The following is a 115,343-nucleotide window of genomic DNA, read 5'->3' on the forward strand; positions in this document are numbered from 1 at the left end:
AAAAGTATTATTATGGAATGGTTTGAAAAGGTCAAAGAATTCATAACCGGTTTCCCGCAGTTGCTTCAGACAAGCCCGAGGTACGGTTATCTGATAGTGGCGGCAATACTGCTGCTGTGGCTTTTGGGTATAATTTGCGGATGGAAGTGGACCTATACACGTCCGGGCAGCTGGGGCGGGAGTTTCTGGCTGGAAACACTCGGACCAAAGGCTTTCCGTTTTTGGCTGGGGGTGATCCTTGCCGTCGGGATAGGACTGGCTTTGTTTCTGTTCTCTATTTCCGGCAAGTAGCTGAACATTCTTTCCTCAGATGAAACCTGTAAACATAAAAAAGAGATTGAGTATGAAAACAATTCCAATTATGACCTTCTTCCTGTGTACGGCGATGTATGCCCAGGCACAGCTTAACATCGTTCCCAAGAGCGATGAACTGAAAGAGTACACGGTGACAAATGCCCTTCCCTATGACAGCCTGACGAACGTGGAGAAGCGGAGTTTCGCTTCCCTTCCGGGACAGACCCTGTACATGCACGGGGCGAGAAATGACGGGGACGGCTACTGGGATGCCTTCTACACGTCCAACTTCCTTGCCGGGGATGACCGGACGGTGTACAAGGCGGTCAATATCAGTTCGACCCCCGCTAAAGAGGTGGTCGGAAAATATTACGAGGTGGTGAAGGTCTGGACCAAGACAGACTACCTGTCGGCAGGATGCTGCCTGCTGCTTCGTGAGAAAGAAAGCGGAGAAGAAATGTATTATAACCCGTTCAGGTATCCGCTGAGCATGACCTGTTTAGGGTATTATGAGAAACTGAAACGCTTTGTCGGGCAGACATTCCTGTCGCTTGCCAAGGCCGTGGAGACCGAGGACGGCCAGGTCATCACCCCGGCTGAAGGTGCGGAGTATCGTTGTGTGGACGTCGGCCTGAAGATGAACAGTGACGGGGCGTTTCTGCTGATGGAGGGTGCTGACGGTGTACGAGTGGAAGCATTTCCTATAGGCGGTGATGAAGTGTACGAGTTTGTAAGCACGGCACGTATTGCTCAACTGGAAAAACGGTACGGCAAGAAATACGGGAAGCTGATTGCCTTCCGCAAGGTCGATACCGGCATGACGAGGGAAATGGTCATCTCCGCATGGGGTGAGCCATACCACAAATCGGAAGTCAAAAAGGAAGGCAGGACTCTGGAGACTTTGCGCTTTTCCGACGACCGCTGTGTGGAACTGCTTGACGGGAAAGTACAGTATGTGCACGTCTATTGAACGGAGGCGCATCTTTGCCTGTAAAGTCCCAGGCGAGAGTTGCGTTTATCGTTTATTAACAGACAAAAGTACCAAAAAATCAGGGAAAAATACCTATCTTGCGTAACTCTATTTAATAGAGGAAACATTGTCCAAAACAGTAATTAAAAAAGAATTGATATGGACATATACCAGAACAAGCCCAGAATCAAACTTACGCCGACCGTCAGGTATGGCCGGAAGTTCATAGAGGCAGCCTTTGATGATGACAGCCTGCGGATACCTTTGTCTAAAGAGGAAGGCATTCAACTTGTGGGCGGCAAAGCCTATTTGCCGGAAGAGCACTTTGTGCTTGCGGAGTTCTTTGACCGTTATGTAAAGATGGCTTTTATCGACTATTCCTCCATCAGGGAGCTGGGGCCCAGGAAACAGGAAGACAGCCGTCCGCCTCTTCCGGAAGGTTATCAGGAGAAACTGGAGCAGGTACGGTACAGCGGACATACTGTCAGGGTTTATACATCCTATTTCCGGGATTTCCAGCAACATTTCAAAGGTCGTGACATCGGGACGATTACTTCCGGTGAGATAAATGACTATCTGCTTTACCTTATTCACGAGAAAAACATATCCTCTTGCCAGCAGAACCAGAGAATCAATGCCATCAAGTTTTATTATGAGAAGGTACTCGGACAGGAACGCCGATGCTACAAGGTGAACCGTGCAAAACGGGAAAAGACACTGCCCGACGTGTTAAGCAAGGAAGAGATAAAAAAGATACTTGATGTGACAGCGAAAGACCTGCGCTTCTTTTGTGTGTTTTCCATACTTTATTCCGCCGGGTTGAGAATCAGTGAACTTTTGAATTTGAAACCCGGAGACATCAGTGAGTCACGTTTTATGATCCGGGTGCGACAGGGAAAAGGCAGGAAAGACCGCTATACCCTGCTGTCCAAACCATTGATGAAGAAGTTGGCAGAATATAATCGTCTGTACAGGCCGAAAGTGTGGTTCTTTGAACGCAGGCCGGGAGAGCCTTTCACGGAAAGCATCATATCGAAACGTTTGAAGGCTGCCGCACTTGAAGCCGGTATAATGAAACGTATTTATCCTCACCTGTTACGTCATTCCTTTGCCACGCATCTACTGGAGCAAGGCACTGACATTAAGATTGTAAAAGAGCTTATGGGACATAACAACATTAAGACAACGGAAAGATATGTACATATAGCTGATACATTCAAAAGCAATATCAAAAGCCCGTTGGATGACCTGTTGACAGAAGAGGAATAGATATGATACTTAGAAAAAATAACAGCCAAATCGGCTGATAGCATAACATTAATCGCTTAAAAGAAAAAGAACGAAATATGAAAAAGGACATTACTTACTTTGGAGAAGTGGAAATTAACTCTCCTCAAGAAACAACCGAAGGTTCGGTTACAATCGACAATCACCAAATAGAATTAGACCTGAATTTCTATGATGGTGTGCCGGAATATGACTGGGTTGCAGAATATGAAAACTATATCAAGGACTTGGAACAACATAAAGCCGATGTGGAAGCAGCCATTCGTGCCGATTACGAAGATGGAGGCGATGTAAAGGAATATGTTGATTTTCATCTTGAAGAATTGGACACTTCTATAATTGATAAGGTTTTAGTAGGTACGGATGCCTCTAAATCCAAAGAAGAAAGATTATTGACTGCCTTAAAATTGAAGCGTATTGGTTTCTATCCCGGCAACGAAAACTATGCCGTATGGGATTATACCATAGGACGTGAGATTGCCGATATGGTGGTGGTTATCAACACTGACAAAACGGGCAAAATCAATTATGTTACATGGGAGAGTTGAAATGCGATTAACAAGCGGATGAATCTCCCGAAAGGTCGATTATTCGCCGGACATTATCCGCAATAAATAAAGAAAATAGATATGGAAAAAGAAAAGAAAATCGAAAAAGCTAAACAAGTATTTAGGAAAATGCTTGTTGACGAGTACGGTATAAAATCAGCCGACCAGTTTTTCTCTACCGAAGGCGAGACAATGGCTGAAATATATGAGAGTATGAAAATTGAACAAGAAAATTTCAATCTTACAGACGATGAATTGAATAGTCTTTTAGATTCAATTTTTGATTAAATGTAAATGCGGATAACACGCAGATAAGCAACTTGTTAAAGTTGCTATCTGCATCCCATTACCAACTTAAGAAAATCAATAAATATGGTCAAGTACAAACTAACAGTAGATGAACCGTGGGATTTCAATCATAATGGTAGTAATATTCTTTATGGTATAGTGGTAAAGCAACTTTCTCCTACGTTTCTTCTTTTCAAATCTGACAGCTTTTTAGATTTTAATGGACAAAAAAGCTGTGTTCTAATTTTGAAGCCCAGATATGAAAAAGAGTATTTTAATTTAGAAACTAATGGTGATGTTATTGTAGGTGGTGCTTTATGTTTAGAAAATGAATACGAAGAAAAAAATGAAGAATATTTAATATCACATAGCCAATATATGCTTATTGGGAGAATTGAAAAAATAAATGTTGGTAACAATCAACTTAACTGCTAAATGCAGTTAGCTGAATCCCATTATCAACAATTAAACAAGAAACGCAATGACAAAAGAAGAAGCATATATTTTATTAAGTTTTCATTCTTGTAGAAACAATGATATAGAAAATGAGAAATGGGAAAATGGCTTTCTTGGCTTACTTCGTCCATTTCGAGGAAAACTATATGAGTGTAATTTTATGGAGATAATGGAATGTCTTAAAGTTCTTGCGGATGATTTTATGAAGCCGACAATCAATCAAACCCTAATAAGTGATGTGTATAGCATTATACATTTAGGCAGGAGATGGATTGTCGGGGCTAATTTTGTCTCACAAGAACAGCAAAAGCAAATTATTGAATGGATTGATATAATACAAGATTGTTTCTACTACCTGTTAGAAGGAGATGTTGATACTGCGTTTCTTGAATATGAAGAATATAAAATTGATAACAAGGAAAGCTAACTCCTAAACGGCGTTCCTTTCCAACCCATTAATCGCTTAAAAGAAAAAGAACGAAATATGAAAAAGGACATTACTTACTTTGGAGAAGTGGAAATTAACTCTCCTCAAGAAACAACCGAAGGTTCGGTTACAATCGACAATCACCAAATAGAATTAGACCTGAATTTCTATGATGGTGTGCCGGAATATGACTGGGTTGCAGAATATGAAAACTATATCAAGGACTTGGAACAACATAAAGCCGATGTGGAAGCAGCCATTCGTGCCGATTACGAAGATGGAGGCGATGTAAAGGAATATGTTGATTTTCATCTTGAAGAATTGGACACTTCTATAATTGATAAGGTTTTAGTAGGTACGGATGCCTCTAAATCCAAAGAAGAAAGATTATTGACTGCCTTAAAATTGAAGCGTATTGGTTTCTATCCCGGCAACGAAAACTATGCCGTATGGGATTATACCATAGGACGTGAGATTGCCGATATGGTGGTGGTTATCAACACTGACAAAACGGGCAAAATCAATTATGTTACATGGGAGAGTTGAAATGCGATTAACAAGCGGATGAATCTCCCGAAAGGTCGATTATTCGCCGGACATTAGCTGCTGAAGAAAGAACAAATGAAGAAATGGAGTAAATTGCAAAAGGAACTATATCTGATAATTGATCCAACGATTGATTTTCAGATTCACTGTGTCGCTTATCCAATGAGAAGCCGATATGGTAATACAGATTTGCCCCGTTATTGGATTACGCTGGGTAAAGAGATAATTTTTGATTACCCCAAACAGTTTGTCACGCCTGATGGTAGAATACGCAACTTCAAGCCACATGGGATAACAAAAAATTACCCATATAAAAATGACGTGTCAGATATATCCGATTTAATACGGGAATATATAGATACACCCGTTTCGGAAATTGTGACAAAGCATTTTGAAAATGACTATTGGGGTTTGGCAAATATCCTTCGTGCGGCTGACAGACGTATCGGACAGCGTAGATTGGATAATTTGCGTCGCAGAATCAAAAATCAGGCGGCTCAAAAAATTTTGGAATTAAGAATTAAAACCACAGCAGCTAACAAACAGCAAACCGACTGAATAAGCGGAACGCTGTCAAACATTATCGTCATTAAAATAAAAACGAACATGGAGAAAGGAATAAAAAGAATTGAGCAGAATGGTGTTCACGTTGCATATCTTACTTGTCCTCAAATCAAATTGAACAAGTATAAAGATGCAACCATGTTATCGTTGTGGCATATTAAAGGCAACTCAATGGATTTTATTTTGGATATGCCCGAATTGCAAGATATCAGGATGTATGCGTGTAAATTCAATGACTATACAGCATTAAACAAATTGGCACATCTAAAGAGATTATGTATTAATGGTATTGCCACAAAAGAAGAGCAAACATTTGATTATATAGCTAATCTTTCTCCTTTAGAAGAACTAATCATTTGTAACATAAAACCGTTTAGCAAATTCCCCAATTTATCGAACTTACATAGTTTATATTGGTTATTTATTTGGGAATGTAAAAATTTAGTTGATATAAAAAACATTGCCGATATTCCTAATTTGCGTGTATTTGATTGGTGTTGTTCTCAATTAAAGCCTACAGAATTGGAATTTGTAATGCAAAAAGACAGTATTCAAAAAGTTGCTGCTCAATTTGGAGGCAAGAGGTTAAATGAAGAATTTAAATCATTATTAATGAAGTACAATTTATGACGATAACAAGCGGATGAATCTCCCTAACGGTCGATTATCCGCCGGACATTAGCTGCAAAACAAAAAGTAAAAATAGTATGGAAGAAGTAAAAAACATGACAGGATGGAATGCAATAACAGACACATTCCTAAAACTATATCCAAAGCAAACGGAACCACTACATTTCGCTCCATTGTTTTCATACAGACTTGGAGGAGATCCGTTAGATAATATAAATGTGTATGAAAGTGACGATTTCTTTCATTTTGTATCTTACGGATTGTCTGAACTTTATGAAAAAGAATCCGAAGATAAGGAATATAGCGGTTACGGTTTTGAATTTACTTTGAAATTAAAAAAATCGTCTTTGAACAATGTCCAAAATGAGTTAGAATGTGTTTGTGGCATCTTACAATCCTTGGCAGGAGAAACGTTCTCAAATGGTTCTATATTCCAACCTTTTGAATATATCTATACTGGTCAAACGAATGGAATTGACTCAGAAGGATTGTCTGAATTAACAGGTTTCGTTACCATTCTTGATGAAGCTGGAGAAATTACAACCCCAAATGGAAAACTCCAATTTGTCCAGTTGGTTGGTGTAACTAATAATGAACTTCAACAAATAATGGACAAACGATTAACTGTTCAAGAATTAATAACTCAATTAGGGCATTCCATAACTGATTATAAAAGAGGAAGTATAGTGTAACAAGCAGCTAACAAGCACCTGTGCCACCTAACGGCGGCAAGCTGCATACCATTATCAATCAAAATTAAATTATAATACTATGTACGAAAATTTAAGTGAGAAACGGAAACAAGAGTTGGACACATTGAGAGAATGGGCAGTTTGCGCTGGAGATGATTACTATTTTTCAATGGATCAATCCGACTTTGAAAAGAGTATGAAAGATTGCGAAAATGAAGAATTTTTTAAGGCATACTCACGCCAGCGAAAAATTGGAATGGAAGAATTTGCCAATGAAATATCAAGGCAAATAACATCAATTCACAATTCAGAAGAATTACATTATTTACTGGAGAGCTATAACTACGATGATGGCAATTGGACTATTATGCAGTGTATAAGCCATCCATGCTGTGATATACATACTGCACGAATGGTATATTGGCTATTAAGTCCAGATTACTACTATGATAGTTATACAGACCTTGAACACGTTCCCGATTCTGACATAAATGAAGGAACCCCCAAAGTGCTGAAATTCATTGAAGAAAAGGTCCTATCAAAAGGGTTCGTACATAGTTTAACATCTGAATATGAAGATGAAGAAGTGCCAAGCTCGAATGAATATACTGGTAGGATACCAGATTCCTTATTCGCAGGCAAAGATTGATAACACGCACCTCAATCGCCACAAATGGCGATTAGCTGCCGAACATTACCCACAAAATAATGAAGAAAATGGAAACAGGAAAAGAATTATTTGAATCAATAATGAACTCATGCCCCAAAAAGAAGGTAATGAGTTTGTGCAAAAAGTTAATAAAGAAATGTTCATTTAATAGTGGAACAGACGCTGAAAATCTATGCCACTTAGCTTATCGTCTTTTTGTGTATGGGTATATTGAAGAAGCTCTTGCGGTTTGTCGCTATACTCATGATGTTCCTTTTCCTGGGAAAGGGGGATTTAATGTCTGGGATTTCATTTTGTTTATTTGGGGATTGGAAGTTTTTCTCTTGCAAAAGGAAGAAAGATACGAAGAAGCCAATAGAAGAGTAAAAGAAATAGACTATATTCATATACAACCAGTAAATTTAATTTGTGAGACTCCAGAAGAATGCAGAAAATTTGCAAATGAACTGTATCAACATTTTTGCTATCCAGATGTGTTAGAACGTAAGAAAATTGAAGAAAGTAAACAAGATGCGAATGATTATAGATTTATCGCACTCTTCCATATGATAGGATATGGTGCAACTGGGCTTTATCCAAATCTATCAGCACATTGGGAAGAATTACAGAAGAACATAAATAACTATGTTTCCATTCTCTCAAAAGAAAAATGAATTATGTGGGTAACAAGCGGCTCAACCTCCCCTATAAGGTCGGTTAGCCACCAAACATTATAGTTTCGTAATAAAAATAGGTGATATGATATTTATACTTGAACCATATATATCAGTAGGCGACATCAAATTTGGTATGAGTCGCGAAGAAGTCGAAGGTCTCTTTGCAGAGAAACCGAAATTTGAACATGTTGATTTTCTTAAAAGGCAACATTTAGGCTGGAATAGTTTTTCTGTAATATTTAAGAAAAATCAAGTAGAGGAAGTTACATTCACTCCTGATGGCAGTCACCAAGTCATTTGGAGTGATATTGATATTCTCAATGATGCTCAAATTGTTAGGAAGCTAAATAAATTTGAAAAAGCATCCAAAACATTGGATAGTAAATTATACTTTTCGTTAGGAATAGCCCTAATAGGAAATGGTAAAGATAGAACACTTTCAGTCTTTTCAAAAAAGACAGAAAAGGAATGGAAGAAATCGGTTATCTCTTCAAATAAATAATGAAACTATAACATACACCTCAATCGCCCAAAATGGCGATTAGCTGCCGAACATTAGCATCAAATAAAAAAGAATGAAAACAATAAAAGAATTGCTTGATGAAGTCATTGATTTAGAAGGTAAGGTTCAAATAAGCCAAGCTATCGACTTTCATAAGGGAGTGCCTACCCTTGAAAAAGGAGTTTATAGAAATGTCTCTCCTATGTTGAAAATCAGGTATGGGGCATTTGGTAAATGGATTAATGCGACACATGGAGATTGGCTTGATACAAAAGAAATGGAAAGTCTATGGAATGAAGATGAAAAGGATGAACGGTTGATAGGAATTGTACGCGACATAAAAGCTTCAAAGGATTATTGGGAAGACCATGCTACTGGACTATTTGCGCCAAACAGAATTTCCATTTTTGCAGCAAGCGATAATGGCTATGAAATGATTTGCCTAATATGGTTTGACGGTACAGAAGAACCGGAATTATGGGTATATGATTGCAACGGTGAAAGTCGATATAAAGATTTAGCTGCTTATTTGCAAGCATATATTGATGATGATGTATCAGCTTCTGAAGTAAAGTGGAAATTAGCTGATATGTGATTCTTTTATTAGAAGTGATGCTAACATACACCTTAATCGCCCAAAATGGCGATTAGCTGCCGAACATTATTCACTCTTAAAGTAAATATTATGAATAAGCAAGAACTTTTTATCTGGTTTTATACAGCGCGGGCTCAAGAGTCCAAGTTGTTTCCTTTATATGAAGATTATTGGCTTTCGGATAAGTACTGTCCTAAAAAACAAGTACCTATTTTAGGAGATTGGGTAATGTATTATCCACCTAAAGATGGATTTCCAACATATGATACACGATTTAAAATGCCTGAAATTTTGTATTTGCATATCAAATCAAAAGTGCAGCCATCATTTGATTGGTTTCCTCAAAATTATAAATTAAAAATCGTATCTGAAAGTTTTTTAAACTTTATGATTAGCAATCAACTTTATGGCCGATTTGAGGCAACTGAATTGAAAGTATTTGGAAAAGATGGGAAAGAATTTATTGATAAAAAATTTTTCGTAATAAGGATTTGTGAGTTTGATGATAATAAGTTTGACTTCCATATAGAAAATAAAAAAAGAGCAATTGGATGTAATAAATATAACTATTTCCTTTATCCTGATATGCAATTAAAGAATTACAATGACAAGCAAAATATTTTTTTTCTTAACGAATTTTGTTATCAAAATAGTATAATATTAACTACAGATGGGAAAGATTATGTGATGCAAAATTTTAATCGTCCTGAATTATATAAATTAGAAGATTACAGATTTGTTTGGAACAATCGACACAATGTTGGTCAACTTCCAGAAATGATAAAATGAGTGAATAACAAGCGGCTTAACCTCCCCGAAAAGGTAGGTTAGCCGCCAAACATTAGTTTGATTTTTAATATGAAAGCAGAAGAATTACGAATAGCAATAAGAAATGTATTAGAACAAGGGGTTATTTCAACTTTGTCTAAATATGGATACAGCTGGAACAAATCTAAGATGTGTTTTCATCGTAAAGTAGGAGATTTCAAGCAAACGATTCTTATCAATTCCTCTGTTAATCCTCGATTCACTAATGGCATAGGCTATATAAGTTTTCATTTATTCTATAATTCGCCAAAAATTGAAAAGATGGCTTCTGTTCTGATAGATGCCAAAACAGATTTTGAGAAAGTTGGAAATGTTCTTAATATTAATTCAGGTTTTATTTCTGGAAAAGGGGCTGTATCGTTTGACTTGTTATCATTAGATGATCTTCTAAATGTATTTAATCTTGATAATATGCCATTCAAGGAAATATTAAGTTTCCTTAATGAAAGAACAACAATCCAGGATATACTTATGGATTTTGAGAATAATAAAGACTATATTTGGTGGAATTATAAATATCATTCTATCCTTATAATAATTACGATGTATTATATCACTGGTAATGAGAAAAAAGCTAAAGAGCTCGCTATATCTTATTATCAAAATGATAAATGTGGAAGATGGTATAAGAATGTATTACGATATTTCGAAGAATCAAATAATTTTCAAACTAACAAACAGCAAACCGACTGAACAAGCGGAACGCTGCCAAACATTAGCTCTTAGAACTGCATAATTATAAGTAAAATATGAATGCGAAGAAGATTAAATTATACTGTATAAAAGAAGATTATTTTATCTTAGACAAATATTTTAAGGAAAAGCAGATATCTATATCAGCAATGCCATTGGCAGGATTTAATTTGAGACCCATACAAATTAGTGACTTCAGTGAGAATGATTGGAATAGAGTAATTGTGTACAAAGAAAAGCATACAGTAGAAATTGAAGAAATAGAATCTGCTGTGTCTGTTGAAAAGATATTTACGCCTAATTTTATGATTAGTGATATATTGACTTTTGATAGAGCATATATTGATGTGGCAAATAAAAAGATCATAGGAGGAAGTATATCTGGAATTACAAAATATTTGGTAAATGGAGCATTAGTTCCTAAAAGCAATGAATTCTTAAAATGGCAAAATGCCTTTTATCTTTGGATAAAGAGAAATTTTGTAGCTGTAAAAATTGACAATAGTCATAATGTTTATGTGTCTGAAAGAGTACGACAGATGATAGATGATGGGTATATTTTGGAGTAATTGGGATTATAGAGAATATCAGTGTGAAAATATACAACTTAACCTCCCCAGAAAAGGTCGATTATCCACCAAACATCATACAAACTAGTAAAATGAACGTATGGAAGTATATTTATATTAAGTTTTATAAATTTCGTCGATGGGGGTTGGGTAAAACACTCGGAGAAGATTATGCTGCAATGTTGTTTGTGGCCTCCTTTGATGTGCTTTTGTATTTTGGGATATTAATACTTATCGATAAATCTGTGGATAAAGTATTATCAAAAGAATACGAACCATTGTATTTCGCATTTTATATGTTAGGGATGTTAACCATTGAACGGCTTCGCAACCGTACCATGTGTAAAAACGGGGCCTTTGAGCGTATAAAGGAGGAAGTTGAAAATGAACCTCAAAAGCTGAAATGGAGTATTTTGTCCATTCTATATATGATTTTTGTGGTCTTTTTTTTCTTATTTTGCTGTTATATCGGGAAATACGGGTTATGACCTGCTATTTTGCGAAAGGAAATAAGATAAACGGAAAACCTTATGAGGAAACAGGGATATACAGAGCAAGAACGAAAGCGACGTTATTATTTCTTCGACTATCTGTTCTGGTTGGGAGAAATAACATGGGAGAATTATCACAAGGTCAATTTCAAACAGCCCAGAGGAAGTGATATGCTGTGGGCCTGTATCGTGCTTTTTATATTCATACCGCTTCTGGCCATAGCCGGTCTTTTCCTTCATGACTTGGCATACGAGGTGTTTGGAGTCATTCTTGTAATCGTGTTTTCCGTTTCTGTCATCATGACAGACCGCTTGTTCGGCAAAATATACCCGCCTTCCCGGCGGAAAGCGGTCATGCAGCATTATGCGGGCTGTAAGTTCAGTCCTTTCCGACGTAACCTGTTCTTTTTCTCTCTCTATTTACTGGGTATTCCCGCAATGGTTTTATTAGTAACCGCACTGAAATGGATAAATGAAATACTCAAATGACAGAAGGAAAGAACATATTCAGCCGATTTTTCCGCATGTTGGTGATGCTGCATAAAATTCCTTATGCGCATTTCACGGAATGGAACAATAAGAGGAAGCACAAGGCGTTAGCTGCCGGAGTATATTGCCTGAGCATCATCCCGGAATATGTTCTGTTGGCCGGCACATTCCTGGCAGCAAGGGGGCAAGACGGGTATGTGCATCTGGTAAACGTGCCGCAAAAGATTATCGTCTATGGTCTGGTGGGCCTGGCGGTGCTGCTGTCCGCCATCCCTCTGGGATTTTTTGACGATAAGAAGATATGCAAGGAAGTCCGTCAGGAACTTCGTAAGCGTCCCCGTTACTGGAAACGGGCGTTAGCGGTCTATTGGGCGGTTATCGTAGCAATAGTGGTAGTTGTGAACATGGCGTTTCCCATGGCCTCGGAGAATACAGTTCCTGCGGAAAAAGAGCAGGTCGAAGTACCACAAAGTTACAGGGATTATCTTTCACTGCATTTCAAGATAGGAGCCCGTCAGGAAGCACCCAATGAAGCCTTGCAGCGTCAGATCGACCAAGACGAACGCACGACCCGATACGGGCAACCGGTCTATGCGATGCAGGTACGGGCAACAAAGGGGGATATGGACGGAGGGTTCCGTGCAAGGTTGTTGAACCATGCCACCATTGATGAAATCAGGGACGGCACACGGAAGTTTGCCGAATGCACATGGGGCAAGGGATATACGTCTGACAGCATAAGGATACTACTGACGGTATGGTATGAAATGAAGAAAGTTGAACTTTGTCCAGTGGACAGTCTGGAATGGACTGAAGATACGGGGTTCTAAGTACAGATTTATCTTGATTTCTTCCACATTATTGCATGACAATCAACCGATTTCGTTACTTTTGTCCTATATGAATGGAATGTTTCTGAAATACATCTGTTTGGTATTACTAAATGGAATATGGAGAAAAGAAGGCATAAATATAATCAGGAAAGGAAGGAAGCATACAAGCAAAAGCCCTTCATCAAACCTCCCCGAATCTCATTCTGGGACAATATCTTCTATTGGTCATGGTGTTTGGCCAAACATGGCCTGCCGCACCGTACTTTTGCGACTGTTACAGTTATGCAGTATGTCTATGTCGTGTTGTTCACTGCTGTCATACTCAACTGTCTTGACAGTCAGACTACATGGCATCTGTATATTCTCCACAAGTCAAAGGGGATATTGGGCTATATCCTTGTTCCGTTTGTCATATTGATTCTGGTAAATGGACGAATCTACAAGGAAAGCCGCTATGAAAGGTTGAAGGCGGAGTTTGACCGGATGGAAAATTCAGAGAAGAAGAGGCGCAGAACCATATTTTGGATTTTTACAGGTATCACCCTGCTTGCCGGATATGTGGCATACAGGCTGTTCTGCCGTTTTAACATGCAGTTCCTGCTGCCTTGACATTATCAAAAACAGATTATCAAATAAAAACAACCCGCATCATGAACAAGATTATCATTTATCTGAGTGCCGTATTGCTGCTGTGTAGTTGCGGCAGTGTAAGACATTATGCAGCGTTTCAATATGACAACGGAGACGACTATGTAAGTGAAGGACTGTACCGCATAGTGGACCGGAAAGGACGTATCGGTTACGCTGACGAGACAGGCAAGACCGTCATCCGTCCTCGTTTTGCCTTCGGCTATCCATTCGAGGGTGGCAAGGCGAAAGTCACCGATTCGGGGGAACGGAAAGAGGTGGCGGGCTCCGGCGGCGAGCACTGGTATTGGGAAAGTGATGACTGGTACTACATTGACCATAGCGGAAACAGGATTGAATAGATGTAATCGGGGCATGATATTGTCACACCCCGATAGGATTCACTTTCATGGTGGAGAGGTTCAGGTACAGCCCGTGATACTCGATTATACCGTTGCGGAACATTTTCCACAGGATGTTGCAGCCGAGCTGTGCCAATGTGGAGTTGATGAACAGGTCCTGCTTTTCCAGGGCCTCCGCCAGTGAGCAGCTCGGTCCCGAGTCTTTCTCCTTTACTTTCGCGTATTTGACATATCGTGTGATCACCTTCAGCGATTCTACCGTTTCGTACAGCTTGGATGCCGGTTGTTTGATTTTCTTCGGTACGGTTCCGAGGATGACCTGTCCCGTATCCTGCGTGTTGCCGAAGTCCATCCAGTACAGGGGGGTCTCGTGGCTTCTGTATTCTGAAACCGGCACGGCTTTCAGTATGTTCCACAGATCGAGACGGGACTTTATGTTGTCCGTGCAGGTAATCGTTATGTTGGCCAGATTGTCCCGTCTGGCGTCCTTCAGAGCTGCCGGATAGATGTCCGGTACCGCCTTCCAGTCGTTGCCGAAGAAGTTGTTCATGCGTGTGACAAGACACTGTGCCTTGTTCAGGCCGATGTCCGAGGGGCTGAAGAGCTGCCGCCCGATATTGGCCTCCGTTACGATGTCGGAATCATACACAGTTATGAACAGTCCGGGATGTCCCAGTCCCCTCAGTGCCGTGTCAAGCCTGGCCAGGCAGGTAAGCACCTGCGAGCCTGTTCCTCCCGCTCCGATAAGGTTTACCGTTACCGGATGCTGTGGGTTTATGAGATAGTTGTCGATGTAGTGTACTCTTTTCATTTCAGTATGTCTTTAAGTTTCATGTTGTTCAGTTGCTTCAGTTCGTCGAGGTTGAAGTCCCTGTCCCGTGCCGCCTTTGTCACCAGCACGAGGTTTGATTTTGTCGGGTTCCCGTTCCCTCCCAGGTGGGAGAATTCCGTCAGCCAGAATTTCCTTTCCCAGTACTGCAGCAGCTTCTCATAGGTCAGGTCCTTCGGCAGATCTATCCTGGCGTTTCCCAGACATACGCTGGAACCTGTCACGTTGAAGAATGGCGCGGCATACAGTACGGTATCCGGTCCGGGAACATTTTCCTTGTAGGCATAGATTCTCATTCCGTGTTCTCCGGCCTCATAGATCACTCCCGGCAGGTAATATTCCGCGTTTTCTATTTTGAGCGCGGGGCTGAAGAACATCATCCTCTTGTGCGGAGGGTTGTACCACACGTATCTCTCGCTGCCCTTGCGCGGGTCGCAATACAACAAGTTGTCGGGTATCTTCCCGTATGGAGTGGTGCTGTGTCTTTCCGAGTATCCCTTCACGAGCGTGTTCATGAATTCCAGGGTTACCGGTCTTCCTTCCGTCATGTTTCCCCGGTCGTCAATTTCACGGATTTCAAGGAAAAAGTTCCTGTCATTCTCCGAGGCATAAGCAATCAGTGCCGCCTTGGGGTTGAGCGGCGTCTTGATTTTTCTGGTCAGTTCGTTGCTGTCTATCATATGCTTTCAGATTGGTTTATACTGTGATGTTGATGAATTTTTCCGCCCATTTGAAGAAACGTTCCGGATAGTCGTCCATGCGGAACAGTTCCTCCGTTTCCGGAGACAGGTCACAGGTGGTGACCGGAATGATGTCATATGTCTCCTGGCTGTAGGAGTTGTAATAGTCGGTGAGATATTCCGTTATCATGTCGGTGCAGTCATAGATGACCCGGATCTGCTTGCTGAGATACATGGGCAGAAAGTCCGGTTCTTCCTCGTAGAAGGGATCGTAGCCGTATTCCATGATGCCGTGTTCAGGTGTAAGGAACTCCAGACCCTCCTTCATGACAGAGAGCAGTGACTGTTCGTACCCGTCCTTCGGCTTATATCGGTCGATTGCCTTCGGCAGATTCTTGTAATAGGATTTGCGTTCCACCCGGCGTAACAGGGCATGTATCCTGCCTTCCTCATAGGAGTGCAGGAGCCGCCGCCTCTTTTTCCGGTCAGATGCCGTTTCACCCGAATCATCCTCAGACATCAGTGTCAGGGCATAGTCCATGTCGTCCTCGTCCAGTATGGTGTTTATCCCGTTCGCCTGCATCAGGTTGTGGATGAAGGTGACGGATATGCGTCTCAGTTCCGGTCCGAGCCTTTCCATGAACTTCGTCGGGAAGTAATACAACGTGAGTTCTCCCCATTCATGACATTTCCAGAGACGGAACAGGAGTCTTTCTTCGTCCTGCTCAATGTTGACATTCATGTCATTGCCTACAAGGTTACACATCTCTTCGTGCAGTCTGGCAATGCTTTCGCCGGGCGTTCGTCCCGGTGTATGTACCGCCTCCTTCTTCATGAGGAGTGCATATCTGAAAAAGGAATCACGCAGGTACTCATAGTTTTCCTGCGTGATAAGATTGTGCGGCTTCCCGTCAGTACCGTCCGTGAACAGTTCCGATGGGGATATCGGCAAGAACGTAGCGTTCAGAAAAGAATTACGGCACCGCTGGGTGCCGCAATCCGTTTCTTTCTTTCCGTGCCGTAATGCACCTTCCTTTCTGTTTCCGCAATGATAAGTCTCGCGAGCTGTTCCGCCTGATATCCGTCCAATGGTACACATGATTTCTTCTTTTTTCTGTTGTCCTTTGCCATATCCTTTATCCTTTTGTTCCGATAGTTGTCTTGAACTCATATTCTGTCATGTCCTCCCTGATGACCGGTCCGTGAACGGTAGCCGTCGTCAGTTCCGGGTACATGTTCGAATAGTAGCTCATGACCATGTCCGGCGAGATGTTCGGATCCGGGTCATGAAGGGTTATATACTCCGTTCCTTTCTTGAATTTGAATGAGCGTGTCATTCCTTTGATTTCGAGTGCCATGTCTTAAACTGTCTGATAAGGTGAATACTTGGGTTCCAGCATGGACTGCGGGAAATCAATGTATTCCTCGTAGTCCTTCTCACTGTATGCGGGGTGTTCCTGATCGGAGAGGTACGGTTGCTGTTCGTCCTCCTGCATGAACCGTTCTTCCTGCCAGTCCTGTATTTCAGGCTGCGGCGGATATTGAGTTTGGGAAGGCTGCTGTCCGCCTGTCCGCTGTACGTATTGCGCGTGCGGCTGTATCTGCGGTCTTGCCTGCGGTTGTGGCGGCTGTTGTTGCGACGGCCATATTCCTGGCTGTTGCGGATGCTGCGTGTATGCCTGTTGTGGTCTCTGCGATGCCGGCTGTGCCTGTCCAGGCATCGGTTGTGACGGTCTCCGCGTGTATGCCTGCTGCGGTGCCGGCTGTTGCGGACGTTGCGGTTGCGGATTTCTCTGTTCCGGTGCCTGCGTGTATGCCGGCTGTTGGGAGTGTGGCTGTTGCTGCTGTACAGAAGATTCCGGCTGTGCTTCCTGTTCCATCAGGTCGAAGAGGCTTCCCCGGTTCATTTCCGTGTCGGCCGCCTTTATCTTCTCCTCGATTTCCTTCAACTGGGCGGCATTTGCATGTGCTTTCGCCTGTGTAAGCACGCTGACGGCTTCCCGGTGGTTTCTGGCCGCTGTCAGTTCTTCCGCCTTCTTCATCAGTTTCTCGTACTTTTCCCGTTTCTCGCGTTCTTCCTTCGTCTCCTTGGATTTCGCTTCCTTGGCAGCCTTGCTGCTGGCGGCTGCCTTGTCCGCCTGAGCCTCGAACTGTGCCATGTTGGAGATCAGCCCGCACGTTTTCTGTATAGGTCTTGTGACTGCCTGCAGGAATCCCGTATCAAGTTCCTGCGGTGTGCCCGTGACAGTCAGCGGCACGATGTGGTTCTGGGCCTCGTCCTTGAGTCCGTTCGATTTGGGCAATGTGGAAACGGTCAGTTGTCCGTTTGTCTTGCGGATGACGATCGTGAGGTCCACGCTTTCCGTCATCATCTGGTGGATTGCTGTAAAAAACATAATTTCAGATATTAAATGATTAGACGATGTGTTTCAATATTCGCTGAAGAATTCTGCCAGCAGCCTGTTCCTGTCCGGATGTCTGCAAATTTCCAGAACGGGGTTCAGCAGCTTTGAGATGTGAACGGGACCTGTGGTTCCCCTTGGTGGCAGCTTGATTGCCGGTTGCGGGACGTGTACTTTCGGTCTTCTTGTCACGGGCATCCCTATCGGAGCTGGTGACTGTCTTGTGATGATCGCTTGTTGCATACTCTTTAATTTTTAACTGTGAATACCCGGGCTTTGGCAGCCCGTTGAACTACAAGGGCCCAACGGCAAATGCTTCCGGAAAGGCAGGGTTTTCGGGAAAAATACCGGAGCCTCCGGCGAGGATGATTTTTTCCGAAACCGCTTGCGGCCTGACCTTGCCGTCCGACAAGAAGCGTTTGCCAACTTTGCCCTGTAGTTCTCGGTTTGCCAATGTCTGTGTTTTTAGTCCTTTCCCTTTTCTTCCCGTGTCATTTCCGGTTGTGACGGATACAAAAAGAGCCGCCCGCTCCCGGACAGCTCCCTTATGCTGCAATGATAAATTCCGTGCATGTTCCATATCGTCAGATTTCAGAAGACCAGAAAACTCAGTATGCACAGAATGATGGCCAGTGCCACGATAAAACAGGCTATACGGTAGAGGAACCTGAAGAGTCCCCTGAAACAGATGATGGCCACGGCGGTCCATACAGGCGATATGCCGTGGGAATAGAGCCAGCTGAATATGATGGCTGCTGCTACGGCCAGCGCGAGTGTCCTTGCCCATCTGCTGTCCGCTATCTTTCTGATACGTTCTTTTGCTTTCATAATCTTCATGTGTTTGGCGGGAATGCCATTCCCGGTTTCAGGGGCTTTCTTGCAGTCCGCCTCCACAGGCAAGGTTTTCGGGAAAAATACCGGAGCCTCGGGCGAGGATGATTTTTCCCAGAAACCGTAAGGCCAGACCTTGCCGGTGGAAACGGGCGGGCTGCGACCTTTGCCCCTCGAATCGGGATGGCTTCATCATTTCCTTTTCCTGCCGTTCCCGTTTTTGGGGAACGAGAGTGTCAGGGTGAACCCGGCGTCAAAGGTGACCGAAGCGTCGAAGGCCACACCCTTCTTTCCCTTGAATCCCTTGATAAGGCGTGTGGAACCGGAGGAGAAAAGTTGTTCCAGATGCTGGTCCGTCAGTTCCTTGTTCAGGAACCTGCGGTACACGGTCAGTTCGCACCCTTTATTGTCGCAGCGGGCACTCTTCTCCCTGACGATGATGTGTCCGGTCTTGCATTTGGGACAGGTGAACGTGCGGGCGGCTGACGCCGGAAGGCTGAGGTTCAGGATTTCACAGGTAGCCTTGCGGGTGTAGTCCGTGATGGATGCCATGAACGTGTCCGGTCCGAGTGTGTGCCGCTCTATCTGGAGCAGGGTCTTCTCCCAGCTTCCTGTCAGGGAAACATCCGCCACGAGCATGTCCTTCACCGCATCGTAGATATGGAGTCCCTTTTCCGTGGGGACGATGCTCTTGCCGGAGCGGGCGATATAGTCACGTTTGAACAGAGTGGTGATGATGGCGGCTCTTGTGGCGGGCGTGCCGATGCCCAGCTCCTTTACGGCCTCGCGTGCCTGTTCGTCGGCTATCTCCCTGCCGCAGGTCTCCATTGCTGCCAGCAGCGTGGCTTCGGTATAGAGCGGTCTGGGCACGGTCTTCTTCTGGGCCAGTCCGAATCCTGAAACAGGGACCGTGTCCCCTTCGGCAAATATGGCCGTATCCTCGTCGGTTTCCGGTTCGTCGTCCTGCCTGTCCTCTTTCCTGCGGAAGATGCCGCGCCATCCCGGACTGACGATAAGGGAGCTGTTCGAGCGGAAATCCATGTTGTCCAGACGGCATTCCATAAGAATCAGCTCCTTCTCGCAGCAGGGCGAGAACGCCTCCAGCATACGTCCGGCTATCAGCGTATAGATGGCCTCTTCCGCCTCGGAAAGCCCTTCGGGAGCGATGCCGGTCGTGATGAGGGCATGGTGGTCCGTCACTTTGCTGTCGTCCACGCTACGGGTGTTTAGACGCGCAAAGTCAAGGATTCCGGCACTTGTGGCGAATCCGGGCATGGCCAAGATTCTTTCCAGCAGACCGGGCACGCAGGCCATCACGTCGTGCGGGATATACCGGCTTCCCGTTCTCGGGTAGGAAATGAGCTTCTTCTCGTAGAGCGACTGGGCGATGTCCAGCGTCTTTGCCGCGGGCAGGTCGAGGTGCACGTTGCAGTCCTTCTGAAGTGCCGTCAGGTCGTAGAGCAGCGGCGGCTGTTGCAGGTTTTTCCTGCGCTCCACCTTCGTGACCGTCGCCGAAGAATCGGGAGAGAGACTGCGGTAGGCGGCTTCCGCCTTCTGCCTGTCGTCAAAGGTCGCGGGATGGAAGAAGCGGCGGTGTGACGTGCCGCCATTGAGGGTGACATGCAGCTGCCAGTATGGTGTGGATACGAAACTGCGGTTCTCCCTGTAGCGGCTGCATATCATGGCGAGCGTCGGAGTCTGCACCCGTCCGATCGAGTTGTTGGACGAGCCGGAGACGATGGCCAGGGCACGGCTGGCGTTCATGCCCACCAGCCAGTCCGCCTTCGCGCGGCTGTCGGCGGCGGCATACAGGCTGTTGTATTCCGAGCCGTCCTTCAGTTCCTCCAGCCCTTTCCGTATGGCCTCGTCAGTAAGCGAGGAAATCCACAGGCGTCTGAACGGTTTCGTGCAGCCCAGAAAGTCGTATATCCAGCGGAAGATAAGTTCCCCTTCACGACCGGCATCGGTAGCCACGATGATGCTGTCACAGCGGTTGAATACGCTTTCTATGACTTTCAGCTGTTTCGAGGCGGCGATGTCCGTAACCATTCCCCTGTCCGTGCGCATCTGTCGGGAGATCAGGCGGAACGGGTTCGGCAGCATCGGCAGGTCCTCCGCTGCCGTTTTCGTATAACCGTAAGTGTCCGGCATGGCCAGTGACACGAGGTGTCCCAGTGCCCAGGTTACCATATATCCGTTACCGGAACAGTAGCCGTCATTTCTTGTATCAGCCCCGACTACACGGGCTATGTCCAAGCCTACACTCGGCTTTTCTGCGATGATTGCTATCATATTGGATAAAAATTAAGCCGTTTCCCGTTTTCCATGCGGAAGACAGGAAACGGCGGTAAGACATCGGTTTACTTGATAATTGCTTCCAGATTATTTGCCCAGCGGTGTCACTCCCTGGATTTCCAGCAGCGGTGCCTCGCCCTTGCGGACCAGCTGGAGCGTGGCGTCCATCACCACGTCCACGCCGAGGAGCACGAGGCTCAGGGACATCACTTTCGTTTTCTCTCCCCTGAGGAGGGTGTCCATTTCGCCGGAGAGTTCCAGCTCGTCCTTCATGATACCGATACCGGAGAGTTCGTCCCAGTTCACTTCATCAGCCTTGAAAGGCATGTCATTTCCGTTTTCCTTTTTCATATTTCTTTCTTTTTTTATTTAACATTCATTTTCCGTTACCTATAGTCAGGCAATGCTCGCACCTTTTGACTTGCGGTTGCCCTGTTCCTGTCGCTGGCTGTTGGCCACCACGTTTCGCTGTGACGCGTCACGCTTGCGGTCAGGATTCTCGTTGTAGAAGTCCAGACGCCCCTGGTTGAAGTTCGCCTTGACGTACTGCGAGATGGTCTTCCCGTCATATCCCTTTATGCCTTCCACCAGCACGGCCTTTCCGCTCTGCAGGTCCGCACGCTGCTGTCTGGTCAGTTCCACGTCCCATACCTTGGTTGGAATCTTGAAATCCTCGCGCTGCTCGAAACCGTCCGGCGTACGGGAGTAGCTCAGGCGTCCCGTTTCCAAATCGGCCTTGATGAAGGAGGAGAATTCCTCTCCCTTGCGGTTCACCATGTCATTGAGGAAAATCACCTTGCCGTCACGGAGCTGCTGCTGTTCCTCCAGCGATATTTTCACTCCGTTGATCTCGTTGGGGATATAGATTTCGCGTGCGCCTTCCGGAGAGTCCGGATTATAGCGGGTGTAGGACGGGCGGCCTGTCGCCTCGTCCAGCTTCACGTAGGAGGAGAACACCTCGCCGTCCTTGCGCTGCATTCCCTCCACGAAGATGGCTTTTCCGGCGTTCAGGTCCTCAATCTGTTTCTGTGTCAGTTCCACGCCCCCGAGTGTCTGGCGGTTGAAGAGCTTGTCGTTCTCGAAAATGAACTCGACACCCCTGCGTTCGGCATTCACCTGGATGAAGGCGTTGAACTCGTTGCCGGACTTGGCAATCATGCCCTCGACATAGACCTTCTTGCCTTCACGCAGGTCATTCTGCTCCTGCTCTGTCAGTTCCACGCCCTTGATTTCCCTTGGGATGAAGGCATTCTCCGCTTTCATGGCGACCACCTCGTTGGTCAGCTTGTCAATACTGATGAAGGAAGGGATATATTCCCCGTTGCGTCCTTTCAGCTCCACGACACGTCCCATGTTGCCCGTTTCGAGCAGGTTCTTCTTGTCCTCGTCGGAGAAGATATGTCCAAAGTACGGTCGGTCAAGGTCGGGTTTCTGCCTGATACCGTGGATGCCGAGCACCACTTCGCCCGCCATGGACTGCTGGAATGACAGACGTGCGTCAGTCCTCAGTACGGCCGAACCGAAGTTCATGCTGATGGGTACTACCTGGTTGGTCTTGTATCCCTTGAGCATCTGTTCGAGCAGTCCGCGTTCCTGGAGGTATTCACGGGAGATTCCGAAATTCTTTAGCTGTTCCCAGTTGATCATGGACTCGTTGTAACGGTACTGGGAGGACTGGGTCTGCGGCTGGCTGTCAGCTGCGGCAGCCTGCTGCTGGGTTTCATTTTTCTTTGCCATTTCTTCTTGATTTTTTGGGTTGATACTTTGGTTTTCCTTGTTGCGCGGAACAATCTCGTACTGCTTGAGAAATTCCTCCACGGCTTTTGTCTTTTTTCCTGCGGCGATGTCCTCGATGGCCTGCTGTACGGCAGGGTCGTCCAGCCTGTCTTCCTTGACGGAGAGGATTCCGAAGCGTGTCGGGTCTTTCAGTTGGCTCCAGAAGTTCTTGATGAAGTTCTCGAAGGCATCTGCATAGCGGTCAATCTTCAGGAAGGAGTTCCGGTTCTGCCTGTCGGCGGCTACCGTGTTGAATTTTCCGTCCTGTCCGATTTGCGACACCGCTTCCAGAATCAGTTCCATCTTGTCGAGGATGAACACGATGTCACTCATCTGCTCGTTTTCGGTGACCTGCGGTTTCGGGGGTTCTTCCCTTGCATTTTTCTTTGCCATAATTTTTGATTTTTAGTGTTGATAACTCATGTTGTCACCGCAAATATATAGGAGAAAAATTGATAAATAATTGATTTGCAATGTGTTAGGATATACATTACATCTTGTGTCATCACATTACACCGCAGGCCGGAGAAAATGGAGTGAAAATACGGGGTAAAACGGCAGGAAAAGGAGAAAAAACGAAAGGCGGCAAAGGAAAGGGAAAAGGCTGGAACAGGCCGGACAGACAAGGGCATGGCGGTACGCACAGCCGCACAGAAGAAAAGGAAAAACTGTAATTATGCAGAGTTGGGAGCGAGCTGCTTTTGTCCCCCTTGATGTGTCCTTTTGTGACAGGAAGCGGAATTCTGTTTACGGGAATAACCGGATGGCGTAATCCATTGGGATGGCATACGGGAGCATGGTTCTCCCGTCGGATTCTTTTTTATTTTGACCTGTATCTATGCGTCGTAGGTCGCTTCGCTTGCTAAGTCCCGGTACTTTCCTCAACTCGGACGGCAATACCGGAGCGTTTTTTCGGGCGGAAAATTACCGCAGGGAATTTTGTGTCCCGAAAACCGGAGGCTTGAACGTGGAGGTATTCGCCCTCCGAGTTAACTTCTCGGAAGGGACTTGTCAAGTGAAGCGTGGCTTATGACCGTATTATTGGAATGATTATGGACATTGATGTTTACGATTGAATTCGACATCTAATATGTCCAAACGGTCGGTTTGTATTGATGTACATGTATTGTGAATATTAGAATTAGATTAAGGTATAATTGGTTTCTGATACAAAGATTTAATCCTTGACCTCATTCATACTCATAAAAATCAAAGATTAAATCTTGAATTGTGTCATAAAAGTTCTTCATACACTCCGAATCCGAAACATCCGGCTATGACAAAATCTTCCCCGCTTTTGTCAACGAGTGACAGCAGGCTGTCCAGAGTATCGCAGTAGAAAAAGATTTCATCGTCCATTTCCGTATCGGAATCCATGTCCAGGGCTATTCTTGTCTCCAGTGTCTCCAAGGTGTCGTTCCAGCGTATGATGCATTCGAGGAAATGTGGTTCATGTCCCTTTTCATTACGGTACTCCTGATATTTTTCACGGATTTCCTTCTTGATTTCTTCCGGCTTTTTCCAGGAACTGTCGTCCACGATTTCAAGACTCAGACCCTCGACAAGCAGGCACGTGCCTCTATCATATACCATCAGGGTACATTTTCCCATGTGTTTTTTTCTCAAGTTTTCCCAATCGGGAATGTCCCATCGTTCGGTAGTCCATACTCCCCGATAATTTTCGGGGACAGCGAGATATTCGCTCAGTGTCATTCTTTTCATTTTTCTGTGTATTTATGGTGAAACAAAAAGAACCTTGCAGGTCTTGCAAGGCTCTCCAAATGCGGGATAGCGGTCAAACTCGTTGCAGGCGTCCCAATTAACGCTCATCGTGTATCCTTTCGGGAAATGTGTGCCGACAAATTTTTCAATCATGGCCCGTTCCTTTTCGTTCAGACTGCCGTCCTCTTCCGTTCCGTATTCCAGGGCATATATGGCCCATTCGGGGATGTTGTCCCATTCCGTCTTTTTCATGTGCGCTGCCATAGCATACCGTTTATGCGGCGGAAAGTCTGCCGATTATCTCCTGAAGTTCCTGTTCCCATTTCCCGTCGCCATTGCCGAAGGATGGATAGGTAAGCTGGTACCAGTTGTGGTAATCGAAGAGTTTCATCCTCAGCGGATAGTAGTCGAATATTTTCCGGCCGTCCCTAAAGATGCGGATATGATTTATACCTACGTTCATGGCCTGTAATCCGTGTCCGTTTAGAATCTCATGGAATCTTTCCATCGGGGTGAAGTTGCTTCTGCTCATATCTTTCATTTTTTTGAGTTAGACATCTGCGGCTTGTCAAGCCGGTATTTTATTTCTTGCCTGCCTTTCTGTCCCGTGCCGGATAGTGCAAGGCTTTGCGAAAAAATACCGGAGCACTCGTGCGAGGATGATTTTTTCAGCAAACCACGGAGGGCCCCGGCCTTGCACAATCCAGCGGGCACGGGACGACCTTTGCAGGCGGAAATAAAACAGCGGTCTCTGTTGTTCCTTTATTCCCCGTCATTGTTTTCTTCTCCGTCCTGCTGTGGAATAAGGTGTTTCAGCTCCGGATCATTTTTTATTCTTTCCATCTCTTCTTCTATTATCTGCAACACGTCCGCCTTTATCTGCGAGTAGTTTCGGTCAATCTGCTGTTGCATGATATCGTTTCCGTCTGCGTCCCTGAACTCGTTGATGACAGGAATTTTCTTGTAGGCTTTCATCTCTTCCGATACCTTTGCGCTGTCCACGATGATGCGGGCATGGAAAATCTTCTGGTCTATCTCTTCCCCGAAATTGTCTGCCACGCTGCCAACGAATGTACCCTGCGAAAGATTGGCTATCTTGGAAGCGGGTATCAGGGAATCAAGCTGCGTGTTGATGGAAGTCGAAGTGTCCTGACGGTTGATGGATATGGACTGCCGCTGCTGGAGAATCTTGCCGAACCGTTCCGACAGTGATTTTGCCGTTTCTCCGACCACCTGTCCGCTGAAGATATTGCCCACCGTGTTCTGGATAACCTTCGCCTCCTTGTCGCCGTAGTCACGTGCAAGCTGCGAGAAGTCCTGGAAGCCGAGACAGACGGCCACCTTGTTGCTTCGGGCGGTCGCAATCAGGTTGTCGATACCACGGAAATAGATGGTCGGAAGCTCGTCGATGATGATGGAACTTTTCAGTTGTCCTTTCTTGTTCACCAATTTGACGATGCGCGAATTGTACAGGCCGAGAGCCGCCGAATAGATATTCTGCCTGTCCGGATTATTGCCCACGCAGAGGATTTTTGGGTGTTCGGGATTGTTCAGGTCAAGGGTGAAATCGTCTCCCGTCATCACCCAGTAAAGCTGTGGCGAGATCATTCGCGAAAGAGGGATTTTCGCACTTGCTATCTGGCCCTGGAGCTGGTCTTGAGCTCCACCTTGCCATGCGTCCATAAAGGGGGAAAGATAGTTTTCAAGGGACGGATAAGAGGTAAGAATCGTGAAGATATCGGCATACGGCTTGTTAAGAAATTCGATTGCATGAGGGAACGTGCAATACTTTCCGTCCTTGTAAATCCGCAAATACCAGATGATTGCGGCAAGCAGGATAATCGGTGACTCCACGAAAAAATCACCCTGTTTCTGTATCCAGGTCTTGTTCAAATTGAGCATTATGGTATAGGCACTTTCGTAGGCATCGCTGATATCTGCCATGAATCTTGGATTGATTGGATTACATCGGTGGCTGCGTCTGGGGTCGTCGAAATTGATGACATAGAATTCCGGCTTGACTTTGTAATGTTGTCTGTGCTTGAGCAGATGGTTGTAGGCTATCTCCGAAAGGTCCGGAAACTTGTAGTCATAGATATACATGGCAAAGGATTTCTCAATCTGCTGTTTGATGTAGTTGTTCACCACGGCATAGCTCTTTCCGGAGCCGGGTGTTCCAAGTACGATAGAGGCTCTGAACGGGTTCACGATGTTGATCCAGCCGTCCCATTCCTTGCCCTGATAGACAAATTTCGTGGGCAGGTTGACGGAATACTCGTTTTCCATAAGCCTTGTTTCCTGCATGAAACTTTCGTTGGCGGTGTTGAACACGTCTTCCATGAGGTTGTGTTTCAGCATACGGCTGATCCATATTCCCGACATAAGCAGGAGAATGTAGCCCGTGGTAAGCGTCAGCGTATATACGGTAGCATTCAATGTCGTACTGAACGGCAGGTCAAGCATCCACCAGTTCATGAAGAACAGGACGATGCCGCCGAGGAAGGCGGCGTATATTTTCCGCCACGTCATCTTCTGGTTCTTGACACCTTTCGTACCCAGACACGAAAGTCCCAGGAATATGAAGGCGAACACTTTCGTCACGAGTAGGTTGCTGAACAGTCCTGCCGTCCTCTGGAAGTTCAGCAGAATTCTGTCCACGACTCCGATGTTGATGCCCATATCCACGAATGCGCTGTAGCAGAACCAGTAGACATGGATCACAATAAACACGATGGAAATGGCACGCATGAACTCCATGACCTTGGCCAGTCCTCTTAAATCATCTTCTTGTTGCATAACTGTAAAAATTTTGATGGTTGGTAATTGACAATCAGGATATGCCGCGTGAACGGCGTTTCTTCTTTTTCTTGCGTTGCAGTCTGCGGGCGAGTGCCTCCTCCTGCGGGTCCGGTCCGTTGATGTCGGGACTGAATATTCCGAAAGCCTGCTCGATGGCGCTTTCCATGTTGTCGGAAAGGCTCTCCCGTGTGGAGGCATATTGTCCGGTGGATTCCGGCTCCGGAAATTCCTGCGGCCTGTTGAAAAGCTGTTCGAAGGCGTTGGCGGAAAACTCCTTGCCCAGACGGGAACCGTTATATACCTCACGGTTCCTGTGGTCTATGAAGGTCACGCCGTAGATACGGCCTTCCTCGTTTTCCCTGAACACCACGTCAATGCCCTTTTCCCCGAGCAGCCGGATGAAATCTTCCCGGTTTCCTCGGCAGCCGTGCATGGCCAGCGTGACGGCATCATGGATTTTCGGCTGCCACTTCCGGTTTCTGAAATCTCGGACATTGACGGCAATCCTTTTTTCTATCCCTTCGTAGCCGAAGCGCTTGCCGATGAGCGAAGACTTGATGGGCGTGCATACCGGCCTGCCCGCATCGTCCGTCAGGGTATATACGATACCGTTGTAGGGTGAGCCTTCAAATTCTCCCCGAACCTGTTTGGCCTCGATGTTGAAGCATGAGAGCATGGCACTGAACTCCCCGAATGTCTGGAAGCGGTAGGCGGTGAACACACTTTTGAGGATATTGCCGACCTGACGTTTCACGTCCCCGTCCCGGTAGTCCGCCTTCTTGAGATACGGTTCCAGCAGTTCGTTCCGCTTGTCAGCCACAGGCTTGAGTCCGAATCTGTTTTCCAGTTCCCGGCAGGCTTTCATCGAACGGTTCCATTCGTATGCGTCACTGATTTTCTCGCCGTTCTCCTTCACGCAGGTGGAGACAATATGGACATGCCTGCGGTCGATGTCCTCGTGCAGATAGACGATGTAGGGCTGGTCGCCGTAGCCCATCTTCTGCATGTACTCGCGTGCCAGTTCCGCGAACTGCCCGTCCGTGAGGCGGTCGTCCACCGATGGGTTCAGAGAGATATGCAGTACCGGCTTCTCCGTGTTCCTGTTGGCGGCGAGGTAGCTCTCGAAAGCCCATAGCGTCTGCTGCATGACATTGTGGGGATTTCCGGTGAGGTCGGTAATCATGCGGTTGCCCGCGATGATACGGGCGGTTGCCTCATCCACTTTACGCTGGTTGTAGATGACCGCCCCGTAGAGCGATACACCCCTGTTGATCTTAGCCACCATTCTGCTGTTCCTCCTTCTTTCTTTTTATAAGGTATTCCTCCTCGAACTCCCGGGTAAGCATGATGATCCGCTTGCTCAGCACCACCAGGTCGATGGTGGCCTTTTCCAGATTGCGGAGCAGGGCGAACGCCCGTTTCTCGCCGAAATTGGACTTGACTGCCTTCACAGTCTGGTTGTAGTTGTTGCCGATGGCCTGGAACTGGTGATAGAAATTTGTAAGTCTGATGTAGTAGTCCATCGCAGCCTTGTCGATTCTGACGACCTTCATTTCACGTCCGAAAATCATCGCCTTGATGAATCTTGCCCGTTGTTTCATCCCGGATTTTTCAAACAGCAGCTCGAAATTTCCGTTCTCTTCCGAAGTCAGTTTGATACCGTAGCGGAATACTGCCGGGTCGGTCTTCGGTTTTCTGCCCGTGCTTCTTCTTGTTCTTCTTTTACTGTTTTCTTCCATACGCATTGAGATTTTCTGTTTCTGATTTTACGTCATGGATTTCCGACTTTGGAGGAAATCCCTCCCGAGCCTTCAGGCGAGTGGCAAGTTTGTTTTGGGATGCCCGAATCATTTCGGGCTGCCCAAAACACAACTTGCTATGTTCGCTTGAACATGAATTTGCCTGAAGTCAAATTGAGTTTTGACCTTCAGCCTCATTCTTCAGCTTCGGGATAGCTCCATCCGGCATCCATTCCGTTGTCGGTGGCAAAGTTACGTCGGTATATCTATCTGTAAAACAACATATTGTATGTAACAAGATGTCATTTGATGACACGGGTCGTCACCTCACCCGAAACATAGTGCCGGTATGAAAATTTTCCTTTTTATTTGCGGCATGAACGACAGAATATGTGCGGTAAAGAGTGTCTGAAGGACCTGCTGACTGACTGTTTGAATGAGAGAATATATGACTGGAATGATGCACGAATGGAGTACTGCACACAGGCAGTAAGGAATGCCTGACAAACTGACTTGTGATGTGCAGTAGTGACCGTCGGACTGAATGGATTAGATACCGTATTACGGCATATATCCAGTCATTCTTTACTTACTGGAATACCGAATCCAATTAATGTTTAACTATAAAAAAAGAAAGAAAAATGAAAAAAGACACAGTTTTAGTTGCCGTTTGCAACCAGAAAGGCGGAGTGGGAAAATCGACCATGACGATTATGCTTGCCGGGTATTATCATTACCTGAAAGGACTGAATGTAGCTGTCATCGACTGTGATTATCCGCAGTACAGCCTGGTACGTATGAAGGAAAGGGACATGCGCACAGTTGAAAACAGTGATTATTTCAAACAACTGCTGAAATCCCAGTACGAACGTATCCGGAAGAAAGCCTATACGATTGTCGGCTCAAAAGCGGAAAATGCCCGTGATGCCGCTGATAAACTTATGAATAATGGGAATTACGATTTGATTATCGTGGACTTGCCCGGCACAGTGAATTCTTCCGGCGTAATCAACACCATCGTGAACATGGACTATGTGATAACCCCGATTATTCCTGACCGTATTGTAATGCAAAGCAGTCTTTCGTTCTCAACTATCGTATGGGACTATGCCAAGACAAGCAAGGAAACTCCTTTGCGAGAATTCCTCTTTTTCTGGACCCGTAAAGATGCCCGCGCTTCCACGGAAGTTTTCGACGCTTACAATATCATCATGCAAAAATTGGAATTTACGGTATTGGATACCATCATCCCGGAAACCAACCGCTACAACAAGGAACTATCCTTGACAACCCGAAACTTCTTTCGTAGTACCTTGTTTCCTCCTCCAGCCAAATCGTTGAAGGGTAGCGGGCTGACAGAATTGGCGGAAGAACTATTGGTCAAATTCAAAAAATAAATACTATGGCAAAAAAACAAGTAACCGTGAACGAAGAGATGATCAGAGGCATTATGGCCGGGGATATACCCAATTATGGGAAAGACATATCCGTGGATGATATAATAACCACTGATGAATCCGATGGGAATGAGTGCGAAGCGGACAATCCGGGACCTGTAACTGTTGAGAAAAGTACAGGCAAACCCAAAAAACGAAAGGACGTCACGGATTCGTACCGCAAAGAGTTCCTTTCTGGAGGAAATGTTCTGCAAAGGCAGCAGGCTTATATCGGTATCGACAATTATCGGCTTATACAGAAGTTTTTATCGGTTGTAGCCCCCAAAATCAGTATGTCGAAATTCATTGACAATGTACTGACCGCTCATTTCGAGCAATATAAGGAGGAAATAGACGGTCTCTATTACAATCAAATCAATAATGAACCTTTATATAAAAAATAATTATGGGAGACTTTTTTGACACTATGACTATTGTAGTCGTTATTATCATGGTATTTCTTGTATTAGTGATAGCCATTCATGCTTCTGCAAGGCTTGTACAAATGACTTTCGGCAGAAAGTCCGGTTTGAAACAAAAGGATACAGCCAAATCAAATGAGGCTGTGAAAAATGCAGAACCGGTAAACCTTCCTGAACAAAAAAAAGAATCGCCCGGCATTGATGAGCGATGTGCCATTTACAAAGAAAAATACCTTACTTGTAAACCGTTGGCAAAGCGGGCACAGGTCTGTATCGAGCAGGAGAATGCCTGTATAATCAAATACATGCTTATGGTCATAGACCCCAAAGCTACCATGTCCGGCTACATCAATAATATTGTGGACGAGCATCTGAAAAAATATTCACCTGAGATTATGAAATTGTACAAAGACAAAGAAAGCTGATTATGGAAATTAAAATTTATTTCGCAGTCAAAGTCCTATGCGCGGTCTTCATACTTTACAGATTGTGGATATTCATCTTCAGTCAGCAAGTGTATGACGCTTGGGAGAAAGTGTACCGTATGATGCGCATAGCCCGTATCAAGTTATGGAAATACCGTAAAGAATATCGGATATACAAGGAAAAGAAAGCTGAAAAAGCCAGGGAAAAGGCAAGACGCAAGAAAAATGTGTCGGAAACAAAAGTGGTACGGGAGAAGCCCGTAACTGTAGAACGGACTTCACAGGTTGACGATAACGACGTGATCGGCAAGACCAGGATCGTCTATCTGGAAGATCCCGATGTGGCAAGAAAAAAGCCTACACATTCCGAACCATTGGTCAAGGAACCTATAGAGGAAGATGAAGAAATCAATCCTGAGGATGTGGTACAGGAAAACAAAGGGCTGACCAAGGAGGAAAAGGAAGAACTTATGGCTCCGGTGGGTGCGGAGCCTGATCCTGATTTCAACACGGCAATGACATTCGAGGAAATGAATAATGTTGTGGAAGTGCTGACTTCCGCTACCCGGGATGAACAGAAGGCTTTTCGTGCGAGCATGACAATTTATCACAAGTTATCCGGTACAGAAGTATTGAATCTTCTTGAAAACGAAATCGGATGTCAGCATAAAATCGGGCATCTGCTCAACGAATATCTGGATGAAGCCGGAAACCCGCTTTTAAGACGAAGGGGGACTCCGAAGAAAAAAGAAGTTTTCGATATAGGTAAATTCGTTTAATTTTTTCTTTTGTTGCCATATTTTTGGGGGGCATGTCGATGTGATATCGGCGTGCCTTCTTCATTTTCATCATTTTCAGAAAACAACATCGAATAAAATACAAATAGTCATATCGTTATCATAATGGCAAGATTCGTACCTTTGTAAAAAATGAATGATTATGGCAGTAACAAAAGCAATATTGGAAAAATGGATGGCTGCTCAGAAGCGTCACCGTCTGTCGGACAAGCATGTGCAAATGGCACGTGAACTTGGTCTGAATCCTGACAAACTCGGAAAGATTGATAACCACAGACATGAGCCATGGAAAGTTCCGCTTCCGCAGTTCATAGAGGATATCTACTTCAAGAGGTTCAAGCGTGAGCAGCCTGAAACTGTCAGGCCGCTGAAACAGATTCTGAAGGAAATGGAATTCAAAAAGAAGCTGCAAAAAGAGAAAAAGGAGGAACAGAGGAAACAGCGTGTCTTCTCTTCCGATTCAGCAGCAGAGTAAACAGCGTTCCCATGATATGAAGCGAAGTCTGAAAGCCGCCCGGTTTTCAGACTTCGCTTTTTTGATTCTGACACGTCGCAGCATTCTCATTTTTTCATGGAGAGTGCCCGTTTTTATATTCTCACTTTTTTCAACCGGCTTCCAAAAATTCTTTTTCATATCGTTTGGAAATCCCTTTCCGATGTAACGTAATGACACCCGATGTCACGCATCGTCAGTGTTGTAAATCAATGAATTACGTGTTATATATTCGTGGTCGAAATCATTTTTTGTCTCACCAATTAAAAGTTTCGACACATGAAAAAAAGATTCTTTTTTGCAGCCATGGCGCTGCTTGCAACGACAGGGGCTTTCGCCCAGGGTAATGGTATCGGCGGTATCACCGAAGCCACCAACATGGTCACTTCCTATTTCGATCCGGGAACCAAACTGATTTATGCCATCGGAGCCGTGGTCGGCCTTATCGGAGGCGTGAAGGTCTATTCCAAGTTCTCTTCGGGAGATCCCGACACCTCCAAGACGGCAGCCAGCTGGTTCGGCGCCTGTATCTTTTTAATCGTGGCCGCCACCATCTTACGCTCATTCTTCCTCTGATTATGGCGGAGTATCCTATCAACAAGGGAATCGGCCGCAGCCCTGAGTTCAAGGGGCTGAAAAGCCAGTACCTGTTCATCTTCGCCGGCGGACTGCTCGCCCTGTTCGTTCTGTTTGTCATCATGTACATGGCAGGCATCGACCAGTGGGTATGTATCGGCTTCGGTGTCACCTGCGCCTCGGTGCTTGTCTGGGTGACTTTCCGCCTGAACGCGAAATACGGTGAATGGGGACTGATGAAGTTGCAGGCGCTGCGCCGACATCCCCGCTACATCATCAGCCGGAAGGGTTTCCTCCGGTTGATTTGTCCAACCCCGAAAAAACGAAGCGTATGAGAAATGTAATGAAAGCCGCCACGCTGGAAAGCCGGTTCCCTCTGATGGCCGTCGAGCACGGATGCATCATCAGCAAGGATGCCGACATCACCGTGGCCTACAGGGTGGAGCTGCCGGAAGTGTTCACGCTGACACGCGCCGAGTACGAGGCCCTCCATTCCACATGGGCGAAGGCTGTCCGGGTTTTGCCGAATTACAGCATCGTCCACAAGCAGGACATCTTCATCGAGGAGAGCTACAGGCCCGACATCTGCCGGGATGACCTGAGTTTCCTCAGCCGCAGTTTTGAAAGACATTTCAATGAGCGGCCGTACCTGAACCATACCTGCTATCTGTTCCTGACCAAGACCACGAAGGAACACAGCCGCACGACCAGCAGCTTCAATGCCCTCACGCGCGGGTTCATCATCCCCAAGGAGATGCAGGACAAGGATACCGTCGCACGCTTCCTGGAATGCTGCGGGCAGTTCGAGCGTATCGTGAACGACAGCGGCCTGGTTCGCATGGTCAGGCTGACGGACGAAGAGATTATCGGTACTGAAACCTCCGCGGGCATTATCGAAAAGTATTTCTCGCTCTCGCAGGAGGACACGACCAGTCTGCAGGACATCACCCTCGGAGCCGGGGAAATGAAGGTCGGAGACAATGTGCTCTGTCTGCATACCCTCTCCGAGACGGAGGATTTGCCGTCATCCGTGGGTACGGACAGCCGTTATGAACGGCTGTCCACGGACCGCAGCGACTGCCGCCTGTCCTTTGCCGCACCGATAGGGATACTGCTCACGTGCAACCATATCGTGAACCAGTATCTCTTCATAGACGATTCGGCGGAGAACCTGAGGAAGTTCGAGCAGACTGCCCGTAACATGCACTCGCTGTCCCGTTACAGCCGTTCCAACCAAATCAACCGTGAATGGATTGAGGAGTACCTGAACGAGGCACACAGCAAGGGGCTCACTTCCATCCGTGCGCATTGCAATGTCTTTGCATGGAGCGACGACCGCGAGAAGCTGAAGCGTATCAAGAATGATGTGGGCAGCCAGATTGCCCTGATGGAGGCCAAGCCCCGTCACAATACCGTCGATGTACCTACACTCTTCTGGGCGGCCATTCCCGGTAATGCCGGTGATTTTCCGTCTGAGGAAAGTTTCTACACCTTCATCGAGCAGGCCCTGTGCCTGTTCATCGGGGAAACGTCCTACAAGGATTCGCTTTCTCCGTTTGGCATCCGCATGGTGGACCGTCTGACCGGAAAGCCTGTCCATCTGGACATCTCCGACCTGCCGATGAAGAACGGTACGATTACCAACCGCAACAAGTTCATCCTCGGACCGTCGGGCAGCGGAAAGTCATTCTTCACCAACCACATGGTGCGCCAGTATTACGAACAGGGAGCGCATGTGCTGCTGGTGGACACGGGAAATTCCTATCAGGGACTGTGCAGCCTTATCCATGCCCGCACGCATGGCGAGGACGGCATCTATTTCACCTATGAGGAGAGCGATCCGATTGCCTTCAATCCTTTCTACGTGGAGGACGGTGTGTTTGACATCGAAAAGAAAGAGTCCATCAAGACGCTTATCCTTACCCTGTGGAAACGTGATGACGAGCCGCCGACACGTGCCGAGGAGGTGGCGCTCTCCAATGCGGTCAATCTCTTTCTGGAGAAGATACGCACGGACAGTACCGTGGTTCCGTCCTTCAATACCTTCTATGAGTTCATCCGCGACGAGTATCAGGAAATTCTGAAGACCAAGCGTACACGGGAGAAGGATTTTGACGTGTGGGGTTTCCTGAATGTACTGGAACCTTATTACAAGGGTGGCGAGTATGACTTCCTGTTGAATTCCGACAGACAGCTTGATTTGCTTGGCAAACGGTTTATTGTTTTCGAGCTGGACAATATCCGTGACAACAAGGTGCTGCTTCCGATTGTCACCATCATCATCATGGAAACTTTCATCAGCAAGATGCGAAAGCTGAAAGGTATCCGAAAGATGATACTCATTGAGGAATGTTGGAAGGCATTGGCATCCGCCAATATGAGCAACTATATCCGCTACCTTTTCAAGACCGTCCGAAAGTTTTTCGGAGAGGCTGTTGTCGTTACCCAAGAAGTGGAAGACATCATATCGTCACCCATTGTCAAGGGAACCATCATCAACAACAGTGACTGCAAGATCTTGTTGGACCAGCGGAAGTATGTCAACAAGTTCGATGAAATCCAGTCCCTGCTGGGCCTGACCGACAAGGAACGTGCCCAGATTCTCTCCATCAACATGGCCAACAGCCCGTCCCGCAAGTACAAGGAAGTGTGGATAGGTCTCGGCGGAACGCAGTCGGCGGTCTATGCCACCGAAGTCTCGCCCGAAGAATACTACACCTATACGACCGAGGAGACGGAAAAGCTGGAACTGATGCGGCTTACCCGGAAGTTGGGTGGCAATATCGAGCTGGCAATCAAGCAGCTGGCCGAGAGTAAACGTAACAGTAAGTAACATTCAAAAATCAAGAAAGACATGAAATTTACCGAATGGATAAGACATCGGATTGTCGGTCGCCTCCGGGAACCGGACTACCGGGAATTGCAGGAGATTGCTCAAAAAGCCAAACTTCTTGCCGGTGTGTACAATCACGGGGAACTTGCAAAGCTTATCCGGGAGTACAGTCATTCGGAAAAAGCTATTGAACAGATTGCCCTGCTGATAGCGAAATCCGAACCCTTCGATTCTCCCATATCAACGATGAAAAAGGAATCCGTAAATATGATGGATGTATTGACGGATACTCCATTTATGGCGAAACACGGCTTTCAACTGACGGATATCCCACCATCGGAAGCCACATCAGTGCATGGCTTGTTCGCAATGTACACCGTTATGCGTGATTGGGGATGTACGAAATATCCGATGAATAGAATTGAACGCCCGCCACATAGTGAAGTAATATCCGCAATAGGAATATTGGACTTCCAGAGAAAGAGCCGGGATGTATCTGAACTGTGCGAACTCGCCTCATACAGCATGCTTCCATCGACCTACGTCAAGCTGCGCTATGGCATTGAGGACAAATGCAGTACCTATGAATGGCTCGAAAGCTATCTGATGGACAGGGATGACTGCTGCATTGAGCCTGATGTCAGGATGAACATTCCCCGTATAGAAGCCGAGATGTGTGCGGCGGCTGAAAAGGCGGTCGAGAATATCCCCGGAGTCCGTCTGCCGGACTTCTATCTTGAGAGACTTGACCGGGAGCTTGACAAATTGGGGCGTATCGCCGTGTCACCGGATGCTTCAAACGACCTTATCAATGTGCAACCGGATTTTCTGATCAAATACGGTATTGACAAGACCGCAGCCCCGGAAGAACAATCCCGTCAGGCACAGAAAGCCTACAAAGAACTGGATGACAGATTAGTCCGGGTTACCAGCCGCAGACCGTATGCTGACGAATTCTTCGCCTCCCTCAGACACGGGAAAGAAAAAGTGGCAGAGGCAGACCGTCCGAGACCGGTACACAAGCCTATCCTCCGTAACCCGCCGTCCAAAGGGCGAAAGATGGGGCTTTGAACTTACGGAAAAAAAGATTTATCAACCATTAAAGATTAACGACATGAAAAAAAGAATTATGACAGCCTTATGCTGTATCTGCCTTCTTTCGGCAGGCAAGGCACACGCCCAATGGGTAGTGACCGACCCCGGGAATCTGGCCCAGGGCATCATCAACGCCGCCAAGAATATTGTCCACACGTCCTCGACGGCCAGCAATATGGTCAAAAATTTTCAGGAGACGGTAAAGATTTACCAGCAGGGCAAGGAGTATTATGACGGCCTTAGGAAGGTCAAGAATCTGGTACGCGATGCCCGCAAGGTGCAGCAGACCATCCTGATGGTCGGTGACATCACGGAAATCTATGTGACCAGTTATGAGCGTATGCTCAGTGACCCTTATTTCACCCCTGAGGAACTGAGTGCCATCGCCCTCGGCTACACGAAGCTGCTGGAGGAGAGTGCCAATCTGCTGACAGACCTGAAGACGGTGGTCAATGAGAACGGCCTTTCGATGAACGACAAGGAGCGTATGGACATCATCGACCGCTGCTATACCGACATGCTGCAATACCGCAGTCTGGTGCAGTACTATACCAACAAGAACATCGGCGTGTCGTACCTGCGAGCCAAGAAACAGAATGACCTTGACCGCGTGATGGCCCTGTACGGTTCACCCAACGAACGCTACTGGTAATTTCAAGGAGGATTGCTTATGGTATTGTTGGCTGTGAATTTTGACAATCTGCACCAGATTCTGCAAAGTCTGTACACGGACATGATGCCGCTCTGTTCGCAGATGACCGGCGTGGCCAAGGGCCTTGCCGGATTGGGAGCCCTCTTTTATGTGGCGTACCGTGTCTGGCAGTCGCTGGCCAGGGCCGAACCCATTGACGTGTTCCCCCTGCTGCGCCCGTTTGCTCTGGGTATCTGCATCATGTTTTTCCCGACCATCGTGCTGGGTACGCTCAACAGCATCCTGTCACCCGTCGTGACCGGAACGCACAAGATTCTGGAGACGCAGACCTTCGACATGAACGAGTACCGGGAGCAGAAGGACAAGCTGGAGATTGAGGCGATGCGGAGGAATCCCGAGACGGCCTACCTGGTGGACAAGGAGGCTTTTGACAACAAGCTGGACGAGTTGGGAGCCCTGGACGCCATCGAGGCGTGCGGCATGTACGTGGACCGTGCCATGTACAACATGAAGAAGGCGGTGCAGAACTTTTTCCGCGAGCTGCTGGAACTGATGTTCAATGCCGCTGCACTGGTGGTGGATACGCTCAGGACCTTCTTCCTGATTGTCCTTTCCATACTCGGGCCCATCTCCTTTGCCATTTCGTGCTGGGACGGTTTCCAGGCTTCGCTCAGCCAGTGGTTTGTCCGCTATATCAGCATCTATCTGTGGCTGCCCGTCTCTGACCTTTTCAGCAGTGTGCTGGCCCGCATACAGACTCTGATGCTTCAGAAGGACATCGAGCAGCTGTCTGACCCCAACTTCATTCCGGACAGTTCCAATGCCGTGTATATCACGTTCCTTATCATCGGCATCATCGGGTATTTCACCATCCCGACCGTGGCGAACTGGATCGTGCAGGCCGGAGGAGGTGCCGGGAACTACGGAAAGAACGTGAACCAGACGGCTTCCAAGGCCGGGTCCATCGTGGGAGGCGCCACCGGTGCCGCCGTGGGCAACGTGACCGGAAGACTGTTCAAGTAATCAAGTAATGACAATCAAAAAAACTGAAAGACAATGGAATTCAAATCACTGAAAAATATCGAGACCAGCTTCCGGCACCTGCGCCTGTTCGGAATCGTCTATCTGGGTGTCTGCACCCTGCTTGTGGGCTATTCCGTGTGGAAGGCGTACAGCTTTGCCGAAGCCCAGCGCCAGAAAATCTATGTGCTGGACGAGGGAAAGTCGCTCATGCTCGCCCTCTCGCAGGACCTGGAGCAGAACCGCCCCGTAGAGGCAAGGGAGCATGTCAGACGCTTCCACGAGTTGTTCTTCACGCTGGCCCCCGATAAGAGTGCCATCGAGGGGAATGTGCAGCGTGCCATGTTCCTGAGCGACCGTTCCGCCTATTCCCATTACGGTGATCTGGCCGAACAGGGCTACTACAATAGAATCATTTCGGGCAATGTCAGCCAGCGTATCGAGATAGACAGCGTGAAGTGCGACTTCAACACCTATCCGTATGATGTCATGACATACGCACGCCTTTTCATCATCCGTGAGAAGAGCGTGACGGAACGCAGCCTTGTCACGCATGGCAGGCTGCGGAACTCCACCCGCAGTGACAACAATCCGCACGGGTTCATCCTGGAAGGGTTCCGCGTGTTGGAGAACAGGGATATCAGAATGTATGACAGATAAAAACAAGGTATGTATGAGAAAGATGTATGTAAAAATCAAGGATTTTATCGGGGGCAGGCTGCGCGGCCTTTGTGACAGGCTCACACCCCGTCAGAGGGCAATCGCCGTCATCGTGATGGCTTCCCTTTTCGCGCTGGTCAATTTCTACATGATTTTCCGGGCGGTTTATGACATCGGGCGGGAGGACATTCGGCAGGACGTCATCAGGATTACTCCGCTTGAGGTTCCCGACTTTGTGCCGGCGGATACCCTTTCCGACGTGAAAATCCGTGAGATGGAAGAGTTTTTTAACCAGTTCAACAGGTAAGGTTATGAGTACGGATGCAGAAAAATTGAAACAGAAGCAGAAAATCAGGAAATATCTGGTTTTCACCGGCATGTTCCTGCTGTTCCTCGGGTGTATGTGGCTGATTTTCGCCCCGACCGAGAAAGACAGGCAAGAGGCGGAAAAGAAAACGGGCTTCAATGCCGAACTTCCCGACCCGAGGGGTACGGGTATCGAGGCGGACAAGATGGCTGCCTATGAGCAGGCGGACATGGTTCGCCGGCAGGAGGAGAAGAAGCGTACGCTGGCCGACTTCTCCGCCCTGGCCGATGGACACAGACAGGAGAATGTCCCGGAAACAGAACCGGCACAGGAAATTGGAAGTGAAAATGAAAGCCGTGCGTACCGTTCCGTGGGAAACGGCAGGACGGGAGCTTTCGCCTCTTCCGCCTCGGCCTACAACGACATCAACGCCACGCTTGGCAGCTTTTACGAGAGTCCGGAGGAAGACCCGGAAAAGGAAGCGCTGAAAGCAGAGGTGGAACAGCTCCGCCAGGCTGCCGCAACGCAGACGGCCGGACCGAGCTACGAGGAGCAGGTGGCCCTGCTGGAGAAGTCCTATGAGCTTGCCGCCAAATATATGCCTTCGGGCGGCAGTACGGGAACAGTGGAGAGTCAGGAGACGGAAAACCCCTCAAGGGAGAGGAAGGCGAAAGCCGTTCCCGTCGGGTTGGTTTCCTCTCCGGTCGTGTCGTCCCTTCCTCAGCCTCTTGCCGATTCGATGCAGTTCGCGAGACTGCTTTCCGGTGCGGATGCCGGCTTCCATACGGCTGTGGGCAGTGCCGGGACACAGAGGACGAAGAATACCATACGGGCCTGTGTGCATGGCGACCAGACCGTCATCAGCGGACAAAGCGTGCGTCTCAGGCTGCTGGAGGCCATGCGTGTGGGAAGATACGTGCTTCCCCGCAATACCCTGCTGACCGGTGAGGGACGTATCCAGGGCGAGCGGCTTGGCATTGAAATCCTGCAGGTCGAATATGACGGCAATGTCATTCCCGTGGAACTGACCGTGCTGGACAGTGACGGACAGGACGGGATATTCATTCCCGGTTCGACGGAAGCGAATGCGGTAAGGGAAGTGGCCGCCAACATGGGACAGAATCTCGGCACGACCATCTCCATCACCAACCAGTCGGCAGGCGACCAGCTCCTCTCCGAGCTTGGACGGGGGGCCATACAGGGCGTGTCGCAGTACATTTCCAAGAAGATGCGCGAGGAGAAGGTGCATCTCAAATCAGGCTACGGACTGATGCTTTATCAGAACAACAATCAATAACCCATTAAAACAGTAAAGACATGAAAAAGATTCTTTTGATGCTTGCCCTCGCAGGCGGCGTTGCAAGTGCACATGCACAGTCGGCTGATACCACGGCCGTAAATGATTTGACCCTGAAAGCGGATATCTATCCGCAGCAGGAGGACGGCGACCTCTATCACGGGCTGTCCAGAAAGCTCACCTTTGACCGGATGATTCCGCCATACGGGCTGGAAGTGACGTATGACAAGACGACCCATATCATCTTTCCCGCGGCTGTCCGTTACGTGGATCTCGGTTCTCCGAATCTGATTGCGGGCAAGGCGGACGGTTCAGAGAATGTAATCAGGGTAAAGGCTACGAGAAAGAATTTCCGTGAGGAGACCAACATGTCGGTGATTACCGAAAGCGGAAGTTTCTACACCTTCAATGTGAAGTATGCCGACGAGCCCCTGCTGCTCAACATTGAGATGGCCGATTTCATCCATGACGGCAGCGAGGTGAACCGCCCGAACAATGCCCTTGACATCTACCTGAAGGAACTCGGCAGCGAGTCGCCCAAGCTGGTACATCTTATTGCCAAGGCCATCCACAAGGATAACAGACGCCACATCAAGCATATCGGAAGCAAGGCGTTCGGCATCCAGTACCTGCTGCGCGGGCTCTATACCCACAACGGGCTGCTCTATTTCCATACCCAGGTGAAGAACACGTCGAACGTGCCTTATGAGGTGGATTTCGTGACGTTCAAGATTGTGGACAAGAAAGTCCTCAAGCGCACGGCCATCCAGGAGCAGGTGATATTTCCGCTGCGTGCCTACAATTATGCCACGGCTGTTGCCGGAAAGAAGGACGAGCGTACCGTCTTTGTCTTTGACAAGTTCACCATTCCCGCCGACAAGATGCTGGTGGTGGAGATGCACGAGAAGAGCGGAGGCCGTCATCAGAGCTTCACCGTGGAGAGTGAAGATATCGTGAGAGCGAGGGTTATCAATGAACTTAAAGTGAAATGACCATGAAGAAGTATCTGTTTCTTTTTGCCGTATGCGTATCGCTTGCCCTGTCATCGGGGCAGGCATACGCCCAGCGTTACCTTCCCGGAATGAAGGGTGTGGAACTCAGGGGAGGCTTTGCCGGAAGCCTGCAATCTCCAGTTGACTGGTACACGGGGTTTGCCGTGTCGGGCTATACGAAAAGGGCTAATCATTGGGTGGCTGGCGTGGAATACCTGCTGAAGAACTACGGCTATCGCGGGACTTCCGTCCCACGGGCCCAGTTTACGGCTGAGGGCGGTTATTACCTGAAGTTCCTGTCCGACCCGGCGAAGATATTCTTCCTCTCTGTCGGCGGTTCCGCCCTGGTGGGATATGAGACGTTGAACTGGGGAGAAAAGGTTCTGTATGACGGTTCCATGCTTTCCCACCGGGATGCCTTCGTCTATGGCGGAGCCCTGACGCTGGAGCTGGAAAGCTATGTGACGGATCGTATCGTGCTGCTTGCCCATGTGCGTGAACGTGTGCTATGGGGAAGTTCGCTGGGAAAGTTCACGACACAGTTCGGGCTTGGAGTCCGTTTCATCATCAATTAGACGCCTATGGATATAGAGATGATCAGAGGCATTCCCATTGAGGAATTCCTGTCCCGTCTGGGACATGAGCCGGTCAGACGGCACGGCGACGAATGCTGGTATCTCTCCCCGTGCCGTGAGGAAAGGACACCTTCGTTCCATGTGAACACCCGTAAGGGTGTATGGCACGACTTCGGTACCGGGCATGGAGGCGACATCTTCACCCTTGCGGGAGAACTTTCGGGATGTGACGGCTTCATGGCTCAGGCGAGGTTTATCGCCGGAGTATATGGAGGCACAATACCTGAATATGCCGGACAGAAAAGAGAAAAGGAAAGTGTCAGGACAGAAAAGCGGAAAGAGGCTTCCCGCTTTGAGGAAGTGGTACGGAGTCCCTTGTACTGCAATGTCCTGCTCGGTTATCTGAAGGGACGCGGTATTCCTGCCGAAATTGCCCGTGCAGAGTGCGAGGAAGTACGGTTCCGGCTGTACGGCAAGCGGTATTTTGCCGTCGGCTTCAGGAATATGAGTGGAGGCTATGAGCTACGGAGCAGGTTCATGAAATGGTGTATCCCGCCCAAGGATATTTCCGTTATCCGCAACGGCTCGCTTACCTGCAACCTGTTTGAGGGTTTCATCGATTTCCTTTCGTGGAAGGTACTCGGCATCAGCCGCGGTGAGGACTATCTGGTCCTCAATTCGGTGGCCCTGCTTGAACGCTCGTTCCCTTATCTGGACCATTACGGGAAAATCCGGTGCTACCTGGACAATGACGATGCCGGAAAAAGGACACTGGCCGTCCTTCGGAAACGCTACGGTGACAGGATTGACGATTGTTCCGACCTGTATGCCGGATGCAAGGACCTGAACGAATATCTGGAAAGCAATTTTCCGCCTGAACAGTAATTTTTTTATAAACCGTTAAAACAAGAAATGAATATGAAACCGATTATGAACAAGAAAGGGCTGTTTGCCCTTGTATGCGCCCTGATGGGCATGACCTTCACTATATTGACCTCGTGCAGCGATGACCTTGACGTGCAGCAGTCCTATCCCTTTAAGGTGGAGACGATGCCGGTTCCCAAGCGTATCGTGAAAGGCGAGACCGTGGAAATCCGCTGTGAACTGAAACGGGAAGGACGGTTCTCCGACGCCCGCTATACCATCCGCTATTTCCAGCCGGACGGCGAAGGCAAGCTGCGCATGGACGACGGGATGGTGCTGCAGCCCAACGACCGTTATCCCCTGGACAGGGAAGTGTTCCGCCTTTATTACACCTCCGAGTGTGAGGACCAGCAGAGCATCGACATCTATTTTGAGGACAACAGCGAGCCGGCACAGCTTTTCCAGCTGACCTTCGATTTCAACAATGAGACGGAGGACGAGGATACCGTGGTTACCTCCGGCGGTAAGGAACAGCCTGTCGTCATCGTATCACAATGAACCTGACCTGCCTATGGGAATAAGAGCAAAATTGTTTGCGGCGTTTTTCGCCATCGCCTGCTTCGGGAGCATACCGTTGCGGGCGGAGAATCCGGTAAGGGAGAAACAGGACAGGTTCAGTCTTGCGGTCGAGTGTATCAAGCGGTTCGAGGGTTGGCATGGAGAAAAAAGACACTGGCCTTATGTCGGGTACGGGCATAAGGTCCTTCCCGGGGAAAGGCTGACCAATGACATTACTAAAGAACAGGGGGATTCAATTCTGAGAGCGGATTTACGTAAGCTGTGCCGTATGTTCAGTTATCTGGGACGTGATTCATTGATCGCCGCTGTTTTGAGCTATAATGTGGGGGCATACCGTCTGAAAGGTTACGGCAAAATGCCCAAAAGCAAATTGTTGAAGAAGCTGGAGACCGGAGACCGGAATATCTATAAGGAGTATGTTTCCTTCCGGTGTTATAAAGGCAAGGTAGTACCGAGCATTGAACGGAGAAGGAAGGTGGAATATATGCTGCTCTTTGAAGAGTAAAAGAAAAGGGAGAATCTGACGGCATATTACCGTCAGATTCTCCCTTTCTTACATCTTGTTTTTCTAAATAGCAGTTGCGATTAGTTTGAGTTAACTTACCAGAACGGCATCCTGTATTTCCACCTCTGCGGGCAGACGGGAAAGCAGGAGTTCCGCCATGGCTCCGTTCTGCGGAATCAGTGCCGGGAAATCTGTTCTGCCCGGTTTATATATCTCAGTCGCTACGCTATACAAGTCCCAAGCGGTGATCTGTCCCTTTTCGCGGGCCAGTTTCAGCACCTCTTCCGTGAAGATGGAAATCTGGCTCTGGTTCAGCGGGTAGGTTTCAACCGAGGATGACAGGTTCCTGTCCGAACTGTCATGGGAGACACGCAACGCTGTCAGCAGACCGATATACATATACACTTCTTCCAGTGAGACGATTCTGCGTTTCAGCCGCTGAATGCGTGCAATGTCCTCGTTCATGTTCACTTCGAAATTGGCCAGCCATCCGTCCACCGTCTCGAATACACCTTCCGTTGTCACCTTGTTCTTTCCATAGTTGCAGATGCTCCTTTCCGGCGAGAGGATACACTGGTTATGGCATATCTTCACGCACGGGCCGATGGCTGCCTGTATGCCATCCTGATGGTAGGCGATGACCAGCGTAGTTGTCAGCTCATCCGTTTCCCAGTCCTTGATCCGGATGGTCGCGAAGATGCGTCGGAGGATGTGGGCTTCCACTGCCTTTTCACCGTGTGTCTGCTCTACCTGCGGGAGAATGCTCACCCCCGGCTGTGTCTTGTTTCTGTTCTGGGCCGCGAAGATTTCCTCTACCTCGTAATCGAGATTATACTTCTCGCAAATGCCCATCATACGCTGCAGGACCTGATAGTGATAGATGCCCTGGACAGGCTTGCCGTAGATATCATTCTCCTTGTAGGTACGCTGGAGAGTTTCAAGGTTCATTACTTCGATCCCGTTGTTCTGAAAATCAAACTGCTGTTGCTTTTCCAATACTGCCAATGCTTCCATAATCTTGAATTTTATAAAGTTAATACTATGATTGTCTGTCATTTTTCAGGTATGTATCTGCCATCCGTGGAACGGTTGCAGCGTTACGGCGAAAGAGCGGTCCGGTATGCCGTGATAGAGCAGCCCGCCTACAATGCCGATGCTTCCGTCGGGATAACGCTGTGTGAAACCGAACGAATACGGGGCATGGTCATAGTAGAGCGAAATCTCGCTTGGATGGTCGGGATTGTCTTCCCAGCTCTTCAGTAGGTCCAGACAGTTCTGGAGTGAGGTGTCACCGATGGATTCGGCATAGCGTTTTACATTCTGGAAATGTTCTTCATTCAGGATTTTCATGACTCATTGTATTTTATCTGTTAAACACGTCCGGCTCCGGGAGCCGGTATTTTTTATTTCTCGCCTGCCTGACTGTCCCGTGGCCGTACCCGCAAGGTTTGGCGAAAGAAAATACCGCAGCCATCGGCGAGGATGATTTTCTTTCAGCCAACCCCGCAGGGGCCTGACCTTGTCCGGGTACATTGGACACGGGACTACCTTTGCAGGGAGGGAAATAAAATATACAAGGGGGATTTGCTGTAGTTGTCCGTACATGTTATGGTGATATTCTCTCTGATTTGTTCGTCATTGCCGGAGGAATGGTGTACTTTTGCAAATCCTAATTTGAAAATCATGGAAGATTATATAAAGAAAGCTGCGGATGCTTTCCTTGTGGAGCGTCCGTATGGTATGCGTGTGGATTACCGTAAAGGAGGATACGTGCTGTTCAACCGTAACCTCAATGTGTTGGGCAATAAGGAACGTGCTCGCCTGGAGGAATTGCCTTTGGAGGATTTTGATGTGGACGAGATTCCCTTGGAAGGGGAAATCATAAAGGAACATGCGGGTTTTACCGACGTGTTTTTCTATTCGGATTGTACCAACCCCTATGCAGGGTATGTGCTGGATCTGAAGAAGCTCAAGGTTTACAATCAATATATGTTCCCGTTGGCTATGGTACTGAACATGAAGTTGTAAAGTCCTGATAATAGCGGTAACAGTTGTATAGGATGGCTGTTACCGCTTTGGACCTTATTTTCTGATCTCATTTTCGGAAAGAAATGCAAGATAGTCGGCTACAGCCTTATGACATCCGGTAAAGTCGGGAGTACGGCGGCCTTTGTATTTTCTGAAACTGACGGTTCCGTTCCGGTCGATTGCTGCCACATGTCGGTTGAATGTCCCTTTGGTTCTGATATGGATGTCAAATCCGTCCCTTCCAGTGATTTCAAGAAACATTTCTGCCGTTATTTTCTCACCGCTCAGGAATTTCCTTTTGTTCTCGTCAAGGAGCTGTTGCCATCGGGCTTCTTTCTCCTTTCTTTCCTGCTCTTCTTTTCTTTTCCGTTCCAGACGCTTTTCCTCCTGCCTTTTTGCATATTCCTCACGGGCCTGTACCAAAGGGGTGGAGTCAAGACCGAGGGCATTGAATACATGGACAGACAAGAGGGGGATGATTTTTCCATCTTCCGCATCCTTCAGGGTGTTTTCAATCCAGTTCTTGCAATAGGTCGCCGCTTCTTCCCGGTGCCCCTCCTTGTCAAGGATTCTGCGTGAATACTGTCCGCAGGAAAAATGGACATCATCAATCTTGCAGATTACATGGAAACAGTCTTCACTTTCGTTTCCGTATTCGTTTTTTCTTGCCAGCGAGATGAATACATCCTCCGCATACGGTTCAAGTTCCATGTATGGGGCAACGATGGTGTTGCCGTCAAACTTATATTTCAATACTTTTGCTTTCATATTTCTATTCTGTTTTTCTGTCGGTACATATTTCATCTATTATCTCTTTCTCTTTTCTCTCACCTTTGAGGAAGGCAAGCAGTCGCCCGAAAAAGAACGGGGCATGGTCTGTCCCCAGCTGTGAGCTTTCCCCGTTCCAGGTGGCGCATATTGCAAACCGTCCCAGTCCGAGACTGTCCTGTGGCGGTACGATATGGAATGACAGGTTTCCCGTACCGTTGATATGAAGCCCGCCACGGTAGGTGTAGAAAGTCTTTGCGGCTCTACTGTCCGTATCAATGTCCACCCGGCTGTAACCGTGGCGTTTCAGTTCTCTGATGATTTCCCTGTTTGTCATAATTGTATCTGTCTGATTGGATTTGAAATGTTCTGGTGTACTGTTCCCGTATTTGGGGATATGCCGTGTTCTGACACCCACTTCCGGTATGCCGTGGCATATTCCTGCCTTTCCCGTTCCAGACTGCTTTCCGTCTCCGGAGTATATCCGAGCAGGCGTATGTATCCGCCGTTGCAGCCTGTCAGTTCGCAGTGCATTCCGGCTGCCTCCAGTTTTCCGATGCGTTTCTGTGCCGTCTTCGCGCTTGAATACTCCTTGGGCCAGAAATAATGTTCTCCCTGTGAGCCGTAAAAGTCTTCTCCGAGTATCATTTCCCCGATATGCTTCCGGCTCTCGATGAAGCCGAAACGCGCCTTGCCCAGTGCCTGTCGCATAGCCTTGTGTGCAGGTCCTTCAGGATACCTGAACACTTCAGGAGTGTCTTTTCCCGTAATCTTCGGCAGTTCCATCCGGTACGGCTGTCTGTAGCTGCCGATTCCGAGCGTGAGGTAGAAGTTGGTGTGGAAATAGTCGGTCATGGGGTCGCTTTCATCGAAATTGTATGACATCACAAAATCCCTGACGTTTGTCATCACCTCCTTGGCCCGGTCGGTCAGACTGTCCGATGCCTGGATGTTGTAGTGGTTGATGTCTCCCTGTACCTTGCCGGATTCTCTGGTGAAAGCCTCGAAGTCCGCTTTCATCAGCCGGATAAGGATTGAGTTGTATCCGTCCCTGCGGACCGAGAAGGTGTATCTCGGATAGGTCTCCTTGAGCCATGTCCTGACCAGTTCCGTGATTTCCGGTGCGGACTGCCCGTTGTAGTTGCGCCCTTTCCAGCGGTATTCATTGTACACGTATTCGGTGTATTCCTTTGCGGTGGCACCCTGAAAGTCGTGTTCGTAGCCTGTCGGGGCTGTGGAAACGCAGGGCTTGTCTTTCCAGACCTCGAACAGCTTTCCGAATTCGGTGTTCACCTGCTGCATGAGGGCAGTGTCACCACCCTTGTCCGGGTGGTGAAGCATTGCCAGACGGCGGTATTCCTTTTTCAGGTCCGCCAGTGATTGTATGTTCTGAAAATAAGTCATAGTTGTAGATATTAAAGTCCTGCAAGACGGTTGATGAAATATATCTGCCAGTCCTGGTCGAGTCCGAGGTTGCTGCACGCGATTTCGAAGTCTTCGCCTCTCAGGTCGTTGTCTGCCTGAAGTTCCTGCAGGTTCCTTATCTCGTCGTCCAAATATTCCTGTGCCTCTTCCTTGCCGCAACTGCATGAGTTGCAGATCAGGTCAATGATATTCCGTGCCATAGCCGTTGTCTTTAGTTATTTGTCAGGTATATGTTCCTCTTCTCGTCATAGTTTTTGCCGTTCCACCATTCGTCGGCGGCCTCGGAGAATGTCTGTCCGGAATTGGCTGAAGGGAAATCGGATGTCTTGAATCCGGTCAGGTATTCAAGATTATCGGTGCTGTTGGATTTCCACCATTCCTGCATCTTTTCCAGAAAGGATTGTTTGGAGCAGGTCTCCACATTGTCCTCACACCGGGAACACCAGATGTCATCGTCCACGTCACTGTGGTATTCATTCGTGTTTACATCCACCCATGCCTGGATTTCAATCTCCGTTGAACCGCAATCATTGCACACCTTGATTTCGGAATCGTCCGGGTGTTTGCGTCTGGCTTTGCCGTCATACAGGCTGACGGCCCGTTCCACCAGCTTTTCCCTGTAACGGTCCGTCAGTTCCGCATAGAACCGTTCAGCGGCTCCGAATATTCCCTTGTCCGTCATCAGAGACCATTTTTCCCAAAAGTGTGGGTGCATTTCCTTGAATACTGTCCTGCACTCTTCCTCGCACCAGGCATTCCACATATAGTAGAAGAAGCTGGAGACTGCATTTTCCGCTTGATATTTCATAATGTTGTTTTTATTTAAGGTTATACATCCTTGCAAAATGGCTGTTCACTTCAGGGATCCTTTTCTTGTAATAGGGTTGGTTGTCCCTGCACCAGTCCGCCAGTTCCTGTTTGTTCCTGAAAGGTTCCCTCCAGCTTTGCCCGCTCATGATCATTTCCACCTGCGGGGCCAGTTCCCTGATGAACGCTCCGACAGTCCATCCTTCCCAGACGTATCTGTCCATATTGATTTTTGTTGCCATATTGTCTTTCGTTTCAAGAGTTTCCTTTTGTATTTTCAAGTTGAAGCCTTACTGCTTCGTACATTTGATTAAGCCAATCAATGTTGCTGGCTCCGAGTTCGAAAGGACTCTGACAGAAAACCTCTTCCATACTGTCCTTTATTGTTGCCAACACGGTAATGTGCTTGTCAGTAACCTCAATTCCTGTAACATAACACTCGTATGGTTCTGCATTATCGTCAAACCAGATAATCCATACAGGGTCTTTTTCGTTGTCGGTAAACGTGATTTTTTTCAGGCCGTGCGCATCGAGCAGTTGCCTGATGGCTTCGATTATGTCCTTTCTCAGTTCTTCAATCCTGTCGCTGAAACACATGGACGTGTATCTGACCTTGCCTTTGCCAACCCGTTCCCTGAAAGAAAGGATCTGCATGTCAGGGTGACTGCCGAATCTCCAGTCTGTCACCTCGTCATCATCGCGGGTAGTGTGGATGTTTCCGCCCAATACCAGACCGCAGTCTTCTGTTACAATTCTTTCCGCCTCGTCGCGGTCTTCCGCAACGACCTTGTAGGTACCCTCGAAGGCGTACCTTACTCTTACTTCGTACTTTGCCATAATTCCTATGATTTGGTTAATGATTTCTATTGTTGATTCTTATTCTTGGTTCTCGAACGATTCCGGTGACAACCGGTACAGTTCAGCCAGGTTCAGTTTGGCCATCGGGTATTCCACCCATCCGCTTTTGCGTCTGTATCCCGTATCTTCGGCAAGGCTGTTCCTTATGAGGAATTCCATCGCTTCCGGATTGTTGTTTATGTCAATGAATGCCTGGTCGGGAATCCCGAATGCCGGGGAGTCTTCCAGATTGACGGTAAGTACCGTGTATAGTTCCCCGTTGTCCGGTGATTCCAGACTCAGAACCGGCCATCCGTTCGGGTAGAAGCCGGTGACAAGCCTGAATTCCTTTCCATGATATCGGAATGTCTTTTCTGAACGGTCTTTTCCGGATTCCTGAATTTTGAAGTCGTCTTCTCCTTCAGTGAATGTCCTCACCGGGCAGGACACATCGTAATGGCAGCCGTCTTCGTGTCCGCACAGGTATTCTTTTCCCTTGAATAGGATGATTGCATATTTCTTTTCCATGATTTGATATCTTTAAGTGACCATACTTGATTTATGAAGCAACAAGACCTATCTTTTCTCCGAAGAAGGAATCGCATACCCCGTACACATGCTTGATGGAGCATTCATATTTTGAGTTCTCGCTGTCAAGACGGAAGCGGAATCCGTGATAGTCCCTGACTTCCAGTTTCAGTCTGACATCTTTCAGGAGTTCCATTTCCAGGAGACTTCCACCGCCGTACATGGAGCTGAAGATGCCGCAGCAGTTGCCTTTGGGAATAATGACTTCCCCAAGCGAGAATCCGGCATCATAAAGTTCCTGCAGATTTACCTTGCCGATATAGGTCAGCAGGTTGGCACCGCAGCAGGAGTTGATGAGTTCATGGTAGAACTGTTCATAGGATACCTGTTCCTTGCCGTCCCTGTATTTTTTGTTGGGGAACCGGCCAAATACCGTGTAGCCTTTCTCCACCAGCATTTTCTTCACTTTGGCTGGATTGAGGTTCAGCGCGTCTATCATATCCCCGAAATAGGATTCCTTGTACCGGTATCCTTCCTGCGATTCCAGCCAGTTGGAATTGATGCAGTCGTAGTTTGACAGCATCTCGACACGCACGGGGATGTCATCCGTGTTTTTGAGAAGTTCTTTCAGCATGTCAGAGTCGTTTCTGTCATAGATTTCTTCCCTGATTTCGTCTTCGTGTTCTTGAAAGAACTTGTCCACTTCCTCTTCCCCGAAATCATGGAAACGGATACATTCATCCTTCAGCTTTGAGACGATTTCACGGACAGCTTCCCATTCGGCGTCACCGTACCATTCGTCCACTTTCTCCCACAGACTTTCACAGCTCCTTTCTTCCAGACACTTCTGGATGGTGTCACGGCAGTTGTCGAGATTGTCGTTGTAGTCCACCCATACCAGCGTGTAGGACTTGTCCATGAGCGATTTCACGAATTCCATTGTCAGTCTTTCCTGTTCTTCCATTTCTGTTACCTGTGTACGGCAGGATTCTGTTTCCCGTACATGTCGTTTATAAATGAGAAGAGCGACCTTTCGGCCGCTCCCTTGTCATTCGTTCTCTTCCTTGAGCCTTTCATATTTCTCTGTTTCCATTTCCGTCTCGCCGTCGAAGTGGAAATGTGCCATATGACCGTATCCGGTTTTAGGCTCACCGCCGCATTTGTGCAGTGCGGTGTCTATTTCCCAGTCGGTATCACCGATGCCGAGGGATATGTATGTCCCTCTGAGCATACACCCGGCCAGCCTCAGTGCGGCATCCTTCCTTTTTTCCCGGCGGAGCCTGTCAAATGCCGCGAGCGCGATTTCCCGGTTGGGTATTTTTATCGTAGTTTCCATATCGTTTCATTTTCAGTTTGCCGTTTCCTTGTCTTTCCCGCTGTCTTTTGCTGCCAGGACACCGAAAGGCAGATCGAGTATCCTGTGGTTAAAACATAGCGTTGAATTGTAGTCCGTGCGTTGCCAGAGGGTAAAATGGTCTCCGGCGAACGACCATCTGAAATAGCCTGACAGTGAGCCGAACTGCGGATTGACATTCCTGATTATGAGGAAGCGGTTCACGTCCACGATGTGTCCCGCCGTCAGTAGTATGTTCAGTATTTCCACGAATGCCAGCTGCGAGTATGGGTCGATAGGCATTACAGGTCCTTTGAAGTTGATTTCCATATCTTTTGTCTTTTAGTCATAATTGTCATCAAATATTTCGTAACGGAATGGAAGCATGTCGCAGTAGTAGCTTGATACGCCCGTGTATATCAGGGCATCTTCTCCCGTGTCCGCGTCTTCTTCCGTTTCCGTGACGGTATCCCCGTACAGGTCATGGTAGTGTGATACCATCATGTGCGGGTCATCCGTGGTGATGTCATATCCGTAACTTCTGCTCCAGCTTATGAAAAACTCCGTTTCTTCCTCTTCGAGCCTTTCAAGGGCATCCCTGATCTCGAAGAAGTTGGGACAGAGCCATTCACGGCTGATCAGTGTGTCCGGAATGTTTTCCCATTTCGGATACCGGTATTCCGGTTCCTTTTCCCCGGGAAACAGGTCGGAACAGGCACTCAGGAACTCGCCCATGTCGCTGTAGTCGGACAGGTGCAGCCAGTAGTCCCTGTAATCCTTTATGTCAATGAGATGCTGTGTGGTCACGGCAATCTCTGCATTGTTCAGATCCATATTACTTGTCTTTTATGTATGTGGATGCCGGGGATTCCATTCCACCGACCTCGACAAGGTGCCGTGTCCCGGCTGTGCAGGGTTTTTCGGGAAAATACCGCAGCTCCGCGAGGATGATTTTCCTGAAAACCGCCTGCGGCCTGACCTTGCTCAGCCGATGGGGACGCGGCTTACCTTTGTCGGTGGGAATGGAACTCCCGGTCTTCTTCATACGGTTCATATTTATTCTGTTATGCGCTGGCTTCCCCAGCTGATGTGTATTTTGCCTTCACTGTCCTGCGTGCGGATGAGCAGGCTGTCGATGACAGACATTGTGATGTCGAACTCCTCGAAGATTTCTGACTGTTCTTTGACCTCACCGGTCTTGATGAATTCGTTCAGACGCTCCTTGGTCAGTACCAGTGCCATCAGGTTCTGTTCGACCGAATCTTCGTAGGTGACGTAGTGGACATCCTTCATTTCTTTGGAATCGAGACGGATGAAACGGAAGTAGAACTGTTCCATACGGGGGATGTTCCACTGCAGGGATTCCAGTATCACGTCGTTGCAGGTAGGTATGTTCACGGAGCTGCTCAGGCTCTGCTGTGTGCATATCAGAATGCCGTTGATGGTGGAGTCGAATTCGGTCACGATGCTCTGTCGTTTCTTGAAGGCTACATCTCCCTTGACCACAAATACAGGTCTGTCGGGAAAATGTTCCCGGATATAGCTCTCGTAGAGGTCGAAGGCCGCCAATGTGGTACATCCGATGGCAACCTTACCCGGTATTGTCCTTATGAGCCTTTCAATATAGCGGGTCTTGGAAGGATAACTGTCACCGTAGTATCCCTCTATCAGGTGAGGTACCGAACAGGCTTTGATAAGCAGCTTGATCTGCCTCATGAGTCTCAGTCCTGCATCCTTTTTCGTGTCTCCCGTGCTGTTGTAGTACAGCTCACAGATGCGGCAGAATTCCTCGATGATGACACGGTATACCTCGTGTTCTCCTTCCGAGGGACGGACGGTATGTGTCCGTATCCGGTATTTCTCTCCTGCGAAGTCCCTGAATTTACGGGTGATGACCGTCTTGCCGATAAGTTCGGAGAGTTCGTCCTTGTTGTACACGTCCTGGTTCTGTTTCTCGATGCCGAATACAGTGGCTTTCCCCGGACAGTGGCAGGCACGGAAAAGGACATGCCCCCTGAAGGCGGGGAACGGTGTTCCGTAATCCGGGTTGTTCTCTTCCTCTATCTCGTGGTCCCTGTTTTCGTGGTAGACCTGCGGGCTCCAGCATATCATGTTTACGGAGTTGTTGTAGAGTAGTTCGAACTGGCTGTACAGTTCCGCGATGTTGTTGCGGGTGGTTGTTCCCGTGTCGAGGATCTTGTACCTGAGCCTCCTGAATATGCACAGGATGTTTCTTGTACGCTGCGATGTGGGATTGGTGATTTCGTCCGACTCGTCGAAGACAAGGCACAGCTTGCCGGAAGTGCGTTTCACGAAATGCATCAGTCCTCTTTTCAGTTTCCGGAGCATGGAGGTGGAGACGACAAGGAATGTCCCTTCCGGTATGTTGTTGAGGTCGCCGGCGGTCTGTATTGTACGGAAGCGTTCCTTGTTTATGGTAAGGAACGGTATCCAGGTCATGTTGGTGGCGATGGCCGGGGCAAGTATGATGACGTTCTTTGCCTTTCTGAACTTGAGCAGGTATTTCGCCCTGTGATAGACGGCGGCAGTCTTGCCTGAACCCTGCTGCCAGTTCAGCAGGGCGTAGCGTTTCTGCAACACGAGGTTCAGGTCGTGTTTCTGCAAGTCCGTGAATTCGCAGACTTCACCGTCCTTGTTGATGAATGTGGTGCGGTCCAGGTATTCCTTCAGGCCGGCATCTTCCCGCATTTCCGCAAACTGGAGATTCTGGGTCTCGTATTGCCTCTGTTTGCGCCGTATCAGTTTACTGGCGGCACGGATCTGCCGCATGTTCTTTTCTGTGACGTTTTCCGGCATCGGGAGTTCGGCCCTTCCGAGTATGAGGTCGTTGATGCCTGCGGCCTTGTGCGTGACCTTGTCAAGCAGACGCGGGGCATATTGCTTCAGCTTGAAGCCGTAGGATGTCTTCACTAATGCCACTTCCTTGCGCGGCACCACGTTCTGCGAGGTGATGTACCTGCGGATGATGCCGAGAACCTTGCCGGTGGTCAGTTTCTTGCGTTCCCATTCCTTTATCTGTTCCCGGGTGGCATTTTCCGGCGGTTTCTGGTTGCGGAATTTGGACACCAGCGCCTCCGCCTTTTCGACATGCCTGTTCAGCACGGCATGGGCTTTCAGTTCGTACATGTATTTGGCGAGCCTGTACTCGAACTGTTCCAGCTCTTCTTTGTCTATATGGTTGCACTCCCGCATCAGCTGGAGGCGCAGCCGGTGTTTCATTTTCCGCACTTCGGCTATGCGTTTCTTCAGCTCATCCATGCTGACAAACTCTTCCGCGTTGTAGGGCTGCATTTCAATATGGAGGGAACGGCGGAGGAATACCATGATTTTTGTTGCGAAATTCTGCACGCCCACCGTAGAGAAGGCTGAATGTTCCAGCCTGGTCTGGCCGATGAAGGAGAAATTCGAGTTGATTTTCGCCACGCGTGTCTTTTCCCAGAACTCGTTCTGCATGAAGGAGAGAGGGACGATGACCATCAGGATTCCGGCAGGGTTGAGCACGTCATAAGCCTTGTCCATGTAGAATTCCTGCGACAGCCTGTAATCAAATTTCAGGTTGAAGGGCGGATTTCCGACAATGATGTCGAAACGCTGTTCGGGATTGTACAGCTGTATGTCGCATTTCTCGATATGAGCTTCCGGGTAGAGGTATCTGGCAACGGCCACCGCCTTGCCGTCAATGTCGAATCCGTAGGCATTGTGCAGGTTGGGCAGATGGTTGAAGAAGTTGCCCATGCCGCAGCACATGTCAAGTACCATTTCCGCCGATGTCGGAGAAAGGGTCTCCACCATGCTTCGGCATATGTCGTGCGGGGTGAAGAACTGTCCCATCTCGAATTCCTTCTTGGCCTCGGCGTATTCATGGTAGCTGGTGAAATCCGACTGCCTGAGGTTGTGCAGTCCTCCGATTCCCGTGTAGCAGTTGTAGATGCTTTCCTTCGGAACGAGGTCCTTGCCGGAGTCTATGGCGAAAAGGATTTTCTCGTTGATCTCGGCACGCCTGTCCTGAGGAATCTGTTGGGGTATGATGGCATACATGTCTTTTCTTTTTTAATGGTTGGAAACGAAGACACCCCGCAAGGATGTCTTACGGGGTGTCTGAATAAGTATTTCATGAATCACTCTTCTCTGAGTGTGATTTCATCCAGCCGCAGCCTTCTGTAGCAGTTCTCTGCGGCCTGACTGTCCTTGAAGCGTACGTCGATGCGTCCGTTCTTGTAGAACTTGCTCTGTTCTGCGTTGCTCAGGGTGAGGTTGTACCATTCAGTTATATCCACATCGCGTCTGTCAAGGCCGATGACCATACCGCTTGAACCGTTTATCACGTCATCTGCTCCGTATGCGATACCTTCGCAGAAAATGTCCACCTTCCTTCCGCAGTCATACGAGAACTCGTATTCCCGGTGGTATTCCAGATGGATGCTGTCCCAGGACACGATGTCAGGGAAAGTTATCTTGTCCTTTTTCAGTTCGGGCTTCACTTTGCTCCAGCGGGAAGGCTGTACCGTTTTCAGGAAACGGGCCAGCAGTTCTTCCTCTGCGGTCTCACGGAAACTTTTTCCGCCGAGGTGTTCGATGACCATGTCCACGTAAGTCTGGTAGACCGGACGGAATCCCATGCGCATGGCCTTCTCGTCGATTACAGGAATGGGTACATCTACATTGTAGGTCCTGTTGAAATAGGAAATGATGCGATTCGCGAAATTCGCGTTGGCATTGCAGTTGTTGTCCGCAAGCTCGTTGATGAGGTCAAACGGTTTGAATTCGTTGTGGGTATAGTCATCCTCCCCGCTGTTGTTGAAATAGAAATTCCGTATGGAGACCTTACCGTTATCCTCATACTTGAAGCTCTTGATTTCCCGATACCGTTCCGCTTCTTCCTTGAAGATGTCATACCATCGGTCGATACGGTCAAGTGTCCTGTAGAGCTGGTCCTGCTGTAGCTGGCAATACTGCCGGTCCTGTTCTGTAATCTTGTCCTCGTTCCTTACTTGCACGTTCAGGATACCTGTAAGCAGGTCAGTGTGGCTGCCTGCTGTTCTTGTTGCTGTTGTCTGCATAACTGTATTGTTTTAGAGATTGTCAATTTCGGGTTTGATACGGTAACAGTAGGTGATGTGGCTGTCCATGTCCTTGACCAGTTTGACCTGTTCGGGATGGAAGTTGAGACGCCGTTCCATGGCCGGGGCATCTATCTTGTCCCATTCGTGCTGCGGCAGGAACCGGTTTTCATGTCGGAAACACCAGAGTACGATCTGGTTTTCCCAGTTGCCCTTGAACACAGTCCCTTCATAGTCCTTCAGGAACTGCCGGAAGTTCTCTTCGGTCCTGAAAGCTATGTCGTAGCCCTGGTACAGGTTGCGTGCGTCCGGACCCGTGTCCTTGGTCAAATAATATTGTCTCCATGTTTCCGTGGTGAAATCACCGTAGAGCGGATCAGGTTCGGAATAGGACCATAACGGTACTTTTGCCGTGAATGTGACGGCACCGTTGGCACACGCTCCGCAGTTTCCCCAGTCCTTGAATGCACCTTCCGTCCATCTGACGAATTTCAATTGCTTGGGGTCAATATGGTGGAAGGCCCCTCCGCTGACGCTCAGCCGGATATTGGCGTCCTGCTCCCATACAAAGGGAATATAAGGTTCTTCACAGATGGAAATCCGACCGCTCTCTTCATCATTGTTTTCAATAAGGGCATTGCTGTAATATTTCCCGTATCTGTCCACATAGATGAGTCTGTCACCTATCTGTGGAGTCTTTTCCGAGCGTGTCCTTTCTATCAGTTCCACATAGCCGTTGGCCATATCCACGTCCTGCTGTGTCAGCCAGTGTTCATGATCGTACAGAATGTTCAGTGGTTTGAGTGTTTCCACCGTGTACTTGTTCTTTGTTGCCTGTAACATAACATTTGATTTTTTGTTAGTCCGGCTTCTGGGGCCGGAGTTCCCATAACTACAGGCCTAAAAAGGTCGTGTTCCGTACATGCAAGGCTTCGGGAAAAAATACCGCAAGCCCTCCGGGGCGAGGATGATTTTTTCCACGAACCCGAAGGGCTTGGCCTTGCTTGTACAGGAAGAACACGAATTACCTTTGCCTGTGGTTATGGGGACTCGGCTACGGTATGCTCGTTTTTCCCGAAATGTTTTTATTCCGTAAGATTGCAGCCGTTTATATGGCCTTTTCAGAAAGAAATGTTATCTTTGCAAGTGAGATAAAGAGTTATTTGAAAGCATGAGAAATATGGCGGTTCGGAACAGTCCGGCTTTTTCTTATCCATTGCCCGTTCTCGTGCGAGTTTTATCCAATCTGTTGATAGTCAAATAAAACCTACCTGATTACAACAAATATAGTGAAAGGTGAGAGCAGAAGCAAATGAAAATAAAATTTTCAATTTGATTATGCCGAACCGCCTCCTATCTTATCCAAAGATAGTGAAAGTCGAAAGCAAAAAAATAAGCTTGCTTAATTTTTTTGCTGAGACGCATCCTTCTTATCTAAAAATACGGAATGTTTCCATTCCGTACCTACTTGTCTCATCAGTTTCTCATAACTATGAGAAGTCTATTCTCACAATAATGAGAAGACCATTCTCATAAGTATGAGAAAACTATTCTCACAGTGATGAGAATATATTTTTCCAATATAGAACACAAACGGGAAGTAATATATCCCCAGCCATACCTACCTGGCAAAGCTGCAGATACAAGTGAAGCCAGCCTGGCTAACTCGAAAATATAACGGGCGAAGATTTCACATTATCGAACTATTCACTATTTTTGCGGTGAGAATCATAACTGAACTAAAATATGGCACAAGGATCCCGACAGATACAGACTCAGGCGCAGCAACAGATACAAACGCTGTCGCCACAGCAAATTCTGGTAGTGAAACTGCTCGAACTTCCGGCTGTGGAACTGGAGGATAGGGTGCGTGCCGAACTTCTGGAAAATCCCGCACTGGAAGAAGGAAAGGAAGAGACCTCTAACGACGAATATACCGAAAACTCTGAAAACGGTACTGAAAACGACGAAGGAGATACCAGCTATGACTCGCTGAGCGACTACTTGAACGAAGATGATATCCCCGACTATAAGCTTCAGGAAAACAACCGCACGAAAGGTGAACAACCCGAAGAAATACCTTTCTCGGATGCCACTTCGTTTTATGAAACATTGAAAGAGCAATTAGGAGAGCGCGATCTGACTGAGCACCAACGCGAACTGGCCGAATATCTGATAGGTTCTCTGGATGATGATGGCCTGCTACGCAAGTCATTGGACAGCATCAGCGACGAACTCGCCATCTATTCGGGCATCAATGCCAGCACCGAGGAACTGGAAAAGGCACTGAAAATTATCCAGGACTTCGATCCCGCAGGATTGGGTGCCCGCAACCTGCAAGAATGTCTGCTCATCCAGATACAACGGAAAATTGAGCAACAGCATCCTGCCCCCGACTCCTTATTATATGTCGAGGAAAAAATCATCGCCGAATGTTACGAGGAGTTCACCCGTAAACACTGGGACAAGATACAGCAGAAACTGAACCTTGACGACAGCATATTTCAGCAAGCCGTCAAAGAAATCTGCAAGCTGAACCCACGCCCGGGAGCATCACTGGGCGAAGCCATCGGCAAGAACATGCAGCAAATCATACCCGACTTTATTGTCGACACATACGACGACGGCACCATTAACCTCACGTTGAACAACCGCAACATGCCCGAACTGCGCATGAGCCGCGACTTTACCGAAATGGTTGAAGAACATACCAAGAACAAAGCCAATCAGTCGAAAGAGTCCAAAGAAGCCATGATGTTTCTGAAGCAGAAAATGGATGCAGCCCAGGGATTTATCGACGCTGTCAAACAACGGCAGAATACGCTGATGACTACCATGCAAGCCATTATCGACCTGCAACGTCCCTTCTTTCTTGAAGGCGATGAGTCGCTGCTACGTCCCATGATACTGAAAGACGTGGCCGAACGCACAGGACTGGACATTTCAACCATATCGCGCGTCAGCAACAGCAAATACGTACAGACCAATTATGGTATTTATCCGCTGAAATTCTTCTTCAACGATGGATATACCACCGAGGGAGGCGAAGAAATGTCTGTCCGCGAAATACGCAAGATCTTGAAAGAATGCATCGACAACGAGGACAAAAAGAAGCCCTATACCGACGATGAACTGACTGAAATACTGAAAGAAAAAGGTTACCCGATAGCACGGCGAACAGTAGCCAAATACCGCCAGCAGATGAACATACCTGTGGCACGGTTAAGACGGTAAGTTTTCTTATAGTACAGTAATCATAAAACTTTCAAGTTGTCCCCAAAAAACAAATAGAATCATGACTGAAGAACATATCATTGCAGACAAAACCCTGATAAGGATCGCCAAAGTGATTTCGGTTCTATTCACACCGTTTTCTATCCCGTTTTTGGCATTCTTGATTCTATTCATTTTTTCTTATCTGCGCATCATGCCGCTGCAATACAAGCTGATAGTGCTGGGAGTGGTGTATTGTTTCACCATACTGATGCCTATGCTTACCATTTTCATCTTCCGGAAAATCAACGGTTTCACTCCCGAGGATTTGGCTGATCGCAAAAAACGTTATGTTCCGTTCATCCTGACCATTACTTCCTACATATTCTGCCTGCTAATGATGTATCGGCTCAACATTCCTTGGTATATGAGCGGTATCATTCTGGCAGCACTGATTATGATGATCATCTGTGTAGTAGTCAACTTGCGCTGGAAACTGAGCGAACACATGGCCGGTTCCGGAGCTATTGTAGGAGGACTGGTCGCTTTTAGTGCTTTGTTCGGCTACAATCCTGTATGGTGGTTGTGCCTGTTCATTCTGATATCCGGGGTATTGGGAACGGCACGCCTTATTTTAAGTCACCATACACTGGGCGAGGTTGTCGGAGGGTTTGCCGTAGGCCTGCTATGCTCACTGCTGGTGCTACACCCTTTGAGCAATATAACGTTCCGCATCTTGATGCTCTGACAACTGTCGGGCAGGAATAAAGGAATATGGATAAGATCTTACGTAACAAAAAAGAAAATAACAATTAGATAATTAACAAGAATATTAATCCCTTAAAACTAAAAATTATGAATTTTCCAACAGATGTAAAGTACACTAAAGAACATGAATGGATCCGCGTGGAAGGTGATATAGCTTATGTAGGAATTACCGATTACGCACAAGAGCAATTAGGTGATATCGTTTTTGTTGATATTCCCACAGTAGACGAAACATTGGCAGCCGGTGAGACATTTGGCACCATCGAAGTAGTAAAAACCATTTCAGACCTGTTCTTGCCGGTAGCTGGAACCATCCTGGAACAGAACGAGGCATTGGCCGACCAGCCGGAACTTGTCAACCAAGATCCTTACGGCGAAGGCTGGATCATCAAAATCAAACCTGCCGATGACGCAAACTTTGATGAATTGCTCGATGCAGAGGCTTATAAAGCACTGGTAAATGCCTGATAGCATTTACTAGCCTTATAGGCACATCTTCATTGTGATTGTAGTCTTCCCTATCAACTGAAAAAATAAATAAAGTAACGAATATGTATTCACCTATCGTCAGCATCATCATGGGCAGCACGTCCGACCTCCCTGTAGTAGAGAAGGCCGCACAACTGCTCAATGACTTGCATGTACCGTTCGAAATGAATGCTTTATCGGCCCACCGCACACCGGAAGCCGTTGAAAGCTTTGCCAAGAATGCCAGCAAACGAGGCATCAAGGTCATCATTGCCGCTGCCGGAATGGCTGCAGCCCTGCCTGGAGTGATTGCAGCCAATACTACGCTGCCCGTCATCGGCATTCCCATCAAGGGTTCCTCACTGAGTGGAATGGATGCCTTGTATTCTATCATTCAAATGCCTCCCGGCATACCGGTAGCTACCGTTGCCATCGACGGCGCCATGAATGCGGCCATCTTAGCTGTACAGATTCTGGCACTGAGCGATCCTATATTAGCCGAGAACTTCGCCTCCTATAAAGAAGGACTGAAGAAAAAAATAGTCAAGGCAAACGAGGATCTGAAAGAAATTAAATACGAATATAAGACCAACTAAGCCATATCTTCTTAAAAGAACTGGCTGTATCTTATAACAGTATGGGGTGTGTCAACATTAAGAGCAACTGCATATTGTTATTTTCGGGCACGGATTACACGGATTTTCACGGATTATTTTTCTCGTGTTTTTCCGCGTAATTCATGCCTAAAGAAAAATATTCCCTAATTTGGCACACCCATATTCTTATAATTCCAAAACACCAATCTTTAATCAATTATCTACGTGGACTTATTCAATTATTCTCGCCGAGAAACTTCGGAAGTAAACATAGGTGCTACCCCAATGGGTGGTTCCAACCCCATTCGTATACAAAGTATGACTAATACAGCAACGCAGGACACCGAAGCATGCGTTGCACAAGCCAAGCGTATTGTAGATGCCGGAGGAGAATATGTACGCCTCACCACTCAGGGAGTCAAGGAAGCGGAAAACCTACGGAACATCAATGCCGCATTGCGCCAGGATGGCTATACTGTTCCCTTGGTGGCCGATGTCCACTTCAACCCCAAAGTTGCAGATGTAGCTGCTCTTTACGCAGAGAAGGTCCGCATTAATCCAGGTAACTATGTAGATGCCGCACGAACATTCAAGCATCTGGAATATACCGATGAAGAATATGCCAAAGAGCTGCAAAAGATTCGTGACCGTTTTGTTCCGTTCCTGAACATCTGCAAGGAAAACCACACAGCCATCCGTATCGGCGTGAACCACGGCTCACTGTCCGACCGCATCATGTCCCGCTACGGCGACACCCCCGAAGGTATGGTCGAATCGTGTATGGAGTTTCTCCGCATCTGCGTAGAAGAACACTTCACCGATGTCGTCATTTCCATCAAAGCCTCCAATACGGTAGTAATGGTACGTACCGTACGCCTCTTGGCAGAAGTCATGGAAAAAGAAGGAATGCATTTCCCTCTCCACCTCGGAGTAACCGAAGCCGGTGACGGAGAAGATGGACGCATCAAGTCGGCTCTTGGCATAGGAGCGTTGCTTGCCGACGGACTTGGAGACACCATCCGGGTTTCGCTGAGTGAAACACCCGAAGCGGAAATCCCCGTAGCACGCAAATTGGTTGACTACATCGGACAACGCAACGACCATCCTTACATCCCCGGAGCAACGGCCCCAGCATTCTCTTACCTGAATCCTGTGCGCCGTACCACCTATGCCGTGCGCAACATAGGCGGTGAGCAGCAGCCCGTAGTAATTGCCGCACGACTGGAAGGTAAACTAGACTTCAATCCGCAATTCATGCCCGACTATGTATATATCGGGCACAGACAACCCGAAACGTATACAACAGAAGGGAAAGAGGCATCCGAAGTACAATTCATTGTCGATGCCGATATCTGGCAAAACCAACCGAATACGTGGCCTGCCTTCAAAAGCGACCAGCTGCCGTTCCTCAGCGCCTGCAACTCTCCGCTGAAGTTCCTCTTCATAACTTATATGGGACTGAACGACGAAGCTATTGCCTGCCTGAAATACCATCCGGAAATGGTACTTATCGCGCAAAGCAATCATCCTAACCGTTTAGGCGAACAACGTGCACTGGTGCACCAGTTGATGAGTGAAGGTTTGAAGAATCCTGTCGTTTTCTTCCAGCACTACGCCGAGGCTGAAACCGAGGACTTCCAGCTCAAGGCTGCTACCGATATGGGAGCACTGATATTCGACGGATTCTGCGACGGAATCTTCCTCTTCAACCAGAACAACCCGCAAAAGGACCTGCACATCGATGATAAACTGATCGATGCTACTGCCTTCAACATTCTACAGGCCGGACGGTTACGTACCAGCAAAACTGAATACATCTCCTGCCCCGGTTGCGGACGCACACTCTACGACCTTACCCAGACAATAGCCCGCATCAAAGCGGCTACAAGCCATCTGAAAGGACTGAAAATCGGAATCATGGGCTGTATAGTGAATGGCCCCGGCGAAATGGCCGATGCCGACTATGGCTATGTAGGTGCCGGACGAGGCAAAATCAGCCTGTACAAAAAGAAAGAGTGCATCGAAAAGAATATCCCCGAGGAAGAAGCAGTAGAAAAACTGATAGAACTGATAAAAGCCAACGGAGACTGGAAAGAGGACAATCCGAAGGCTTAACCTCTCTCCTAAAAAAGAATGAGCGGGAATGTATGCAAAACAAACATTCCCGCTCATTCTTTTTATATGCCTGAATTTACATGCTTAACCATCCAGCAACAAACCTAGTTCACTGAAAACCTACAGATATAAGTTTATTTCTGTTTACTAAAAATAAATTGATGGTTTAATCTGCTTAAAGCAGAATAAAACAACTTACCTAACTTACAATTACAGGTTAACGCTTTCTCAAATATCAGCAGGCTTCTTCTGCTTGCTTAAAGGAAGAGAGATTCCGATATAGGCGTTTACATTCTTCGAATTCTCGCCTAAATACATATAGTCTGTTCCTACGAAAAGCGGACCTAACTTCACTGCTACACCAAATGTTTTACCCGATCCTTGCAGAACAGAATAGCTGGCAGCCAGATTCAAACTGTTTGCAGGACGGAGATTAGCCGAGAACGTCAACTCATTCAACGTCTTTGGCTTAGCAAAACGGCTGGTATAAAGCGCTCCTACTGTCAACCAATTGCCCAGCAGAGCATATTCGGCACCGATTACCAGCGTAGATGTCAGACTGGTTGAACGCGACTTAGCTTCATTTTCATCGACCTGCATCTGCAACATATCAAAGTTCAGTACCTCGCCGCTACCTACTACATTGGCAAAGCGTTGCACTTCATCTACCTTTCCTTGCAGCGTAGGTTGGTTAAAGTCAAAACTTAAGTTTTCAGAACTTCTGGAAGTTGCAACCGATGTACCGTTCTTACTCCACTTCATAAAGCCCAAGTCGAGGATAGAAGCAGAAAGCGTCAATCGATCGAGCAGTTTATAAGAGGCTCCCAAGTCAATTGCTGCACCATAGCCGGCAATACCAAGTTTATCGCCTTCAAACTTAAACTCATCAATATAACCATCTTCATTTTCCTGAAGTTCCAATCCTTTGAACGAGCTTTCCAAACGAGCTTCCACATCAATACGTCCTGTACCACCGATTTTCTCTGCCAGTTCATTGGCATACTCCTGATCATCTGCTACACGACTCCAGTCCAGATTTTCTACATCAGCAATACCTTGCAAATTCGTATTAACTGCAATTTTGTTTATATCCAGCTTCATATTACCAATACCCAACAAGGCTTTCACACGTCCACCTACCGTCAAACGAGCATTAATATCACGTGCAAAACCTACACCAATCTCGGCATACGAATTGATATTCAGACTTTCCTTGCCTACTGTACGGTTATAATTCGACCAATCAATCGAATTAATATCCACACCATTCATCTCACGCATGAATTCAAACATAGTTCTTGGAACAGAAGCACCGATATCGTTACGCAAACCAATATTAAATGACCAGAAATTCTTCCCCTTATACCAACCGGCAGAGATGATATCGGTACTCAGGTTAACATTCAGTTCGTTCGTTGCATCCAAACGGTTGATAAAATCACTACTCATGAAGTAATCACCATCGCTACTGTTATCTATAATGTCTATCACATCTTGATAACCCAACGAAGATGTATTGACAGTAGCGTTGAACGAACCTATTACAGGAAGATTAAGATATCCGCGTCCTGGAGTCAAAGCAGGATTTAATTGCATACGATAATGACTACCCTCCATAAAATAAGAAGTACGAAGAAACTGTGCCTGAGCAGGAACAGAACCGAGCAGCACAACACACAACAATACTTGCCAAATTTTAACGTTCTTCATAATTTTGTCCGTTTTACAATTGCCGATGGATTCCCTCATTCAGCATATAAGGAAACAAAAAAGACGCAGGAACCACAAAGAATTACTTCTTAACGTCCGTTTATTCTTTTTTGCAAATATAGGCAATACGAATAGGACTTACAAGCCACAAAAAGGAGAAATAGAACATAAAAGCCCGAACAGTTGTACTATTCGGGCTAAAATAAAGATTAAACGGATTTATTATTCTTTCACTTCCGGTGAGCTCAGCATCTTGCGATATTCCTCCGGACTAGTCAGTATTTCGACTGCTTTCTTCAAATCATCATCATCTTTCAGCTGCTCGATAATGGCTCCTCGCTGATAATAATAACGTTTCACAATCTCCAAAGCTATCATGTTTTTGATATCCTTTGAGAAGTAATCCAAATCACGGTCCAGGTTATGGGTCAGTTTCTTCTCCAAAGCATCGAATTCTTTAGAAGCATCTGTCAGATAGCCCTCGAACTCAGCCATTTCCTTCAGGCTTTTCAGAATCTTTTCCGTCTGCTGGTCATACTTGAAATCGACTTTCTTCACCATTTCCTTAAAATCGGCATAGTCTGCGTCGGTTATCACAAATTTTTCCGGTTCGGCTATGGTAGCATGCTTCAGACAGTACTGGGTAGCATAATTGAAAATCAGATTGTCGTTGACCAGATAGAACAGAATATTGGGAAGTTTGTCCTGTTTTACCTCAATATCAGGAGTCACACCACCACCGTCGCGTACCTCTCGACCGGCAGCCGTATGGAACACAGTAGTCAGACTGTCAGGAATACGTCCCACACTGCCATCCTCGTTGCGATGCTTATAGTCAATGGCCTGCACACAACGACCGCTTGGAATATAGTATTTGGATGTGGTCAGCTTCATCGTTCCTCCATAAGGAAGCATACGGGTAGTCTGTACCAATCCCTTACCGAAAGTACGGTTTCCAACAATTACTGCACGGTCAAGATCCTGTAATGAGCCCGCCAGAATTTCCGACGAAGAAGCCGTAGAACTGTTCACCAGCACCGCCAAAGGAATATCAAGATCCAACGGTTCACGCAAGGTTTTGTATGTATTGCTGGCCTGCTTTATCTTTCCTTTGGTAGTTACCAATACCTTTCCACGAGGAAGAAAGAAATTTGCAATCTCGATAGCTTCGTCCAATAAACCTCCTCCATTGTTGCGCAAATCGATAACCAGCGAAGTGATTCCTTTCTTCTTCAAATCAAGAAAGGCCTGTTTGAATTCTTTCGAAGGATTGCCGGAGAACGTACTCAGATTGATATACCCGATCTGATTATCCAGCACTGTATAATAAGGTATAATAGGTAACTGGATGGAACGGCGCACGATATCAAAATCCAATGGTTTTTCCGTTCCCGGACGCTGTACAGTCAGCTTGAATCCAGTGCCCACCTGTCCACGAAGCATTTCGCTTACTTCCTGATTATTTTTCCCAGCCAAATCTTTCCCGTCAATAGCCATCAGTACATCACCTGCTTTCAGTCCCGAAGTAGCAGCCGGCATTCCTTCATAAGGTTCGGCAATCACCGAACGCTTCAGCTTGGCATCCCAGGTAATGATAGAGCCAATACCACCATAAGAGTTCTTCAGCATTTGCTCCAGTTCGCTTTGGTCGTCTTCGGGATAATATTCCGTATAAGGATCGAGCGAATAAAGCATGGCATCAATACCTTCGCGAATGGTTTTGTCCGGATTGATGGTATCTACATAAAACAAATCCAATTCCTTGACTATCGAGTTGAATACATCCAGATTCTTTGCAATCTGAAAACTACGGCTATCACCGCTCTTAAAGCCCCAAAAGGCTACCGCGCCCAGCACCAGCATCATGGCTACCAGCCAGCGTAACTTAAAAATCTTTTTCACGTCAATCAGTTATTAAGTTCGAGTTTTCCTTTTATCACATCCCATTTTTCTTCGGGCAATTCTGCACCAATCACCTGAATCACCTCACCGGAAACAAGACTGGCAATCCGTGCACAGCGTTCCAAGGCATAACCGCTTGTCAGTCCGTACAGAAAACCTGCAGCAAAGTAGTCGCCCGCTCCGGTCGTATCGACAACACGGTCCACCTTGCAAGCATCAACTACTATCGTTTCAGTACCTTTACGTACCAGCGATCCGCGTGCTCCCATCTTCACCACAGCAATACTACACATTCCTGCAATCACATCCAACGCTTCTTTTCCTTCCTTACCAGTAAAGGCTTTAGCCTCTTCTTCATTGGCAAATACTATATCTACGTATTTATTTACTAACAGCAAAAAGAAATCCAGATCACCAGCAACAATATTGAAGCTGGCCATATCGAGACATACTTGCAAACCTGCCTCCTTGGCAAGTTCAATAGCATGCAAAATCACATCGTGATCCTGCACCAGATACCCTTCAACGAACAGATAAGCATATCCACGGAACATATCTAATGTAAGCTCTTCAGCTTTCAAAGCAGCGGCGGCCCCCAAATGAGTGGCAAATGTACGTTCGCCATCAGCAGAAATAAAAGTAGAGGCAACCCCCGACGGCAAGGTATCCGAAGTAAGCAAAAACGTTTCCGTACCACGCTTCTGAAACTTTTCCCTGAAAAAATCGCCGTAACGGTCATTTCCTATCTTTCCTATCAGTCCGGTAGCCGCTCCCAGCGAAGCAAGCGCATTTATAGCATTTCCCGCAGAGCCTCCCGTAGCCAAATGCGTTTCCTTCTTACTAAAGAAATCGTTAATTTTCAGCAGCTTATCTTCATCAATCAATGTCATGGCTCCTTTGGTAAGACCCATTTCTTTCAGCACATTATCGTCTTCGAGAGTCACCAGTACATCGACCAAAGCATTTCCTAAACCAAGTATTTTATCCATTTTTCGAAAAATTTTCTGCAAAGATATTGCATATTTCAAAATATCCTATTACTTTTGCAGCGCATTTGAGAAAAAACAACATTCTTCGTTAGCTCAGTCGGTTAGAGCATCTGACTGTTAATCAGAGGGTCCTTGGTTCAAGTCCAAGACGAAGAGCGAAACTCAAATGCAATATTCTTCGTTAGCTCAGTCGGTTAGAGCATCTGACTGTTAATCAGAGGGTCCTTGGTTCAAGTCCAAGACGAAGAGCAGAAAGCCACCATCAAGGTGGCTTTTTTCATATCTGTCAGTCACCGGCCAGCGCCAATGCCAGCACACTAATACGTATGTCGTCCACAGACTCGAACGCATCGGCACAGGCTGTAGTCGTAGCACCTGTAGTCAGCACATCGTCTACCAGCAAGATGTGCTTCCCTACAAACCGTTCGGGACGAAGAAGTCTGAAGACACCGTTCATATTTTCCCAACGTTCGTACGCCGACTTTTGCGTTTGCGATTCCGTATATTTTTCGCGTACAACCGAGGTAAGATCAACCGGAATGCCTGTCACACGCGAAATACCTTTTGCCAGACAAGCACTTTGATTATACCCACGTGCACGTTCTTTACGCGGATGCAGAGGCACAGGCACAATGACATCGATCCCGTCAAAGAAACCGCTCATCTTTAACTCAGCCGCCATGAAACGCCCCATCACATCTCCCAAGTCCTGCCGCTCCTCGTACTTCAGCAAATGCAGAATACTGTGATAAGCACTTCCCTTCCGATAGAAAAAGTATGCCGAAGCACGCTCTATCGGAAACTTTCCCCAAAACATGCGTTCTACCGGATTATCTTTCTTCAAATGATAATTCGTACGGGGCATATCGATATTGCAGGAGATGCAGATTCCCTCTTCACCCTCCATCAGGACTTCGCCACACACTGCACAACGATAAGGAAAAAGCAAGTGCAGGAACGAATGAAGCCAGAGTTTTACAACCTCCCACATAAACCACCGGGTTACATTTTCGGCGGAACTTGAGCCACCAGTTCCAGTAACAGCGGATGCAGATAACCGTTAGTGGCCACAACGTGATGACCTTCCAGAAAATTCTCATTTCCATAGAAATCGGTTACTCGTCCGCCGGCTTCCTGCACCATAAGGGCTGCTGCAGAGAAATCCCACTTACCAATAAAAGCCTCCAGCCAGCCATCGAACCGACCGGCAGCCACATAACAGATAGCCAATGCTGCCGAACCATTCATACGAATACCGCCTACCTTACCATAAAGTTCGTGTATCAAATGCTCGCCGGTACGGGCATAACTGTCCGAGTTATAAGGAAGTTCTACTACCAAAAACGAATCTTCGACACGTTTTACTGCAGATACCCGCATCGGCTGCCCGTTCACATAAGCACCTCCACCCTGCCAGGCATAGAAACACTCATCCCGACACGGATCATAAACCACACCCGACAAAAGCGACTGCTTGTTGCGCAAGGCTATGCTGACACAATACGGAGCATTGTCATGAATATAATTCGTCGTTCCGTCCAGCGGATCGACCACCCAACAGTAAGGTTCGTCGTGATATTCGGCCGATCCCTCTTCGGTGATAAAACCTGCCTCGGGCAACAAGTCACGCAATGCCATCACCAACCGGCGTTCCGACTCCTTGTCCACGTATGATACATAATCGTGCGCATGTTTCTCCTGTGCCATTTCACGACGGAAGTTCAGCCGTTCGCTTTTCAGAAATGCACCCGCTTCGCGGGCTATGCGGCAGACGTCTGCCGTCAGCTTCTCCAGATCTAACATCTTTTCCATATATATGTCTGTTTACCAAATTCTGCATCCATACAGTTATTCAAGTGACAAATGTAGCAAAATAGCGTGAAAATAAATCTTTTGCATTTGAAAGTTATCCCTCCAAATTGCATTATCTTTGCCGACAAAGCAAAAAGACAAAGAACATGGAACATCCTTTATCACAATTTCAATATTGCCCAAAGTGTGGTTCACACCGCTTCGAGATTCATAACGAAAAATCCAAGCAATGTCCCGACTGCGGTTTCATCTACTATTTCAACCCTTCGTCGGCAACCGTAGCACTCATCGTCAATGAACAGGACGAACTGCTGGTCTGCCGGCGCGGTAAGGAACCGGCCAAAGGTACTCTTGACCTTCCAGGCGGTTTTGTCGATATGTTCGAAACCGGCGAAGAAGGTGTGTGCCGTGAAGTAAAGGAAGAAACCGGTATGGAAGTGACCCGTGCCGAGTATCTTTTCTCGATACCCAACATTTATATCTATTCGGGGTTCCCCGTACATACGCTGGACATGTTTTTCCACTGCACTGTGAAAGACTTGCTTCACTTCAAAGCCATGGACGATGCCGCCGATGCCTTTTTCCTTCCGATAAAAGACATCCGGCCTGAAGACTTCGGCCTGACTTCCATCCGCAAAGGCCTGCAAAAGTTTCTGGAAAGCCGCAGACTCCGCGCGATTCTATAAAAAAGCCAAACAAATGCAACAAAATCAACCCGAAAAGCGTATTTTTGTCAGATACACATTCTAAAACCAAGAAAATGAAGAATAAAATCTCCCGGATACTCTGCACAGCCCTTTGCTGTGCACCCCTGCTCGCCACGGCACAGACCAACGGGCAAAACACCTCTCCCCAACGGCTTTATCAGGAGGGAGTAAACCTGTTTCAGCAGAAAGCCTATTCGGCAGCCATCCCGCCCTTGCAGGCCTTCATCCAGCAAACCGACCGAGACGGACAACCCCTTTCCGAAACCGCTGAACGGCTGGAAGCCGAATATATGCTGGTATGTGCCGAATACGAACTGCGCAACCCTCGCAGCACCGAGCTATTGCAAGCCTTTCTGGAGAAACACCCCGACACGCCTCACGCCAACCGTCTGCAGGCACTTATCGCCTCGACTTACTTCTTCAAAGGCGATTACGACGCAGCACTGGCCATGTTCAACGGTTCACTGCTCGACTTGCTCAGTAACGCCGAACGCGACGACATGACTTACCGCCTCGCCGTCAGCTATCTGAAAACGGGAAACACCCGCGAAGCTGCTACCTGGTTCGAGACACTGCGCATCGTCAGCGAGAAGTATGCTGCCGACTGTACTTATTATCTGTCGTACATACGCTATACACAACAACAGTATGACGATGCTCTCAAAGGATTCCTTTCCTTGCAGGATGACAAGAAATACCAATCACTAGTTCCTTATTATATAGCCGAAATCTACCTTATCAAGAAGAATTTCGACAAGGCCGAAATCGTAGCACAAAACTACCTGTCGGCCTACTCCGGCCAGCCCGATGAAGCTGAAATGTACCGCGTACTCGGTACGGCCGAATACCATACGGGCAAATACCTCGAAGCCATGAAGTCCTTCGACCAATATGCCAGCGAGAGCAACTCGCATCCCCTGCGACGCGATGCCTGCTACATGCAAGGCCTTGCCTGCTATCATTGCAAAGTCTACACCCGTGTCCCCGAACTGCTGAACGAAGTAGCCGACGGACAAGACGCTCTGGCTCAGAACGCATGGCTGCACATGGGTCTGGCTTACCTTCAACTGGACGACAAAAATAAGGCACGCATGGCTTTCGAACAGGCTGCCACTTCCAACGCCGACCTCAGTGTAAAGGAACAGGCTGCCTACAACCATGCCCTCTGCATACACGAAACCTCGTACTCGGCTTTCGGCGAATCAGTCACCGTTTTCGAGAAGTTCCTGAACGACTTCCCCAATTCGGTTTACGCTGACAAGGCAAGCAACTACCTGGTAGAAGTCTATATGAATACCCGCAGCTACGATGCTGCCCTGCAGTCCATCGAACGCATCGCCCATCCGGGCACAGCCATACTGGAAGCCAAACAAAAGATCCTCTTCCAATTAGGTACACAGGCATTTACCAACACCCAGTTCGAACAGGCCATCGGCTACTTCAGCCAAAGCATCAGCTTGGGGCAGTATAACCTACAGACCAAAGCCGAATCCTACTACTGGCGCGGCGAATCTTACTATCGTCTGAACCGCATGCAGGAAGCCGCACGCAACTTCAACGATTATCTGGCTCTTACCCCCCAGCGAAACTCAGACATGTTTGCCCTGGCCTACTATAACTTGGGTTACATTGCCTTCCATCGTAAAGATTACGGTACGGCACAAAACAACTTCCAGAAGTTCATTCAGCTGCAAAAAGGGAATAACCCCGCACTGCTGGCCGATGCCTACAACCGTATCGGCGACAGCTATCTGCACAACCGCTACTTCGACGAAGCCCGTCAATACTATACCCGTGCAGAGAACCTGAATACGCCGTCGGGCGATTACTCCTATTATCAGCTGGCTCTGGTAGCCGGATTGCAGAAAGACTACTCCGGCAAGGTGCAATTACTGAACCAGCTGGCGGCCAAATACCCCAGTTCGCCCTATGCCGTCAACGCCCTCTACGAAAAAGGACGTTCCTACGTACAGACAGGCAACAGCAGCCAAGCCATTGCTACCTTCGGCGAACTGCTGAAGAAATACCCCGAAAGCCCAGTCAGCCGCAAGGCTGCAGCCGAAATCGGATTGCTCTATTATCAGAATAACGACTACAACCGTGCCATCGAAGCTTATAAGCACGTAGTCACCCAATACCCTGGTAGTGAAGAAGCCCGTCTGGCCATGCGCGACCTGAAGTCAATCTATGTCGATGCCAACCGCGTAGACGAGTTCGCAGCCCTTGCCGCACAACTGCCCGGCAATATCAGCTTCGAACCCAGCGAACAAGACTCGCTGACCTACATCGCAGCCGAAAAGGTGTACATGAAGGGAGAAATCGCCCCTGCCAAGGAAAGCTTCAGCCGCTACCTGCAAAGCTTCCCGAACGGTGCTTTCATTCTGAATGCACGCTACTACCTCTGCGTCATTGCCAAAAAGCAACAGGACGACAATGCCGTACTCGAACATGCCGAGAAGTTGTTGGAATATCCCGACAATCCTTACTCTGAAGAAGCTCTGCTGATGCACAGCGAAATTCTGTTCAACCGTCAGCAGTATGACCAGGCCATGGCCGACTACAAACAGCTGCAAGCCAAAGCCTCGACAGCCGAACGCCGACAGCTGGGTACGACCGGAATATTGCGCTGTGCCGCCCTGCTGAAAGACGACACCGAAGTCATACATGCCGCTACCAGCCTGCTGAGCGAAGCCAAACTTTCGCCCGAGCTGCACAACGAAGCCCTGTACTTCCGTGCCAAGGCCTACCTGAACCAGAAAGCCACGCAAAAAGCCATGGCCGACCTGGAAGTACTGGCCAAGGATACCCGCACTCTCTATGGTGCCGAAGCCAAATACCTGCTGGCACAACAGCTCTATAACCAAGGCGAATATGCCAAGGCCGAAAAAGAAATACTGAACTTCATCGACCAGAGCACACCGCATGCCTATTGGCTGGCACGCAGCTTCATCCTTCTGTCCGATGTTTACGTGGCCTTGGACAAGAAAGTAGACGCGCGCCAATACCTGCTCAGCCTGCAACAGAATTATCAGGCCGACGACGACATAGAGACCATGATTGAAGAACGACTGGAAAAATTGAAATAATAGACAATGAAAACGATACAATCCATTCTGATAGCTACCGCTTTATCGGCTTGCGTCTTCCCAATGCAAGCCCAAGCACAGGAACAAGCCAAAGATACCACTGTGAACCGTACAGTCGTAGTGGAACAAGAATACGCCCCCGACATCAACGATGCAACCAAAATCAATGTAGTGCCTCAGGTGACTCCACCTACCGTCAGCAAGAAAGCTGTAGAGTACGATGCACGAATGGTTCCGGCCGCACAGATTCCGGCAACTACCATGCAGGCCTATACTGGACAAGAAACACAACCCAAAGCCGCTCCGGGCTACGTCCGGCTGGGTTATGGTAATTATGGCAATCTGGACGCTCAGGCCAACTACCTGTTCAGCCTCTCGTCGCGCGACCGCCTGAACCTGAATTTCGGTATGGATGGCATGAACGGAAGTCTCAACCTGCCCGGCGAAAACGGAGAATGGGATGCCTTCTACTACCGCACCCGTGCAGCCATCGACTATCTGCACGCCTTTAATAAAGTAGATCTGAATGTAGCCGGCCGCTTCGGACTGAGCAACTTCAACCTGCTGCCTGCCCTGCCCAGCAATAAGCAAAAGTTCACTTCGGGCGACTTCCATGTAGGTGTTCGGTCGACCGACGAAGAAATGCCTTTCCGCTTCAGTGCCGAGACCAACCTCATGCTCTATCAGCGCCAGCACGATCTGCCTTACGACGACCTGCAGGAAACCCTGATACGCACCAAAGCCGAAGTAACAGGCGACATCAGCGACGGACAGTCCATCAGCGTCGCTCTTGCCATGGACAACGTCCTCTATCAGCATACGGACTTTGAAAACTACACATCGCTCGACATGAATCCGTATTACCTCCTGCAGAACGACGACTGGACACTCCGTCTGGGTGCACACGTCGACCTGGCATTCGGATTCGGTAAGACGTTCCGCGCAGCCCCCGACGTTTATGCCCAATACAACTTTGCCGACAGCTATCTGCTCTACGTACAGGCCAAAGGCGGCAAACAGCAAAACGACTTCCGCCGACTGGAGACGATATGCCCCTACGGCCAGTTGGCCAGCCAGGCCGACGCCACTTACGAACAGCTGAATGCTGCCCTCGGCTTCAAAGCCAGTCCCGTCACCGGATTGTGGATGAACATTTACGGCGGCTACCAGAACCTGAAGAATGACCTGGTACAGGGTTTCGGCGACGATGCTCTGCTGCTGTACGGACAGAACACCAGCAACGTCTACTTCGGAGCCGAAGTCAGCTACTCTTACAAGGATATTTTCGCCATCGCCGCCTCGGGTACGTACCGCAACTGGGATACAAAGAAAGACGAAACAAATCCCTATGCCGAAGCAGCCCTCCTCTTCAAGCCCGCTCTCGAAGCTGATCTGCATGTCGACATCCGCCCCGTCTCTCCATTCCTGCTGAAGCTAGGCTACCAGCACATTGCCCGTCAGGAAGTGGAAGGCCAAACAATCGACGCCGTCAGCAACCTCTATGCCGGACTGGAGTACAAGCTGTTCAAGGGAATTTCGATCTATGCCCGTGCCAACAACCTGCTGAACCAGAAGTATCAATACTACCTGGGATATCCGGCAGAAGGCATCAATTTCGTAGGAGGAGTAAGTTTCTGCTTCTAAAGGGCAGAACTCTTCCTACAAAAAAAGGTCTTTTTTGCTAAAATCTCTTATATTATAAGGTGGGAAATATGTTTTTTCCTACTTTTGCGGGCAAACTCAGTGACAGGAGTCGCTACAAAACAAAAATTTATGCAAAAAAACCTTGTTATAGTTGAGTCTCCGGCCAAAGCTAAAACCATCGAAAAATTCCTTGGAAAAGATTTCAAGGTACTTTCCAGCTATGGCCATATACGCGACTTGAAGAAAAAAGAATTCAGTATCGACATTGAAAACAACTTTGAGCCACACTATGAAATACCGGCCGACAAAAAGAAAGTGGTATCTGAACTGAAGGAAGAGGCTGCCAACGCCGAAACCGTATGGTTGGCTTCCGATGAGGACCGCGAAGGAGAAGCCATTGCATGGCATCTGTACGAAGTACTGAAACTCAATCCCGAACATACGAAGCGCATCGTCTTCCACGAGATTACGAAAAGCGCCATCCTGAAAGCTATCGAGCACCCGCGCAACATCGACATCAACCTGGTTGATGCCCAGCAGGCACGCCGTGTACTGGATCGCATCGTAGGTTTCGAGCTCTCGCCCGTACTGTGGAAGAAAGTAAAGCCTGCCCTCTCGGCCGGTCGTGTACAGTCGGTAGCCGTACGCCTCATCGTAGAGCGCGAACGCGAGATACAAGCTTTCCGTACCGAAGCCGCCTACCGTGTGACAGCAGTTTTCCTGGTGCCCGATGCCGACGGAAAAACAGTCGAAATGAAAGCCGAACTGCCTCGCCGCTTCAAGACCAAGGCCGAAGCGCAGAAGTTTCTGGAAGGTTGCCGCACAGCTACGTTCACCATCAGCGACATCACTACCCGTCCGCTGAAGAAGTCGCCTGCCGCCCCCTTCACCACCTCGACCCTGCAACAGGAAGCCGCCCGCAAATTGGGATTCACCGTGGCACAGACCATGATGGTGGCACAACGGCTGTACGAATCGGGAAACATCACCTACATGCGTACCGACTCAGTCAACCTGTCCGAATACGCCATCAATGGCAGCAAAGAAGCCATCCTTAACCTGATGGGCGAACGCTACGTCAGCCCGCGCCACTATGCCACCAAGACCAAGGGTGCACAGGAAGCGCACGAAGCCATCCGCCCCACCGATATGCAGAAATCGAAAATAGACGCTACTCCGCAGGAGAAACGTCTGTACGACCTGATATGGAAACGCACCATCGCCTCACAGATGGCCGACGCCGAAGTAGAAAAGACCACCGTTACCGTCAGCATCAGCAACGAAGCGGATGCCTTTACAGCTACTGGCGAAGTGGTCAAGTTCGACGGTTTCCTGCGCGTTTACCGCGAATCTTACGACGACGATATGGAGCAGGAAGACGAAGCACGCCTGCTGCCGCCTTTGAAAAAAGGACAGAAGCTGGAATATCAGGACATCGTAGCTACCGAGCGCTTCACCCAGCATCCTCCACGCTACACTGAGGCCAGCCTGGTGCGCAAGCTCGAAGAACTGGGCATCGGACGTCCGTCAACCTACGCCCCCACCATTTCTACCATCCAGCAACGCGAATATGTAGAGAAAGGAGACAAGGCAGGAGAAGAACGTACTTACAATGTACTTACACTGCAGAACGGCACCATCGCCGACACCAACCGGACGGAAATCACCGGTGCCGAGAAGGCCAAGCTGATTCCGACCGATACCGGAACGGTTGTGAACGATTTTCTGCTGGAATACTTCCCCAACATCCTCGACTACAACTTCACAGCCAATGTCGAGAAGCAGTTCGATGAAATTGCCGAGGGAGAGAAGCAATGGACATCCATCCTGAAAACGTTCTACAAGGATTTCCATCCTTCGGTAGAATCGACTCTTGCCACCAAGAGCGCCCACAAAGCCGGTGAACGTATCTTGGGCACAGACCCTGCAAGCGGCCGGCAAGTATCGGTCAAAATCGGTCGTTTCGGTCCGGTTGCCCAGATTGGCACAGCCGACGACAAGGACAAGCCCCGCTTCGCCCAGCTGAAGAAAGACATGTCCATCGAAACCGTTACCCTGGAAGAAGTGCTCGACCTCTTCAAGTTGCCCCGTACACTGGGCGATCACGAAGGAAAGGCTATCACCATCGGTGCCGGACGCTTTGGTCCTTACGTCCACTACAATGGCATGTATGTTTCCCTGCCCAAGGGTGTCGACCCGCTGGCTATTACGCTGGAGGAAGCTTTGGAACTGATCAAAGAAAAAGAAGCCGAAGAAGCCAAACGCCACCTGAAGAAGTTTGACGAAGAGCCCGAACTGGAAATCATGAACGGACGCTACGGCCCCTACATTTCCTACAAAGGCAACAATTATAAGATACCCAAGGATATTGTTCCGCAAGACCTCAGCTTGCAATCGTGTCTGGAACTCGTCAAGTTGCAGGAAGACAAAGATGGTGACAAACCCAAACGCGGAAAAGCAAAAGCCAAAAGCACAGGCAAGCGCTAAAAACTAAATTGAAAATAGCAGCTTTGCAGAACACTTGCACGGCTCATGAACAACACTTGTACGGCTCGCGAACCGTGCAAGTGTGGCTCATGAGCCGTACTTGCATTACACACCGGCATCACCTCCATGGATTTTTAAGGCCAAGTATGCAAAAAAATTTCCCCAGTTAGGAAAATATTTTTTCCTAACTGGGGAAAAATCAAGGCATATATGCTAATGCGTTTTTAGTCTTTATAGGCTTTGGCTTACATGCGTTCCGGCACCTCGATGCCCAGCAGTCCCATACCCAGACGAACGACCTTGGCTACATTCTCTGACAATGCCAGACGGAACACCTTGACATCGACATTCTCTTCGCGCAAGATGCTGAAGTCGTGGTAGAACTGGTTGTATTCCTTCACCAAATCATAACAGTAATTAGCAATGATAGAAGGACTGTAGTCCGTACCGGCTTGCTTCACAACCGCAGCAAAATCGGCTACCATCTGAATCAAACCTTCTTCCTTCTCGCTCAGCTCGATGCCGGCATGAAGCTGTTCGGGAACCGTGATACCGGCCTCCTTTGCCTTGCGCAGTACCGACTGAATACGGGCATACGTATATTGGATAAACGGACCGGTATTGCCGTTGAAGTCGATTGATTCTTTCGGATTGAACGTCATGTTCTTACGGGCATCCACCTTCAGAATAAAATACTTCAACGCACCCAGACCGACAATGCGGGCAATGTCATCGGCCTCTTCCTGTGTCAGACCGTCAAGCTTGCCCAGTTCGTTGCTCGTTTCCTTGGCTGTATTGATCATTTCTTCCATCAGGTCGTCGGCATCAACTACGGTACCTTCGCGGCTCTTCATCTTGCCTTCGGGCAGTTCCACCATACCGTAAGAGAAGTGCACCAGGCTCTTACCCCACTCAAAGCCCAGACGGTCGAGCAGGATGGACAGTACCTGAAAGTGGTAGTTCTGTTCGTTACCCACTACATAGATCATCTTGTCGATGGGATAGTCAGAAAAACGTTGTTCGGCAGTACCGATGTCCTGCGTCATGTAGACCGATGTACCGTCGGCACGGAGCAGCAGCTTGTGGTCGAGGCCTTCGCCTGTCAGGTCGGCCCATACGGAACCGTCTTCCTTGCGGTAGAAAAGTCCTTTCTCCAGTCCTTCGAGCACTTTCTTCTTGCCTTCCAGATAGGTATTCGACTCGTAATATATCTTGTCGAAGCTGACACCCATCAGCTTGTAAGTCTCGTCAAATCCGGCATATACCCAGTCGTTCATCTTTTGCCAAAGGGCACGTACTTCGGGGTCGCCAGCTTCCCATTTCACCAACATTTCGCGGGCTTCCTTCATCAAAGGTGATTCGGCTTCGGCCTTTGCCTTAGCTTCTTCTTCGCCCATGCCTTCGGCCATATATTGGGCCATCAGTTCCTTCACTTCGGCTTTGAAGTGCTTGTCGAAAGCTACGTAGTAATCACCAATCAGATGGTCGCCTTTCTTGCCACTCGACTCGGGAGTCTCGCCGTTTCCGTACTTCAACCAGGCCAGCATCGACTTGCAGATGTGTATACCACGGTCGTTCACGATGTTAGTCTTCACTACACGGTTACCGTTGGCGGCAATGATATTGGCCAGCGCATTACCCAGCAGGTTATTGCGCACGTGTCCCAGGTGAAGAGGCTTGTTGGTGTTGGGCGACGAATACTCGATCATCACCAGCGGCGACTGTTCGCCGGCAGCCGTAATACCATACTGCTTGTCTGTATGAATGCCGTTCAGCAACTCGATCCATGCCGACGATGCGATGGTCAGGTTCAGGAAACCCTTGATTACGTTGAATGCCGCTACCGAAGGTTCGTTTGCCTTCAGGTATTCACCGATTTCCTGTGCGGTCTGTTCCGGTCCTTTCTTCGACATGCGCAGGAAGGGGAACACCACGAGTGTAAGGTGGCCTTCAAATTCTTTCTTGGTCTTTTGCAGTTGCACCTGTGCGGCAGGAGCGTCCTGCCCGTACAGTGCTTTCAGTCCGTTGACTACGGACGAAACCAGTTTCTGTTCTATATTCATGACTTATAATGTATTTTCCTGGTGCAAAAGTACATAAAAGCACGGAAAGGTACAAGCTTCTCTTTCACTGAAAGACGATTTTCGCCTGTAAACAAAGCGGATACCGGCCTGCGACACGTTTTCGGCTGCAACACAGCACTCCGAAGGGTAGTAACCAAAACGAGGAGACGTGTCGAAGAAACCTCTCGGCACGCTTCATCCGCCCTACCGGATGCCGCCACCTCATTTTCCTTCGACACGTCTCCTCGTCGTATTGTCTGCCGACCCGTATTTCCTTTTTATTCGAAGGTCAGCTCATTACCAGGTTTGAATTTCGCAGCTTTCCTAGCCGGAATAACAATCTTTTCCTTCGTCGTAGGGTTGATTCCCGAACGTTCAGCTCTTTCTATCACCGAGAAGGTACCGAACCCTACCAAGGACACTTTTCCACCTTCCTTCAAAGTCTTGATCACCGATGCGGTAAATGCATCCAGCGCCTTTTGGCAATCGGCTTTTGTCAATCCCGACTCAGCAGCCATTGCACTGATAAGTTCTGCTTTATTCATAATGGACGAATTAATAAGTTATGTTATACAATAGTGATTACCTCCACTAAATCAGGTATCTACAAAAATAGAGTAATATTTCTGAATATCAAATAAAAACACTAAAAAAAGATTGGATTTCTGATAAAAACAAAGAATAGTCAGCCCATTTTCTGTTATAGAACAGAAATTATTCGTATTTTTGCAACTCACAGAACGAAAAAACAGATTATGAACAATATACCTACTGTCACCAAGAACCTTTTAATCATCAACGTGCTGATGTTTCTTGGTACCATCGTTGCCCAAAGCTATGGCATCGATCTGAATGAATACTTGGGACTGCACTTTATTCTGGCCGACAATTTCAACGCGGCCCAGCTCATCACTTACATGTTTATGCACGGTGGATTCACGCACCTGTTCTTCAATATGTTTGCCGTATGGATGTTTGGTCGCATTCTGGAGCAGGTATGGGGACCGCGACGCTTCCTGTTCTACTATCTGCTGTGCGGCATCGGAGCCGGACTCATTCAGGAGCTGGTGACCGGTATACGCTACATCACGCTGGAGTCGGGTATGTCGCCCGAAGCCATCGAAGGTGTATTCAACGAAGGAGCCAAAGCCCTGAGCCGTAATATGAACTTCGTCGATCCGGCCATGGCCAATCTGAACCTAACATTGAACGCCTCGACCGTAGGTGCCTCGGGAGCTGTTTATGCTATCCTGTTGGGATTTGGCATGCTGTTCCCCAACCAGCCGATGTTCATTTTCCCCCTACCTTTCCCCATCAAGGCCAAATACTTTGTCATGGGATATGCCCTGATTGAGCTGTGGTCGGGCTTCGCCAACAACCCCAGCGACAACGTGGCTCACTTTGCACACCTGGGTGGTATGATATTCGGCTTTATATTAATAATGTATTGGAGAAGAAAGAACAGAAGAAATGGCTACTATTATCAATGAACTGAGAGAGACCTTCCGTAGAGGTAATATTTATATCCGGCTGATCTACATCAATGTGGCCGTATTTGTACTGACTACCTTGTGCGGAGTTATCGTACAGCTTTTCAACCGCAGTCTTTCCGGACTCTACGAGTGGTTCGAACTGCCGGCTTCCCCTGCACGTTTCATCGTGCAGCCGTGGTCCATCCTGACGTACATGTTCATGCATGGTGGATTGTTGCACATCCTGTTCAATATGCTGTGGCTTTACTGGTTCGGAGCTTTGTTTCTGCAGTTCTTCACGTCCAAACACCTGCGGGGTGTCTACCTGCTGGGCGGCATCTGCGGCGGTATCCTCTACATGGCTGCCTATAACGTCTTCCCCTACTTCCGCCCCATGGTCGACTACTCATTCATGCTGGGCGCTTCGGCTTCGGTACTGGCCATTGTGACGGCCACAGCCTACCGCGAACCCAACTACCCTATCCGCCTGTTGCTTTTCGGTACCATCCGTCTGAAATATCTAGCACTGATTGTCATCGGAACCGATCTGCTGTTCATTACTTCGAGCAATGCCGGCGGACACATCGCACACCTGGGAGGAGCCTTGGCCGGACTTTGGTTTGCAGCCGGACTCAGTAAAGGAACGGACGCAACAGCCTGGATCAACAAACTGATTGATGCTGTCAGTTCGTTGTTCAGTTTCAAGCCGCGCAAGCCCAAAATGAAGGTGCACTACAGCGCCAACCGGAAAAGCGACTACGAATACAATGCCCGTAAAAAGGCACAGTCGGAAGAAATAGACCGCATACTCGACAAACTGAAAAAGTCGGGTTATGAAAGTCTGACAGCCGACGAAAAGAAGAGTCTGTTCGACGCCAGCAAACGGTAGCCGTTCTCTTCGACAGCAAAAAGAACATCCATTATTGACGAAAGCAAGTGAAACATCTCGGTTACTTTGTAGTATTTCTGATTCTGGCAGCCAACGTGCTCTTTACCGGGCTCCTGCTGTTTGCTGCCTACAGTCCGTACATCAATCCGGAGTTACACCCCGTACAGTCCTGTTTCGGGCTGACTTTTCCGATATTTGCACTTGTCAATGGTGGCTTTCTGATTTTCTGGCTCATCATACAGCGCTTCAAGCAGGCATTGGTACCACTGGCAGGCTTCCTGCTGTGCTTTCCACAGCTGCATACGTATTGTCCTATTAACTGGCATACGGACAACCTGCCCGAAGGCAGTTTCAAAGTATTGTCGTACAACATCATGGGGTTTGACGGAACCATAAAGAAAGACGGACAGAACCCCATTCTGAATTATCTTAAAGACAGCGAAGCCGACATTCTGTGCCTGCAGGAGTATGCAACGTCTACAGCCAAGAAGTTCCTGATGCAGAAAGATGTGGAAAAAGCACTGAAAGACTACCCTTACCACCGCATCCATACGGTAGGCGAAGGGAAAGGATCGACCAATAAAATGGCCTGTTACTCCAAGTTCCCCATCCTTTCGGCACATACCCTGAAATACAAAAGCGACTACAACGGTTCCGTCGTCTACGAAATAAAGATTGGAGAAGACACTCTGACTCTTATCAACAATCACTTGGAATCGAACAAACTGACCAAAGAAGACAAAGTGGTATACGAAAGCATGCTGAAAGACCCGCAAAAAGAAAAAGTAAAAAGCGGTGCCCGTCTGCTTGTCCGCAAACTGGCCGAAGCCTCCGCCATACGTGCCCCGCAAGCTGACAGCATAGCCAACGCCATTGCCCACTCCAAACATCCCTACATCATAGTATGCGGCGACTTCAACGATACCCCTATCTCTTATACCCACCGCGTCATCAGTCAGGACATGGATGATGCCTTCACCCAGTCGGGATGCGGGCTGGGCATCTCGTACAACCAGAACAAATTCTATTTCCGGATAGACAACATACTGGTCAGCCCGAACCTGCAGAGTTTTAACTGTACGGTAGACCGCTCCATAAAAGAGTCCGACCATTACCCCATCTGGTGCTACATTGCCCCGAGAAAGTAACAACCGGAATCTATCAACTGATTTACGAAACATAAATCCTTAATACCATGATAAAGAAAAGTATTCTAATTTTAGCAGCAAGCTGTATGATGTACTCTTGTACTACTCAGACGGAAACCAATCCGTTCCTTACCGAGTTCCAAACCCCGTACGGTGTTCCGCCGTTCGACCAGATCAAACTGGAACACTACGAACCAGCCTTCATGAAAGGCATCGACGAACAAAAAGCCAACATCCAGGCCATCACTTCCAATGCCGAAGCACCTACATTCGATAACGTCATTGTAGCCTTCGACAACAGCTCGCCCATTCTGGACCGTGTAGGAGGTGTATTCTATAACCTGACCGAAGCCGAAACGACCGACAAGCTCACAGCACTGTCCATGAAGCTGGCCCCTGTCATGTCCGAGCACAATGACAATATCCTCCTTAACGAAGCACTGTTCGCCAAGATAAAAGACGTCTATCAGCAGAAAGACAGCCTGCAACTGACCACCGAACAGCGCCGTCTGTTGGAGAAGACTTACAAAAGCTTCGTTCGCTCGGGTGCCAACCTCCCTGCCGACAAGCAAGCCCGCCTGCGCGAGATCAACAAACAACTCTCTACCCTCGGCATTCGTTTCGACAAGAACATCCTGAACGAAAACAACGAATTCAAACTGTTTGTCGACAAGGAAGAAGACTTGACCGGACTGCCCGAATGGTTCCGTCAGAGCGCCGCAGCCGAAGCCAAAGCAGCCGGACAGGAAGGTAAATGGCTGTTTACCCTGCACAACTCCAGCCGCTTGCCTTTCCTGCAATATTCGGCCAACCGTCCGCTGCGCGAGAAGGTATACAAAGCCTACATCCAGCGCGGTAATAACAACGACAAGAACGATAACAAGAAAATCATCACCGAAATCGTCAGCCTGCGCCTCGAAAAAGCCCGCCTGCTGGGATTCGACTGCTACTCCAACTTTGTACTCGACAATACCATGGCGAAGGATTCAAAGACCGTCATGGACTTCCTGAACAACCTGTGGCAGTACGCCCTGCCCAAAGCCAAGGCCGAAGCAGCCGAGTTACAAAAACTGATGGACCGCGAAAACAAAGGCGAAAAGCTGGAAGCCTGGGACTGGTGGTACTACACCGAGAAACTGCGTAAAGAGAAGTACAACCTCGAAGAAGAGCAAATCAAACCCTACTTCAAACTCGAAAACGTACGCGAAGGTGCTTTCGCCGTAGCCAACAAGCTGTACGGCATCACCCTTACACCAATGGACAGCATTCCCGTCTACAATCCCGACGTACAAGTATTCGAAGTGAAAGATGCCGACGGTTCGCAACTGGGAATCTTCTATACCGACTACTTCCCGCGTGCAGGCAAAAGCGGTGGTGCCTGGATGAGCAATTACCGCGAGCAGCAAGGTGATATCCGTCCGCTGGTATGCAATGTGACTAGCTTTACCAAACCTGTAGGCGACACTCCCTCTCTGCTTACCATCGACGAAGTAGAAACCCTGTTCCACGAATTCGGTCATGCCTTGCACGGTCTGTTAACCAAGTGCCAATATAAGGGAACATCAGGCACGAACGTCGTACGCGACTTTGTAGAGCTGCCCTCACAGATCAACGAGCACTGGGCTACCGAACCCGAAGTGCTGAAGATGTATGCCAAGCATTACCAGACCGGCGAAACAATTCCTGACGAACTGATCGAAAAGATCCTCAATCAGAAGACTTTCAATCAGGGATTCATCACGACCGAACTGATGGCAGCCGCCTTTCTGGATATGAACCTGCATAACCTGACCGATACGACTGGTCTGGACGTAGTAGCCTTCGAGAAAGAAGCCATGGACCGTCTGGGACTGATTCCCGAAATAGCTCCGCGTTACCGTACCACCTACTTCAGCCACATCATCGGCGGTTATGCAGCAGGTTATTACAGCTATCTTTGGGCCAACGTGCTCGACAACGACGCTTTCGAAGCCTTCAAGGAAAACGGCATCTTCGACCGCCACACAGCCGACCTGTTCCGACGCAACGTACTGGAGAAAGGCGACAGCGAAGACGCCATGACTCTTTACAGGAATTTCCGCGGCGCCGAGCCCCAACTGGAACCGATGTTAAAAAACCGCGGAATGAAATAATATGCAAATATTTGAGTTCCTTTTACTTCCAAATGTGAAAAAAAAGCTATATTTGCAGCCCTATATACATCAGAATTAATTAAATAAAGTAATCATAATAAACTAAAAGTAACATGCAAAACAAAGGATTTGTAAGAGTTTTTGCCATCTTGCTCACACTGGTCTGCGTGTTCTACTTGTCCTTTTCTTTTGTAACTCGCTACTATACCAACAAGGCTAAGGAGTATGCAAAAGGAGACGAGAAAGTGGAGCAGGACTACCTGGATTCTCTGGCGAACGAGAAAGTGTGGTTTGGCAACTGGACTCTGAAAGATTGTCGTGAGATGGAAATCAGTCTTGGTTTGGACTTGAAGGGTGGTATGAACGTCATCCTCGAAGTTTCTGTACCCGATGTTATCAAGACATTGGCGGACAACAAAACCGACGAAGCGTTTAACCAGGCATTGTCAACAGCCGCTAAACAGGCTACAACAAGCCAGGACGACGTTATCACACTGTTCGTTCGCGAGTACCACAGACTTGCTCCGGACCAACCTCTTGCACAATTGTTCGCTACCCAACAGTTGAAAGACAAAGTAAACCAGAAATCTTCGGATGCAGAAGTTGAGAAGGTTCTGCGCGAAGAAGTTAAAGCCGCAGTCGACAACTCATACAACGTGCTCCGTACACGTATCGACCGTTTCGGTGTCGTTCAGCCCAACATCCAGAGTCTGGAAGACAAGATGGGCCGCATCATGGTCGAACTGCCTGGTATCAAAGAGCCCGAACGTGTAAGAAAATTGTTGCAAGGTTCTGCCAACCTCGAATTCTGGGAAACTTACAATGCAAACGAAGTAGCTCCTTACCTGCAATCAGCCGACAACAAGTTGCGCGTTCTGCAGAGCACACAGACTGCAGCCGACAGCACTGCCGTTGATACAGTTGCTACCGAAGCTCCCGTTGTAGCTCAAGCTACCAGCACTACCGACAGTCTTGCAGCCGCTCTGAAAGGCGAAAGCAAATCACAGGCTGCCGATCTGGAACAAATCAAGAAAGAACATCCGTTACTGGCCATTCTGCAGGTGAACCCCAATGGTGGTCCGGTAGTAGGCTATGCCAGCTATAAGGATACAGCAGAAATCAACAGATATCTGTCAATGCCCGAAGTTCTGTCTGAACTGCCGAAAGACCTGCGTCTGAAGTGGGGTGTTTCTGCCGTAGCTTTCGACCCGAAAGCACAGACTTTCGAACTCTATGCCATCAAGTCGACCGAGCGTAACGGCCGTGCCGCTATGGAAGGTGACGTAATCGTAGACGCCAAGGACGACTACGACCAATATGGCAAACCGTGCGTAAGCATGTCTATGAATACTGACGGTGCACGCCGCTGGGCACAGCTGACCAAGCAGAACATCAACCGCAGCATCGCTATCGTATTGGATGGCTACGTATATTCTGCTCCGAATGTAATGAACGAAATTACTGGCGGTAACTCTGTCATCACCGGTCACTTCACCCCCGACGAAACGAAAGACTTGGCCAACGTATTGAAATCTGGTAAGATGCCGGCTCCTGCCCACATCGTACAGGAAGACATCGTAGGTCCGTCACTCGGTCAGGCTTCTATCAACGCCGGTATCATTTCATTCATCGTGGCTCTCGTGCTGTTGATGATCTACATGTGCTCCATGTATGGTTTCATCCCCGGTATGGTTGCCAACGGCGCCCTCATCCTGAACTTGTTCTTCACACTGGGTATTCTTTCTTCCTTCCAGGCTGCACTGACAATGTCCGGTATCGCCGGTATGGTGCTGTCACTGGGTATGGCTGTGGATGCCAACGTGTTGATCTACGAACGTACCAAGGAAGAGCTTCGCGCAGGCAAGGGTGTGAAGAAAGCCTTGGCTGATGGTTATTCGAACGCCTTCTCGGCCATCTTCGACTCTAACTTGACATCTATCATCACCGGTATCATCCTGTTCAACTTCGGTACAGGTCCTATCCGTGGTTTTGCTACTACCTTGATCATCGGTATCCTGATTTCATTCTTTACAGCCGTGTTCATGACTCGTCTGTTCTACGAACACTTCATGGGTAAGGACAAGCTGCTGAACCTGACATTCTGCACAGGTATCTCCAAGAACCTGATGGCCAATACTCACTTCGACTTCATGGGTCGCAGAAAAGTATGGATGACTACTACACTCATCGTTGTCGTAGTTTGCCTCGGCTTCCTGTTTACACGCGGTCTGAGCCAAAGTATCGACTTCACCGGTGGACGTAACTTCAAGGTACAGTTCGAGAAAGAAGTTGAACCTGAACAAGTACGTGAGCTCATCTCCAGCAAGTTTGGTGATGCTAACGTAAGCGTTATCGCCATCGGTACCGACGGTAAGACTGTACGTATCAGTACCAACTACCGCATTCAGGAAGAAGGCAGCAACGTTGACTCTGAAATCGAAGCTTATCTGTACGAGACTCTGAAGCCGCTGCTCACTCAGAACATTTCGCTGGAAACATTCATCGACCGCGAGAACCACACAGGCGGTAGTATCATCAGTTCGCAGAAGGTAGGTCCGAGCATCGCCGACGACATCAAGGTATCAGCTATCTGGTCTGTTGTACTGGCTCTGATCGCTATCGGTCTGTACATCCTGCTCCGCTTCCGTAACATCGCTTATAGTATCGGTTCTGTAGCAGCTCTGGCTTGCGATACCATCGTCATCTTGGGTGCATACTCCATCTTCTGGGGCATCCTGCCGTTCTCGCTCGAAATCGACCAGACATTTATCGGTGCCATCCTGACGGCTATCGGTTACTCTATCAACGATAAGGTGGTTATCTTCGACCGTGTACGTGAGTTCCTCGGTCTCTATCCGAAGCGTGACAAGCTGACTCTGTTCAACGACTCACTGAACACGACACTGGCACGTACCATCAATACGTCACTGAGTACCTTGATCGTGTTGCTGTGTATCTTCATCCTCGGTGGTGACTCTATCCGCAGCTTCGCCTTCGCCATGATTCTGGGTGTTGTATTCGGTACACTGTCTTCACTCTTCGTCGCTTCTCCTATCGCCTTCATGCTGTTGAAGAAGAAAAACGAAGAAGTAGTCGCAGAAAAATAAGTTTCTGAGTTTTTAAGTTCTTAAGTTGATGAGTTGCAAAAGACTCTTCAGCTTAAGGGCTAAAAACAAAAGATTAAGTTCCCTATACAGAGGATGTATCCGTAAATGGATGCATCCTCTTTTTTTATGGCCTAATACCGATATGCTCAGCAAATGATATTACATTATTTATCCATTCCTTCCCCCTCCTGCATCCGGCTTTCCTTCACCCAATAGCCGTTGCCATAGCGTGTATGCACACGGCGCCCCAGCTGTGCCAGCAAGCGGCTAAAGGCCAGACAACTGTAGCCCGTCAGGGCAGACGGGTTCTGCTGCTTCAGGGCGGCGTAAAGGGCGGCGGCGGACATGACGCGCGCTCCCTGCTCGCCCGGCCGGGCAAACTGGAAGTTGGCGCCCAGCACCTCTTCGGCAGGTGTCACACGATAGAAGGCCTGATTCACTGCCTGTATCTCCGCTTCCTCGCGCTTACTGAACCAGCAGCGTTCGCCTTGCTGCAGTTCGTGCTTCAGCTGAGCGTAGAGTTGGGCATGCTCCACGGGCGTGGTGCAGTCTATTTCGTGCTCCACCTCCACACAGATGAAGCGTCGGCTGCCCGAAGCGTCCGTCAGCAGGTCGCGGCGATTGCTCGTACCGATGAACGAAGCGATGCGCTCCAACGGCTCGGTGCTGCGGCGGTAAGCACGGCGCAGATTCAGGTTCTCCATCTGCATCAGGTTCTTCAGTTGCGGCATGCGGGTGGCAGGCAGCTTGTCGAACTCGTCCAGATTGATGAGTCCGAAGGAGGCAAGTTTGTTCTCGGCGGCTGTGGGGTTGCTCAGGTCGAAGCTTTCGGTGAAGTAGCAGCGCAGCTCGGCAGGCATCAGCAGGCGGCAGAAGGTCGATTTGCCCATTCCCTGCACGGGGCTCACCAGGATGGGCGCCACGCTATTGGCACGTTTGCCGCCCGTGTCGTGCCCCATCCAGCCTGCTGTCAGAGCCAGCATCCAGCGGTGGAACGAGCGTACCCACAGCGGATTGTCCGAAACCCGGGCAGCCAGAGGCGTCACCCGGTCGCGACCGTCCCAGGCGGGCAACGTGTCGAAGTAACGGGCAAAGGGATGGTAGCCGGGCACGTTGTCCGACTCCACGTAGCGGCGCACGTCGCGGTCCCAGCAGTCGATGCCTTCGGCGATGGCGGCCAGTGCAATGCCGTTCAGCAGGCGGTTGTCCACAGGCTTATATATAAGGTGGTGTTCGTCGGCAGCGAAGATGTCGCGCAAAGCGCATTCGGTCTGCTCCGTCAGGCGGTTGTAGCGGAAGGCATAGCGCAGGCGCAGGAAGCGCAGCAGGTTCTGCATGGTCTGTTGCTGCTTCGAGGGCTTCCCCTCCGTGGTAGCGGGGACGGAAGGAGTTTCAGCGGCAGCGGTGGCAGGTTCCTGATGCACCGCTTCGGTGGCAGCAGGCCGTTCCGTATGCTCAGCTTCGTTCGGGGTCGGTTCAAGCCTTGCCGTGCGTTCTCTCCAGCGCACTTCTCCGTTCCGGCCATCCAGCAGGAAGACAAGTTCCGTTCCAGCGGGCAGCGTGGAGCAGAAATGTTGCAGGTATTCCAATACGTGTTCGTACGATTGCGTCCGACGGCGGGAGGGGGCGGAACGGTGTACGTCCGTCAGCAGGTTCCGGACACGGCTGATCAGATTCTTTGCTGTTTTCATTGTCTATTTTGTGTTTTTATGTGTTTGTACGCAGGCAAAGATACGACAAATATCCGGCCTGCCAAACCGTTTCGGCCAAACGCGTTCAACAAATCGTTTTCAACTTCACGTTTCAACGCAAACCAATGATGGACAGACTGTTACGTTGAAAGGTGAAAGATGGGAACCACAGAAGACACAGAGTTTCACAGCGTTTTTTATGGAGAGAAGGAGGAGGATAGAGGGGGACGCGCTCGCAGGGAGCAACACTTGCATGGCTCCTGTGGAATGCTTGCACGGCTCGCGAGCCACACTTGTACCGCTCACGAGCCGTGCAAGTGTTTCACAACAGACAAGCAGGGCTGAAAGAGGATAATCCCTTACCGTTCAATCACCTCCCAAAAGCCGGTCTATTTTCCGGAATATGTATTGAAACACTGTCTTATCAGCAACAGTAATCACGCACATGCCTTGCATCTGCGGCAACACATCATATTTGAACGGGGCTTTCAAATCGAGGGAAACACAAAAATAAGTTCTGCCTCCCTGACTGATCAGGCTATCTTTCTTAACTTCCGCAACCAAGCCATGATTATAACCATATTCTTGTGCCGCAAATCCTTCCAGTTCTACACTGACCTCTGTTCCTCTTTTTATCCGGTTGACATAACGGAAAGGAATATAGGCATCCGCCTGTATGCTTCGCCGATCTACCGATGTCACAATGGTCACAGCACGGATATTCTCCGGATAAGGAATCAGCATGGCCGCCACGAAAAGCATCATCAGCAGCAACGCAATGTAAACAGTACCTCCAGTCACCAGTTCGGAAGGTACTTTGCTGATGATATTCCGTACTTTCTCGCTTCGCAATTCTATATTATCATATTCTGTCATACTCGATTTCCACATATTTAGTTTCCCAATTCCAACTGATTCTTCACCAGATTGTAGTAAGTCCCTTTCCGGGCGATAAGCGAAACATGGTTTCCTACTTCCACGATGCGCCCCTTGTCCATCACAATAATCTGGTCGGCATCTTTCACTGTACTCAGGCGATGAGCCACCACAACAACCGTACGCCCTAAGTAGAAGTCATGAAGATTTTCCACAATGACCCGTTCGTTTTCGGCATCCAGCGCATTGGTAGCCTCATCCAGAAAAATATAAGGAGGATTCTTGTAAACGGCACGCGCAATGAGGATACGTTGTTTTTGTCCCTGGCTCAACCCGATGCCGTCGGGGCCTATCTGTGTATTGTACTTCAATGGCAGCTTTTCGGCAAAACTCCTGACATTGGCTATTTCTACGGCACGCTTCAGACGGTCGAGACTCACTTCCCCGTCATCCACTGCGATGTTTTTCGCAATGCTTTCCGAGAAGATAACCCCATCCTGCATCACTACCCCGCATCGTCTGCGCCAGCCTTTCAGGTCGTATTGTTCAAGATTGGCATTCCCAATTCTGACCGTTCCTTCCTGTACCGGATAATATCCTAACAACAATTTCAACAAAGTCGTTTTTCCGCTGCCCGACGCGCCTACAATGGCAGTGGTTTTCCCATAAGGAATGATGAGACTGATTCCCTGTAATGTCCACTGCGGACTGTGCGGATCGTATTTGAAACCGACATCCTCGAATATCAGATCCGCGCCACCCCCAGCCGGAACCATCAGGTTACGCTCCTCGCTTTCCTCGTTCTTCATCTCGTGTATTTCATTGATGCGCTCTAAGCTTATCCTGACATCCTGTAAAGAGTAGAGGAACTTCATCAACTGTTCCACCGGACTGTTCAGTTGCCCGATGATGTATTGCACGGCAAGCATCATACCCAGTGTCATGTTACCATGTATGACGGTTGCGGCGGCAACCACGGTAATAACCGTATTCTTTACTTCATTGATGAAGATGCAGCCGGCCTCCTGTTTTTGTTGCAGTTTCAGGCTTTCCATCTGTACGTCGAAGAGGTCAGCCTGCACGTCTTCCCACTCCCAACGCCGTCGGTGCTCACAATCCTGCAGCTTGATTTCCTGCATGGACGTAATGAACTGGTAGGTCTTGGCATTGTTCATTGCCTGCCGTTCAAACAATTCATAATCCAGCACTTTCCTTTTATTCAGGAATAAGGCCATCCATCCGCCGTAAAGCAAACTTCCACAGAGAAAAACGACGAATATAAGCCAGTTATAACACAAAAGAACCATGCCGAATATCACAAAATTCAGCAAAGAAAACATTACAGTCAGTGTCTGCGTGGTCAGAAACTGCTCCACCCGTTTGTGGTCGCCCATTCGTTGCAGCAAGTCGCCCATCAGCTTAGTGTCGAAGAACGACATCGGCAGTTTCAGTAGCTTGATGAAAAAGTCCGAAATCAGCGAGATATTGATGCGCATACTGATGTGCAACAGTAGCCAGCGGCGTATGAAGTCGACGCTTGTCCGGCTGATGGTAAGTACCAGTTGCCCCAACAGTATCAGCCAGACAATTGTCAAGTTCTGGTGCGTAATGCCTACATCGACTATGGCTTGGGTAAGAAAAGGCATTACCAGCTGAATAAGGCTACCCACCAGCAGTCCCAGCAAGATTTGTCCGAAATACTTCCGATGCTGCCTGATGTAACCGAACAGAAAACCGAAAGACCGCTGTTCCCGGCATCGCCCCTTCATCTCCCCTCTGTCTTCAAATGCAGGAGTAGGGTTCAGAAACATAACGATGCCTTTCTCTGCACCTTGTGATTGGGTGCTGAGCCATCCGCGCTTGAACTCTTCTTCTGTATATTCCACCCGTCCTTTCCCGGGGTCGGCCACGCAATACAGGCATCCCCCTCTTCTTTTCTTCACCCGATAGAGCACTACAAAATGGTTCTGATTCCAGTGTGCAATGCAAGGCAACTCGGATCTGTCCAGTTGCTCTATAGTAGCTCGCCCGCAAATGGTATGCAGCCCTAACTTCTCAGCCGCCTGGCTGATACCGAGCAACGACACACCTTCGTTGGTGGCAAAACACAATTCGGAAAGTTCGGCAAGTGTGTACTCCTTACCGTAATATTTGCAAATCATTTGCAGACAGGCAATGCCGCATTGCATGGAATCGTGCTGGATGTAAACGGGGAATTTCATATACCTTTTAGCATTATTAATATACTGGCATTCATAAGCCGATATACCAATAATTTATTAAAAAAGCTACTATTGGGAAAAAACAGGCATAAAGCAAAGTTACAACATTAAAACTTTTTTCCTTCTTAAATTCTTCGCGCAATTTCCCCACGCAAAAAACAAATAAACTTATTCCAACACCAAGCAATAAGGAGGCATGCATATATACGCATTCATTCCAATATCTATGAACTATAATAATGGAAAAAAGCAATATGCAGAACACATTAACTATAATCGGATAGTAAACATTACTCCAGTATTGTTTACGATACCCACATTTATCTTGATAAGAAATTTTCATACATATACGATTTAAAATATAGCTGTTTAACCAAAGCGAAGTTTAACAAAAGCAATACTAACAGTAAAATACCTGCACTTACACTATTGCCTAAACAACTATAAATTAATTAGCTATTTTAAAATCCGATTTAAACACCTGTATAATAGAATTTTTCAGAAAAAATAATCTTTCAAATAAATTCTATTATTCAACTTCAATATAATGAGTACTTACTAATTATCAAAAATTGATTAACAATATAAGTGTGAAACTAAAGCTTAAGAGATGAATAAATCGCAGATGACCAAAATACGAATATATACAAAAAGAAAGTGAATCTGCATCATCCGTAAAATCAATATAAAAAACGTTTGCAACTTTTTAAATAGTGTTCGAAGTTAAATAATATAAATATACCCCACAAGCACAGTTGCAATTAACAATAATAACAATTGTATCCGTACAGCACCATACTCACGACACTTAAGAGCAATAATTAATTTGCTTATCATAAAAGAATAACAGAGCAAAATTACAACTAATTCAAAAAGTGCATGATACGAAATTTTTATCCCCAATAACATAATGAAAAATCAATTAAGGCAATGGCTGCGCCAACTGGTCCTAACATTTTAGAAGCCACTGTTTTAAATACTCTTTTAAGAACTGCTTTACTCCATGTCTTAGCTGAAGATTGAGCTAATCCAGCCATAGCATCGAAGCCCAAAGCATGAATGGCACATTTTCCTGCCAAATTCCAATCAACACTTCTTGTATAGATATCAACATTATCCACAGAATTGTTTAATTGTCGTTCTTCTTCTTCCGCTAAAGATAGAACAAATGGTATTAAAGACGATTCATCCACATTGTTTTCCTTTAACATCACTTGAATTTCATTTTCAGTAAAACCCTTCCCGTATAAATAGTTTTTACAATTTAGAATAGTGGGAGTGATAGTTTCCCAGCATTTTTCTTCCGATAATAACAAAGAATCATTAGAAGCCTCACTTTTAATTAGACTAAGTTCTGCTCCTGTAATTCTTGTAAATTCTAAGATCTGCTGAGGAGTCTCAATTTTATCTAAGTCTACAGACTGATCTGTTAAAGCAATATCTACATAGACATATCTTGCATCTTCCAATTCCAACTGCTGATTTACAGTTCTAGTTTCTGTTTGACTAACAACAATCGGTATATCCATCACAGATCTCATACTTTTGTTTAATGATGACATAAACAAAGAAGTATCATTTTCATTCAAGTCTTGTATCCCACATTTTTGTTGAATTTCTTGTGTCTCTTCCGAAGAACATGAAGAAACAAAAATAGAACAAACTATCATTAGAATAAAAAAAATCTTCGTATTCATTTTATTGCTACTAAAAATATATTACACCTACTCATAAGCTTTTCGGCATCCGCTCCCAAATTTAGGCAGGATGGGGACTGCACTATTTAAATAGACTTACCGGTTTCATTTACATTTTAAGATAGGATTAATCGTCCTCATCCAAATCCAGAGTTTCAATCCAGTACCACTGATCTTTTATCCAAACCCATTTGCCGCCCTTGAATTGCGACATTTCTGCTACTGAAAGTTGTTGCATTTCTGTTACGTCCATAATTCTATATTTTTTTTGATTTCTGACGTTGCAAAGTAAATGTTTTCTACTGAGGTAGTTGATAATAATTGGATAATCATTTTATAATAAATTCAAGGCAATTTGATTATCTTTGCGCACTAGCTTGATTATAATTATGAAGAAGTATTATTATATCACCCTTGCCGCCCTATTCGCAATAGGCTTGTTGCAAGCGTTTTATGTAATAAGCTTATACAATCGTTATATGGATGAAAATATAATACGAATAGAGGAGCGGCTGCAAATTGCCATTGATAAGGAGTGGCATATACGAGATGTGAAATCTAAAGGAAGAGTTCCTATGAAAGGGCAGTACCTTTTGGTAAAGTCCATGGAAGAAATGACTCCACAGGAGATAGATAGTTTGACCCGCCTACACCCTTTACCTCGGAAACAGCCGATATATAATGTAGATGATGCCAGAAAGAGGGGGGTCGCGAATACAGCAATGGAACTTATTTCCCAAATGCAACAAGACGAACTATTTGAAAAAGGGTATCCTGTACAACTTCCGGTTTTGGATAGTATTTTTGCAGAAGCCAATCAGAAACAGTTCAACTATTCTTTTTCCTTATATAATAAAGATAAAGAAAGAATAGACTCCATCGGGCGGTGCAAGCATCCAAACTATACCTCCGAACTCCTGCCCATCGGAAACAAAGGCTTACAGTACCTACAGCTAAAAGCGAACATCCCTTTACTGCCTTTTATCGGGCAGCAAATCTGGCCACTTATTCTGTCGTTGATATTAATGGTGTTCGTAGTAGGTTGCGTAGCTTATCACCTCCTCGTCATCCGCCGCAAAGACACATTACTGCAACAGCGTGAAGACACCATCAACGGCACCATACACGACCTGAAAGCTCCGCTGAACAGCGTAGTAACCACCTTGAGTTGGCTGGAATCTACCGAAGCCAATGCGGCGAAAAAGAAAGCAGTGGAAATCAGCCGGGCGGAAGTGAGACACTTGGTGTGCAACATCGAATCGCTCCTGGTCACCGTACGCAAGGACAGGAAGCGGCTGATACTGAAAAAGGAGGAAACGGACATCCCACATCTGGCAGAAATAGTGAAAAACAGCATGGATGCCCTCTACCGCACCAAACCGCACACCATCGAGATAAAAAACCGACTGCCGGAGAACATGAAGGTCGTGGCCGACGGCATGTATATAGAAAACGTCATCCGTAACTTGGTGGAGAATGCCCTGAAGTACTCGGACGACGGAGTGAACGTAAAAGTAACGCTACAGACAGCGAACGGCATGCTGCAAGTAGCAGTGCAAGACGACGGATGGGGCATCGCACCGCGGTATCAGAAAAAGCTGTTCCGCCAGTTCTATCAGGTGCCCCGCGGTGCAGACCGAATCCGCAAAGGATACGGCATCGGCCTGGCACAGTCGAAATACATCATCGACGCGCACAAAGGAAAGCTTTCCGTAAAGAGCGCCGAAGAAAAAGGCAGCGAGTTTTCGTTTACCATACCGGTGAGGGTTTAAGTTTTTAAGTTTTTGAGTTCTTAAGTTGAGTTGACGAGGGGACGAGTTAACAAGGGAACAAGGGGCTTCAGACCTTGTCAAGTTAGAACTTAAAAACTTAAGAACTCAAAAACTTAAAAACTCAAAAACTCAAAAACTCACCCACCCCTCGTAGCCTGAAGCCTCGTTCCCTCGTCAACTAAACTTATAAACTCAAAAACTCCTATCTATATGAGCAAAATCAAAGTATTGTTTGTAGACGATGACCTCGCCTTGGGCAGTATCGTCACTCTGGCACTGGAAGATGCGGGATACGAAGTACACTACCAGACTTCGCTGGCAGGCATCCGAACCGTAACGGCGGAAATGCAGCCGGACATCGTAGTGCTGGACGTGGAGATAGGCATGAAAAACGGCATCGACGCCATCCCCGAACTGAAACAGATAGCGCCGGAAGTGCCTGTGCTGGTGGTATCGTCGCACGTGGAAAGCGACAACGTAGTAAAAGCCCTGGAGGTAGGAGCCCTTACCTACCTGAAGAAACCCTTCGAAATGGCCGAACTGCTGGCCTATATACAGCGTTTTGCCCACCCCTACCGTCCGAAAGGAATCGAAATAGGCATGTTCCGCCTCAAAGCAGACGAAAACCTGCTGCTGAAAGGCGACGAAAAAGTAAGGAAGCTGAGCCTGCTCGAAAGCAAACTGCTGAAGATGCTGGCACAGAACCCCAACCGGGTGATCACCCGCGAAGAGATATCACAGGAACTGTGGGGCGAATACACAACGGAGAGCAGCGAGCAAAGCCTGAACAACTACATTGCCCGAATCAGGAAATATCTGGCCGACGACCGCCGGATAGAACTGGTCACTATCCCCCGGATAGGCTACAAGCTGATAACGGATGGAGAGCAGCAGGAATAGGCCAGCAACACTACAAAAATTCCCCAGTTAGGAAATAATTTTTTCCCAACTGGGGAATAATTTTTTCCTAACTGGGGAAAAATCATAGCCCAAGTAGTCTCGCCGGGAATCGAACCCGGATCTAAAGTTTAGGAAACTTCTATTCTATCCGTTGAACTACAAGACCTTTTGCATAGATTCTGCATATAGCGGAAAAATGTAGGCGCAAAGATAATGCTTTCCGCCGATTTTTCGAAAAAAGTTTTGTTAATCCGATTAACTTTGCGAAATTTGCGTTCCTGCAAATTCAAAAAAGGGACTTTTTTTAGTACTAACAGATTAAGTAAATCGTAAGTTATGGCAAACGACATGATGGTCAAAGAACTGGAGCAAGTGGTAGTCCGCTTCTCCGGAGACTCCGGCGACGGTATGCAGCTCGCCGGCAACATCTTTTCTACAGTTTCGGCTACGGTGGGAAACGACATCAGCACTTTCCCCGACTATCCGGCAGACATCCGAGCCCCGCAAGGTTCGCTGACCGGCGTATCCGGATTCCAGGTGCATATCGGAGCGGACAAAGTCTATACCCCTGGAGATAAATGCGACGTACTGGTAGCCATGAACGCCGCCGCACTGAAAACCCAATACAAGTTTGCTAAACCGACTGCCTGTATCATTATTGATACCGATGCTTTCCAGAAGTCCGACCTGGAAAAAGCCGCCTTCAAGACCGATAACCCGATCGAAGAAATGGGCATCAAGCAAGATGTCATCGCCGCCCCCATCTCGAAGATGGTAAAAGACTGCCTGGCCGACACCGGCATGGACAACAAGTCGATACTGAAATGCCGCAACATGTTCGCCGTGGGCCTCGTATGCTGGCTCTTCAACCGCGACTTGAAGATTGCCGAGGACTTCATCCGCGAGAAATTCGCCAAAAAGCCCGAAGTGGCCGAAGCCAACATCAAAGTCATTCATGCAGGATACGACTACGGACACAACACCCATGCTTCCGTAGCCCATACATATAAGATTGAAAGCAAAGCCGCCGTTCCGGGCAGATACATGGACATCACCGGAAACAAGGCTACAGCTTACGGATTCATTGCCGCTGCCGAAAAGGCCGGCCTGAAGCTGTTCCTCGGCTCCTACCCCATTACTCCCGCAACCGACGTGCTGCACGAACTTTCCAAGCACAAATCACTGGGCGTGATGACCGTACAGTGCGAGGACGAGATTTCGGGATGCGCCACTGCCATCGGAGCTTCGTTTGCCGGTGCACTGGCCGTTACCTCTACCTCGGGTCCCGGTGTCTGCCTGAAGTCGGAAGCCATGAACCTGGCAGTCATCACCGAGCTGCCGCTCGTAGTGCTCGACGTACAGCGCGGCGGTCCGTCCACCGGTCTGCCCACCAAGTCGGAACAGACCGACCTGTTGCAGGCCCTCTTCGGACGCAACGGCGAAAGCCCCATGCCGGTCATTGCCGCTACATCGCCGACCAACTGCTTCGACGCGGCCTACATGGCATGTAAAATAGCCCTCGAACACATGACACCCGTCGTATTGCTGACCGACGGATATGTAGCCAACGGCTCCGGTGCCTGGAAGTTGCCCAAGCTGACCGAATATCCCGCCATCAATCCGCCCTACGCACCTGCCGAGATGAAAGACAACTATACTCCCTACCGCCGCAACCCCGAAACGGGCGTACGCTACTGGGCCATCCCCGGACAGGAAGGCTACATGCACATCCTGGGCGGACTGGAGAAGGACAGCAATACGGGAGCCATCTCGACCGATCCCGAAAACCACAACCTGATGTGCCATCTGCGTGCTGAAAAGGTTGCCAAGATACCCGTACCCGACGTGGAAGTACAAGGCTGCGCTGAAGATGCCGACCTGCTGATCGTGGGCTTCGGAGGTACTTACGGCCACCTCTATTCGGCCATGGAAGAGCTGATAAAAAACGGAAAGAAAGTGGCACTGGCCCACTTCAGCTATCTGAACCCGCTGCCCAAGAATACGGAAGCCGTGCTGAAACGCTACAAGAAAGTAGTAGTGGCCGAACAGAATTTGGGACAGTTTGCCGCCTACCTGCGCATGAAGATAAATAACTTCACTCCGTACCAGTACAACGAAGTAAAAGGACAGCCGTTCGTTGTAGCCGAGCTGGTAGAAGCCTTCACTAACATCTTAAACCAATAATCACAGAGGAGAAAATATCATGGACCAATATACAGCAAAAGACTTTAAGAAAGGACAACCCCGCTGGTGTCCGGGTTGCGGTGACCACTTCTTCCTGGCTTCACTGCACAAAGCAATGGCAGAAATAGGCGTAGCTCCGTGGGAAACTGCGGTTATCTCCGGAATCGGTTGCTCCAGCCGCTTACCTTATTATATGAATACGTATGCCATGCAGACTATTCACGGACGTGCGGCCGCCATCTCTACAGGAGCCAAGGTTGCCAATCCTCGTCTGACGGTATGGCAGATCTCGGGCGACGGTGACGGACTGGCCATCGGTGGAAACCACTTTATCCACGCCGTACGCCGCAACATCGACCTGAACATGATTCTGCTGAACAACCGCATCTATGGTCTGACCAAAGGACAATACTCGCCTACCTCGCCCCGTGGCTTCGTCAGCAAGTCGTCGCCCTACGGCACCGTAGAAGATCCCTTCCATCCGGCCGAACTGTGCTTCGGCGCACGCGGACGCTTCTTTGCCCGCGCCGTGGCCACCGATGCAGCCGGTACGGTAGAAATTCTGAAAGCGGCCTACAACCATAAAGGTGCTGCCGTCTGCGAGATTCTGCAGAACTGCGTCATCTTCAACAACGGTACGCACGATGCTGTAGCCAAGAAGGAAGACCGCGCCAAGAACGCCATCTACCTGGAGCATGGCAAACCTATGCTGTTCGGTGAAAACAACGAATACGGACTGATGCAGGAAGGCTTCGGTCTGAAGGTAGTGAAGCTGGGCGAAAACGGCATCACGGAGAAAGACATCTTGGTGCACGACGCACACTGCATGGACAATACCCTGCAGCTGAAACTGGCGCTGATGGAAGGTCCCGACTTTCCTATCGCACTCGGCGTGATCCGCGACGTGGAAGCTCCTACCTACGAAGAAGCCGTACACCAGCAGATCGAAGAGGTTTCGGCTAAGAAGAAGTATCACAACTTCGAAGAATTGCTACTGACTAACGATACATGGGAAGTGAAGTAAGCCTGTCGGCTTCTTCGCCCTCGTTACAACTATAACAGACGTGTCGGGATTCGGCACAGATGACACCTGTTTCTCCGGATAAGGGGTTGCACAATCACCCCGATCTCTCTTATTTATCCGTTGCAAATGGTAAATCTGTGATGAATCCCGACACTTTTTTCTTTTTCCTTCATCTTCGCCTCTCCACTCACCTTTCACTATCTTTAGATAAGAAAGGATGCGACTCGCCAATACAAAAATAAGCGAGCTTCTTTTTTGTATTGCTCTCACCTTTCACTATCTTTGCCCCCGAATTGGTTCCGTCTTGTCCAACCGGACGAGCGGATTAAAAGGGAATCGGGTGAAAGTCCCGAACAGTCCCGCTGCTGTGAAGCTCCAGTTTCAACTTATCGGAAAAGACTTTTATGCCACTGATGTTACATACATTGGGAAGGTTCCGGTAAGGGAGTCAGTCAGAAGACCTGCCATCATTCATGTTTGGTCGACCTCCAGGGTTAGGGAGGCCAATACGAACAAGTAAAAACAACAATTCAGAAAACTAAAAGACATGGTCAGATGTACTTTTCGACCTGTCATGCTTGTCTGTGCCTTAATAGGAAGCAGTATATCCCTATACGCACAAAGCAAGTTAGACAGTTTGCAGCGTTTGGACGAGGTCGTCATCACGGCACGTTCCATTCAAAAGGAAGTCATACCCGTACAGCAACTTCAGGGTGAACAGCTGCAACGGCTCGCCTCGCACAGCGTGGCCGATGCATTGCGCTACTTTTCGGGTATACAGATCAAAGATTACGGCGGTGTGGGCGGCCTGAAGACCGTAAACATACGCAGCATGGGCACCAATCATGTCGGCGTATTCTACGACGGCATCGAACTGGGCAATGCACAGAACGGAACAGTGGACCTGGGACGCTTCTCGCTGGACAACATGGAGAGTGTCACCTTGTACAACGGGCAGAAAAGCGCCATCTTCCAACCAGCCAAGGACTTCGGATCGGCAGGTTCCATCTATTTGCAATCGCGGACACCGAAATTCGACGAAAACGAAACTCATCGGGTTAAAGCAACCTTCAAGACCGGCTCTTTCGGCACTGTCAATCCGGCCTTGCTTTGGGAGCAGAAAGTGAGTGAAAAAGTCAATATGTCGCTCAGCGGCGAATACATGTACACCACCGGTCGCTATAAATTCACCTACCGCGTGGAAGAAGGCTACGACACCACAGCTGTCCGGCGCAATGGCGACGTCAATGCTCTGCGACTGGAGAATGGTTGGTTTGGCAAGCTACCGCAAGGGCAGTGGAAGGCCAAGGCCTACTTCTACCGCTCCGAACGGGGCTATCCAGGTGCCGTGGTGCGCAACAAGTTCTCGCACGAAGATCGTCAGTGGGATACCAACGTATTTGTACAAGGCTCGCTCCGCAAGGATTTCTCCGACCGCTACAGCCTGATGCTGAACGCCAAGTATGCCTACGACTACCTGCACTACCTGGCCGATCCGCGACAGGACGAGGCCCTGATGTACATCAACAACCACTACCGTCAGCAGGAAGCCTACGTATCGCTGGCGCAACGTTATACACTGCTGCCGTCGTGGGACGTCAGTCTGTCGGCCGACTATCAGTTCAACCTGTTGAATGCCGACCTGAAAGACTTTGTCTACCCGCGCCGTCACACGGTGCTGGCCGCCGCCGCCACCTCTCTGCACTTAGGGCGGGTGAAGATGCAAGCCAGCATCCTGGCTACCTTCGTCCACGACAACGTGGCCTCGGACACAACCGCCGCCTCGAACAAGATGGAATGGACCCCCACAGCCATCGCCTCGTGGCAGCCTTTCAGGCAGCACGACCTGCATCTGCGTGCCTTCTACAAGCGCATCTTCCGCATGCCAACGCTGAACGACCTGTATTACACTTTTATAGGCAACATCAACCTGAAGCCGGAATATACCAACCAATATAATATAGGTATCACGTATGGAAAAGACTTCCGCCATACCTGGCTACGGCACATCGAAACCCAGGCCGACGTTTACTACAACGAAGTAGAAAACAAGATTGTAGCGACTCCTACATCTAACTTCTTCCGCTGGACCATGGTCAACCTGGGAAAAGTGGAAATCAGAGGAATAGACGTCGCCCTACAGACCAACTGGCAACCGGCACAGGACCTGACACTGACCACGCGCATGAACTATACATATCAGAAAGCACAGGACTTTACCGACCCGTCGAAACTGTACTACTGCGGACAGATACCCTACATACCCTGGCACAGCGGTTCGGCAGCCGTCAACCTGAACTGGAAGCAGTGGGAAGCCAGCTACAGCTTCATCTACACCGGCGAACGCTATTCTTCGCAAGCCAACCTGCCGGTCAATTACCAATTACCGTGGTACACCAGCGACTTCTCCGTCTCGCGTAACCTGCCGCTGCGCACGGGCGACATGAAGCTGACGCTGGAAATCAACAACCTGCTGAACCAGCAGTACGAAGTAGTGTCGTGCTATCCCATGCCAGGCATCAACTTCAAAGCCATCGTGCAATATACATTTTAAAGGAAAAGAACACTAAATAATCATCTATGTATGGCAAATAATAAACAGATAAACATCCAGCTGATACTGGGTAGCCTCTGGCTGATACTGAGTCTGTCAGCCTGCCGCGGCGACATCCCCATGATGCACACGGAAGAAGAATGGATTACTCCTCCTTATACAGGAAGTCCCATCAAAGGCTTTTTTCTGCTGAACGAAGGCAACATGGGCAACAACAAAGCCAGCATCGACTTCTTCGACTACACTACCGGGAAGTACAACCGCAACATCTATCCCCAACGAAACCCCTCCATTGTCAAGGAACTGGGCGACGTGGGCAACGACATAGCCGTCTACGGCAGTAAGTTGTATGCCGTTATCAACTGTTCGCACTACGTGGAAGTGATGGACGTACATACGGCCGAACACATTGCCAGCATCGACGTGCTGAACTGTCGCAACATCGTGTTCAACGACGGAAAAGCCTATGTCAGTTCTTATGCCGGCCCCGTTCAGATCGATCCTGACGCCCGTCCCGGAAAGGTAGTCGAAATAGATACTGCCAGCCTGAGTATTACACGCGAAGTCATCGTCGGTTATCAACCCGAAGAAATGGTCATCACCGACGGAAAACTGTATGTGGCCAATTCGGGCGGCTACCGTTATCCCAACTACGACCGCACGGTGTCCGTGGTCGACCTTCAATCGTTTCAGGTCATCAAGTCCATCGACGTAGCCATCAATCTGCACCGTATGGAACTGGACCGCTTCGGACGGATATACGTCAGCTCGCGCGGCGACTACTACGGAACGGGGTCGGACGTGTTTGTCATCGACAGCCATACCGACCAGGTCATCGGCAACTTGGGCATAGCAGCCAGCGAAATGCATCTGTGCGGCGACTCCATCTACATGACCAGTGTAGAGTGGAGCTACGTGACGGAAAGCAACAGCATCGGATACGCCATCTACGACGTGCTGTGGCAGAAGATCGTTTCGCACAACTTCATCACCGACGGCACGGACAAGGAAATAGAAATCCCCTACGGTGTAGCCGTAAATCCGGAAACAAAGGAAATTTTTGTGACCGATGCCACCAATTACGTTACTCCGGGCTATCTGTACTGCTTTAGCCCCGACGGAAAAAAGAAATGGAAAGTGATGACCGGTGACATACCCGCCCACTTCGCCTTTACAACCGAGCCATTTGAATAAACAATAAACTCATATATTCACCTAAAAACAATTGTATTATGAAAAAAGAAGTATTGAGCAAATCCCTGTGGGGGATCGCTTTATCGACTGTCCTTATATCAGGCAGCCTTACATCGTGCAGCGACGACAACTCGGAACCCTATGTGCTCCAGCAGGCAGACATTACCGTCAATGTTCCGGAATCTGGATTCAAAGCAGTTGTCGACCAATTGTTCAAGATTGAAGTGAACAGCGTGTCCGACGAGGGTGTTACCTACACCTGGACTTTGGACGGCGAAACACTGTCCAACAGCAAACAGCTGGAATACATCTTCCCCAGTGCAGGCGCATACGAACTGATACTGACTGCAACCCAAGGAACAAGCTGTTTCAGCTATACTTTCCAGGTAACCGTAGGTTTCGATGACTCTATCACAACTCCCGAAGGAGCCAAAGCTTATATTACAAAGGTAATCGACTTTATGCCTGCCGTAGGACAGTACACCAATGTCCTGCCCTCATACGAAGAAGGCGACACGCAGGAAAACATGAACCAGAAAGTGCTCGACGCCATCGGAAATGGCAACCGTAGCATGATTTCGCTTGGTGGATACGGTGGTTATGTAACGGTAGGCTTCGACCACACTATCGAAAACAAAGCCGGCCTGCGCGACTTCCGCGTACTTGGCAACGCTTTCTATTCGGCCGCCAATCCCAATCCGGATGCTCCCGTAGGCGGTAGCTGCGAACCGGGCATCATCATGGTGGCCTACGACAAGAACAAGAACGGCGTGCCCGATGATGACGAGTGGTACGAAATAGCCGGAAGTGCCCATAACAATCCTGAAGGCGAAGCCTGGTATCAGATGGCCATTAATGCCGGAAACGATGTCAACACTTATAAGGACTATCAGATAACCTACTACCGCCCCGAAAAGGAACCAACCACTGCCGAAGAAAAAGAACAGTACATCCGCTGGGAAGATAATCAAGGAAACTCTGGATATAAGGTGAAAAACAGTTTCCACAACCAACCTTACTTCCCGCAGTGGTTCGAAGGCGAAAAGCTGACTTTCAACGGCACATGTCTGCCACAGAACGGTATCGATGAAAGCGGTAAAGGTACTTACTTCGTACTCTACAAATTCGGTTACGGCTATGCCGATAACGAACAAAACACCAAAGACGATGCCTGCATCGACATCGACTGGGCTGTCAACTCCAAAGGACAAAAGGTCAACCTGCCGGGTGTAGACTTCATCAAGATATATTGCGGTGTGAACCAGGAAAACGGCTGGTTAGGCGAATGTTCTACAGAAGTATCGGGCGTAGAAGATCTCCACATTTTGGGAGAAGAAGTTGCCACACGGGAGGACTAACTCCATACGCAGCTTAAACCAAATGGAAGAACACTGAAATACCTAGGTAATAACTGTATCACAGAATTATTACCTCAATAACACTTTTTCTTTGTAAGGTAATCTCAAGTCTGCCTGCAGCTTAATAAAGCCAGGCAGACTTTTTTTGTAGAAAACAGAACATCCATCTGTGGAAAAATTCTACACTCCACACTTTTCCACACCTTTCCTCATTAAAAATTTTCCATCCGGCAAGCCAGCAGCACACTATCATTCAGCGACTTACAGAAATTCCATACAGATCATAGCAAGACTGTCATATAAATTGCAATTTTATTCAAGATGAAGTTTTCCCACATCCAACTGAGAGAGCATTTTATAAAGCAATAAAATATGAAAAGTCTAACTAGAAAGAGACAAGTAAAAACTTGCCTGAAAAAGTATCCGGCTATCTTATGCGGACTTATCTTCCTGCTGACAGGAAACCTTTCCACATGGGCCTATGAGAGTAAGAACCAACCCGATTCTGTCTTCCTCGACACAACCGAAGATCTCGTCACCGACCAGCAGCCCAAAACTGTAACTGGTATTGTGAAGGATATGAGTGGAGAGCCTCTGCCGGGAGCCAGTATCGTAGAAAAAGGCAATACAAGCAACGGCGTAATAGCCGACGTTGACGGACGCTTTACCCTGACCGTACCCGGAAACGCCACTCTTGTGGTAGCCTACATGGGCTATGCCACACGGGAAATCAAACTACGAAAAGGAGGAAAAACCAAACTCAACATCCTGCTGCGCGAAGACTCCCAACAGCTGAGCGAAGTAGTAGTCACCGCACTTGGTATCAAGAAAGATACTAAGAAACTGGGTTACGCTGTCAGCACCATCAACGCCGACGAGATAGTAAAAGCCGGAGCAACCAACATCGCTTCGGCCATGTACGGCAAGGCACCGGGTATCCGCATCACACAGACGCAAGGCGGATCGGCCGGAGCCGTCTCCATCAACGTGCGCGGATTGACGTCTATCACCGGAAACAACCAACCTATCATCATCCTCGATGGTGTACCTATCCGTAACGGAGGAACCGGAAAGAGTACAGACTTCGCTGAATTCGGTAACGACGGCCGTATCCGTTCGAACGGTCTGGTCGACATCAATCCCGAAGACATTGAGAGCATCAGCATTCTGAAAGGCGCTTCAGCCACAGCCCTATACGGCTCGGAAGCAGCCAACGGCGCCGTAGTCATCACCAGCAAACGTGCTAAAACGGGAAAAGTAAGTGTAGACTTCACTGCACAAGTCATGGCCAACCTACCCGCCTACCTACCCGAAGTGCAAAACCTGTACGGACCGGGAACCTACAACATCAACTACAGCGATTACGAAAAGCAGACCGGAGGATTCTATCAACGAACCTTCAACGGACAGACCTACAAAAGTCTGCGCAGCACCACACAGTCGTTCGGTCCACGATACGACGGTAGTGACGTGCTCTATTGGGACGGAATGGTGCGTCCTTACGTAGCACAGACAGATAATCCGTGGAACGAACTGTTCCGTACCGGATGGACGCAGAACTATACACTGGCTATCTCGCACGGTACGGAGACTGCCAGCAACCGCTTCTCGTATACCTATACCGACGAAATACCCAATGCATTGGTAGGCAGTTTCAAAAAACACAACTTCAAACTGACCGGTTCATACAAACTCTTCAAACCTCTGACATTGGAGTACTCCATCAACTACATCATCCAGAATGTCAAGAACCGTCCGCAAACCTCACTCAGCCTGTATGGAAGTTTCAGCAACGCTTTCTCGACATTCCTCGACATTCCCTACCTGAAAAGCACCTATGCCACCAGCTTAGGTTATAAAAATACATTTGCAGGTGGCGATGCTACACTGACTCCCGACGAAGCCTGGGCTTACGATCCTAGCTACCTGACAGGTGTACGCGACATGCTGTGGAACATGTACCACCAGACAAGTGAAGAAACCGAAAACCGACTGATGGGAATGATACGCCCCACATGGCAAATAACCAACTGGCTCAGCCTGCGTGCCCAAGTGGCAACCGACATCACCGATGCCAAGCAGACGTTGAAGAAAGAAACCGAACGACCTAATTCACTGTACGACCCCAGCGGCAGCTTCCAAGCTATCAACCGCCGCTACGACATCATATATGGCGACGTAATGCTGAACTTCAACTATAACATCGGCCGTTTCGACATCGCAGCTACTGCCGGATGGACAGGACGATACGAAAACATGCACAACATCAGCGTGGCAACCAACGGCGGACTTTCCACCGAAAACTGGTTCGACCTGAATGCCAGCCGCTATACAGCCAGCAGCAGCCTGCAACGCATGGAATTGCTGAAAACCGGTTATATGGGTACCCTCAGCCTGGGCTGGGACAATTACCTCTTTTTGGAACTGACCGGACGTCAGGAGCGCTCTTCTACACTGAAGGACCAAAGTTTCTTCTACCCTTCGGCCAACATGAGTTTCCTGTTCACCGATGCCTTCCGTATGCCGCGCTGGTGGAGCTACGGTAAGCTACGCCTCTCTTACGGCGTTGTGGGTAACGCTCCCGAAACCTATGCCGCCAACATTGTTTACGAGCAAGGCTCAGACAACGGCTTCACGTGGAACACCGTTCCTTCTTCATTAGGCAACTCGCACATCCGTCCCGAAAAGAAATACGAGTACGAGTTCGGACTCGAAAGCAAGTTCTTCAATAACCGTCTGGGATTCGACGTGTCCTACTACAATAACCGTGTAAAAGACCAGATACTGTCTACTCCTCAACCATCCAGTTCGGGTGCCAAATACATGCTGATGAACGTGGGCGAGGTAGCCAACCAAGGTTGGGATGTAGCCATCAATGCCACACCGGTACTGACACGCGACTTCCGCTGGGATCTGACCGCTACCTACGGTGTGTATAAAAACAAGGTCGTACGGCTGGCCGACGGAGTACCCTACCTTGAAATCGTAAACTCCGGCGGAAGTGGTATCAAAATACAGGCCGTAGAAGGACAAGCCATGGGCGACATCTATGCACAAGTGCCGCAAATGAACGAAAAAGGCGAGTACCTTGTGTCAGATAACGGCCTCTACCTCAACCAGAGCGAACTGCAAAAAGTGGGCAACATCAATCCCGACGGTGTAGGTGGTCTGTTCAACTCGTTCTCGTATAAGAACTTCACCCTCGACATCAGCATTGACTACCGCATCGGAGGTGACGTTATCAATGAAATGAACCAATACGCCACCGGACTAGGTCTGACACCTGAGTCGCTGAAATACCGCGATACCGAACATGGAGGCCTTTCCTACTATTACCCGGGCGACAACAACTCAACAGCTATCCCCGTACAGGTAGCCCCAACCACCGCGGCAGGTCCCAACGGTGAGCACATCTACCACGACGGCCTCATCCTGCCGAGTATAGTAGCTTCGACAGGCGAGCAGAATACACGCATCATCCCTGCTGCCTACTATTACAACATGACCTACAACTGGGGTACCAACAGCGAACAGCTCACTTATATGCACTCCGTATTCGACAATTCGTACGTGAAGCTGCGCGAACTGGCGCTGAGCTATCGGTTCCCACAGAAAGTGACTGCCAAACTGGGTATGTCGGGCCTGAGCCTGTCGGTGTTCGGACGAAACCTCTTCTACTTCTACAAAGCATTGAAGAACTACGATGCCGAGTCGTCGGTAGGAACGTCATGGGCAAATCTGGCTGTTGTCGGCAATTCGACGGCAGCTACCCGAAGCTTCGGATTCTCCGTCAGAGCCAGCTTCTGACCAATAACAACCACCTCGTACAATCAAGGTAAAAAACGGGCAACCGCAACAAAAAACATATAAAAAGGCATTATGAAAAAACTATCCATATCATTAGCTTTGGGTGTACTACTCACCCTCGACGCCTGCTCGGAATATGATTTCGACAGTAAATACGAAGACCCTTCGAAAGTGACCACCGTCTCTATCAGCAACCTGATGGTAGGTGTTTTTCAAAGAGTGAAAGACTACGACCTCTACGAGTATAACCGTTTTTTCGGCTTCGACTCGCAGTTCGTAGGGAAATATGCACAGACTTTCGGTTATACTTACTCCAGCAGCATGTATACACCCGGTTATACTCCATTCATCGACAGCCAGTGGGACAACCTTTACTCGGCTCTGACCCAACTACGCAAACTCGAATCACTCTATAACGAAGAAAGCACCGGACAGCAAGAGCAGGACGAAGCCTTTCTGCTGGCAGCACGGCTACAAGTATACGATTTCTTTGCCGCTACTGTCGACGTCTTTGGCGACATGCCTTTCAGCAAAGCCTGTACCTTGCCACTGACCAATGACGTGCAACAGTCGTATGCTCCTTACGACAAAGCAGAAGACATCTACCGTACCATCCTGTCCGAACTGAAGGAGATGGCTCCACGTTTCCGCACCATCCCCGTTCCGCGTAACTTCAGTACACAGGACTTCATCAACTGGGGCGACATGGATAAGTGGGAGCGTTACGCCAACTCCCTGCGCCTACGTCTGGCCATGCGTGTAGCCTCGCAAGGCGAACTGGCAGAAGAAGGATGAGCCATCATCAAAGAGATACTGGAGAACCCGACCGAATACCCTCTCATCGAGGAACAGGCGAATAACGTATTCATCACTAACCAGAAGTCCGGACAGCTGAACTTCACTGCCGGTAGCGGACTGGGCGACTGGGTGACCAACCGTCTGGCATCGGGTCCCGTCATCGATCGAATGCTGAGCCACGGCAATTACAACATGGAGAGCAGCGATCCACTGACTGGTACTTATGTCGAGGGTACAGACGACCCGCGCATCCTGCTCTACTACAACCCTGTAAAAATAGTAAACCGCAATACTGGACAGACTGACGAACACCGCTACCTGGGTACGGATGTCAGTGTAAGCGACGAGCTGACCGAATACTACAACTCACAGGCCGAGGACGAACTGATAACAACCAACAAGGGTTTCTCGCAAATCACCCAAAACGGTTTCTTCTGGCAGAACGACAAGTTCGACATGCTCATCATGGCATCGCCCGAAATCCACTTCATCAAAGCAGAAGCATACGCCATGGGCTACGGAGTAGCACAGGACATGACCCGTGCCGAAGAAGAGTTTAAAACAGCCGTCAGCCAGTCCATCCGCCTGTGGTACTATTACGACTCCATCGGTACCGGCGAAAACACCCGCCGCTACGAGGCTCCAACCGACGAAGCCATAGCCGCCTTTGCCGACGCCCGCTGGAAGAGCAGCGACTATACCGATAAACTGGATGCCATTATCACCCAGAAGTGGGTACACTTTGCCTTCCTCGTCAGCCGCGAAGCCTGGAGCGACCTGCGCCGCACGGGCTATCCGTCGGGACTCGTTTTCCCCGAAGTAGCCGGCACCATCCCCAACGTTCCCAATCGTTGGCGCTACCCGACCACCGAAGTGAATTACAATCCCTACTATAAGGACGTACAGGCTGAAGACACCTACTACACCAAACTGTTCTGGGCGAAATGAGCCGCAAGACACACCGGTATACGAACCACAGCCACCCAACCTAGGATTGTGCTGAAAAGTTTGCAACCTACAAAACGAGACTAACAATCTCTTAAAACCAAATGACGCGGACTGAACGGATATCATATAAAAGATAAATCCGTGCAATCCGCGTCATTCGTATCTATAGGAAGGAACAGATAACCTGTACCCACGTACTGCCCTTCTCTGTTACAGCTTCTCGCCGTAAGCCAAGTCACCGGCATCGCCCAGCCCCGGCACAATGTAGGAACGCTCGTTCAGTTCAGGATCGATGGCTGCGCACCACAACGCAACGTCATCGTTCGGAAATACCTGCTGCAAATGTTCCACTCCCTGACGGCTGGCTATCACGCTGGCTATCAGCAACCGCTTGGGAGTCCCCTTCGACAGAAAAGCTTTCCAGGCCAGCTCCATACTCTCGCCAGTGGCCAGCATGGGGTCGACCAGCAGCAGCGTCTTCCCTGTCAGGTTGGGCGAAGCGATGTATTCGATGTGCACATCAAGCTCGCGACACTCCTTATCCTTATAATAACGGTACGCCGATACGAAGGCATTGCCGGCACGGTCGAACACGTTCAGAAAACCCTGATGTAAAGGCAGCCCGGCACGGAACACCGTAGCAACCACCAGCTCATCGTCGGGTGTACTGACCTGAGCCACACCCAGCGGTGTCTGCACCTGTTTCACGGAGTAGGTCAACTCCTTACTCATTTCATAAGCCATCAGTTCGCCGATGCGTTCGATATTACGGCGAAAGCGCAAACGTTCTTTCTGTATATCCACATCGCGGATTTCGGCCACATACTGATTGATGACCGAATTGGTTTCTGCAAAATCTATAACTTTCATACGATTCTATTTTCGGCCTTCGAAGCCGTACAAACGGAAGAAGGCAATTCGATGCAAATATAAAACTTTCCTCCCGAAAACACCCGTCCGATGTGAAAATATGTTCATATATATAATATATGCCAACCATGCCTACATAGTACGACTGCCACACTTGCATGGCTCGGCTAGAACACTTGCACGGCTCGCGAGCCACACTTGTACCGCTCACGAGCCACACTTGCACCGCTCAACCCCGTCTGTATACCCTTCACAGCACGTTTTCTGTTTCCTGCTTCACATCCTTCATCCTTTCACCCGGCTTCTTCAAAGCTGATACATAGGAAGATGCGGTGAAAGGTAACGTTTCACAGCCATTTCATATCTTTTCTGCACGTTTCAACGCAAGCTACTGTATCTGAGGTAATTGTGGTGAAACATCATACATTCCAACCTTCCTTCACCCGATAGCAACCGACGTTTCACCCCACCTGAAACCAATTTACACGCTGGACACCAACAGTCTGCAATGTACACACAGCAAAAACCGTCTCAGTTTTATCCGTTTTGCAACATTCAGTTAGCAGATATTGTTATGGATTTATAAAAGAAGTCCAATTAAAGAAAAATTTCTCCAATAGGACTTTTCTTTCGAAAGAAAATCGTACTTTTGTAGTCGAAAAACAAGGGACTTATCCGAAACCGCCCTGCGACGGACAACGGATTCTGACGAGGACTCCCCTCCCCTTGTAAAGATAAAGGTAAAAAGAGATTATTCACAAAAATACCAATTTTTAAAATCTTAAAAAGAAATGGCAAATTTAGATTTAAGCAAGTACGGTATTCAAGACGTAAAGGAGATTCTCCACAACCCGTCTTATGAAGTATTGTTCGAAGAAGAGACCAAAGCTGGTCTGGAAGGCTACGAAAAAGGTCAGGTAACAGAACTGAACGCTGTGAACGTAATGACTGGTATCTATACCGGACGTTCTCCTAAAGATAAATTCTTCGTTAAGAATGAAGCCAGCGAAAACACTGTATGGTGGACTTCTGACGAATACAAGAACGACAACAAACCTTGCTCTGAAGAAGCTTGGGCTGACCTGAAGGCTAAAGCTGTTAAACAGCTGAGCGGCAAGCGTCTGTTCGTTATGGATACATTCTGCGGTGCCAACCCTGCAACTCGTCTGAAAGTACGTTTCATCATGGAAGTTGCTTGGCAGGCTCACTTCGTAAAGAACATGTTCATCCGTCCGACAGAAGAAGAACTGGCCAACTACGGTGAACCCGATTTCGTATCATTCAACGCAGCCAAGGCTAAGGTTGACAACTACAAGGAACTGGGTCTGAACTCTGAAACAGCTACTGTATTCAACCTGAAGACTAACGAACAGGTTATCCTGAACACTTGGTACGGTGGTGAAATGAAGAAAGGCATCTTCTCTATCATGAACTACCTGAACCCGTTGCGTGGTATCGCTTCTATGCACTGCTCTGCCAACACTAATATGGAAGGCACTGACACTGCTATCTTCTTCGGTCTGTCTGGTACAGGTAAGACTACTTTGTCTACTGACCCGAAACGTAAACTGATCGGTGACGACGAGCACGGATGGGACGACGAAGGCGTATTCAACTACGAAGGTGGTTGCTATGCTAAGGTTATCAACCTCGACAAGGAAAGCGAACCCGATATCTACGCTGCCATCAAGCGCGACGCTCTGTTGGAGAACGTA

General features: G+C 48.2%; 115 protein-coding genes, 3 tRNA genes, 1 pseudogene and 1 riboswitch (1 of these 120 only partly in view). Of the genes and pseudogenes, 69 read left to right on the top strand and 50 right to left on the bottom strand.

The features are described 5' to 3' along the window. The first annotated feature begins 12 nt into the window (after positions 1–12). The 23 genes from Q3C19_RS04140 to Q3C19_RS04250 all read left to right on the top strand — a co-directional run bounded on the left by Q3C19_RS04140 (position 13) and on the right by Q3C19_RS04250 (position 14,017). Positions 13–291: an immunity 17 family protein gene (locus Q3C19_RS04140; RefSeq protein ID WP_122116005.1), complete on the top strand. Its 279-nt coding sequence runs from the start codon at positions 13–15 to the stop codon at positions 289–291. 52 nt (positions 292–343) lie between these two features. After that, positions 344–1,264, top strand: coding sequence for a hypothetical protein (locus tag Q3C19_RS04145; protein ID WP_289540151.1), 921 nt, complete (start codon positions 344–346; stop codon positions 1,262–1,264). A 159-nt stretch (positions 1,265–1,423) separates the two neighbouring features. Next, entirely contained in the window at positions 1,424–2,533 is a 1,110-nt protein-coding gene (locus tag Q3C19_RS04150) for a site-specific integrase (protein WP_289540148.1), read from the top strand. A 77-nt stretch (positions 2,534–2,610) separates the two neighbouring features. Continuing rightward, entirely contained in the window at positions 2,611–3,099 is a 489-nt protein-coding gene (locus Q3C19_RS04155) for a DUF2004 domain-containing protein (protein ID WP_289540838.1), read from the top strand. Positions 3,100–3,180: 81 nt separating this feature from the next. Further along, a complete protein-coding gene (locus Q3C19_RS04160; RefSeq protein ID WP_072545523.1) occupies positions 3,181–3,387 on the top strand; it encodes a hypothetical protein in 207 nt (68 codons plus the stop codon). An 84-nt stretch (positions 3,388–3,471) separates the two neighbouring features. Then, entirely contained in the window at positions 3,472–3,822 is a 351-nt protein-coding gene (locus Q3C19_RS04165; RefSeq protein ID WP_117615763.1) for a hypothetical protein, read from the top strand. 46 nt (positions 3,823–3,868) lie between these two features. Then, a complete protein-coding gene (locus Q3C19_RS04170) occupies positions 3,869–4,270 on the top strand; it encodes a hypothetical protein (protein ID WP_009126119.1) in 402 nt (133 codons plus the stop codon). A gap of 57 nt (positions 4,271–4,327) precedes the next feature. Next, complete coding sequence (locus Q3C19_RS04175; protein WP_289540838.1) at positions 4,328–4,816, top strand: DUF2004 domain-containing protein; 489 nt, start codon at positions 4,328–4,330, stop codon at positions 4,814–4,816. Positions 4,817–4,891: 75 nt separating this feature from the next. Next, the gene (locus Q3C19_RS04180) at positions 4,892–5,374 is read left to right on the top strand and encodes a hypothetical protein (protein WP_135960028.1); all 483 of its coding nucleotides are present in this window, start codon (positions 4,892–4,894) and stop codon (positions 5,372–5,374) included. A 48-nt stretch (positions 5,375–5,422) separates the two neighbouring features. After that, the gene (locus Q3C19_RS04185; protein WP_289539826.1) at positions 5,423–6,010 is read left to right on the top strand and encodes a hypothetical protein; all 588 of its coding nucleotides are present in this window, start codon (positions 5,423–5,425) and stop codon (positions 6,008–6,010) included. 77 nt (positions 6,011–6,087) lie between these two features. Beyond that, a complete protein-coding gene (locus Q3C19_RS04190) occupies positions 6,088–6,702 on the top strand; it encodes a suppressor of fused domain protein (RefSeq protein ID WP_071148903.1) in 615 nt (204 codons plus the stop codon). 79 nt (positions 6,703–6,781) lie between these two features. Continuing rightward, entirely contained in the window at positions 6,782–7,351 is a 570-nt protein-coding gene (locus tag Q3C19_RS04195; protein ID WP_289539828.1) for a DUF4274 domain-containing protein, read from the top strand. Positions 7,352–7,419: 68 nt separating this feature from the next. Beyond that, a complete protein-coding gene (locus Q3C19_RS04200; protein WP_289539829.1) occupies positions 7,420–8,025 on the top strand; it encodes a DUF6707 family protein in 606 nt (201 codons plus the stop codon). A gap of 85 nt (positions 8,026–8,110) precedes the next feature. Next, positions 8,111–8,530, top strand: coding sequence for a hypothetical protein (locus Q3C19_RS04205; protein ID WP_289539830.1), 420 nt, complete (start codon positions 8,111–8,113; stop codon positions 8,528–8,530). Positions 8,531–8,603: 73 nt separating this feature from the next. Beyond that, positions 8,604–9,125, top strand: a complete 522-nt coding sequence (locus Q3C19_RS04210; protein ID WP_117685424.1) for a hypothetical protein — start codon at positions 8,604–8,606, stop codon at positions 9,123–9,125. A gap of 90 nt (positions 9,126–9,215) precedes the next feature. Beyond that, positions 9,216–9,914: an Imm43 family immunity protein gene (locus Q3C19_RS04215; RefSeq protein WP_289539833.1), complete on the top strand. Its 699-nt coding sequence runs from the start codon at positions 9,216–9,218 to the stop codon at positions 9,912–9,914. 69 nt (positions 9,915–9,983) lie between these two features. Further along, entirely contained in the window at positions 9,984–10,646 is a 663-nt protein-coding gene (locus Q3C19_RS04220) for a hypothetical protein (protein WP_139247597.1), read from the top strand. A gap of 56 nt (positions 10,647–10,702) precedes the next feature. Next, positions 10,703–11,215 carry a hypothetical protein gene (locus tag Q3C19_RS04225; protein ID WP_289539835.1) on the top strand — a complete coding sequence of 171 codons (513 nt, stop codon included), beginning with the start codon at positions 10,703–10,705 and terminating at the stop codon, positions 11,213–11,215. Between the two features lie 92 nt (positions 11,216–11,307). Further along, entirely contained in the window at positions 11,308–11,703 is a 396-nt protein-coding gene (locus tag Q3C19_RS04230; protein ID WP_289539837.1) for a hypothetical protein, read from the top strand. A gap of 42 nt (positions 11,704–11,745) precedes the next feature. Further along, positions 11,746–12,195: a hypothetical protein gene (locus Q3C19_RS04235; RefSeq protein ID WP_289539839.1), complete on the top strand. Its 450-nt coding sequence runs from the start codon at positions 11,746–11,748 to the stop codon at positions 12,193–12,195. Continuing rightward, positions 12,192–13,025, top strand: coding sequence for a hypothetical protein (locus Q3C19_RS04240; protein ID WP_289539841.1), 834 nt, complete (start codon positions 12,192–12,194; stop codon positions 13,023–13,025). Before Q3C19_RS04235 ends, Q3C19_RS04240 begins: the two co-directional genes overlap by 4 nt. Before the next feature lie 120 nt (positions 13,026–13,145). Then, a complete protein-coding gene (locus Q3C19_RS04245) occupies positions 13,146–13,637 on the top strand; it encodes a hypothetical protein (protein ID WP_289539843.1) in 492 nt (163 codons plus the stop codon). Positions 13,638–13,678: 41 nt separating this feature from the next. Beyond that, positions 13,679–14,017 carry a WG repeat-containing protein gene (locus Q3C19_RS04250; RefSeq protein ID WP_289539844.1) on the top strand — a complete coding sequence of 113 codons (339 nt, stop codon included), beginning with the start codon at positions 13,679–13,681 and terminating at the stop codon, positions 14,015–14,017. Between the two features lie 22 nt (positions 14,018–14,039). Here Q3C19_RS04250 and Q3C19_RS04255 read toward each other — a convergent pair whose 3' ends face one another. The 18 genes from Q3C19_RS04255 to mobA form a co-directional block, all read right to left on the bottom strand. After that, positions 14,040–14,828 carry a PRTRC system ThiF family protein gene (locus Q3C19_RS04255; protein ID WP_289539845.1) on the bottom strand — a complete coding sequence of 263 codons (789 nt, stop codon included), beginning with the start codon at positions 14,826–14,828 and terminating at the stop codon, positions 14,040–14,042. Next, positions 14,825–15,526 (bottom strand): prokaryotic E2 ligase family D protein, encoded by a 702-nt coding sequence (locus Q3C19_RS04260; protein ID WP_032944523.1) that lies wholly within the window; start codon positions 15,524–15,526, stop codon positions 14,825–14,827. The genes Q3C19_RS04255 and Q3C19_RS04260 overlap by 4 nt, the downstream gene beginning before the upstream one ends. 16 nt (positions 15,527–15,542) lie before the next feature. After that, complete coding sequence (locus Q3C19_RS04265) at positions 15,543–16,625, bottom strand: hypothetical protein (protein ID WP_057281981.1); 1,083 nt, start codon at positions 16,623–16,625, stop codon at positions 15,543–15,545. A 37-nt stretch (positions 16,626–16,662) separates the two neighbouring features. Next, on the bottom strand, positions 16,663–16,884 hold the full coding sequence (locus Q3C19_RS04270) for a PRTRC system protein C (RefSeq protein WP_032944520.1): 222 nt from the start codon (positions 16,882–16,884) through the stop codon (positions 16,663–16,665). A 3-nt stretch (positions 16,885–16,887) separates the two neighbouring features. Beyond that, the gene (locus tag Q3C19_RS04275) at positions 16,888–17,922 is read right to left on the bottom strand and encodes a PRTRC system protein E (RefSeq protein WP_204969544.1); all 1,035 of its coding nucleotides are present in this window, start codon (positions 17,920–17,922) and stop codon (positions 16,888–16,890) included. A 33-nt stretch (positions 17,923–17,955) separates the two neighbouring features. Continuing rightward, the gene (locus Q3C19_RS04280; protein WP_057252928.1) at positions 17,956–18,171 is read right to left on the bottom strand and encodes a hypothetical protein; all 216 of its coding nucleotides are present in this window, start codon (positions 18,169–18,171) and stop codon (positions 17,956–17,958) included. A gap of 49 nt (positions 18,172–18,220) precedes the next feature. Then, on the bottom strand, positions 18,221–18,508 hold the full coding sequence (locus Q3C19_RS04285; RefSeq protein WP_120178367.1) for a hypothetical protein: 288 nt from the start codon (positions 18,506–18,508) through the stop codon (positions 18,221–18,223). A gap of 11 nt (positions 18,509–18,519) precedes the next feature. After that, the gene (locus tag Q3C19_RS04290; RefSeq protein WP_289539851.1) at positions 18,520–18,756 is read right to left on the bottom strand and encodes a hypothetical protein; all 237 of its coding nucleotides are present in this window, start codon (positions 18,754–18,756) and stop codon (positions 18,520–18,522) included. 37 nt (positions 18,757–18,793) lie between these two features. Further along, positions 18,794–18,955 carry a hypothetical protein gene (locus Q3C19_RS04295; protein ID WP_155519610.1) on the bottom strand — a complete coding sequence of 54 codons (162 nt, stop codon included), beginning with the start codon at positions 18,953–18,955 and terminating at the stop codon, positions 18,794–18,796. Continuing rightward, a complete protein-coding gene (locus Q3C19_RS04300; RefSeq protein WP_302727464.1) occupies positions 18,952–21,051 on the bottom strand; it encodes a type IA DNA topoisomerase in 2,100 nt (699 codons plus the stop codon). The genes Q3C19_RS04295 and Q3C19_RS04300 overlap by 4 nt, the downstream gene beginning before the upstream one ends. A 90-nt stretch (positions 21,052–21,141) precedes the next feature. Further along, positions 21,142–21,405: a DUF4099 domain-containing protein gene (locus Q3C19_RS04305; protein WP_032944512.1), complete on the bottom strand. Its 264-nt coding sequence runs from the start codon at positions 21,403–21,405 to the stop codon at positions 21,142–21,144. Positions 21,406–21,450: 45 nt separating this feature from the next. Then, positions 21,451–23,223 carry a DUF3945 domain-containing protein gene (locus tag Q3C19_RS04310; RefSeq protein WP_289539856.1) on the bottom strand — a complete coding sequence of 591 codons (1,773 nt, stop codon included), beginning with the start codon at positions 23,221–23,223 and terminating at the stop codon, positions 21,451–21,453. 840 nt (positions 23,224–24,063) lie between these two features. Then, positions 24,064–24,552, bottom strand: coding sequence for a hypothetical protein (locus Q3C19_RS04315; protein ID WP_289539858.1), 489 nt, complete (start codon positions 24,550–24,552; stop codon positions 24,064–24,066). 12 nt (positions 24,553–24,564) lie between these two features. Next, positions 24,565–24,816 carry a hypothetical protein gene (locus Q3C19_RS04320; RefSeq protein WP_289539860.1) on the bottom strand — a complete coding sequence of 84 codons (252 nt, stop codon included), beginning with the start codon at positions 24,814–24,816 and terminating at the stop codon, positions 24,565–24,567. A 10-nt stretch (positions 24,817–24,826) separates the two neighbouring features. After that, positions 24,827–25,084 carry a hypothetical protein gene (locus tag Q3C19_RS04325; protein WP_055172787.1) on the bottom strand — a complete coding sequence of 86 codons (258 nt, stop codon included), beginning with the start codon at positions 25,082–25,084 and terminating at the stop codon, positions 24,827–24,829. A 230-nt stretch (positions 25,085–25,314) separates the two neighbouring features. Next, a complete protein-coding gene (gene mobC, locus Q3C19_RS04330) occupies positions 25,315–27,348 on the bottom strand; it encodes a conjugal transfer protein MobC (RefSeq protein WP_289539863.1) in 2,034 nt (677 codons plus the stop codon). Between the two features lie 34 nt (positions 27,349–27,382). After that, positions 27,383–28,636 carry a conjugal transfer protein MobB gene (gene mobB / locus Q3C19_RS04335; protein ID WP_196071952.1) on the bottom strand — a complete coding sequence of 418 codons (1,254 nt, stop codon included), beginning with the start codon at positions 28,634–28,636 and terminating at the stop codon, positions 27,383–27,385. Further along, positions 28,626–29,096 (bottom strand): conjugal transfer protein MobA, encoded by a 471-nt coding sequence (mobA, locus tag Q3C19_RS04340; RefSeq protein ID WP_017141823.1) that lies wholly within the window; start codon positions 29,094–29,096, stop codon positions 28,626–28,628. Before mobA ends, mobB begins: the two co-directional genes overlap by 11 nt. A 635-nt stretch (positions 29,097–29,731) precedes the next feature. On the opposite strand from mobA, the gene Q3C19_RS04345 reads away from it, so the two are divergent. The 19 genes from Q3C19_RS04345 to Q3C19_RS04435 all read left to right on the top strand — a co-directional run bounded on the left by Q3C19_RS04345 (position 29,732) and on the right by Q3C19_RS04435 (position 44,618). Next, positions 29,732–30,487, top strand: a complete 756-nt coding sequence (locus Q3C19_RS04345; protein ID WP_032944433.1) for a ParA family protein — start codon at positions 29,732–29,734, stop codon at positions 30,485–30,487. Positions 30,488–30,492: 5 nt separating this feature from the next. Continuing rightward, entirely contained in the window at positions 30,493–30,930 is a 438-nt protein-coding gene (locus Q3C19_RS04350) for a DUF3408 domain-containing protein (protein ID WP_032944431.1), read from the top strand. Between the two features lie 2 nt (positions 30,931–30,932). Continuing rightward, entirely contained in the window at positions 30,933–31,373 is a 441-nt protein-coding gene (locus tag Q3C19_RS04355) for a DUF3408 domain-containing protein (protein ID WP_229033567.1), read from the top strand. Between the two features lie 2 nt (positions 31,374–31,375). Further along, on the top strand, positions 31,376–32,152 hold the full coding sequence (locus Q3C19_RS04360; RefSeq protein WP_032944429.1) for a DUF4122 family protein: 777 nt from the start codon (positions 31,376–31,378) through the stop codon (positions 32,150–32,152). A gap of 160 nt (positions 32,153–32,312) precedes the next feature. Beyond that, positions 32,313–32,645, top strand: a complete 333-nt coding sequence (locus tag Q3C19_RS04365; protein WP_138265889.1) for a hypothetical protein — start codon at positions 32,313–32,315, stop codon at positions 32,643–32,645. Positions 32,646–32,942: 297 nt separating this feature from the next. Further along, positions 32,943–33,239 (top strand): DUF4134 domain-containing protein, encoded by a 297-nt coding sequence (locus Q3C19_RS04370; protein ID WP_072531852.1) that lies wholly within the window; start codon positions 32,943–32,945, stop codon positions 33,237–33,239. A 2-nt stretch (positions 33,240–33,241) separates the two neighbouring features. Continuing rightward, the gene (locus Q3C19_RS04375; protein ID WP_138265888.1) at positions 33,242–33,574 is read left to right on the top strand and encodes a DUF4133 domain-containing protein; all 333 of its coding nucleotides are present in this window, start codon (positions 33,242–33,244) and stop codon (positions 33,572–33,574) included. Beyond that, positions 33,571–36,072: a TraG family conjugative transposon ATPase gene (locus tag Q3C19_RS04380; protein WP_289539876.1), complete on the top strand. Its 2,502-nt coding sequence runs from the start codon at positions 33,571–33,573 to the stop codon at positions 36,070–36,072. The genes Q3C19_RS04375 and Q3C19_RS04380 overlap by 4 nt, the downstream gene beginning before the upstream one ends. A gap of 21 nt (positions 36,073–36,093) precedes the next feature. After that, a complete protein-coding gene (locus Q3C19_RS04385) occupies positions 36,094–37,143 on the top strand; it encodes a hypothetical protein (protein ID WP_087208473.1) in 1,050 nt (349 codons plus the stop codon). A 43-nt stretch (positions 37,144–37,186) separates the two neighbouring features. After that, on the top strand, positions 37,187–37,819 hold the full coding sequence (locus tag Q3C19_RS04390; protein WP_087208475.1) for a DUF4141 domain-containing protein: 633 nt from the start codon (positions 37,187–37,189) through the stop codon (positions 37,817–37,819). Between the two features lie 18 nt (positions 37,820–37,837). Then, on the top strand, positions 37,838–38,842 hold the full coding sequence (gene traJ / locus Q3C19_RS04395) for a conjugative transposon protein TraJ (RefSeq protein WP_025279141.1): 1,005 nt from the start codon (positions 37,838–37,840) through the stop codon (positions 38,840–38,842). Positions 38,843–38,875: 33 nt separating this feature from the next. Further along, a complete protein-coding gene (gene traK, locus Q3C19_RS04400) occupies positions 38,876–39,499 on the top strand; it encodes a conjugative transposon protein TraK (protein ID WP_005801781.1) in 624 nt (207 codons plus the stop codon). A gap of 13 nt (positions 39,500–39,512) precedes the next feature. After that, positions 39,513–39,806, top strand: a complete 294-nt coding sequence (locus Q3C19_RS04405; RefSeq protein WP_005801780.1) for a TraL conjugative transposon family protein — start codon at positions 39,513–39,515, stop codon at positions 39,804–39,806. Between the two features lie 4 nt (positions 39,807–39,810). Then, positions 39,811–41,103 (top strand): conjugative transposon protein TraM, encoded by a 1,293-nt coding sequence (gene traM, locus Q3C19_RS04410; RefSeq protein ID WP_217304512.1) that lies wholly within the window; start codon positions 39,811–39,813, stop codon positions 41,101–41,103. A gap of 20 nt (positions 41,104–41,123) precedes the next feature. After that, the gene (gene traN, locus Q3C19_RS04415) at positions 41,124–42,095 is read left to right on the top strand and encodes a conjugative transposon protein TraN (protein WP_217304511.1); all 972 of its coding nucleotides are present in this window, start codon (positions 41,124–41,126) and stop codon (positions 42,093–42,095) included. Positions 42,096–42,097: 2 nt separating this feature from the next. Beyond that, positions 42,098–42,670: a conjugal transfer protein TraO gene (locus tag Q3C19_RS04420; protein WP_122119898.1), complete on the top strand. Its 573-nt coding sequence runs from the start codon at positions 42,098–42,100 to the stop codon at positions 42,668–42,670. 6 nt (positions 42,671–42,676) lie between these two features. After that, positions 42,677–43,555 carry a toprim domain-containing protein gene (locus Q3C19_RS04425; protein ID WP_289539885.1) on the top strand — a complete coding sequence of 293 codons (879 nt, stop codon included), beginning with the start codon at positions 42,677–42,679 and terminating at the stop codon, positions 43,553–43,555. A gap of 45 nt (positions 43,556–43,600) precedes the next feature. Further along, complete coding sequence (locus tag Q3C19_RS04430) at positions 43,601–44,092, top strand: DUF3872 domain-containing protein (RefSeq protein WP_289539910.1); 492 nt, start codon at positions 43,601–43,603, stop codon at positions 44,090–44,092. Positions 44,093–44,105: 13 nt separating this feature from the next. After that, complete coding sequence (locus Q3C19_RS04435; protein WP_217304510.1) at positions 44,106–44,618, top strand: glycoside hydrolase; 513 nt, start codon at positions 44,106–44,108, stop codon at positions 44,616–44,618. A gap of 90 nt (positions 44,619–44,708) precedes the next feature. Here the strand turns inward: Q3C19_RS04435 and Q3C19_RS04440 are convergent, their stop codons facing one another. Then, entirely contained in the window at positions 44,709–45,632 is a 924-nt protein-coding gene (locus Q3C19_RS04440) for a hypothetical protein (RefSeq protein ID WP_055300462.1), read from the bottom strand. Positions 45,633–45,677: 45 nt separating this feature from the next. Continuing rightward, the gene (locus Q3C19_RS04445; protein ID WP_289539887.1) at positions 45,678–45,968 is read right to left on the bottom strand and encodes a DUF4120 family protein; all 291 of its coding nucleotides are present in this window, start codon (positions 45,966–45,968) and stop codon (positions 45,678–45,680) included. A gap of 333 nt (positions 45,969–46,301) precedes the next feature. On the opposite strand from Q3C19_RS04445, the gene Q3C19_RS04450 reads away from it, so the two are divergent. After that, positions 46,302–46,646, top strand: coding sequence for a hypothetical protein (locus Q3C19_RS04450; RefSeq protein ID WP_055300461.1), 345 nt, complete (start codon positions 46,302–46,304; stop codon positions 46,644–46,646). Between the two features lie 54 nt (positions 46,647–46,700). Here Q3C19_RS04450 and Q3C19_RS04455 read toward each other — a convergent pair whose 3' ends face one another. From Q3C19_RS04455 to Q3C19_RS04530, 16 genes are all read right to left on the bottom strand, one after another. Continuing rightward, positions 46,701–47,414, bottom strand: a complete 714-nt coding sequence (locus Q3C19_RS04455; protein ID WP_055300460.1) for a hypothetical protein — start codon at positions 47,412–47,414, stop codon at positions 46,701–46,703. A gap of 4 nt (positions 47,415–47,418) precedes the next feature. Next, the gene (locus tag Q3C19_RS04460; protein ID WP_055300439.1) at positions 47,419–47,751 is read right to left on the bottom strand and encodes a hypothetical protein; all 333 of its coding nucleotides are present in this window, start codon (positions 47,749–47,751) and stop codon (positions 47,419–47,421) included. Beyond that, complete coding sequence (locus Q3C19_RS04465) at positions 47,748–48,818, bottom strand: LPD29 domain-containing protein (protein ID WP_055300438.1); 1,071 nt, start codon at positions 48,816–48,818, stop codon at positions 47,748–47,750. The genes Q3C19_RS04460 and Q3C19_RS04465 overlap by 4 nt, the downstream gene beginning before the upstream one ends. An 11-nt stretch (positions 48,819–48,829) precedes the next feature. After that, positions 48,830–49,039, bottom strand: a complete 210-nt coding sequence (locus tag Q3C19_RS04470; RefSeq protein ID WP_022460391.1) for a hypothetical protein — start codon at positions 49,037–49,039, stop codon at positions 48,830–48,832. Positions 49,040–49,050: 11 nt separating this feature from the next. Further along, positions 49,051–49,647, bottom strand: a complete 597-nt coding sequence (locus tag Q3C19_RS04475; protein ID WP_055300437.1) for a hypothetical protein — start codon at positions 49,645–49,647, stop codon at positions 49,051–49,053. 10 nt (positions 49,648–49,657) lie between these two features. Further along, the gene (locus tag Q3C19_RS04480; protein WP_055300459.1) at positions 49,658–49,888 is read right to left on the bottom strand and encodes a hypothetical protein; all 231 of its coding nucleotides are present in this window, start codon (positions 49,886–49,888) and stop codon (positions 49,658–49,660) included. A gap of 13 nt (positions 49,889–49,901) precedes the next feature. Beyond that, positions 49,902–50,483 carry a hypothetical protein gene (locus Q3C19_RS04485; protein WP_055300436.1) on the bottom strand — a complete coding sequence of 194 codons (582 nt, stop codon included), beginning with the start codon at positions 50,481–50,483 and terminating at the stop codon, positions 49,902–49,904. A gap of 39 nt (positions 50,484–50,522) precedes the next feature. Then, positions 50,523–51,011, bottom strand: a complete 489-nt coding sequence (locus tag Q3C19_RS04490; RefSeq protein WP_055300435.1) for a DUF4313 domain-containing protein — start codon at positions 51,009–51,011, stop codon at positions 50,523–50,525. A 31-nt stretch (positions 51,012–51,042) separates the two neighbouring features. Beyond that, a complete protein-coding gene (locus Q3C19_RS04495; RefSeq protein WP_055300434.1) occupies positions 51,043–51,975 on the bottom strand; it encodes a hypothetical protein in 933 nt (310 codons plus the stop codon). Positions 51,976–52,059: 84 nt separating this feature from the next. Continuing rightward, positions 52,060–52,347 carry a hypothetical protein gene (locus Q3C19_RS04500; protein ID WP_055300433.1) on the bottom strand — a complete coding sequence of 96 codons (288 nt, stop codon included), beginning with the start codon at positions 52,345–52,347 and terminating at the stop codon, positions 52,060–52,062. Between the two features lie 12 nt (positions 52,348–52,359). Beyond that, the gene (locus tag Q3C19_RS04505; RefSeq protein WP_055300432.1) at positions 52,360–52,674 is read right to left on the bottom strand and encodes a hypothetical protein; all 315 of its coding nucleotides are present in this window, start codon (positions 52,672–52,674) and stop codon (positions 52,360–52,362) included. Between the two features lie 12 nt (positions 52,675–52,686). After that, entirely contained in the window at positions 52,687–53,178 is a 492-nt protein-coding gene (locus Q3C19_RS04510; protein WP_055300431.1) for a hypothetical protein, read from the bottom strand. A gap of 1 nt (position 53,179) precedes the next feature. Beyond that, the gene (locus Q3C19_RS04515; protein ID WP_235847274.1) at positions 53,180–53,398 is read right to left on the bottom strand and encodes a hypothetical protein; all 219 of its coding nucleotides are present in this window, start codon (positions 53,396–53,398) and stop codon (positions 53,180–53,182) included. A 2-nt stretch (positions 53,399–53,400) separates the two neighbouring features. Next, positions 53,401–56,403: an N-6 DNA methylase gene (locus Q3C19_RS04520; RefSeq protein WP_055300430.1), complete on the bottom strand. Its 3,003-nt coding sequence runs from the start codon at positions 56,401–56,403 to the stop codon at positions 53,401–53,403. An 80-nt stretch (positions 56,404–56,483) separates the two neighbouring features. After that, positions 56,484–57,425 carry a hypothetical protein gene (locus Q3C19_RS04525; RefSeq protein WP_289539896.1) on the bottom strand — a complete coding sequence of 314 codons (942 nt, stop codon included), beginning with the start codon at positions 57,423–57,425 and terminating at the stop codon, positions 56,484–56,486. A 12-nt stretch (positions 57,426–57,437) separates the two neighbouring features. Next, positions 57,438–58,268, bottom strand: a complete 831-nt coding sequence (locus Q3C19_RS04530; protein WP_055300429.1) for a DUF4121 family protein — start codon at positions 58,266–58,268, stop codon at positions 57,438–57,440. A 903-nt stretch (positions 58,269–59,171) separates the two neighbouring features. Between Q3C19_RS04530 and rpoN the strand changes: the two genes are divergently transcribed. The 5 genes from rpoN (at position 59,172) to Q3C19_RS04555 (ending at position 64,585) form a co-directional block, all read left to right on the top strand. Beyond that, complete coding sequence (rpoN, locus tag Q3C19_RS04535; protein ID WP_022162910.1) at positions 59,172–60,659, top strand: RNA polymerase factor sigma-54; 1,488 nt, start codon at positions 59,172–59,174, stop codon at positions 60,657–60,659. A gap of 61 nt (positions 60,660–60,720) precedes the next feature. Then, complete coding sequence (locus Q3C19_RS04540) at positions 60,721–61,386, top strand: hypothetical protein (protein WP_022162911.1); 666 nt, start codon at positions 60,721–60,723, stop codon at positions 61,384–61,386. A gap of 107 nt (positions 61,387–61,493) precedes the next feature. Further along, entirely contained in the window at positions 61,494–61,874 is a 381-nt protein-coding gene (gcvH, locus tag Q3C19_RS04545) for a glycine cleavage system protein GcvH (protein WP_022162912.1), read from the top strand. 83 nt (positions 61,875–61,957) lie between these two features. Beyond that, on the top strand, positions 61,958–62,470 hold the full coding sequence (purE, locus tag Q3C19_RS04550) for a 5-(carboxyamino)imidazole ribonucleotide mutase (protein ID WP_022162913.1): 513 nt from the start codon (positions 61,958–61,960) through the stop codon (positions 62,468–62,470). Between the two features lie 225 nt (positions 62,471–62,695). After that, the gene (locus Q3C19_RS04555) at positions 62,696–64,585 is read left to right on the top strand and encodes a 4-hydroxy-3-methylbut-2-en-1-yl diphosphate synthase (RefSeq protein WP_302727510.1); all 1,890 of its coding nucleotides are present in this window, start codon (positions 62,696–62,698) and stop codon (positions 64,583–64,585) included. 228 nt (positions 64,586–64,813) lie between these two features. Here the strand turns inward: Q3C19_RS04555 and Q3C19_RS04560 are convergent, their stop codons facing one another. The 3 genes from Q3C19_RS04560 to Q3C19_RS04570 all read right to left on the bottom strand — a co-directional run bounded on the left by Q3C19_RS04560 (position 64,814) and on the right by Q3C19_RS04570 (position 69,186). Beyond that, positions 64,814–66,295 carry a DUF5723 family protein gene (locus Q3C19_RS04560; protein WP_302727512.1) on the bottom strand — a complete coding sequence of 494 codons (1,482 nt, stop codon included), beginning with the start codon at positions 66,293–66,295 and terminating at the stop codon, positions 64,814–64,816. A gap of 222 nt (positions 66,296–66,517) precedes the next feature. Then, positions 66,518–68,161: a S41 family peptidase gene (locus tag Q3C19_RS04565; protein WP_302727561.1), complete on the bottom strand. Its 1,644-nt coding sequence runs from the start codon at positions 68,159–68,161 to the stop codon at positions 66,518–66,520. 41 nt (positions 68,162–68,202) lie between these two features. Further along, complete coding sequence (locus Q3C19_RS04570) at positions 68,203–69,186, bottom strand: adenosine kinase (protein ID WP_287641736.1); 984 nt, start codon at positions 69,184–69,186, stop codon at positions 68,203–68,205. An 82-nt stretch (positions 69,187–69,268) separates the two neighbouring features. Between Q3C19_RS04570 and Q3C19_RS04575 the strand changes: the two genes are divergently transcribed. After that, positions 69,269–69,342 (top strand) — tRNA-Asn (locus tag Q3C19_RS04575). 19 nt (positions 69,343–69,361) lie between these two features. Then, a tRNA-Asn gene (locus Q3C19_RS04580) sits at positions 69,362–69,435 on the top strand. A 37-nt stretch (positions 69,436–69,472) separates the two neighbouring features. Here Q3C19_RS04580 and Q3C19_RS04585 read toward each other — a convergent pair. Then, positions 69,473–70,177, bottom strand: coding sequence for a ComF family protein (locus Q3C19_RS04585; protein WP_302727515.1), 705 nt, complete (start codon positions 70,175–70,177; stop codon positions 69,473–69,475). A gap of 11 nt (positions 70,178–70,188) precedes the next feature. Then, positions 70,189–70,989: an inositol monophosphatase family protein gene (locus Q3C19_RS04590; protein ID WP_071148538.1), complete on the bottom strand. Its 801-nt coding sequence runs from the start codon at positions 70,987–70,989 to the stop codon at positions 70,189–70,191. A 155-nt stretch (positions 70,990–71,144) separates the two neighbouring features. On the opposite strand from Q3C19_RS04590, the gene Q3C19_RS04595 reads away from it, so the two are divergent. The 4 genes from Q3C19_RS04595 (at position 71,145) to topA (ending at position 78,922) form a co-directional block, all read left to right on the top strand. Further along, positions 71,145–71,684: an NUDIX domain-containing protein gene (locus tag Q3C19_RS04595; RefSeq protein WP_302727517.1), complete on the top strand. Its 540-nt coding sequence runs from the start codon at positions 71,145–71,147 to the stop codon at positions 71,682–71,684. 74 nt (positions 71,685–71,758) lie between these two features. Beyond that, positions 71,759–74,791: a tetratricopeptide repeat protein gene (locus tag Q3C19_RS04600; RefSeq protein ID WP_302727519.1), complete on the top strand. Its 3,033-nt coding sequence runs from the start codon at positions 71,759–71,761 to the stop codon at positions 74,789–74,791. Between the two features lie 6 nt (positions 74,792–74,797). Next, a complete protein-coding gene (locus Q3C19_RS04605; RefSeq protein WP_071148045.1) occupies positions 74,798–76,435 on the top strand; it encodes a TonB-dependent receptor in 1,638 nt (545 codons plus the stop codon). A 129-nt stretch (positions 76,436–76,564) separates the two neighbouring features. Beyond that, complete coding sequence (gene topA / locus Q3C19_RS04610; RefSeq protein WP_071148046.1) at positions 76,565–78,922, top strand: type I DNA topoisomerase; 2,358 nt, start codon at positions 76,565–76,567, stop codon at positions 78,920–78,922. A 245-nt stretch (positions 78,923–79,167) separates the two neighbouring features. Here topA and argS read toward each other — a convergent pair whose 3' ends face one another. Further along, positions 79,168–80,985, bottom strand: a complete 1,818-nt coding sequence (gene argS / locus Q3C19_RS04615) for an arginine--tRNA ligase (RefSeq protein WP_302727520.1) — start codon at positions 80,983–80,985, stop codon at positions 79,168–79,170. 278 nt (positions 80,986–81,263) lie between these two features. Further along, entirely contained in the window at positions 81,264–81,530 is a 267-nt protein-coding gene (locus Q3C19_RS04620) for an HU family DNA-binding protein (protein WP_022162927.1), read from the bottom strand. 210 nt (positions 81,531–81,740) lie between these two features. On the opposite strand from Q3C19_RS04620, the gene Q3C19_RS04625 reads away from it, so the two are divergent. The 5 genes from Q3C19_RS04625 (at position 81,741) to secDF (ending at position 89,733) form a co-directional block, all read left to right on the top strand. Next, entirely contained in the window at positions 81,741–82,475 is a 735-nt protein-coding gene (locus Q3C19_RS04625) for a rhomboid family intramembrane serine protease (RefSeq protein ID WP_071148049.1), read from the top strand. Continuing rightward, a complete protein-coding gene (locus tag Q3C19_RS04630) occupies positions 82,456–83,346 on the top strand; it encodes a rhomboid family intramembrane serine protease (RefSeq protein WP_022162929.1) in 891 nt (296 codons plus the stop codon). Before Q3C19_RS04625 ends, Q3C19_RS04630 begins: the two co-directional genes overlap by 20 nt. Before the next feature lie 47 nt (positions 83,347–83,393). Beyond that, positions 83,394–84,494 carry an endonuclease/exonuclease/phosphatase family protein gene (locus tag Q3C19_RS04635; protein WP_277122702.1) on the top strand — a complete coding sequence of 367 codons (1,101 nt, stop codon included), beginning with the start codon at positions 83,394–83,396 and terminating at the stop codon, positions 84,492–84,494. A 47-nt stretch (positions 84,495–84,541) separates the two neighbouring features. Next, positions 84,542–86,626 carry a M3 family metallopeptidase gene (locus tag Q3C19_RS04640; RefSeq protein WP_302727524.1) on the top strand — a complete coding sequence of 695 codons (2,085 nt, stop codon included), beginning with the start codon at positions 84,542–84,544 and terminating at the stop codon, positions 86,624–86,626. A 113-nt stretch (positions 86,627–86,739) separates the two neighbouring features. Continuing rightward, positions 86,740–89,733 (top strand): protein translocase subunit SecDF, encoded by a 2,994-nt coding sequence (gene secDF / locus Q3C19_RS04645; protein ID WP_277122708.1) that lies wholly within the window; start codon positions 86,740–86,742, stop codon positions 89,731–89,733. 164 nt (positions 89,734–89,897) lie between these two features. Here secDF and Q3C19_RS04650 read toward each other — a convergent pair whose 3' ends face one another. The 5 genes from Q3C19_RS04650 to Q3C19_RS04670 form a co-directional block, all read right to left on the bottom strand. Next, positions 89,898–91,424: a VapE domain-containing protein gene (locus Q3C19_RS04650; protein ID WP_302727526.1), complete on the bottom strand. Its 1,527-nt coding sequence runs from the start codon at positions 91,422–91,424 to the stop codon at positions 89,898–89,900. Positions 91,425–91,790: 366 nt separating this feature from the next. Next, positions 91,791–92,300 (bottom strand): HlyD family secretion protein, encoded by a 510-nt coding sequence (locus Q3C19_RS04655; protein WP_288910153.1) that lies wholly within the window; start codon positions 92,298–92,300, stop codon positions 91,791–91,793. A gap of 17 nt (positions 92,301–92,317) precedes the next feature. Next, positions 92,318–94,522, bottom strand: coding sequence for a peptidase domain-containing ABC transporter (locus Q3C19_RS04660; protein ID WP_288910154.1), 2,205 nt, complete (start codon positions 94,520–94,522; stop codon positions 92,318–92,320). Positions 94,523–95,415: 893 nt separating this feature from the next. Continuing rightward, entirely contained in the window at positions 95,416–96,219 is an 804-nt protein-coding gene (locus Q3C19_RS04665) for a hypothetical protein (protein ID WP_302727529.1), read from the bottom strand. A 127-nt stretch (positions 96,220–96,346) separates the two neighbouring features. Then, a complete protein-coding gene (locus tag Q3C19_RS04670) occupies positions 96,347–96,472 on the bottom strand; it encodes a hypothetical protein (RefSeq protein WP_302727531.1) in 126 nt (41 codons plus the stop codon). Positions 96,473–96,941: 469 nt separating this feature from the next. Between Q3C19_RS04670 and Q3C19_RS04675 the strand changes: the two genes are divergently transcribed. Together Q3C19_RS04675 and Q3C19_RS04680 are read left to right on the top strand one after the other, a co-directional pair. Then, on the top strand, positions 96,942–97,991 hold the full coding sequence (locus Q3C19_RS04675) for a sensor histidine kinase KdpD (protein WP_302727533.1): 1,050 nt from the start codon (positions 96,942–96,944) through the stop codon (positions 97,989–97,991). 210 nt (positions 97,992–98,201) lie between these two features. After that, complete coding sequence (locus Q3C19_RS04680; RefSeq protein ID WP_277122948.1) at positions 98,202–98,891, top strand: response regulator transcription factor; 690 nt, start codon at positions 98,202–98,204, stop codon at positions 98,889–98,891. A gap of 94 nt (positions 98,892–98,985) precedes the next feature. Here Q3C19_RS04680 and Q3C19_RS04685 read toward each other — a convergent pair. After that, positions 98,986–99,057: transfer RNA gene (locus tag Q3C19_RS04685), tRNA-Arg, on the bottom strand. Between the two features lie 170 nt (positions 99,058–99,227). On the opposite strand from Q3C19_RS04685, the gene Q3C19_RS04690 reads away from it, so the two are divergent. From Q3C19_RS04690 to Q3C19_RS18390, 7 genes and pseudogenes are all read left to right on the top strand, one after another. After that, positions 99,228–101,075, top strand: a complete 1,848-nt coding sequence (locus Q3C19_RS04690) for a 2-oxoacid:acceptor oxidoreductase subunit alpha (protein WP_302727536.1) — start codon at positions 99,228–99,230, stop codon at positions 101,073–101,075. A gap of 19 nt (positions 101,076–101,094) precedes the next feature. Next, positions 101,095–102,099 (top strand): 2-oxoacid:ferredoxin oxidoreductase subunit beta, encoded by a 1,005-nt coding sequence (locus Q3C19_RS04695; protein ID WP_022162743.1) that lies wholly within the window; start codon positions 101,095–101,097, stop codon positions 102,097–102,099. A 277-nt stretch (positions 102,100–102,376) separates the two neighbouring features. After that, positions 102,377–102,583, top strand: a riboswitch (cobalamin riboswitch). Between the two features lie 90 nt (positions 102,584–102,673). Continuing rightward, on the top strand, positions 102,674–104,653 hold the full coding sequence (locus Q3C19_RS04700; RefSeq protein ID WP_302727564.1) for a TonB-dependent receptor: 1,980 nt from the start codon (positions 102,674–102,676) through the stop codon (positions 104,651–104,653). A 30-nt stretch (positions 104,654–104,683) separates the two neighbouring features. Then, a complete protein-coding gene (locus Q3C19_RS04705; protein ID WP_302727539.1) occupies positions 104,684–105,847 on the top strand; it encodes a YncE family protein in 1,164 nt (387 codons plus the stop codon). Positions 105,848–105,885: 38 nt separating this feature from the next. Continuing rightward, positions 105,886–107,205, top strand: coding sequence for a hypothetical protein (locus tag Q3C19_RS04710; RefSeq protein ID WP_071148061.1), 1,320 nt, complete (start codon positions 105,886–105,888; stop codon positions 107,203–107,205). Between the two features lie 372 nt (positions 107,206–107,577). Beyond that, entirely contained in the window at positions 107,578–111,012 is a 3,435-nt protein-coding gene (locus tag Q3C19_RS04715) for a SusC/RagA family TonB-linked outer membrane protein (protein WP_302727542.1), read from the top strand. A gap of 198 nt (positions 111,013–111,210) precedes the next feature. Continuing rightward, a pseudogene (locus tag Q3C19_RS18390) lies at positions 111,211–112,758 on the top strand (SusD/RagB family nutrient-binding outer membrane lipoprotein). A 210-nt stretch (positions 112,759–112,968) separates the two neighbouring features. Here Q3C19_RS18390 and upp read toward each other — a convergent pair. Continuing rightward, positions 112,969–113,628, bottom strand: coding sequence for a uracil phosphoribosyltransferase (upp, locus tag Q3C19_RS04730; RefSeq protein ID WP_071148063.1), 660 nt, complete (start codon positions 113,626–113,628; stop codon positions 112,969–112,971). 791 nt (positions 113,629–114,419) lie between these two features. Here upp and pckA point away from each other — a divergent pair. Continuing rightward, positions 114,420–115,343: the 5' portion of a phosphoenolpyruvate carboxykinase (ATP) gene (gene pckA, locus Q3C19_RS04735; RefSeq protein ID WP_071148064.1), read on the top strand. The gene runs 684 nt beyond the window's last position; the window shows 924 of its 1,608 coding nt (coding positions 1–924); its start codon is at positions 114,420–114,422; its stop codon lies off the right edge, out of view.

This window comes from Bacteroides sp. ET489 (genome assembly GCF_030518095.1).
Taxonomy (GTDB): Bacteria; Bacteroidota; Bacteroidia; order Bacteroidales; family Bacteroidaceae; genus Bacteroides; species Bacteroides ndongoniae.

Coding starts and splice junctions, on each gene's coding strand:
- Q3C19_RS04255 (WP_289539845.1), bottom strand. CDS start 14,828: ATGAAAAGAGTACACTACATCGACAACTATCTCATAAACCCACAGCAT.
- Q3C19_RS04690 (WP_302727536.1), top strand. CDS start 99,228: ATGGCAAACGACATGATGGTCAAAGAACTGGAGCAAGTGGTAGTCCGC.
- Q3C19_RS04140 (WP_122116005.1), top strand. CDS start 13: ATGGAATGGTTTGAAAAGGTCAAAGAATTCATAACCGGTTTCCCGCAG.
- Q3C19_RS04485 (WP_055300436.1), bottom strand. CDS start 50,483: ATGGCAAAGTACGAAGTAAGAGTAAGGTACGCCTTCGAGGGTACCTAC.
- Q3C19_RS04175 (WP_289540838.1), top strand. CDS start 4,328: ATGAAAAAGGACATTACTTACTTTGGAGAAGTGGAAATTAACTCTCCT.
- mobB (WP_196071952.1), bottom strand. CDS start 28,636: ATGGTGGCTAAGATCAACAGGGGTGTATCGCTCTACGGGGCGGTCATC.
- Q3C19_RS04260 (WP_032944523.1), bottom strand. CDS start 15,526: ATGATAGACAGCAACGAACTGACCAGAAAAATCAAGACGCCGCTCAAC.
- Q3C19_RS04470 (WP_022460391.1), bottom strand. CDS start 49,039: ATGGCACGGAATATCATTGACCTGATCTGCAACTCATGCAGTTGCGGC.
- Q3C19_RS04510 (WP_055300431.1), bottom strand. CDS start 53,178: ATGGATCTGAACAATGCAGAGATTGCCGTGACCACACAGCATCTCATT.
- traK (WP_005801781.1), top strand. CDS start 38,876: ATGGAATTCAAATCACTGAAAAATATCGAGACCAGCTTCCGGCACCTG.
- Q3C19_RS04425 (WP_289539885.1), top strand. CDS start 42,677: ATGGATATAGAGATGATCAGAGGCATTCCCATTGAGGAATTCCTGTCC.
- Q3C19_RS04375 (WP_138265888.1), top strand. CDS start 33,242: ATGGCGGAGTATCCTATCAACAAGGGAATCGGCCGCAGCCCTGAGTTC.
- Q3C19_RS04460 (WP_055300439.1), bottom strand. CDS start 47,751: ATGACAAACAGGGAAATCATCAGAGAACTGAAACGCCACGGTTACAGC.
- Q3C19_RS04585 (WP_302727515.1), bottom strand. CDS start 70,177: ATGTGGGAGGTTGTAAAACTCTGGCTTCATTCGTTCCTGCACTTGCTT.
- Q3C19_RS04250 (WP_289539844.1), top strand. CDS start 13,679: ATGAACAAGATTATCATTTATCTGAGTGCCGTATTGCTGCTGTGTAGT.
- Q3C19_RS04655 (WP_288910153.1), bottom strand. CDS start 92,300: ATGACAGAATATGATAATATAGAATTGCGAAGCGAGAAAGTACGGAAT.
- Q3C19_RS04200 (WP_289539829.1), top strand. CDS start 7,420: ATGGAAACAGGAAAAGAATTATTTGAATCAATAATGAACTCATGCCCC.
- Q3C19_RS04455 (WP_055300460.1), bottom strand. CDS start 47,414: ATGAAAGCAAAAGTATTGAAATATAAGTTTGACGGCAACACCATCGTT.
- Q3C19_RS04560 (WP_302727512.1), bottom strand. CDS start 66,295: ATGAAGAACGTTAAAATTTGGCAAGTATTGTTGTGTGTTGTGCTGCTC.
- Q3C19_RS04295 (WP_155519610.1), bottom strand. CDS start 18,955: ATGATGAAGCCATCCCGATTCGAGGGGCAAAGGTCGCAGCCCGCCCGT.
- Q3C19_RS04390 (WP_087208475.1), top strand. CDS start 37,187: ATGAAAAAAAGAATTATGACAGCCTTATGCTGTATCTGCCTTCTTTCG.
- Q3C19_RS04160 (WP_072545523.1), top strand. CDS start 3,181: ATGGAAAAAGAAAAGAAAATCGAAAAAGCTAAACAAGTATTTAGGAAA.
- Q3C19_RS04230 (WP_289539837.1), top strand. CDS start 11,308: ATGAACGTATGGAAGTATATTTATATTAAGTTTTATAAATTTCGTCGA.
- Q3C19_RS04310 (WP_289539856.1), bottom strand. CDS start 23,223: ATGGCAAAGAAAAATGCAAGGGAAGAACCCCCGAAACCGCAGGTCACC.
- Q3C19_RS04500 (WP_055300433.1), bottom strand. CDS start 52,347: ATGGAAACTACGATAAAAATACCCAACCGGGAAATCGCGCTCGCGGCA.
- Q3C19_RS04290 (WP_289539851.1), bottom strand. CDS start 18,756: ATGAAAGCAAAAGAACGTATCAGAAAGATAGCGGACAGCAGATGGGCA.
- Q3C19_RS04660 (WP_288910154.1), bottom strand. CDS start 94,522: ATGAAATTCCCCGTTTACATCCAGCACGATTCCATGCAATGCGGCATT.
- Q3C19_RS04385 (WP_087208473.1), top strand. CDS start 36,094: ATGAAATTTACCGAATGGATAAGACATCGGATTGTCGGTCGCCTCCGG.
- Q3C19_RS04440 (WP_055300462.1), bottom strand. CDS start 45,632: ATGGAAGCATTGGCAGTATTGGAAAAGCAACAGCAGTTTGATTTTCAG.
- Q3C19_RS04565 (WP_302727561.1), bottom strand. CDS start 68,161: ATGATGCTGGTGCTGGGCGCGGTAGCCTTTTGGGGCTTTAAGAGCGGT.
- Q3C19_RS04315 (WP_289539858.1), bottom strand. CDS start 24,552: ATGAAAAGAATGACACTGAGCGAATATCTCGCTGTCCCCGAAAATTAT.
- Q3C19_RS04185 (WP_289539826.1), top strand. CDS start 5,423: ATGGAGAAAGGAATAAAAAGAATTGAGCAGAATGGTGTTCACGTTGCA.
- Q3C19_RS04650 (WP_302727526.1), bottom strand. CDS start 91,424: ATGAAAACAGCAAAGAATCTGATCAGCCGTGTCCGGAACCTGCTGACG.
- Q3C19_RS04490 (WP_055300435.1), bottom strand. CDS start 51,011: ATGGAAAAGAAATATGCAATCATCCTATTCAAGGGAAAAGAATACCTG.
- Q3C19_RS04525 (WP_289539896.1), bottom strand. CDS start 57,425: ATGCAGACAACAGCAACAAGAACAGCAGGCAGCCACACTGACCTGCTT.
- Q3C19_RS04420 (WP_122119898.1), top strand. CDS start 42,098: ATGAAGAAGTATCTGTTTCTTTTTGCCGTATGCGTATCGCTTGCCCTG.
- Q3C19_RS04675 (WP_302727533.1), top strand. CDS start 96,942: ATGGAACTTATTTCCCAAATGCAACAAGACGAACTATTTGAAAAAGGG.
- Q3C19_RS04640 (WP_302727524.1), top strand. CDS start 84,542: ATGATAAAGAAAAGTATTCTAATTTTAGCAGCAAGCTGTATGATGTAC.
- Q3C19_RS04465 (WP_055300438.1), bottom strand. CDS start 48,818: ATGACTTATTTTCAGAACATACAATCACTGGCGGACCTGAAAAAGGAA.
- Q3C19_RS04445 (WP_289539887.1), bottom strand. CDS start 45,968: ATGAAAATCCTGAATGAAGAACATTTCCAGAATGTAAAACGCTATGCC.
- Q3C19_RS04220 (WP_139247597.1), top strand. CDS start 9,984: ATGAAAGCAGAAGAATTACGAATAGCAATAAGAAATGTATTAGAACAA.
- Q3C19_RS04540 (WP_022162911.1), top strand. CDS start 60,721: ATGACTGAAGAACATATCATTGCAGACAAAACCCTGATAAGGATCGCC.
- Q3C19_RS04275 (WP_204969544.1), bottom strand. CDS start 17,922: ATGTTTTTTACAGCAATCCACCAGATGATGACGGAAAGCGTGGACCTC.
- Q3C19_RS04245 (WP_289539843.1), top strand. CDS start 13,146: ATGGAGAAAAGAAGGCATAAATATAATCAGGAAAGGAAGGAAGCATAC.
- Q3C19_RS04205 (WP_289539830.1), top strand. CDS start 8,111: ATGATATTTATACTTGAACCATATATATCAGTAGGCGACATCAAATTT.
- Q3C19_RS04280 (WP_057252928.1), bottom strand. CDS start 18,171: ATGCAACAAGCGATCATCACAAGACAGTCACCAGCTCCGATAGGGATG.
- Q3C19_RS04595 (WP_302727517.1), top strand. CDS start 71,145: ATGGAACATCCTTTATCACAATTTCAATATTGCCCAAAGTGTGGTTCA.
- topA (WP_071148046.1), top strand. CDS start 76,565: ATGCAAAAAAACCTTGTTATAGTTGAGTCTCCGGCCAAAGCTAAAACC.
- Q3C19_RS04570 (WP_287641736.1), bottom strand. CDS start 69,186: ATGGATAAAATACTTGGTTTAGGAAATGCTTTGGTCGATGTACTGGTG.
- Q3C19_RS04450 (WP_055300461.1), top strand. CDS start 46,302: ATGGAAGATTATATAAAGAAAGCTGCGGATGCTTTCCTTGTGGAGCGT.
- Q3C19_RS04480 (WP_055300459.1), bottom strand. CDS start 49,888: ATGGCAACAAAAATCAATATGGACAGATACGTCTGGGAAGGATGGACT.
- Q3C19_RS04150 (WP_289540148.1), top strand. CDS start 1,424: ATGGACATATACCAGAACAAGCCCAGAATCAAACTTACGCCGACCGTC.
- Q3C19_RS04380 (WP_289539876.1), top strand. CDS start 33,571: ATGAGAAATGTAATGAAAGCCGCCACGCTGGAAAGCCGGTTCCCTCTG.
- traN (WP_217304511.1), top strand. CDS start 41,124: ATGAAAAAGATTCTTTTGATGCTTGCCCTCGCAGGCGGCGTTGCAAGT.
- Q3C19_RS04625 (WP_071148049.1), top strand. CDS start 81,741: ATGAACAATATACCTACTGTCACCAAGAACCTTTTAATCATCAACGTG.
- Q3C19_RS04270 (WP_032944520.1), bottom strand. CDS start 16,884: ATGGCACTCGAAATCAAAGGAATGACACGCTCATTCAAATTCAAGAAA.
- mobC (WP_289539863.1), bottom strand. CDS start 27,348: ATGCAACAAGAAGATGATTTAAGAGGACTGGCCAAGGTCATGGAGTTC.
- Q3C19_RS04605 (WP_071148045.1), top strand. CDS start 74,798: ATGAAAACGATACAATCCATTCTGATAGCTACCGCTTTATCGGCTTGC.
- Q3C19_RS04680 (WP_277122948.1), top strand. CDS start 98,202: ATGAGCAAAATCAAAGTATTGTTTGTAGACGATGACCTCGCCTTGGGC.
- upp (WP_071148063.1), bottom strand. CDS start 113,628: ATGAAAGTTATAGATTTTGCAGAAACCAATTCGGTCATCAATCAGTAT.
- Q3C19_RS04350 (WP_032944431.1), top strand. CDS start 30,493: ATGGCAAAAAAACAAGTAACCGTGAACGAAGAGATGATCAGAGGCATT.
- Q3C19_RS04365 (WP_138265889.1), top strand. CDS start 32,313: ATGGCAGTAACAAAAGCAATATTGGAAAAATGGATGGCTGCTCAGAAG.
- Q3C19_RS04320 (WP_289539860.1), bottom strand. CDS start 24,816: ATGGCAGCGCACATGAAAAAGACGGAATGGGACAACATCCCCGAATGG.
- Q3C19_RS04285 (WP_120178367.1), bottom strand. CDS start 18,508: ATGGAACATGCACGGAATTTATCATTGCAGCATAAGGGAGCTGTCCGG.
- Q3C19_RS04195 (WP_289539828.1), top strand. CDS start 6,782: ATGTACGAAAATTTAAGTGAGAAACGGAAACAAGAGTTGGACACATTG.
- Q3C19_RS04370 (WP_072531852.1), top strand. CDS start 32,943: ATGAAAAAAAGATTCTTTTTTGCAGCCATGGCGCTGCTTGCAACGACA.
- Q3C19_RS04475 (WP_055300437.1), bottom strand. CDS start 49,647: ATGAAATATCAAGCGGAAAATGCAGTCTCCAGCTTCTTCTACTATATG.
- Q3C19_RS04590 (WP_071148538.1), bottom strand. CDS start 70,989: ATGTTAGATCTGGAGAAGCTGACGGCAGACGTCTGCCGCATAGCCCGC.
- Q3C19_RS04360 (WP_032944429.1), top strand. CDS start 31,376: ATGGAAATTAAAATTTATTTCGCAGTCAAAGTCCTATGCGCGGTCTTC.
- Q3C19_RS04515 (WP_235847274.1), bottom strand. CDS start 53,398: ATGAACCGTATGAAGAAGACCGGGAGTTCCATTCCCACCGACAAAGGT.
- Q3C19_RS04710 (WP_071148061.1), top strand. CDS start 105,886: ATGAAAAAAGAAGTATTGAGCAAATCCCTGTGGGGGATCGCTTTATCG.
- Q3C19_RS04670 (WP_302727531.1), bottom strand. CDS start 96,472: ATGGACGTAACAGAAATGCAACAACTTTCAGTAGCAGAAATGTCGCAA.
- Q3C19_RS04345 (WP_032944433.1), top strand. CDS start 29,732: ATGAAAAAAGACACAGTTTTAGTTGCCGTTTGCAACCAGAAAGGCGGA.
- gcvH (WP_022162912.1), top strand. CDS start 61,494: ATGAATTTTCCAACAGATGTAAAGTACACTAAAGAACATGAATGGATC.
- Q3C19_RS04505 (WP_055300432.1), bottom strand. CDS start 52,674: ATGGAAATCAACTTCAAAGGACCTGTAATGCCTATCGACCCATACTCG.
- Q3C19_RS04495 (WP_055300434.1), bottom strand. CDS start 51,975: ATGGAAGAACAGGAAAGACTGACAATGGAATTCGTGAAATCGCTCATG.
- Q3C19_RS04665 (WP_302727529.1), bottom strand. CDS start 96,219: ATGAATACGAAGATTTTTTTTATTCTAATGATAGTTTGTTCTATTTTT.
- Q3C19_RS04180 (WP_135960028.1), top strand. CDS start 4,892: ATGAAGAAATGGAGTAAATTGCAAAAGGAACTATATCTGATAATTGAT.
- traM (WP_217304512.1), top strand. CDS start 39,811: ATGAGTACGGATGCAGAAAAATTGAAACAGAAGCAGAAAATCAGGAAA.
- Q3C19_RS04700 (WP_302727564.1), top strand. CDS start 102,674: ATGCTTGTCTGTGCCTTAATAGGAAGCAGTATATCCCTATACGCACAA.
- rpoN (WP_022162910.1), top strand. CDS start 59,172: ATGGCACAAGGATCCCGACAGATACAGACTCAGGCGCAGCAACAGATA.
- traJ (WP_025279141.1), top strand. CDS start 37,838: ATGGTATTGTTGGCTGTGAATTTTGACAATCTGCACCAGATTCTGCAA.
- Q3C19_RS04325 (WP_055172787.1), bottom strand. CDS start 25,084: ATGAGCAGAAGCAACTTCACCCCGATGGAAAGATTCCATGAGATTCTA.
- Q3C19_RS04435 (WP_217304510.1), top strand. CDS start 44,106: ATGGGAATAAGAGCAAAATTGTTTGCGGCGTTTTTCGCCATCGCCTGC.
- Q3C19_RS04215 (WP_289539833.1), top strand. CDS start 9,216: ATGAATAAGCAAGAACTTTTTATCTGGTTTTATACAGCGCGGGCTCAA.
- purE (WP_022162913.1), top strand. CDS start 61,958: ATGTATTCACCTATCGTCAGCATCATCATGGGCAGCACGTCCGACCTC.
- Q3C19_RS04405 (WP_005801780.1), top strand. CDS start 39,513: ATGAGAAAGATGTATGTAAAAATCAAGGATTTTATCGGGGGCAGGCTG.
- Q3C19_RS04170 (WP_009126119.1), top strand. CDS start 3,869: ATGACAAAAGAAGAAGCATATATTTTATTAAGTTTTCATTCTTGTAGA.
- secDF (WP_277122708.1), top strand. CDS start 86,740: ATGCAAAACAAAGGATTTGTAAGAGTTTTTGCCATCTTGCTCACACTG.
- Q3C19_RS04190 (WP_071148903.1), top strand. CDS start 6,088: ATGGAAGAAGTAAAAAACATGACAGGATGGAATGCAATAACAGACACA.
- argS (WP_302727520.1), bottom strand. CDS start 80,985: ATGAATATAGAACAGAAACTGGTTTCGTCCGTAGTCAACGGACTGAAA.
- Q3C19_RS04225 (WP_289539835.1), top strand. CDS start 10,703: ATGAATGCGAAGAAGATTAAATTATACTGTATAAAAGAAGATTATTTT.
- Q3C19_RS04235 (WP_289539839.1), top strand. CDS start 11,746: ATGAGGAAACAGGGATATACAGAGCAAGAACGAAAGCGACGTTATTAT.
- Q3C19_RS04165 (WP_117615763.1), top strand. CDS start 3,472: ATGGTCAAGTACAAACTAACAGTAGATGAACCGTGGGATTTCAATCAT.
- Q3C19_RS04210 (WP_117685424.1), top strand. CDS start 8,604: ATGAAAACAATAAAAGAATTGCTTGATGAAGTCATTGATTTAGAAGGT.
- Q3C19_RS04630 (WP_022162929.1), top strand. CDS start 82,456: ATGGCTACTATTATCAATGAACTGAGAGAGACCTTCCGTAGAGGTAAT.
- Q3C19_RS04695 (WP_022162743.1), top strand. CDS start 101,095: ATGGACCAATATACAGCAAAAGACTTTAAGAAAGGACAACCCCGCTGG.
- Q3C19_RS04355 (WP_229033567.1), top strand. CDS start 30,933: ATGGGAGACTTTTTTGACACTATGACTATTGTAGTCGTTATTATCATG.
- mobA (WP_017141823.1), bottom strand. CDS start 29,096: ATGCGTATGGAAGAAAACAGTAAAAGAAGAACAAGAAGAAGCACGGGC.
- Q3C19_RS04145 (WP_289540151.1), top strand. CDS start 344: ATGAAAACAATTCCAATTATGACCTTCTTCCTGTGTACGGCGATGTAT.
- Q3C19_RS04300 (WP_302727464.1), bottom strand. CDS start 21,051: ATGATAGCAATCATCGCAGAAAAGCCGAGTGTAGGCTTGGACATAGCC.
- Q3C19_RS04430 (WP_289539910.1), top strand. CDS start 43,601: ATGAACAAGAAAGGGCTGTTTGCCCTTGTATGCGCCCTGATGGGCATG.
- Q3C19_RS04705 (WP_302727539.1), top strand. CDS start 104,684: ATGGCAAATAATAAACAGATAAACATCCAGCTGATACTGGGTAGCCTC.
- Q3C19_RS04600 (WP_302727519.1), top strand. CDS start 71,759: ATGAAGAATAAAATCTCCCGGATACTCTGCACAGCCCTTTGCTGTGCA.
- Q3C19_RS04530 (WP_055300429.1), bottom strand. CDS start 58,268: ATGTTACAGGCAACAAAGAACAAGTACACGGTGGAAACACTCAAACCA.
- Q3C19_RS04620 (WP_022162927.1), bottom strand. CDS start 81,530: ATGAATAAAGCAGAACTTATCAGTGCAATGGCTGCTGAGTCGGGATTG.
- Q3C19_RS04305 (WP_032944512.1), bottom strand. CDS start 21,405: ATGAAAAAGGAAAACGGAAATGACATGCCTTTCAAGGCTGATGAAGTG.
- Q3C19_RS04240 (WP_289539841.1), top strand. CDS start 12,192: ATGACAGAAGGAAAGAACATATTCAGCCGATTTTTCCGCATGTTGGTG.
- Q3C19_RS04715 (WP_302727542.1), top strand. CDS start 107,578: ATGAAAAGTCTAACTAGAAAGAGACAAGTAAAAACTTGCCTGAAAAAG.
- Q3C19_RS04155 (WP_289540838.1), top strand. CDS start 2,611: ATGAAAAAGGACATTACTTACTTTGGAGAAGTGGAAATTAACTCTCCT.
- Q3C19_RS04520 (WP_055300430.1), bottom strand. CDS start 56,403: ATGTATGCCATCATACCCCAACAGATTCCTCAGGACAGGCGTGCCGAG.
- Q3C19_RS04265 (WP_057281981.1), bottom strand. CDS start 16,625: ATGTGTACCATTGGACGGATATCAGGCGGAACAGCTCGCGAGACTTAT.